The 110,573-nt window shown below is 63.1% G+C and carries 113 protein-coding genes, 2 tRNA genes, 1 other RNA gene and 1 pseudogene (1 of these 117 running past the window's edge); 57 read left to right on the top strand and 60 right to left on the bottom strand.

Translation table 11 applies throughout. From position 1 onward, the window contains the following. The 3 genes from glgA to D0Z70_RS04485 all read left to right on the top strand — a co-directional run. A protein-coding gene (gene glgA, locus D0Z70_RS04495; protein WP_119744229.1) for a glycogen synthase GlgA crosses the window boundary here: on the top strand, window positions 1-627 show its end. Its footprint begins 822 nt before the window's first position; only the last 627 of its 1,449 coding nucleotides appear in the window; its start codon lies off the left edge, out of view; the stop codon is at window positions 625-627. Then, a complete protein-coding gene (glgX, locus tag D0Z70_RS04490) occupies window positions 624-2,510 on the top strand; it encodes a glycogen debranching protein GlgX (RefSeq protein WP_119744228.1) in 1,887 nt (628 codons plus the stop codon). Before glgA ends, glgX begins: the two co-directional genes overlap by 4 nt. Window positions 2,511-2,649: 139 nt before the next feature. After that, on the top strand, window positions 2,650-3,186 hold the full coding sequence (locus tag D0Z70_RS04485; RefSeq protein ID WP_239018810.1) for a hotdog domain-containing protein: 537 nt from the start codon (window positions 2,650-2,652) through the stop codon (window positions 3,184-3,186). 13 nt (window positions 3,187-3,199) lie between these two features. On the opposite strand, the gene D0Z70_RS04480 is transcribed toward D0Z70_RS04485, so the two are convergent. The 4 genes from D0Z70_RS04480 to rpsD form a co-directional block, all read right to left on the bottom strand. After that, window positions 3,200-3,275 (bottom strand) — tRNA-Lys (locus D0Z70_RS04480). A gap of 23 nt (window positions 3,276-3,298) precedes the next feature. Then, the gene (gene folK / locus D0Z70_RS04475; RefSeq protein ID WP_119744226.1) at window positions 3,299-3,829 is read right to left on the bottom strand and encodes a 2-amino-4-hydroxy-6-hydroxymethyldihydropteridine diphosphokinase; all 531 of its coding nucleotides are present in this window, start codon (window positions 3,827-3,829) and stop codon (window positions 3,299-3,301) included. Between the two features lie 44 nt (window positions 3,830-3,873). Then, the gene (locus D0Z70_RS04470; RefSeq protein ID WP_119744224.1) at window positions 3,874-4,101 is read right to left on the bottom strand and encodes a hypothetical protein; all 228 of its coding nucleotides are present in this window, start codon (window positions 4,099-4,101) and stop codon (window positions 3,874-3,876) included. 82 nt (window positions 4,102-4,183) lie between these two features. Then, the gene (gene rpsD, locus D0Z70_RS04465) at window positions 4,184-4,798 is read right to left on the bottom strand and encodes a 30S ribosomal protein S4 (RefSeq protein WP_119744223.1); all 615 of its coding nucleotides are present in this window, start codon (window positions 4,796-4,798) and stop codon (window positions 4,184-4,186) included. Window positions 4,799-5,012: 214 nt separating this feature from the next. Here rpsD and D0Z70_RS04460 point away from each other — a divergent pair, with 214 nt between their 5' ends. After that, window positions 5,013-5,309, top strand: coding sequence for a chorismate mutase (locus D0Z70_RS04460; protein WP_119744222.1), 297 nt, complete (start codon window positions 5,013-5,015; stop codon window positions 5,307-5,309). Window positions 5,310-5,513: 204 nt separating this feature from the next. Here D0Z70_RS04460 and D0Z70_RS04455 read toward each other — a convergent pair whose 3' ends face one another. The 4 genes from D0Z70_RS04455 to rpiB all read right to left on the bottom strand — a co-directional run bounded on the left by D0Z70_RS04455 (window position 5,514) and on the right by rpiB (window position 9,009). Next, the gene (locus D0Z70_RS04455) at window positions 5,514-6,593 is read right to left on the bottom strand and encodes a TrmJ/YjtD family RNA methyltransferase (RefSeq protein ID WP_119744220.1); all 1,080 of its coding nucleotides are present in this window, start codon (window positions 6,591-6,593) and stop codon (window positions 5,514-5,516) included. A gap of 76 nt (window positions 6,594-6,669) precedes the next feature. After that, entirely contained in the window at window positions 6,670-7,128 is a 459-nt protein-coding gene (nrdR, locus tag D0Z70_RS04450) for a transcriptional regulator NrdR (RefSeq protein WP_119744218.1), read from the bottom strand. A gap of 130 nt (window positions 7,129-7,258) precedes the next feature. Beyond that, on the bottom strand, window positions 7,259-8,560 hold the full coding sequence (gene glyA, locus D0Z70_RS04445) for a serine hydroxymethyltransferase (RefSeq protein ID WP_119744216.1): 1,302 nt from the start codon (window positions 8,558-8,560) through the stop codon (window positions 7,259-7,261). Between the two features lie 11 nt (window positions 8,561-8,571). Then, window positions 8,572-9,009 (bottom strand): ribose 5-phosphate isomerase B, encoded by a 438-nt coding sequence (gene rpiB / locus D0Z70_RS04440; protein ID WP_119744215.1) that lies wholly within the window; start codon window positions 9,007-9,009, stop codon window positions 8,572-8,574. Between the two features lie 102 nt (window positions 9,010-9,111). Here rpiB and D0Z70_RS24825 point away from each other — a divergent pair, with 102 nt between their 5' ends. Continuing rightward, window positions 9,112-9,279 carry a hypothetical protein gene (locus tag D0Z70_RS24825; protein ID WP_182913837.1) on the top strand — a complete coding sequence of 56 codons (168 nt, stop codon included), beginning with the start codon at window positions 9,112-9,114 and terminating at the stop codon, window positions 9,277-9,279. A gap of 18 nt (window positions 9,280-9,297) precedes the next feature. On the opposite strand, the gene D0Z70_RS04435 is transcribed toward D0Z70_RS24825, so the two are convergent. After that, on the bottom strand, window positions 9,298-10,284 hold the full coding sequence (locus D0Z70_RS04435) for a fatty acid desaturase family protein (RefSeq protein WP_119744214.1): 987 nt from the start codon (window positions 10,282-10,284) through the stop codon (window positions 9,298-9,300). Window positions 10,285-10,428: 144 nt separating this feature from the next. Next, window positions 10,429-11,085: an alpha/beta hydrolase gene (locus D0Z70_RS04430; protein WP_017184627.1), complete on the bottom strand. Its 657-nt coding sequence runs from the start codon at window positions 11,083-11,085 to the stop codon at window positions 10,429-10,431. Between the two features lie 152 nt (window positions 11,086-11,237). Here D0Z70_RS04430 and D0Z70_RS04425 point away from each other — a divergent pair, with 152 nt between their 5' ends. The 13 genes from D0Z70_RS04425 to D0Z70_RS04365 all read left to right on the top strand — a co-directional run bounded on the left by D0Z70_RS04425 (window position 11,238) and on the right by D0Z70_RS04365 (window position 22,163). Continuing rightward, entirely contained in the window at window positions 11,238-12,359 is a 1,122-nt protein-coding gene (locus tag D0Z70_RS04425; RefSeq protein ID WP_119744213.1) for a cysteine desulfurase family protein, read from the top strand. After that, entirely contained in the window at window positions 12,356-13,444 is a 1,089-nt protein-coding gene (locus D0Z70_RS04420; protein ID WP_119744431.1) for a cysteine desulfurase family protein, read from the top strand. Before D0Z70_RS04425 ends, D0Z70_RS04420 begins: the two co-directional genes overlap by 4 nt. Before the next feature lie 17 nt (window positions 13,445-13,461). Next, a complete protein-coding gene (locus D0Z70_RS04415; protein WP_119744430.1) occupies window positions 13,462-13,797 on the top strand; it encodes a 2Fe-2S iron-sulfur cluster-binding protein in 336 nt (111 codons plus the stop codon). Then, a complete protein-coding gene (blaSGM, locus tag D0Z70_RS04410; RefSeq protein WP_119744211.1) occupies window positions 13,794-14,765 on the top strand; it encodes an SGM family class A beta-lactamase in 972 nt (323 codons plus the stop codon). Before D0Z70_RS04415 ends, blaSGM begins: the two co-directional genes overlap by 4 nt. Before the next feature lie 119 nt (window positions 14,766-14,884). Further along, window positions 14,885-14,982, top strand: an RNA gene (gene ffs / locus D0Z70_RS04405) — signal recognition particle sRNA small type. Between the two features lie 51 nt (window positions 14,983-15,033). Then, window positions 15,034-16,656, top strand: a complete 1,623-nt coding sequence (locus D0Z70_RS04400) for a DNA polymerase III subunit gamma/tau (RefSeq protein ID WP_119744210.1) — start codon at window positions 15,034-15,036, stop codon at window positions 16,654-16,656. Between the two features lie 3 nt (window positions 16,657-16,659). Then, window positions 16,660-16,983 (top strand): YbaB/EbfC family nucleoid-associated protein, encoded by a 324-nt coding sequence (locus D0Z70_RS04395; RefSeq protein WP_119744209.1) that lies wholly within the window; start codon window positions 16,660-16,662, stop codon window positions 16,981-16,983. Between the two features lie 154 nt (window positions 16,984-17,137). Then, a complete protein-coding gene (gene lon, locus D0Z70_RS04390; protein ID WP_119744207.1) occupies window positions 17,138-19,534 on the top strand; it encodes an endopeptidase La in 2,397 nt (798 codons plus the stop codon). Window positions 19,535-19,716: 182 nt separating this feature from the next. Next, window positions 19,717-19,989, top strand: coding sequence for an HU family DNA-binding protein (locus D0Z70_RS04385; protein ID WP_006959670.1), 273 nt, complete (start codon window positions 19,717-19,719; stop codon window positions 19,987-19,989). Between the two features lie 460 nt (window positions 19,990-20,449). After that, window positions 20,450-21,001 carry a septal ring lytic transglycosylase RlpA family protein gene (locus D0Z70_RS04380; protein ID WP_119744429.1) on the top strand — a complete coding sequence of 184 codons (552 nt, stop codon included), beginning with the start codon at window positions 20,450-20,452 and terminating at the stop codon, window positions 20,999-21,001. Window positions 21,002-21,107: 106 nt separating this feature from the next. Further along, window positions 21,108-21,184, top strand: a tRNA-His gene (locus tag D0Z70_RS04375). A gap of 90 nt (window positions 21,185-21,274) precedes the next feature. Next, a complete protein-coding gene (hisI, locus tag D0Z70_RS04370; RefSeq protein ID WP_119744206.1) occupies window positions 21,275-21,646 on the top strand; it encodes a phosphoribosyl-AMP cyclohydrolase in 372 nt (123 codons plus the stop codon). Continuing rightward, window positions 21,633-22,163 carry a hypothetical protein gene (locus D0Z70_RS04365; RefSeq protein WP_119744204.1) on the top strand — a complete coding sequence of 177 codons (531 nt, stop codon included), beginning with the start codon at window positions 21,633-21,635 and terminating at the stop codon, window positions 22,161-22,163. The genes hisI and D0Z70_RS04365 overlap by 14 nt, the downstream gene beginning before the upstream one ends. On the opposite strand, the gene D0Z70_RS04360 is transcribed toward D0Z70_RS04365, so the two are convergent. The 6 genes from D0Z70_RS04360 to D0Z70_RS04335 form a co-directional block, all read right to left on the bottom strand. Next, a complete protein-coding gene (locus D0Z70_RS04360) occupies window positions 22,157-22,777 on the bottom strand; it encodes a YitT family protein (protein ID WP_119744202.1) in 621 nt (206 codons plus the stop codon). The two genes, D0Z70_RS04365 and D0Z70_RS04360, sit on opposite strands and share 7 nt — an antisense overlap. A gap of 121 nt (window positions 22,778-22,898) precedes the next feature. Then, window positions 22,899-23,588 (bottom strand): 6-phosphogluconolactonase, encoded by a 690-nt coding sequence (gene pgl / locus D0Z70_RS04355; protein WP_119744201.1) that lies wholly within the window; start codon window positions 23,586-23,588, stop codon window positions 22,899-22,901. A 4-nt stretch (window positions 23,589-23,592) separates the two neighbouring features. Continuing rightward, entirely contained in the window at window positions 23,593-24,069 is a 477-nt protein-coding gene (locus D0Z70_RS04350; RefSeq protein WP_119744199.1) for a YbaK/EbsC family protein, read from the bottom strand. Beyond that, the gene (gene galE, locus D0Z70_RS04345) at window positions 24,066-25,064 is read right to left on the bottom strand and encodes a UDP-glucose 4-epimerase GalE (protein ID WP_119744197.1); all 999 of its coding nucleotides are present in this window, start codon (window positions 25,062-25,064) and stop codon (window positions 24,066-24,068) included. Before galE ends, D0Z70_RS04350 begins: the two co-directional genes overlap by 4 nt. Before the next feature lie 132 nt (window positions 25,065-25,196). Further along, window positions 25,197-27,374, bottom strand: a complete 2,178-nt coding sequence (locus D0Z70_RS04340) for a 3-hydroxyacyl-CoA dehydrogenase NAD-binding domain-containing protein (RefSeq protein ID WP_119744195.1) — start codon at window positions 27,372-27,374, stop codon at window positions 25,197-25,199. Between the two features lie 119 nt (window positions 27,375-27,493). Further along, window positions 27,494-28,702 (bottom strand): acetyl-CoA C-acetyltransferase, encoded by a 1,209-nt coding sequence (locus D0Z70_RS04335; RefSeq protein WP_119744194.1) that lies wholly within the window; start codon window positions 28,700-28,702, stop codon window positions 27,494-27,496. Between the two features lie 180 nt (window positions 28,703-28,882). Between D0Z70_RS04335 and D0Z70_RS04330 the strand changes: the two genes are divergently transcribed. Further along, complete coding sequence (locus D0Z70_RS04330) at window positions 28,883-30,544, top strand: MFS transporter (protein WP_119744428.1); 1,662 nt, start codon at window positions 28,883-28,885, stop codon at window positions 30,542-30,544. On the opposite strand, the gene D0Z70_RS04325 is transcribed toward D0Z70_RS04330, so the two are convergent. Further along, a complete protein-coding gene (locus tag D0Z70_RS04325; protein WP_119744193.1) occupies window positions 30,545-31,144 on the bottom strand; it encodes a nucleotidyltransferase family protein in 600 nt (199 codons plus the stop codon). Between the two features lie 158 nt (window positions 31,145-31,302). Here D0Z70_RS04325 and folE point away from each other — a divergent pair, with 158 nt between their 5' ends. The 5 genes from folE (at window position 31,303) to D0Z70_RS04300 (ending at window position 37,595) form a co-directional block, all read left to right on the top strand. Further along, on the top strand, window positions 31,303-31,908 hold the full coding sequence (gene folE / locus D0Z70_RS04320) for a GTP cyclohydrolase I FolE (RefSeq protein ID WP_119744427.1): 606 nt from the start codon (window positions 31,303-31,305) through the stop codon (window positions 31,906-31,908). Further along, the gene (locus D0Z70_RS04315) at window positions 31,905-32,741 is read left to right on the top strand and encodes an SDR family oxidoreductase (protein WP_119744191.1); all 837 of its coding nucleotides are present in this window, start codon (window positions 31,905-31,907) and stop codon (window positions 32,739-32,741) included. Before folE ends, D0Z70_RS04315 begins: the two co-directional genes overlap by 4 nt. A 219-nt stretch (window positions 32,742-32,960) precedes the next feature. Beyond that, window positions 32,961-33,737, top strand: coding sequence for an enoyl-CoA hydratase-related protein (locus tag D0Z70_RS04310; protein WP_119744426.1), 777 nt, complete (start codon window positions 32,961-32,963; stop codon window positions 33,735-33,737). Between the two features lie 244 nt (window positions 33,738-33,981). Next, window positions 33,982-36,372: a TonB-dependent receptor gene (locus tag D0Z70_RS04305; RefSeq protein WP_119744190.1), complete on the top strand. Its 2,391-nt coding sequence runs from the start codon at window positions 33,982-33,984 to the stop codon at window positions 36,370-36,372. Next, on the top strand, window positions 36,372-37,595 hold the full coding sequence (locus tag D0Z70_RS04300) for a dipeptidase (RefSeq protein WP_119744188.1): 1,224 nt from the start codon (window positions 36,372-36,374) through the stop codon (window positions 37,593-37,595). The genes D0Z70_RS04305 and D0Z70_RS04300 overlap by 1 nt, the downstream gene beginning before the upstream one ends. Before the next feature lie 108 nt (window positions 37,596-37,703). Here the strand turns inward: D0Z70_RS04300 and mmsB are convergent, their stop codons facing one another. The 3 genes from mmsB to D0Z70_RS04285 form a co-directional block, all read right to left on the bottom strand. Next, window positions 37,704-38,657 (bottom strand): 3-hydroxyisobutyrate dehydrogenase, encoded by a 954-nt coding sequence (gene mmsB / locus D0Z70_RS04295; protein WP_119744186.1) that lies wholly within the window; start codon window positions 38,655-38,657, stop codon window positions 37,704-37,706. Between the two features lie 75 nt (window positions 38,658-38,732). Then, window positions 38,733-39,791, bottom strand: coding sequence for an enoyl-CoA hydratase/isomerase family protein (locus D0Z70_RS04290; protein WP_119744184.1), 1,059 nt, complete (start codon window positions 39,789-39,791; stop codon window positions 38,733-38,735). Window positions 39,792-39,926: 135 nt separating this feature from the next. After that, the gene (locus D0Z70_RS04285) at window positions 39,927-41,066 is read right to left on the bottom strand and encodes an acyl-CoA dehydrogenase family protein (protein ID WP_182913836.1); all 1,140 of its coding nucleotides are present in this window, start codon (window positions 41,064-41,066) and stop codon (window positions 39,927-39,929) included. 71 nt (window positions 41,067-41,137) lie between these two features. On the opposite strand from D0Z70_RS04285, the gene D0Z70_RS04280 reads away from it, so the two are divergent. Next, window positions 41,138-41,443 carry a GIY-YIG nuclease family protein gene (locus tag D0Z70_RS04280; RefSeq protein ID WP_119744182.1) on the top strand — a complete coding sequence of 102 codons (306 nt, stop codon included), beginning with the start codon at window positions 41,138-41,140 and terminating at the stop codon, window positions 41,441-41,443. A gap of 79 nt (window positions 41,444-41,522) precedes the next feature. Here the strand turns inward: D0Z70_RS04280 and D0Z70_RS04275 are convergent, their stop codons facing one another. Continuing rightward, entirely contained in the window at window positions 41,523-43,019 is a 1,497-nt protein-coding gene (locus tag D0Z70_RS04275) for a CoA-acylating methylmalonate-semialdehyde dehydrogenase (protein ID WP_119744180.1), read from the bottom strand. A 108-nt stretch (window positions 43,020-43,127) separates the two neighbouring features. Between D0Z70_RS04275 and D0Z70_RS04270 the strand changes: the two genes are divergently transcribed. The 4 genes from D0Z70_RS04270 to D0Z70_RS04255 all read left to right on the top strand — a co-directional run bounded on the left by D0Z70_RS04270 (window position 43,128) and on the right by D0Z70_RS04255 (window position 46,529). Beyond that, window positions 43,128-44,030, top strand: a complete 903-nt coding sequence (locus D0Z70_RS04270; RefSeq protein ID WP_119744425.1) for a LysR family transcriptional regulator — start codon at window positions 43,128-43,130, stop codon at window positions 44,028-44,030. Window positions 44,031-44,126: 96 nt separating this feature from the next. Next, entirely contained in the window at window positions 44,127-44,756 is a 630-nt protein-coding gene (locus D0Z70_RS04265) for a class I SAM-dependent methyltransferase (RefSeq protein WP_006963566.1), read from the top strand. Between the two features lie 73 nt (window positions 44,757-44,829). Next, a complete protein-coding gene (locus D0Z70_RS04260; protein ID WP_119744178.1) occupies window positions 44,830-45,762 on the top strand; it encodes an ABC transporter ATP-binding protein in 933 nt (310 codons plus the stop codon). After that, window positions 45,759-46,529 carry an ABC transporter permease gene (locus D0Z70_RS04255; protein WP_119744176.1) on the top strand — a complete coding sequence of 257 codons (771 nt, stop codon included), beginning with the start codon at window positions 45,759-45,761 and terminating at the stop codon, window positions 46,527-46,529. Before D0Z70_RS04260 ends, D0Z70_RS04255 begins: the two co-directional genes overlap by 4 nt. Before the next feature lie 140 nt (window positions 46,530-46,669). Here the strand turns inward: D0Z70_RS04255 and D0Z70_RS04250 are convergent, their stop codons facing one another. From D0Z70_RS04250 to D0Z70_RS04225, 6 genes are all read right to left on the bottom strand, one after another. Beyond that, on the bottom strand, window positions 46,670-46,990 hold the full coding sequence (locus D0Z70_RS04250; RefSeq protein WP_119744175.1) for a hypothetical protein: 321 nt from the start codon (window positions 46,988-46,990) through the stop codon (window positions 46,670-46,672). A gap of 79 nt (window positions 46,991-47,069) precedes the next feature. Further along, entirely contained in the window at window positions 47,070-48,434 is a 1,365-nt protein-coding gene (locus tag D0Z70_RS04245; RefSeq protein ID WP_119744174.1) for an MATE family efflux transporter, read from the bottom strand. Window positions 48,435-48,444: 10 nt separating this feature from the next. After that, on the bottom strand, window positions 48,445-49,377 hold the full coding sequence (locus tag D0Z70_RS04240; RefSeq protein ID WP_119744173.1) for a DUF808 domain-containing protein: 933 nt from the start codon (window positions 49,375-49,377) through the stop codon (window positions 48,445-48,447). Between the two features lie 321 nt (window positions 49,378-49,698). Then, window positions 49,699-49,932: a hypothetical protein gene (locus D0Z70_RS04235; RefSeq protein ID WP_119744172.1), complete on the bottom strand. Its 234-nt coding sequence runs from the start codon at window positions 49,930-49,932 to the stop codon at window positions 49,699-49,701. Further along, window positions 49,929-50,258: a hypothetical protein gene (locus D0Z70_RS04230; protein ID WP_119744170.1), complete on the bottom strand. Its 330-nt coding sequence runs from the start codon at window positions 50,256-50,258 to the stop codon at window positions 49,929-49,931. The genes D0Z70_RS04235 and D0Z70_RS04230 overlap by 4 nt, the downstream gene beginning before the upstream one ends. Window positions 50,259-50,313: 55 nt before the next feature. Continuing rightward, window positions 50,314-50,643 carry an ArsR/SmtB family transcription factor gene (locus tag D0Z70_RS04225; RefSeq protein ID WP_119744169.1) on the bottom strand — a complete coding sequence of 110 codons (330 nt, stop codon included), beginning with the start codon at window positions 50,641-50,643 and terminating at the stop codon, window positions 50,314-50,316. 287 nt (window positions 50,644-50,930) lie between these two features. On the opposite strand from D0Z70_RS04225, the gene D0Z70_RS04220 reads away from it, so the two are divergent. Both D0Z70_RS04220 and folP read left to right on the top strand, forming a co-directional pair. Further along, window positions 50,931-52,061, top strand: a complete 1,131-nt coding sequence (locus D0Z70_RS04220) for a site-specific DNA-methyltransferase (protein WP_119744168.1) — start codon at window positions 50,931-50,933, stop codon at window positions 52,059-52,061. Window positions 52,062-52,186: 125 nt separating this feature from the next. Further along, window positions 52,187-53,311 (top strand): dihydropteroate synthase, encoded by a 1,125-nt coding sequence (folP, locus tag D0Z70_RS04215; protein WP_119744167.1) that lies wholly within the window; start codon window positions 52,187-52,189, stop codon window positions 53,309-53,311. 83 nt (window positions 53,312-53,394) lie between these two features. Here the strand turns inward: folP and D0Z70_RS04210 are convergent, their stop codons facing one another. After that, complete coding sequence (locus D0Z70_RS04210; RefSeq protein WP_119744166.1) at window positions 53,395-54,027, bottom strand: hypothetical protein; 633 nt, start codon at window positions 54,025-54,027, stop codon at window positions 53,395-53,397. A 59-nt stretch (window positions 54,028-54,086) separates the two neighbouring features. Continuing rightward, complete coding sequence (locus tag D0Z70_RS04205; RefSeq protein WP_119744164.1) at window positions 54,087-55,535, bottom strand: sigma-54-dependent transcriptional regulator; 1,449 nt, start codon at window positions 55,533-55,535, stop codon at window positions 54,087-54,089. A gap of 153 nt (window positions 55,536-55,688) precedes the next feature. On the opposite strand from D0Z70_RS04205, the gene D0Z70_RS04200 reads away from it, so the two are divergent. The 5 genes from D0Z70_RS04200 to D0Z70_RS04180 all read left to right on the top strand — a co-directional run bounded on the left by D0Z70_RS04200 (window position 55,689) and on the right by D0Z70_RS04180 (window position 59,572). Further along, window positions 55,689-55,814: an aa3-type cytochrome c oxidase subunit IV gene (locus D0Z70_RS04200; protein ID WP_119744163.1), complete on the top strand. Its 126-nt coding sequence runs from the start codon at window positions 55,689-55,691 to the stop codon at window positions 55,812-55,814. 36 nt (window positions 55,815-55,850) lie between these two features. Beyond that, complete coding sequence (locus tag D0Z70_RS04195; RefSeq protein ID WP_119744161.1) at window positions 55,851-56,972, top strand: NAD(P) transhydrogenase subunit alpha; 1,122 nt, start codon at window positions 55,851-55,853, stop codon at window positions 56,970-56,972. A 77-nt stretch (window positions 56,973-57,049) separates the two neighbouring features. After that, a complete protein-coding gene (locus tag D0Z70_RS04190; RefSeq protein WP_006950157.1) occupies window positions 57,050-57,334 on the top strand; it encodes a proton-translocating transhydrogenase family protein in 285 nt (94 codons plus the stop codon). Beyond that, a complete protein-coding gene (locus tag D0Z70_RS04185) occupies window positions 57,334-58,755 on the top strand; it encodes an NAD(P)(+) transhydrogenase (Re/Si-specific) subunit beta (protein WP_119744159.1) in 1,422 nt (473 codons plus the stop codon). Before D0Z70_RS04190 ends, D0Z70_RS04185 begins: the two co-directional genes overlap by 1 nt. Before the next feature lie 127 nt (window positions 58,756-58,882). Continuing rightward, the gene (locus tag D0Z70_RS04180; protein ID WP_119744158.1) at window positions 58,883-59,572 is read left to right on the top strand and encodes an aspartate/glutamate racemase family protein; all 690 of its coding nucleotides are present in this window, start codon (window positions 58,883-58,885) and stop codon (window positions 59,570-59,572) included. Window positions 59,573-59,583: 11 nt separating this feature from the next. On the opposite strand, the gene D0Z70_RS04175 is transcribed toward D0Z70_RS04180, so the two are convergent. From D0Z70_RS04175 to D0Z70_RS04135, 9 genes and pseudogenes are all read right to left on the bottom strand, one after another. Further along, on the bottom strand, window positions 59,584-59,961 hold the full coding sequence (locus D0Z70_RS04175) for an STAS/SEC14 domain-containing protein (protein ID WP_147418736.1): 378 nt from the start codon (window positions 59,959-59,961) through the stop codon (window positions 59,584-59,586). A 137-nt stretch (window positions 59,962-60,098) separates the two neighbouring features. After that, the gene (locus tag D0Z70_RS04170) at window positions 60,099-60,515 is read right to left on the bottom strand and encodes a DUF2147 domain-containing protein (protein ID WP_119744156.1); all 417 of its coding nucleotides are present in this window, start codon (window positions 60,513-60,515) and stop codon (window positions 60,099-60,101) included. A 131-nt stretch (window positions 60,516-60,646) separates the two neighbouring features. Continuing rightward, complete coding sequence (locus D0Z70_RS04165) at window positions 60,647-61,636, bottom strand: type II secretion system F family protein (protein WP_119744154.1); 990 nt, start codon at window positions 61,634-61,636, stop codon at window positions 60,647-60,649. Window positions 61,637-61,651: 15 nt separating this feature from the next. Continuing rightward, complete coding sequence (locus D0Z70_RS04160; RefSeq protein ID WP_119744153.1) at window positions 61,652-62,650, bottom strand: type II secretion system F family protein; 999 nt, start codon at window positions 62,648-62,650, stop codon at window positions 61,652-61,654. A gap of 53 nt (window positions 62,651-62,703) precedes the next feature. Beyond that, window positions 62,704-63,996, bottom strand: a complete 1,293-nt coding sequence (locus D0Z70_RS04155; protein WP_119744152.1) for a pilus assembly protein CpaE — start codon at window positions 63,994-63,996, stop codon at window positions 62,704-62,706. A gap of 1 nt (window position 63,997) precedes the next feature. Next, window positions 63,998-64,642, bottom strand: a complete 645-nt coding sequence (locus D0Z70_RS04150) for a CpaD family pilus assembly protein (protein WP_119744151.1) — start codon at window positions 64,640-64,642, stop codon at window positions 63,998-64,000. Between the two features lie 16 nt (window positions 64,643-64,658). Then, on the bottom strand, window positions 64,659-66,140 hold the full coding sequence (locus D0Z70_RS04145) for a type II and III secretion system protein family protein (RefSeq protein ID WP_420820368.1): 1,482 nt from the start codon (window positions 66,138-66,140) through the stop codon (window positions 64,659-64,661). A 10-nt stretch (window positions 66,141-66,150) separates the two neighbouring features. Next, window positions 66,151-67,167 (bottom strand): Flp pilus assembly protein CpaB, encoded by a 1,017-nt coding sequence (gene cpaB / locus D0Z70_RS04140; RefSeq protein ID WP_119744147.1) that lies wholly within the window; start codon window positions 67,165-67,167, stop codon window positions 66,151-66,153. Window positions 67,168-67,218: 51 nt separating this feature from the next. Continuing rightward, window positions 67,219-67,696: pseudogene (locus D0Z70_RS04135) on the bottom strand (A24 family peptidase). Window positions 67,697-67,737: 41 nt separating this feature from the next. On the opposite strand from D0Z70_RS04135, the gene D0Z70_RS04130 reads away from it, so the two are divergent. Genes D0Z70_RS04130 through D0Z70_RS04120 form a run of 3 tightly spaced genes read left to right on the top strand, consistent with a single transcriptional unit; the run spans window position 67,738 to window position 70,000 of the window. Beyond that, window positions 67,738-68,700: an alpha/beta hydrolase gene (locus D0Z70_RS04130; RefSeq protein WP_420820363.1), complete on the top strand. Its 963-nt coding sequence runs from the start codon at window positions 67,738-67,740 to the stop codon at window positions 68,698-68,700. Then, window positions 68,697-69,800 carry an NAD(P)/FAD-dependent oxidoreductase gene (locus tag D0Z70_RS04125; protein WP_119744144.1) on the top strand — a complete coding sequence of 368 codons (1,104 nt, stop codon included), beginning with the start codon at window positions 68,697-68,699 and terminating at the stop codon, window positions 69,798-69,800. The genes D0Z70_RS04130 and D0Z70_RS04125 overlap by 4 nt, the downstream gene beginning before the upstream one ends. Before the next feature lie 23 nt (window positions 69,801-69,823). Further along, window positions 69,824-70,000, top strand: coding sequence for a YegP family protein (locus D0Z70_RS04120; protein WP_119744143.1), 177 nt, complete (start codon window positions 69,824-69,826; stop codon window positions 69,998-70,000). A gap of 271 nt (window positions 70,001-70,271) precedes the next feature. Here the strand turns inward: D0Z70_RS04120 and rplI are convergent, their stop codons facing one another. From rplI to rpsF, 3 genes are read right to left on the bottom strand one after another with little or no spacing between them, the layout of a single operon-like run. After that, a complete protein-coding gene (gene rplI, locus D0Z70_RS04115) occupies window positions 70,272-70,868 on the bottom strand; it encodes a 50S ribosomal protein L9 (protein ID WP_119744142.1) in 597 nt (198 codons plus the stop codon). Window positions 70,869-70,881: 13 nt separating this feature from the next. Beyond that, complete coding sequence (rpsR, locus tag D0Z70_RS04110) at window positions 70,882-71,106, bottom strand: 30S ribosomal protein S18 (protein WP_006950194.1); 225 nt, start codon at window positions 71,104-71,106, stop codon at window positions 70,882-70,884. A gap of 14 nt (window positions 71,107-71,120) precedes the next feature. After that, window positions 71,121-71,561 carry a 30S ribosomal protein S6 gene (gene rpsF / locus D0Z70_RS04105; protein ID WP_119744141.1) on the bottom strand — a complete coding sequence of 147 codons (441 nt, stop codon included), beginning with the start codon at window positions 71,559-71,561 and terminating at the stop codon, window positions 71,121-71,123. Between the two features lie 335 nt (window positions 71,562-71,896). Here rpsF and D0Z70_RS04100 point away from each other — a divergent pair, with 335 nt between their 5' ends. Next, window positions 71,897-73,297: a GntP family permease gene (locus D0Z70_RS04100; RefSeq protein ID WP_119744140.1), complete on the top strand. Its 1,401-nt coding sequence runs from the start codon at window positions 71,897-71,899 to the stop codon at window positions 73,295-73,297. A 49-nt stretch (window positions 73,298-73,346) separates the two neighbouring features. Here D0Z70_RS04100 and D0Z70_RS04095 read toward each other — a convergent pair whose 3' ends face one another. The 5 genes from D0Z70_RS04095 to D0Z70_RS04075 all read right to left on the bottom strand — a co-directional run bounded on the left by D0Z70_RS04095 (window position 73,347) and on the right by D0Z70_RS04075 (window position 79,018). After that, a complete protein-coding gene (locus tag D0Z70_RS04095) occupies window positions 73,347-73,751 on the bottom strand; it encodes an RcnB family protein (RefSeq protein ID WP_119744139.1) in 405 nt (134 codons plus the stop codon). A 198-nt stretch (window positions 73,752-73,949) separates the two neighbouring features. After that, window positions 73,950-75,155 (bottom strand): ABC transporter permease, encoded by a 1,206-nt coding sequence (locus D0Z70_RS04090; RefSeq protein WP_119744138.1) that lies wholly within the window; start codon window positions 75,153-75,155, stop codon window positions 73,950-73,952. Window positions 75,156-75,348: 193 nt separating this feature from the next. Beyond that, complete coding sequence (locus tag D0Z70_RS04085) at window positions 75,349-76,050, bottom strand: ABC transporter ATP-binding protein (protein WP_119744137.1); 702 nt, start codon at window positions 76,048-76,050, stop codon at window positions 75,349-75,351. A 5-nt stretch (window positions 76,051-76,055) separates the two neighbouring features. Beyond that, complete coding sequence (locus D0Z70_RS04080) at window positions 76,056-77,555, bottom strand: efflux RND transporter periplasmic adaptor subunit (RefSeq protein WP_119744136.1); 1,500 nt, start codon at window positions 77,553-77,555, stop codon at window positions 76,056-76,058. Next, window positions 77,552-79,018 (bottom strand): efflux transporter outer membrane subunit, encoded by a 1,467-nt coding sequence (locus tag D0Z70_RS04075; protein WP_182913846.1) that lies wholly within the window; start codon window positions 79,016-79,018, stop codon window positions 77,552-77,554. Before D0Z70_RS04075 ends, D0Z70_RS04080 begins: the two co-directional genes overlap by 4 nt. Window positions 79,019-79,176: 158 nt before the next feature. On the opposite strand from D0Z70_RS04075, the gene fabD reads away from it, so the two are divergent. Genes fabD through fabG form a run of 3 tightly spaced genes read left to right on the top strand, consistent with a single transcriptional unit; the run spans window position 79,177 to window position 81,648 of the window. After that, window positions 79,177-80,112, top strand: coding sequence for an ACP S-malonyltransferase (fabD, locus tag D0Z70_RS04070; protein WP_119744135.1), 936 nt, complete (start codon window positions 79,177-79,179; stop codon window positions 80,110-80,112). Further along, window positions 80,109-80,909: a crotonase/enoyl-CoA hydratase family protein gene (locus tag D0Z70_RS04065; RefSeq protein ID WP_119744134.1), complete on the top strand. Its 801-nt coding sequence runs from the start codon at window positions 80,109-80,111 to the stop codon at window positions 80,907-80,909. Before fabD ends, D0Z70_RS04065 begins: the two co-directional genes overlap by 4 nt. A gap of 1 nt (window position 80,910) precedes the next feature. After that, entirely contained in the window at window positions 80,911-81,648 is a 738-nt protein-coding gene (gene fabG / locus D0Z70_RS04060; RefSeq protein WP_119744133.1) for a 3-oxoacyl-[acyl-carrier-protein] reductase, read from the top strand. Here the strand turns inward: fabG and D0Z70_RS04055 are convergent. Next, entirely contained in the window at window positions 81,602-82,843 is a 1,242-nt protein-coding gene (locus D0Z70_RS04055; RefSeq protein ID WP_119744132.1) for a glycosyltransferase family 87 protein, read from the bottom strand. The two genes, fabG and D0Z70_RS04055, sit on opposite strands and share 47 nt — an antisense overlap. A 207-nt stretch (window positions 82,844-83,050) precedes the next feature. On the opposite strand from D0Z70_RS04055, the gene D0Z70_RS04050 reads away from it, so the two are divergent. Both D0Z70_RS04050 and fabF read left to right on the top strand, forming a co-directional pair. Beyond that, window positions 83,051-83,284 carry an acyl carrier protein gene (locus tag D0Z70_RS04050; protein WP_006950224.1) on the top strand — a complete coding sequence of 78 codons (234 nt, stop codon included), beginning with the start codon at window positions 83,051-83,053 and terminating at the stop codon, window positions 83,282-83,284. 179 nt (window positions 83,285-83,463) lie between these two features. Then, window positions 83,464-84,723 (top strand): beta-ketoacyl-ACP synthase II, encoded by a 1,260-nt coding sequence (gene fabF / locus D0Z70_RS04045; protein ID WP_119744131.1) that lies wholly within the window; start codon window positions 83,464-83,466, stop codon window positions 84,721-84,723. On the opposite strand, the gene D0Z70_RS04040 is transcribed toward fabF, so the two are convergent. Next, on the bottom strand, window positions 84,707-84,922 hold the full coding sequence (locus D0Z70_RS04040) for a hypothetical protein (protein WP_119744130.1): 216 nt from the start codon (window positions 84,920-84,922) through the stop codon (window positions 84,707-84,709). The genes fabF and D0Z70_RS04040 overlap by 17 nt on opposite strands. 105 nt (window positions 84,923-85,027) lie before the next feature. On the opposite strand from D0Z70_RS04040, the gene mltG reads away from it, so the two are divergent. Beyond that, window positions 85,028-85,999 carry an endolytic transglycosylase MltG gene (gene mltG, locus D0Z70_RS04035; RefSeq protein WP_119744129.1) on the top strand — a complete coding sequence of 324 codons (972 nt, stop codon included), beginning with the start codon at window positions 85,028-85,030 and terminating at the stop codon, window positions 85,997-85,999. Window positions 86,000-86,108: 109 nt separating this feature from the next. Here the strand turns inward: mltG and D0Z70_RS04030 are convergent, their stop codons facing one another. Both D0Z70_RS04030 and D0Z70_RS04025 read right to left on the bottom strand, forming a co-directional pair. Beyond that, window positions 86,109-86,528 (bottom strand): sugar transporter, encoded by a 420-nt coding sequence (locus tag D0Z70_RS04030; RefSeq protein ID WP_119744128.1) that lies wholly within the window; start codon window positions 86,526-86,528, stop codon window positions 86,109-86,111. A 42-nt stretch (window positions 86,529-86,570) separates the two neighbouring features. Beyond that, window positions 86,571-86,990, bottom strand: a complete 420-nt coding sequence (locus D0Z70_RS04025; protein WP_119744127.1) for a sugar transporter — start codon at window positions 86,988-86,990, stop codon at window positions 86,571-86,573. 109 nt (window positions 86,991-87,099) lie between these two features. Here D0Z70_RS04025 and D0Z70_RS04020 point away from each other — a divergent pair, with 109 nt between their 5' ends. Both D0Z70_RS04020 and D0Z70_RS04015 read left to right on the top strand, forming a co-directional pair. After that, window positions 87,100-87,639: a peroxiredoxin gene (locus tag D0Z70_RS04020; protein WP_119744126.1), complete on the top strand. Its 540-nt coding sequence runs from the start codon at window positions 87,100-87,102 to the stop codon at window positions 87,637-87,639. Beyond that, on the top strand, window positions 87,636-88,139 hold the full coding sequence (locus D0Z70_RS04015) for a 2'-5' RNA ligase family protein (protein ID WP_119744422.1): 504 nt from the start codon (window positions 87,636-87,638) through the stop codon (window positions 88,137-88,139). The genes D0Z70_RS04020 and D0Z70_RS04015 overlap by 4 nt, the downstream gene beginning before the upstream one ends. A 144-nt stretch (window positions 88,140-88,283) precedes the next feature. On the opposite strand, the gene D0Z70_RS04010 is transcribed toward D0Z70_RS04015, so the two are convergent. The 4 genes from D0Z70_RS04010 to D0Z70_RS03995 form a co-directional block, all read right to left on the bottom strand. Further along, the gene (locus tag D0Z70_RS04010; protein ID WP_119744125.1) at window positions 88,284-89,510 is read right to left on the bottom strand and encodes an NAD(P)/FAD-dependent oxidoreductase; all 1,227 of its coding nucleotides are present in this window, start codon (window positions 89,508-89,510) and stop codon (window positions 88,284-88,286) included. Between the two features lie 135 nt (window positions 89,511-89,645). Continuing rightward, window positions 89,646-90,452 carry an ABC transporter ATP-binding protein gene (locus D0Z70_RS04005; protein WP_119744124.1) on the bottom strand — a complete coding sequence of 269 codons (807 nt, stop codon included), beginning with the start codon at window positions 90,450-90,452 and terminating at the stop codon, window positions 89,646-89,648. A 13-nt stretch (window positions 90,453-90,465) separates the two neighbouring features. Then, window positions 90,466-91,425 carry a nitrate ABC transporter permease gene (gene ntrB / locus D0Z70_RS04000; protein WP_119744123.1) on the bottom strand — a complete coding sequence of 320 codons (960 nt, stop codon included), beginning with the start codon at window positions 91,423-91,425 and terminating at the stop codon, window positions 90,466-90,468. Between the two features lie 14 nt (window positions 91,426-91,439). Further along, window positions 91,440-92,723 carry a CmpA/NrtA family ABC transporter substrate-binding protein gene (locus D0Z70_RS03995; protein WP_119744421.1) on the bottom strand — a complete coding sequence of 428 codons (1,284 nt, stop codon included), beginning with the start codon at window positions 92,721-92,723 and terminating at the stop codon, window positions 91,440-91,442. A gap of 505 nt (window positions 92,724-93,228) precedes the next feature. On the opposite strand from D0Z70_RS03995, the gene D0Z70_RS03990 reads away from it, so the two are divergent. The 5 genes from D0Z70_RS03990 (at window position 93,229) to D0Z70_RS03970 (ending at window position 101,448) form a co-directional block, all read left to right on the top strand. After that, window positions 93,229-94,404, top strand: coding sequence for an ROK family transcriptional regulator (locus tag D0Z70_RS03990; RefSeq protein ID WP_119744122.1), 1,176 nt, complete (start codon window positions 93,229-93,231; stop codon window positions 94,402-94,404). A gap of 275 nt (window positions 94,405-94,679) precedes the next feature. Further along, window positions 94,680-97,508: a TonB-dependent receptor gene (locus tag D0Z70_RS03985; RefSeq protein WP_119744121.1), complete on the top strand. Its 2,829-nt coding sequence runs from the start codon at window positions 94,680-94,682 to the stop codon at window positions 97,506-97,508. Window positions 97,509-97,542: 34 nt separating this feature from the next. Beyond that, a complete protein-coding gene (locus tag D0Z70_RS03980; protein ID WP_119744120.1) occupies window positions 97,543-98,538 on the top strand; it encodes an ROK family protein in 996 nt (331 codons plus the stop codon). Continuing rightward, window positions 98,531-99,916 (top strand): sugar porter family MFS transporter, encoded by a 1,386-nt coding sequence (locus tag D0Z70_RS03975; RefSeq protein WP_239018809.1) that lies wholly within the window; start codon window positions 98,531-98,533, stop codon window positions 99,914-99,916. The genes D0Z70_RS03980 and D0Z70_RS03975 overlap by 8 nt, the downstream gene beginning before the upstream one ends. A 44-nt stretch (window positions 99,917-99,960) precedes the next feature. Next, on the top strand, window positions 99,961-101,448 hold the full coding sequence (locus tag D0Z70_RS03970) for a glycoside hydrolase family 32 protein (RefSeq protein WP_220475623.1): 1,488 nt from the start codon (window positions 99,961-99,963) through the stop codon (window positions 101,446-101,448). Window positions 101,449-101,687: 239 nt separating this feature from the next. Here the strand turns inward: D0Z70_RS03970 and D0Z70_RS03965 are convergent, their stop codons facing one another. The 5 genes from D0Z70_RS03965 to D0Z70_RS03945 all read right to left on the bottom strand — a co-directional run bounded on the left by D0Z70_RS03965 (window position 101,688) and on the right by D0Z70_RS03945 (window position 107,773). After that, window positions 101,688-102,902, bottom strand: a complete 1,215-nt coding sequence (locus D0Z70_RS03965; protein WP_119744118.1) for a serine hydrolase domain-containing protein — start codon at window positions 102,900-102,902, stop codon at window positions 101,688-101,690. A gap of 74 nt (window positions 102,903-102,976) precedes the next feature. Continuing rightward, window positions 102,977-105,520, bottom strand: coding sequence for a TonB-dependent receptor (locus tag D0Z70_RS03960; protein ID WP_119744117.1), 2,544 nt, complete (start codon window positions 105,518-105,520; stop codon window positions 102,977-102,979). A 334-nt stretch (window positions 105,521-105,854) separates the two neighbouring features. Beyond that, window positions 105,855-106,076 (bottom strand): Arm DNA-binding domain-containing protein, encoded by a 222-nt coding sequence (locus D0Z70_RS03955; RefSeq protein WP_239018808.1) that lies wholly within the window; start codon window positions 106,074-106,076, stop codon window positions 105,855-105,857. 738 nt (window positions 106,077-106,814) lie between these two features. Next, the gene (locus D0Z70_RS03950; RefSeq protein ID WP_119744116.1) at window positions 106,815-107,189 is read right to left on the bottom strand and encodes a DUF5615 family PIN-like protein; all 375 of its coding nucleotides are present in this window, start codon (window positions 107,187-107,189) and stop codon (window positions 106,815-106,817) included. Next, window positions 107,186-107,773 carry a DUF433 domain-containing protein gene (locus D0Z70_RS03945; protein WP_119744115.1) on the bottom strand — a complete coding sequence of 196 codons (588 nt, stop codon included), beginning with the start codon at window positions 107,771-107,773 and terminating at the stop codon, window positions 107,186-107,188. Before D0Z70_RS03945 ends, D0Z70_RS03950 begins: the two co-directional genes overlap by 4 nt. Before the next feature lie 215 nt (window positions 107,774-107,988). Between D0Z70_RS03945 and D0Z70_RS03940 the strand changes: the two genes are divergently transcribed. Together D0Z70_RS03940 and D0Z70_RS03935 are read left to right on the top strand one after the other, a co-directional pair. Next, window positions 107,989-108,786: a recombinase family protein gene (locus D0Z70_RS03940; RefSeq protein WP_220475622.1), complete on the top strand. Its 798-nt coding sequence runs from the start codon at window positions 107,989-107,991 to the stop codon at window positions 108,784-108,786. After that, window positions 108,783-109,619, top strand: a complete 837-nt coding sequence (locus D0Z70_RS03935) for an FUSC family protein (protein ID WP_119744114.1) — start codon at window positions 108,783-108,785, stop codon at window positions 109,617-109,619. The genes D0Z70_RS03940 and D0Z70_RS03935 overlap by 4 nt, the downstream gene beginning before the upstream one ends. Here the strand turns inward: D0Z70_RS03935 and D0Z70_RS24820 are convergent. Then, a complete protein-coding gene (locus tag D0Z70_RS24820) occupies window positions 109,543-109,956 on the bottom strand; it encodes a cation-translocating P-type ATPase (protein WP_182913855.1) in 414 nt (137 codons plus the stop codon). The two genes, D0Z70_RS03935 and D0Z70_RS24820, sit on opposite strands and share 77 nt — an antisense overlap. On the opposite strand from D0Z70_RS24820, the gene D0Z70_RS03930 reads away from it, so the two are divergent. Next, on the top strand, window positions 109,881-110,285 hold the full coding sequence (locus tag D0Z70_RS03930; RefSeq protein ID WP_239018806.1) for a winged helix-turn-helix domain-containing protein: 405 nt from the start codon (window positions 109,881-109,883) through the stop codon (window positions 110,283-110,285). The genes D0Z70_RS24820 and D0Z70_RS03930 overlap by 76 nt on opposite strands. After that, window positions 110,200-110,573, top strand: a 374-nt coding sequence (locus D0Z70_RS03925; RefSeq protein ID WP_476712803.1) for an FUSC family protein, incomplete at its 3' end; no start/stop codon positions are given. The genes D0Z70_RS03930 and D0Z70_RS03925, both read left to right, overlap by 86 nt.

The following is a 110,573-nucleotide window of genomic DNA, read 5'->3' as shown; positions in this document are numbered from 1 at the left end:
CGGACGGCCAATCGTCACGCGCTGGAGAGCCGCTTTGGCCTGGATCATGATGGTGCGCCGATCTTCACCATCGTCAGCCGCCTGACCTGGCAGAAGGGCATGGACCTGATGGTAGGCGCGATCGATCATCTGGTCGGGCTGGGCGCGAAGCTGGCGGTGCTGGGATCGGGCGATCATCCGCTGGAGGGCGCGTTTCTGGGCGCGGCGGACCGGCATCGTGGACGGATCGGCGTGCAGATCGGCTATGACGAGCCATTGTCGCATTTGATGCAGGCGGGGGGGGATGCGATATTGATTCCGTCGCGCTTCGAGCCGTGCGGGCTGACGCAGCTCTATGCGTTGCGCTATGGCTGCGTGCCGGTGGTAGCGCGGGTCGGTGGACTGGCGGACACGGTGATCGACGCCAATGAGGCGGCGGTGGCGGCGGGGGCGGCGACGGGCATCGTCTTTGCCCCGTCCGATCCGCTGGCGCTGCATGGCGCGATTGGCCGGACGGTGCGGCTGCATGGGCAACGGCCGGTGTGGCAGGCGATGCAGCGGGCGGGGATGCGCAGCGAAGTGTCGTGGGATCATAGCGCGGCGCGCTATGCGGCGCTCTACCGGGCGTTGCTGGCGGAGGTGGCGTGAGCGGGGGCGGATGCGCGCCGGTCATCGGTGCCACCGCCACCCACTTTTCGATCTGGGCACCGGAGGCCGGGCAGCTCTGGTTGTGCCTGTTCGACCACGCTGATCGGGAGACGCGGCTGCCGATGCTGCGCGATGGCGATGGCGTGTGGCATGTGGAGGCGGCGGGTGTCGGGGCAGGGGCGCGTTATGGCGTGCGGGCCGGTGGTCCCTATGATCCGGCTGCGGGGCTGTGGTTCGATCCCGACAAGTTGCTGCTTGATCCTTATGCGCCTGCGATCGACCGGGCGTTCGTCTATGATCCGGCACTGACGGCGCGGCGTGGCGAGGGGGGCGATACCGCGCCGCTGATGCCGAAAGGCGTGGTTGCCGCGCCGGACGCGCCGGTCCCTGCCAAGCCGCCGCATTTCGCGCCGGGTGGCCTGATCTACGAATTGCATGTGCGTGGTTTCACGATGCTGCATCCCGATGTGCCGGAAGCGCAGCGCGGCACGATCGCCGCGCTCGCCCATCCCGCTGTGATCGCGCATTTGAAGCGATTGCATGTGTCTGCCGTCGAACTGATGCCGATCAACGCCTGGATCGACGAGCGGCATCTGGGTCCGCTCGGCCTCACCAACTATTGGGGTTATAATCCGGTCAGCTGGTTTGCGCTGGACCCGCGCCTTGCGCCCGGCGGGTTGGCCGAACTGCGCGCAACCGTCGCGGCGCTGCATGAAGCGGGGATCGGCGTGATCCTGGACATGGTCTATAATCATAATGGCGAGAGCGACATATATGGGCCGACGCTATCGCTGCGTGGCCTGAATGCCCGCGACTATTTCCGCCATGCCGATGACGGGCGGCTGATCAACGATACCGGGACGGGCAACAGCGTTGCGTGCAACCAGCCGGTGGTGCGCCGTTTGATTATGGATTCGCTGCGCCATTTCGTGACGCAGGCCGGGGTGGATGGATTTCGCTTCGATCTGGGGCCGGCGCTAGGGCGGATGGCGGACGGCTTTGATCCTAATGCGCCATTGCTGGAAGAGATGCGGGCCGACCCCGTGCTGGCCGACCGGGTGATGATCGCTGAGCCGTGGGACATCGGACCGGGGGGCTATCAGCTGGGGCGGTTTGGCGAGGGGTGGCTGGAATGGAATGACCGCTATCGCGATGATATGCGGCGCTTCTGGCGCGGGGACGCGGGAACGCTGGGCGGTTTTGCGACGCGGCTGGCCGGATCGTCGGACATATTCGGGGGCGGTGAGACCCGAAGCGTCAATTTCCTGGCGGCCCATGATGGCTTCACCCTGGCGGACCTGACCGCTTATGAGCAGCGGCACAATCACGCCAATGGTGAACAGAATCGCGATGGCCATGGCGAAAATCTGAGCTGGAATAATGGCGTGGAGGGGCTGAGCGAAGACCCCGCCATTGTCGCGGCGCGGCGGCGCGATGTGATGGCGCTGCTGTCGACGCTTTTTTGTTCGCGGGGGGCGATCATGCTGAGCGCGGGCGATGAATTTGGCCGCAGCCAGCGGGGCAATAATAATGCCTATGCACAGGATAATGCGATCGGCTGGGTCGATTGGGCGGGGCGGGACCGGGAGATAGAAGCCCACGCCTTTGCGCTGGCGGCGCTGCGGGCGCGATGCCCTGACCTCATGGATATTGCCCTGCTGCGGGACGAGGATGTGGTCTGGCTGAATGAGGGCGGCGAACCGATGACGGTCGCGCAATGGGAGCAGCCGGAGCGGCGCTGCGTCGCGCTGCATTTCGTGCGGTCGGGATGGACGCTGTGCGTCAATGGCAGCCGGGAGGCGCAGGATTTTCGCCTGGGCGATGATCGCTACTTCATAGTTGCCAGTCGTAGCCTGTTGTTGCTCGATCCATTCCCCGGCTAAGGGGCTTGAGCCTCCCGATGACCGGGGCTGGAACGAGCAAGAGAAAGTTGGCGCGATGTCGGAAAAACGGCCACCCATGTTTCAAGGCCTTAGGCGGGGCAGGGCCAGAGGGCCGCTGCCGGATTCGGCCTATCCCGCGATGATTGATATATTGCGCGATTTTCTGGACGATCTGGCCAGCGCCAGTCTGGATGAAACGACGATCGGGGCGCTGACGGCGGACCTGAGTGACTGGCGTGGCCGATTGGAACCATTGAAGGCGGGTGAGGACGAGCGGATGTTCGGTCGCGTCGATGATGTGCCGGGCCATGGTCAGGTCATGTGTCCGGCCTTCGCGATCGAAGAGCAGGATGCGACGTCAGTTCGGGCGACGGTTAGCTTTGGCGACTATTTTCTGGGCGGCAATGCCGCGGCCCATGGCGGCGCGGTGTCGCTGCTGTTCGACGAAGTGCTGGGCATACCGGCCAATTCGGGTCCAGCCATGATGGCGCGCACCGCCTATCTCCACGTCAATTACCGTGCGATCACGCCAATGAACCGGCCGCTGACCGTGACGGCGACCCTCTATGCGGTCGAGGGCAGAAAGCGGTTTGTGCGCGGGGAATTGAAGGATGGCGAACGGCTGTGCGCGGACGCCGACGGGCTGTTTCTGGAACTGCTGCCCGGCCAGCAATGATGGCCGGTCATGATGGTGAGTCCAGCTGGGTTCGAACCAGCGACCTACTGATTAAAAGTCAGTTGCTCTACCGACTGAGCTATGGACCCCCGATTGCTGAGGTGCGCTCGCCCTAAAGGGGGCGGCGGGGATGGTCAACCTCTTGTGGCATGGTTTGTTGGGCTTTTTGCAGGCGGGCGTCGAGGTGGCGGATCGTGAGGGCGGATCGGGGATCGCGCCATCCGGGGGCGATGGCGCGGAGCGGGGTCAGGACGAAATCGCGCGCGGCAAAGGCGGGGTGGGGGATGGTGAGCATCGGACTGTTCCAGATGCCGCCGGACCAGAGGATGATGTCGATATCGACGCTGCGCGCGCCCCAGCGGCGGTAGCGGCGGCGGCCCAGCGCCTGTTCGATCGACTGGAGCCAGGCGAGCATGGCGGGCGGTTCGAGCGGGGATTGGACCAGTATCGCGGCGTTGGCGTAGCGGCGGCGGGAGGGGCCGATCGGCGGGGTTTCGATGGTGGGCGACGTTGCCACGATCCGGGCGTGCTGCGCGATTCGCGTTGCGGCTTCAGCCAGCAGTTGCCGGGGTGTCAGGCGGGCGGACAGGGGACGGTTCGATCCCAGGGCCAGCGCGTAGAGGTGAAGGGCTGTTTTCGCCATAAGGCTGCGCTTATAGAGGTGGACGACGCGTGCAAGCCCGGACGTCAGGACTCCACTGTCCCGCCTTTGCCATTTTTCGCTGACGCCTTCATTTCCTCATACACGGCTTCGCGCGTATCGGCGTCCAGCGCCTCAAGATATTTGACCGCGTCCTTGTAGGTCAGGAAGTCCTTGCCGTCGGCGATGATCGGCACGGCGCGGCCATTGTATATCCGCCTGAGCAGTCGCCTTTGCGTTCGTCCGATCGGCGATGTGCTTTCGGTGTCGGTCATACTCTTTTCTGAAGCCTTCTGCATGAAAAAGGGCGGCTCCTTGCGGGGCCGCCCTTTTTATATGGCATTGGGTAGAAGCCGATCAGCGCGAATAGAATTCGACGACCAGATTGGGCTCCATCTTCACCGGATAGGGCACTTCGTCCAGCGTGGGGACGCGGACATAGGTGACCTTGGCGGCGCCATCGGGCGAGACATAGTCGGGGATGTCGCGTTCGGCCAGAGCCTGTGCTTCCATCACCAGCGCCATTTCCTGCGCCTTCTTGCCCAGGGTGATTTCGTCGCCCGGCTTCACCAGACGCGAGGCAATGTTGCACTTCACGCCGTTCACATAGATGTGGCCGTGTGACACGATCTGGCGCGACGAGAAGATGGTCGGCGCGAACTTGGCGCGATAGACGACGGCGTCCAGGCGGCGTTCGAGCAGGCCGATCAGGTTCTGGCCAGTGTCGCCCTTCATGCGGCTCGCCTCAAAATAGTTCTTCTTGAACTGCTTTTCGGTGATGTCGCCATAATAGCCTTTGAGCTTCTGCTTGGCGCGCAGCTGGATGCCGTAATCGGACACCTTGCCCTTGCGGCGCTGGCCGTGCTGACCGGGGCCATATTCGCGCTTGTTCACAGGCGACTTGGGACGGCCCCAGATATTCTCGCCCATGCGACGGTCGAGTTTATACTTGGCGGCAGTGCGCTTCGTCATCAATAATTCCTTACAAATGCTAACAACTAAGCCCGCCCTGAAAGGGTGAGCATCATTCCCGGTATCGCCTACGTCCGTGTTGCGTTTGTGCGCTCAGGGGCAGGGCCACCGCTTCACCGGGATGCGGGACCAATTGCGAAGGCGCGCCTATGGCCACAAGGGGGCGGCATGTCAACCCTCGACAGGGGCAGGAGCGACGCCTAATTGGCGGGGCATGAACCCTGATGATTATAGCAGCATGGTCGAGGTGCGGGCGGGTGTCGATGCGATCGACCGCGAACTGGTCGCGTTGCTGGCCGCGCGATTTGCCCATATGCGCGCCGCCGCCCGGATCAAGCCTGATCGCGGCGCGGTGCGGGACGAGGCGCGCAAGCGTCAGGTGATCGATCAGGCCTGTGCGGAGGCAGCGCGGGTGGGCGCGCCGGTGGAGATTGTCGCGGAGCTGTGGGAGCAGCTGGTCGAGGCGTCGATTGCCTATGAGATGGCGGAGTTTGAGCGGACGCGGGGTTAGAATTGGGTGACTTGTAGCTAACCCGTTCGTCCCCCGCCTTCGCGGGGGCAGGCTCTGAGTAGCCAATGAGCGAAGTCGGAGTCGCAGACGACCGTAGGTCAAATAATGTATCGAAGGATTGCGTAACATGCTTCGATACGGGCCATCGACAAGCTCAGTCCCTACTCAGGACGAACGGTGTTTGGGAATGGTAACATTATCACTTCAGCGTTCGCGCGGGCGGTTGAGGTGGGAGAGGACGCCGCGGAGCGTGCGCACCTCCAGATGGTTCCAGCCCGGCTTGGTCAAAAGGTTGCGCAGCGTCAGCCGGGTCGCGTTGGCGCGGTCGGGCGGGAAGAAATAGCCGACCTTTTCCAGCAGCGTGTTGAGCTGCTCGATCATCCCCTCCAGCTCCACCTGTGGCGCCGGTTCGCCAAGGTCGGTGATGGTGGGTTGCGACAGGTTGGCCCGTTTCGACCATTCATAGGCGCACAGGATGACAGCCTGAGCAAGGTTCAGGGAGCCAAATTCCGGGTTGATCGGGACCGTGAGAATCTTGCGGGCGAGCGCGACATCCTCGGTCTCCAGCCCTGAGCGTTCCGGCCCGAAAATATAGGCGCAGCGGCCCTGCGCGGCGTGGATTTCGCGGGCGGCTTCCTCCGGGGTCACGACCGGCTTTGTGACGCCGCGCTTGCGCACGGTGGTGGCATAGACATGGGCGCAGTCGGAGACGGCATCAGCGAGGGTTTCGAACACTTGCGCCTGATCGAGGATGAAGTCTGCTCCGGCTGCCGACGGGCCGGCATCCGGGTTGGGCCAGCCGTCGCGGGGCGAGACCAGCCGCATTTCAGTGAGGCCGAAATTGAGCATGGCGCGCGCGGCCTTGCCGATATTCTCGCCAAGCTGGGGGCGGACGAGGACGATGACGGGGGGAGGGGGCATGACGGGTTCCGATTGGTCAGCAGGATCAGTCTCATCCTCCGTTCGCCCTGAGCGAAGTCGAAGGGCGTCACTGAGCGAAGGCGAAGTGTGGGAAATGGAAGCCTTCTTCAGCTTGTCCCAATTCTCCGCAATCAACGCTTCCTTCTTTTTGCGTGACCAGCCCTTGATTTGCAGTTCGCTGGCAAGTGCTTCCGCGCGCGTTTCAAACTCAGCAGACCAAACAAGTTCAACGGGACGACGGTCGAATGTGTAGCCTTTGATGACGCCGGACTGATGCTGGGCGATCCGTGTTTCAAAATTATCTGTGTGGCCGGTATAATAGGAGCCGTCGGAACAGCGCAGCATATAGGCGTGAAAGGTCATTGCTGATCAGGACCTCGCTGCGCTCGGTCGAGCCCTTCGACTTCGCTCAGGGCGAACGGAGTGAGAGAGAAGCCCATCACCCGCCCACTTCCTTCACCGTACTCGCAAATTCCTCGAAATCCCTGGCGTCGGTGAAGTCCTTATAGACGCTTGCGAAGCGGATATAGGCGACGCTGTCGAGGCGCTTGAGGCCTTCCATGACCAGTTCGCCGATGGCGCGGGCCGGGACTTCGCTGTCGCCGCTGGTTTCGAGCTGGCGCTGGATGCCGGAGATGAGTTTTTCGATGCGGCTGGGGTCGATCGGGCGCTTGCGGCAGGCGATGCCGATCGAGCGGGCGAGCTTGTCGCGCTCGAACGCTTCCTTGCGGCCCTCGCTCTTGACCACCCAGATGTCGCGCAGCTGGATACGCTCGAAGGTGGTGAAGCGCGCGGCGCAGGCTTCGCACTGGCGGCGGCGGCGGATGGCGTTGCCATCTTCCGTCGGCCGACTGTCCTTCACCTGGCTGTCCTCATGGGCGCAGAAGGGGCAGCGCATTCACATTCTCCCACAAGTTCCCCCTCTCGCTTGCGGGAGGGGGCTAGGGGGTGGGCCTGTCCTAACGCTGCCTAAGCCGGACAGGCCCCACCCCAACCCCTCCCCTGAAGGAGAGGGGCTTTCATGTTGCTCAATAAATCGGGAAGCGGCTTGTCAGCGCCAGCACCTTTTCGCGCACATGGGCTTCGACCTGGCCGTCGCCTTCGTCGCCATTGCGCTTGAGGCCTTCCACGACTTGCGCGATCAGTGCGCCGATCTCGCGGAATTCCGCTTCGCCAAAGCCGCGCGTGGTACCGGCGGGGGTGCCGAGGCGCACGCCCGACGTCACGAACGGGCTGGCAGTGTCGAAGGGCACATTATTCTTGTTGCAGGTGATGAAGGCGCGATCGAGCGCCTTTTCAGCGGCCTTGCCGGTGGTGTTCTTAGGCCGCAGGTCGACCAGCATCAGGTGATTGTCGGTGCCGCCCGACACGATCGACAGGCCAGCGTCCGCCAGCGTGGCGGCCAGCGTCTTGGCATTGGCGACGATCTGGTGGGCATAGGCCTTGAACTCAGGCGAAAGCGCTTCCTTGAAGGCCACGGCCTTGGCCGCGATGATGTGCATCAGCGGGCCGCCCTGGAGGCCGGGGAAGATGGCGCTGTTCAGCTTCTTGGCGATGGCTTCGTCATTGCTCAGGATGATGCCCGACCGCGGGCCACGCAGCGACTTGTGGGTCGTGGTGGTGGTGACGTGAGCGTAGGGGACGGGCGATGGATGCGCGCCGCCCGCGACCAGGCCGGAGAAGTGCGACATGTCGGCGAGCAGATAAGCGCCCACTTCGTCGGCAATTTCGCGGAAGCGCGGGAAATCCCAGACGCGCGAATAAGCGGTGCCGCCGCAGATGATCAGCTTTGGCTTGCACTCGCGCGCGATGCGGGCGACGTCGTCCATGTCGATCAGATGATCGTCGGCGCGCACGCCGTAAGGGACGGGGTTGAACCATTTGCCGCTCATATTGACCGGCGACCCGTGGGTCAGGTGCCCGCCCGAAGACAGGTCGAGGCCCATGAAGGTGTCGCCCGGCTGGAGCAGTGCCAGGAATACGGCCTGATTCATCTGGCTGCCGCTATTGGGCTGGACGTTGGCGAAGTTGGCGCCGAACAGCTGCTTGGCGCGTTCGATCGCCAGCGTTTCGACGACGTCGGCATATTCGCAGCCGCCATAGTAACGCTTGCCCGGATAGCCTTCGGCATATTTGTTGGTGAAGATGGAGCCGGCCGCTTCCAGCACCGCTTTCGACACGATATTTTCGGACGCGATCAGTTCGATCTTGTCCTGCTGGCGCTTCAGCTCGTTACCGATCGCGCCGAAAATTTCCGGGTCCGCGCTGGCGAGGCTTTCGCTGAAAAAGCCGTCCTGGCGGATGGCGGGGGCGAGGGTGTCGATGCTCATCTGGATTCCTTTCAGAGCGCGGGATGGGAGAGTTTTTCGACGCGACCGGCATGGCGGCCTCCGCCAAATTCGGTGGTGAGGAAAGCGGTGACGCAGGCCTTGGCCATGTCCACGCCGGTGAGGCGCGCGCCCATCGCGAGGACATTGGCGTCATTATGTTCGCGGCTGAGCGCGGCGGACAGCGGTTCGCCGACCAGCGCGGCGCGGCAGGCCGGGTTGCGATTGACCGCGATCGAGATGCCGATGCCCGAACCGCACAGCGCAATGCCGCGTTCGGCGTCGCCGGATGCTATGGCTGTCGCCAGCTTGTAACCATAATCGGGATAATCGACCCGGTCGGCTGTGGCGGGGCCAAGGTCGGCGACGTCATGTCCTTCGTCGCGCAGCCACTGGGCGAGTTCCGCCTTCAGGTCGATGGCGGCATGGTCGGATGCGATGGCGATTTTCATATGGAATGCGTCCCTTCACCACGGGGGTGATTCGTTCCCGCGCCTCATAGGGGGTGAGGGCGGCAATTGCCACCTTGGACCGCCGCCCTTATGGGAAGGGGCATGACAGGCACGATTTTATCTATCTTGATGCTGGCCGGGCTGCTGCTGACCGGCGGCGGGCTGTATGTGATGCTCAAATTGCGGGATCGGAAACGGGGTGCGCTGATGATCATCGCGGGGCTGGTGATGTTCGGCAATGTTGCGATCACGGTGGTGCCGTTCGGCTAAGTGGTCGTCGTTGCCCTTCTATACCGATGTGGCATCGGCTTTTGGCGGCATCAGTTCCCGGATGACACCGCTATAGCCCTGCGTGATGTGTGCGCCCGTCGCATAGGCAGGATCGGTCATCAGATGCTGGTGAAGCCGGCGCAAATTGGTCCACGGCACAGAGGGGAACAGATGATGTTCCAGATGATAGCTGACATTGAACGGCGCGATCAATATCCGGTCGAGCAGGGTGGGGATGACCGTGCGCGTGCCGGTGATCTCCCGATCGTCGGGGACGCCGACATGTTCGGCCATGGCACGGATCCGGTTAAATAAATTGGCCCAGATGAACTGCGGGATGATGAACAGCCCCAATATCTGCCAGCGCCAGGGTGACCACAGGATGAGGCCATAGATCGTGATGGCCCAGGCGACATAGCGCAGCCGAAGGCCCAAGCGATAATCGAAGTCGAAGCGACCCGGATTATGGAAATTGGCCAGCGGCGACCACACCCGGCCTGCGCGCGCGACACGATAATAGTTGAGGCCAAGCAGGCTGCGGAAAAACAGGCCGATCATGGCTTGGCCGCTTTTGGGGAAATGCTGGTCAGGGTCCTTGCGCTGGACGCGATAGTCATAGTCGCGGAGCGTGTTGGTGTGGCGATGATGCACCATATGAGCCACGCGATACAGATCGATGCTCATGACGAGTGGATAGGCGACGAAGATGTCGCTGATCAGATCGTTGACGCGCCTGTTGCTGAACAACAGTCTGTGACAGGCGTCGTGCATCATGACGGCCAGGCACTGTACCCGCGTTCCGATGACCAGCCCGGCTAGCACGTACATGGCGATATGGTCGATATGGATGGCGATTGCCATGGACGCCGCGATGATCGCCCATTGCAGGAACAGAAGCCAGGCGTTGCGCCAATTATCGACGACAGACAGTTGCCGGATCAGCGGCAGCGTGGTCCGGCGGGAATAGCGATATCCAGCTGCTCGCTCGACGGCGATGTCTGCCATAGGGGCTTTATCTCCACGTCCGGGCGTTGGCCGCATGCTATGACCCGGACGGATAAGCGTCAAGTTACGTGACGTCAGCCATGCTGCGCGCGAAAAAAAGGCCGCCTCGCGGACGGCCTTTTCGGATGGTCGGTGTTCCGGCCCTCAGCGGATCGGCGAGTCCGGGGACAGGCGCATGTCGAGATAATTGTCGACCGACTTCATCAGCTGGTCGAGTTCATGTTCGAAGAAATGGTTGGCGCCACGGATTTCGTCGTGGTGGATGGTGATGCCCTTTTGCGTGCGCAGCTTGTCGACAAGCTTCTGCACGGCGCTGGCGGTTACGACTTCGTCCGAAGTTCCCTGCACGATGATGCCCGATGAAGGGCAGGGGGCGAGGAAGGAGAAGTCGTACATGTTGGCGGGCGGCGCGACCGAGATGAAGCCGCGGATTTCGGGGCGGCGCATCAGCAGCTGCATCCCGATCCAGGCACCAAAGGAGAAGCCCGCGATCCAGGTGGTCTGCGCTTCGGGATGGAAGCTCTGCACCCAGTCGAGCGCCGCTGCGGCATCGGACAATTCACCGATGCCATTGTCGAACGTGCCCTGGCTGCGGCCGACGCCGCGGAAGTTGAAGCGCAGCACGGCAAAGCCGCGCTTCACGAAAGTCTTGTAGAGCGCCTGGGTGATGCGGTCATTCATCGTGCCGCCGCCCTGGGGGTGCGGGTGCAGGATCATGGCGACCGGCGCACGCGGGCGGGGCGGGGGGCTGAAGCGGCCTTCGAGGCGACCTTCGGGTCCGGTAAAGATTACGTCGGGCATGGCACCTGTTATCGTTATGGCCACCGAACACCTATGTCAGGTCGGCGGGCGGTGGCAAAAGGACGCGCGCCACGCCAGAAGCTGGCGCTGCGCGGCAGACCGCCTATATAGAAGCCGCCGCCATTTCCGCAATCAATGAGTAGCATCGCATCGTGGCTGCCCAACGCCTCTATCTTGACCATGCCGCGACCACGCCGATGCTGCCCGCCGCCAAGGCGGCGATGGTCGATGCGCTGGACCGCTGGGCCAACCCGTCGAGTCCCCATGCAGACGGGCGCGCGGCGCGCGCGATGCTGGAGACGGCGCGGGCGCGGATGGCCGAGGCGCTGGGGTGGCGGGGGCATGTGATCTTCACGTCCGGGGCGAGCGAGGCGATTGCGATTGGGCTGACACGGGGCCAGGCAAAGCGGGTGGTGACATCGCCAGTCGAGCATGATTCGGTGTTGCGGGTGACGGAGGGTGCGGAGCGGCTGGCGGTGGATGGAGATGGCTTAGTTTCCTTCCGTCATTCCCGCGCAGGCGGGAATCCATCTCCCACCTTATCGGCAGTCCCAACGCCGGAGATGGATCCCCGCCTTCGCGGGGATGACGGGGTTGGGGAGGGGTGCGCAGTTCTCGCCATCCAGCACGTCAATAATGAGACCGGGGTGATCCAGCCGCTCGATGGGCTGGGTCGCGGGGATGCGTTGCTTTTCGCTGATTGCGCCCAGAGTGCGGGGAAGTTGCCGTTGCCGGACGCGGACATGATCGCGATCAGTGCGCATAAATTTGGCGGGCCGCCGGGGATTGGCGCGCTGCTGGTGCGCGACTTGGGGCTGCTGCACGCCGGGGGCGGGCAGGAGCAGGGCTATCGGGCGGGGACGGAGAATTTGCCTGCCATATTGGCGATGGCGGCGGCGCTGGAGGCGCGGACGGATTGGTTGCCCGATGCGGCGCGGCTGAGGGCGCGGCTGGATGCGGGGATTGAGGCGGCAGGGGGTCAAGTCGTTGCGCGCGATGCGGCGCGGATTCCGGCCATTGCCAGCTACCGGATGCCGGGCCTGTCGGCGCGGGCGCAGCTGATCCAGTTCGATCTGGCGGGGATTTCGGTGTCGGCGGGCAGCGCTTGCTCGTCGGGGTCGCTCAAGACCAGCCATGTGCTGCACGCGATGGGATGGGACGAGGCGGCGGCGAGCGAGGTGGTGCGGGTCAGTTTCGGGCCGCAGACGAGCGAGGCCGATGTCGAGCGGTTCCTGGGCCAGTGGGTAACCATGGCGGCGCGGGCGGGGCGATGATTTATCTGGATTATCAGGCGACAACGCCGCTTGCCCCGGAAGCCTTTGACGCGATGGTGCCGTTGCTGCGCGATCAGTTTGCCAATCCGCACAGCGCGCATCGACTGGGCCGGGCCGCCGCCGCGCAGGTGGAGGTAGCGCGCGAGGAGATTGGTCGGTTGTTGCCGAGTGGGGGGCGTTTGCTCTTTACGTCCGGGGCGACCGAGGCGCTGAATATCGCGATACAGGGCGCGCCGTCGGGGGACATTGTTACGATCGCGACGGAACATGCCGCCGTGCTGGATACGGTGGACGCTTTGCGTCGCGCTGGGCGGACGGTCACGATCTTGCCGATCGGGCCTGACGGGCTGGTGGATATGGATGCGGCTGCGCGGGCCATTCGTCCCGGCGTTGCGCTGGTGGTGGCGATGCTGGTCAATAATGAGATTGGCGTGATCCAGCCGGTCGCGGCGCTGGCCGATCTGGCGCGGAACGCGGGTGCCTTGTTCCTGTGCGACGTGGTGCAGGGCTATGGCCGGGTGCCGATCCCTGACAATTGCGACATGGTAGCGATCAGCGCGCACAAGATTCACGGTCCCAAGGGTGTCGGCGCATTGTGGCTGCGCGACGGGGTGAAGCCTGCGCCGCTGATCCATGGCGGGGGGCAGGAGGGCGGCTTGCGGTCGGGCACGCTGTCGCCTGCCCTGTGCGCCGGGTTCGGCGTGGCGGCGCGGTTGATGCGGGAGCGGGCTGAGGATGATCGCGCGCATGTCGAAAGGCTGGCGGCGATGGCGCGTAGCCTGTTTGCCGACTGGACGATCAATGGCAGCGCGGAGGCGCGCTATCCCGGCAATCTGAACCTGCGCTGCGAGGGAATCGACGGGGCGCGGCTGTTGTCATATTGCCGCAATATTGCTTTTTCGTTGGGAAGCGCTTGCGCAAGCGGGTCCGGGCGGCCTAGCCATGTGCTGCGCGCACTGGGCCTGACAGACGCACAGGCGCGTGGATCGGTGCGGATCGGCTTTGGCCGCTACACGACAGCGACCGAACTGGAGAGCGCTGCGGAGGCATTGAACAGGGCGGCAGCCGAACAAACGGCGCCGTGACAGGGAGCGTCGCGTCAATGACCAGGATCATATTCATCAGCGCCGATGGCGAGCGACGGCAGGAAGTCGACGCCCCGGCGGGATCGGTCCTGCTGGATGTGGCGCAGGCGGCGGGCCAGCCACTGGAGGGGACGTGCGAGGGGCAGATGGCCTGTTCCACCTGCCATGTCATCGTCGATGCAGCGGACTTTCCGCATCTGGGACGCGCGAGCGAGGATGAGGAGGATATGCTGGACCTGGCAGCCGCTGCCACGCGCACCAGCCGCCTGTCCTGCCAGATCGTGCTGGCGGAAGGGCTGGACAGCCTGACCGTTCGTATTCCCGCCGAATCCTATAATATGCAGGGCATGTGAGCATCAGCCCGCTCCGTTTCGCTGCGTTGGCCGCGATCCTGTGCCTGACCGCGCCGACGCTGGCCGCGCCGAAGAAGAAGGTGCCGGAGCCAGTGCCGACCGGGCGGCTCGATTCGCTGCTGCCGCCGCCGCCGCGCTATCTGGTGCCGCAATCGGCGCTGGCGTCGGTGCGCAATCCCAGGACGATCGAGGAGGAGACTGGCGGGCGTCTGGGCATCGCACTGGTGGACAGCAAGGGGGCGTTGATCCTGGGCTTCAACCGGGACGAGCGGTTTGCGCTCTGTTCGACCTTCAAAGCGCCGCTGGCCGCTGCCGTGCTGATCGGCGCGGAGGGGGGCAAGTTCGGGCTGGACGGGCAGATCCCGTTCGGCAAGGACGACATCCTCGACTACGCACCGGTGGTGAAGAAGAACAAGAAGCGCGGCCGGATGAGCATGGCCGAGCTGGCGCAGGCGGCGGTCGAGGTGAGCGACAATAGCGCGGCGAACCTGCTGCTGCCGATGCTGGGCGGGCCGCAGGGGCTGACGGCTTTCATGCGCGCGCATGGCGACAGCGTGACCCGGCTGGATCGCAACGAACCGACATTGAATGAGAATGCGCCGGGCGATCCGCGCGATACCACCACGCCTGCGGCCATCGCGGGGCTGATGGGGCGGCTGCTGTTTCGCGATATGAAGGGCGAGAGCGCCGATCGCCTGCGGGCTTGGCTCAACGCCAGCAGCACCGGCGACAAAAGGATCAAGGCGGGCCTGCCCGAAGGCTGGACGTCGGGCAGCAAGACCGGGACATGCGGCACCGCCTATAATGACGTGGCGCTGGTGAAGGCGCCGTCGGGCGAGGAGTATATACTCGCCGTCTATCTCGACCGGCCGAGCGTGAACGCCAAGGCGGCGGAGGCGGCGATTGCGCAGGCGGCGCAGGCGGCGCTCGATTTTCTGGCGAAGGCACAGAAGAGCGGGCTGGATTAAACGCTCGTGCTCCCGCGCAGGCGGGAGCCCAGTTCTGCCGCCTCGACTGGGCTCCCGCCTGCGCGGGAGCACGGTTGCCATACCCCTTGCCATCCCCATCCTTCTTCGCCATATGCCGCGCCGGGAGTCGGGCGGACGAGGTCGTCGCCAACCTGGTCAGGTCCTGACGGAAGCAGCCACAGTGATTTTGCCGCGGGTCGTTCCGGCTCCCACCTTTCAGCCATCATCCTGCTTCGACAAGGGCCGCCCAAGCGGCTAGGACACAGATATGTCCGATTCCCCCCAGCCCTATCGCGTCCTTGCGCGCAAATATCGGCCGCGTAATTTCCGCGAGCTGATCGGCCAGGACGCGATGGTCCAGACGCTGGGCAATGCGATCAAGCGGGGGCGGCTGGCGCACGCCTTCCTGATGACCGGGGTGCGCGGGGTCGGCAAGACGTCGACCGCGCGGTTGATCGCCAAGGCGCTGAACTGCATTGGCGAGGATGGGCAGGGCGGGCCGACGATCGACCCGTGCGGTGTGTGCGAACCATGCCGCGCGATTGCGGAGGGGCGGCATATCGACGTGGTCGAGATGGACGCCGCCAGCCATACCGGCGTCGATGATGTGCGCGAGATTATCGAGGCGGTGCGCTATGCCGCCGTGTCGGCGCGCTACAAAATATACATCATCGACGAAGTGCATATGCTTTCCAAAAATGCGTTCAACGCGCTGTTGAAAACGCTGGAGGAGCCACCTGCCCATGTGAAATTCCTGTTCGCCACGACAGAGGTGAACAAGGTGCCGGTGACGGTCCTGTCGCGCTGCCAGCGATTCGATTTGCGGCGGATTCCGGCTGAATTGCTGGCGGGGCATTTCGCCCATGTCGTGGAGGCCGAGGGCGTCGCGGCGGAGGCGGATGCGCTATCGCTGATCGCGCAGGCGGCAGAAGGGTCTGCGCGTGACGGGCTGTCGATTCTGGATCAGGCCATTGCCCATGCCGAGATGGGTGAGGGCGAGCCGATGGTCACCGCCACCCAGGTCCGCGACATGCTGGGCCTGTCCGATCGCGGATCGGTGCGCCGGTTGCTGGGGCTGTTGCTGGAGGGGGATACCGCCGCGCTGCTGGCCGGGGTGCGCGATCAATATGCGTTGGGGGTCGAGCCGCTGGCGCTGATGCGCGGGCTACTGGAACTGGTCCATGCGGTGACGCTGGTGAAGGCCGGGCGCGACATTGCCAGCCCCGGCCAGTCCGCCGAGGAGCGCGAGGCGCTGGCCGACTGGGCGTCGCAGCTGGGCTTCGCGCCGTTGCATCGGCTGTGGCAATTGCTGCTGAAGGGGCATGACGAGGTGGCGGGCGCGGTCCTGCCGATCGAAAGCTGCGAAATGGCGCTGCTACGGGTGATGCACGCGGCGACCATGCCCGATCCGGGCGAACTGGCGCGGCTGCTGCGCGAGGGCGGGCCTGTCGTGGCTGCGCCATCGGGGGCGGTTGCTGCGGCATCGGCTCCGGCTTCGGCGGCTGGCCCGGCGGCGAAGCTGCCTGCGACGTTCGAGGATCTGATCGAAGCGCTGTGGCAGAAGGGCAAGGGGCAGCTGGCGCAGGAGCTGCATGATTGTGTCGGGCTGGTCCGCTATGCGCCGCCGGAAATCGACTATCGCGCGACGCCGCAATTGCCGTCCGACTTCGCCGGTCGCCTGACCCAGGCGTTGCGCGAGATGACGGGGATCGGATGGCGCGTGACGCTCAGCGACGCGGCAGCCCAACCGACCTTGCTGGAGCGCGAAGAAGCGGCCAAGGCGGAGGCTCGCGCCGACATATTGGAAATTCCGGTGGTCAAGGCGGCGATGGCCGCTTTCCCCGATGCTGCGCTGGTCGAAACCGACCAGCCGGAACAATGGAGTGCATGACGCATGAAAGATCTGAACGAAATATTGGGCATGGCCACCCGTGTGCAGGAGGAACTGCAACGCGCGCAGGACAATCTGGACAAGCTGGAAGTCGAAGGCGCGGCCGGTGGCGGGCTGGTGAAGGTGCGCGCGTCGGCCAAGGGGCGGATCATCGGCGTGTCGATCGACGAGACGCTGCTCGCGCCGTCCGAAAAGCAGATATTGGAGGATCTGGTCACCGCCGCCTTCAACGATGCGCGCAAGAAGGCCGATGAGGTCAGCAACGCGGAAATGGGCAAGATGACATCCGGCCTGCAACTGCCGCCGGGCTTCAAGCTGCCATTCTGATGGGCGTAGGGCCGTTCCTGGCCCGCCAAAACCCGATAACCCCCGGTTCATCGTTGCGGCATTATGACAAGTGACGATTGATTGGTGCGACGGGCATCCCCATAAAGGCGATGAACCGTAGGACAGGGCCGCGTCTTTTGGCCCCGGAGAGTGAATGACCGTGCAATATCCCCTTCTGCCGCTGCGTGACATTGTCGTCTTTCCGCAGATGATCGTCCCGCTCTTCGTTGGTCGTGACAAGAGCGTTGCCGCGCTGGAGGCGGCGATGGAAGGTTCCAAGGAAATCTTCCTCGTGTCGCAGCTCGATCCGGCCGAGGATGATCCGGGTCGCGACTCGCTCTATGACACGGGCGTCGTCGCCATCGTGTTGCAGCTGCTCAAGCTGCCCGACGGCACCGTCCGGGTGCTGGTGGAGGGCAAGCATCGCGCCCGTTTGCAGACGATGGACAGCAAGGATGGCTATCTGGTTTCGGATGTCGAGACGGTAGAGGATATCGTTGCCGAGGGACCGGAAGCCGCCGCGCTGATGCGGTCGGTGGCCGAACAGTTTGAAAATTACGCCAAGCTCAACAAGAAGCTGCCCGCCGAAACGCCGGTGCAGCTGCGCGAGATTGAGGATGCCGGGCGGCTGGCCGACGCGATCTCCGCCAACATCAACGTCAAGGTGTCCGACAAGCAGTCGCTGCTGGTGGAGGCCGATCCGGTCAAGCGGCTGGAGATGGTCTTCGCTTTCATGGAGGGCGAACTGGGCGTCCTGCAGGTCGAAAAGAAGATCCGTGGCCGCGTGAAGCGCCAGATGGAAAAGACCCAGCGCGAATATTATCTGAACGAGCAGCTCAAAGCGATCCAGCGCGAGCTGGGGAATGGCGAGGGTGAGGAAGGCGACGAGCTTGCCGAACTGACCGAGAAGATCGCCAAGACCAAGCTGTCCAAGGAAGCGCGGGCCAAGGCAACCGCCGAGCTGAAGAAGCTCAAGGGTATGCAGCCCATGTCGGCTGAAGCGACGGTCGTGCGCAATTATCTCGACGTGCTGCTGGGCCTGCCCTGGGGCAAGAAGGGCAAGGTCAAGAATGACCTGAAGCGCGCGCAGGACGTGCTGGACGAAGATCATTTCGCGCTCGACAAGGTCAAGGACCGGATCATCGAATATCTGGCGGTCCAGGCGCGCACCAATAAGCTCAAAGGCCCGATCCTGTGCCTGGTTGGTCCTCCGGGCGTGGGCAAGACGTCGCTTGGCCGTTCGATCGCCAAGGCGACGGGACGCGAGTTCGTGCGCCAGTCGCTGGGCGGGGTGCGAGACGAGGCGGAGATTCGCGGCCACAGGCGCACCTATATCGGGTCGCTGCCGGGCAAGATCGTGACCAACCTGAAAAAGGCGGGGACGATGAACCCGCTGTTCCTGCTGGACGAGATCGACAAGCTGGGCCAGGATTTCCGCGGTGATCCCGCGTCGGCGCTGCTGGAGGTGCTGGACCCGGAACAGAATAACAAGTTTCAGGACCATTATCTGGAGATCGACGTCGATCTTTCAGACATCATGTTCGTGACGACCGCCAACTCGCTGAATTTGCCGCAGGCTTTGCTGGACCGGATGGAGATCATCCGTCTGGAGGGCTATACCGAGGATGAGAAGGTCGAGATCGCGCAGCGGCACCTGATCGCCAAGCAGATCGATGCGCACGGATTGAAGGACGGCGAGTTTGAAGTGACGGAGGACGCGGTGCGCGACCTGATCCGTTATTATACGCGGGAAGCCGGTGTCCGCACGCTGGAACGCGAAGTCGCCCGGCTGGCGCGCAAGGCGCTGCGCAAGATATTGGAGGGCGAGTATGACAAGGTGGTCATCACGCCGGACAATCTGGCCGACTATGCCGGGGTGCGCAAATTTCGCCATGGCGTGGGTGAGGATGAGCATCAGATCGGCGCGGTGACGGGTCTGGCATGGACCGAAGTCGGCGGCGAATTGCTGACGATCGAGGCGGTGACCGTGCCGGGCAAGGGCATGATCAAGACGACCGGCAAGCTGGGCGAAGTCATGAACGAATCGATCCAGGCGGCGTTTTCCTATGTCCGCGCGCGGTCGCCCGGCTATGGCATCAAGCCCAGCCTGTTCAATCGCAAGGACATCCATATCCATCTGCCCGAAGGGGCAGTGCCAAAGGATGGTCCGTCGGCGGGTATCGGTATGGTGACCTGCATCGTTTCCACCCTGACGGGCATCCCGGTCCACAAGGATGTGGCGATGACCGGCGAGGTGACATTGCGTGGTCGGGTGTTGCCGATCGGTGGCCTGAAAGAGAAGCTGCTGGCGGCATTGCGCGGGGGCATCAAGACGGTGCTGATCCCGCAGGAAAACGAGAAAGACCTAGCGGAAATTCCAGCCAACATCCGCGACGGGCTGGAAATCGTGCCGGTGTCCCATGTCGATGAGGTGCTGGCCCGCGCGCTGGTGTCGCTGCCTGAAGCGATCGCCTGGACCGAGGAGGATGACCTCGCCGCGCAGCCGAGCAATGGTCCGACGCGGGACGGGGATGCTGCACTGCGGCATTGATCGAAGGAAAAAGCGGCGCATATCAGCCGGTTTCGAGGGATTGTATGCCTGATGGCGTAAATTTGCATCGAAGCTGGTGACTTCGTCGCTTTCCCTTTGACAGGCGCTGGAAGCTGCGCCTTATTGCGCCGCCTACGCCACGATTCCTACACAACCAAATAGCACAAGGGGGTTCCCAAGGCATGAACAAGCAGGATCTTATCAGCGCTGTCGCCGACAGCAGCGGTCTCAGCAAAAGCGACGCCAGCAAGGCCGTCGAAGGTGTATTCGACGCCATCACCGGCGCGTTGAAGAAGGGCGACGAAGTGCGCCTGGTTGGTTTTGGTACTTTTTCCGTTTCGCAGCGCAAGGCTTCGACCGGTCGCAACCCGCGCACCGGCGAGACGATGACGATCAAGGCTTCGGCCCAGCCCAAGTTCAAGGCCGGCAAGGGTCTCAAGGATTCGGTCAACTGACGGTCCGGGCGCTTGCCATCTGGCGAGCGCTCACGTCTGACCACAACCGGTATCGCGGCCGGAAAGCATTTAGGAGAGTAGCGTTGCCACAGGGGACAGCCCCAGGCGCGCATGTATGTCTGGGCAAGGGGGTGAAGGCTGATGCAGCTTTCGCCCCTTTTCTTTTTGGCGACGATGGAGTTTGCAAATCTGGCACTAATCCTCCCCTGCCTTTGAGGGGTATCTTTGTGAAACTCGGATAGCCTCATAGCGCTTTGTCATTCCCGCGCAGGCGGGAATCCATCTCCCACCTTATCGTCTCGATTTTAGGTCCGGAGATGGATCCCCGCCTGCGCGGGGATGACGTAAAATTCTGTAGATGGTGAATTTCGCAATGATCTCCTTAAAGGGGAGGATGGGTTTGCAGCAAAGATGGACGCCCTTCCTTTGATGTGGCGGTGGGCGTTATGGGGATGGCATGATGGGTAGGTTTGGTGCGCTGGGGCTGGCACTGGCCCTGTCGGCGTGTGCGGGGGGTGATTACCGCCCGGTGCGCGATGTGCCGGTCAGGATCGGCCCGCCCTATTCGGTGCGTGGCGTCACTTATGTGCCGGCTGCTGATCCTGCTTATGACATGCTGGGCTATGCCAGCTGGTACGGATCGGAATCGGGCAACCGCACCGCCAATGGCGAGCGCTTCCGCCCCGATTGGGTGACGGCGGCGCATACCAGCCTGCCGCTGCCCAGCTATGTCGAGGTGACGGCGCTGGACAGTGGGCGGACGATCGTGGTGCGGGTCAATGATCGCGGGCCGTTTGCGGGCAAGGGGCGGGTGATCGACCTGTCGCGCGGGGCAGCCGAGCAATTGGGGATGCGCGCGCAGGGTCAGGTCGCGGTGCGGGTGCGGGTGGTCGATCCGCCCGAAAAGACGCGCGAGCGGCTGCGCAAGGGCAAGGCGGCGGAGGAACGTCCGCGCGTGCCGGAGCGGACGCTGGTCAAGCTCCGCGCGCAGATGAAAGCGGCGGGGCTGTAACCCCGGCGAAAGATGGCGCGGGTGCAATTGCCTGCTTGACGCCCGGTTATCCGCCGCATATGTGCCCACTTCTCGCGGGGCCAAGTGCCCCAAGGCAAGTGCTGTGGCGATCGTAGCTCAGTTGGTTAGAGCGCCGGTTTGTGGTACCGGAGGTCGGGGGTTCAAGACCCCTCGATCGCCCCATTTGCGCTAGTCCTGGCCTGATCCCGACATATTCGTCGGACAGGTGGGAAGGGGCTTCGCAGCATCGCGATTGCGCTCTATAGCCCCGGCATGACCGATGCGCGCGACACGGGGCTGACCCTTAATCCCAAATATGACGATCATGGCCTGATCACCGCCGTCGTCACCGATGTGGACAGCGGCGACGTGCTGATGGTGGCGCATATGAATGCGCAGGCGCTGGCGCTGACGGTCGAGACGGGGCTGGCTCATTTCTGGTCGCGCAGCCGCCAATCATTATGGAAGAAGGGCGAGACGTCCGGGCATATGCTGGAGGTTCGCGATATTCGGATCGATTGCGATCAGGATGCCGTGTGGGTGAAGGCCGTGCCGGCGGGGCCGACATGCCATACCGGTGCGCGATCCTGCTTCTTCCGCCGGGTCGGCGCGGACGGGCTTATGGCGGTCGATGCGGCGGACTAGCGCTGTCCTGCTATTGTTGCTGGCGGCGTGTCAGCGTGAACCGGCCAGCGATGCGGGACCGGTGAGGGGCGGCGTTGCGGCGTCGGGCCTGGAACAGGCGGCGATCGCTAGCGGGGCGATTGCGGATGCGGCGGCGATTTCGCCTTTCGGCCTGTTTCAGCGCGATCATGAGGCCGGGCGCGATGCGCTATGTGTCATCCCCGGCAAGGGCGGCGCGCTGCGGTTCGGGCTGGAGGCCAATTTCGGCGAGGAGCAAAGCTGCCGGGGGCAGGGCCAGGCGCGCCGCACGGGCGACAAGCTGATCCTGAGCTTTTCCGGTGGCGACCGCTGCATCGTCGTGGCGCAATATGATGGCGATCAGGTCGCGCTGCCCGGCGTGGTCGACATGGCCTGCGCAGACCTGTGCGAAGGGCGCGGGACGCTGGAGGGGGTCAGCTTTCCGCGCATCGCCAATGATGCGGCGAGTGCGTTGCGTGCGCGTGGTCGGGGCGGTGATCCGCTGTGTGAGCCTCAATAACCGATATAGCGTCCGGGCCGGTGGTTGACGATCAGCACCGCGTTGATGGCGGCGGCTGAGAGTATCGACAGGGCGAAGCGATCAAGGCTGAGCAAGGGGAGCGAGGCGAAGAGGAGCAGCGCGTCGCCCAGCATCTGGGTCCGTCCCGCATTCCACCCCCGCCGTTTCTGGAGCAGCAGGGCGATGACGCCGAGGCCGCCGACGCCTGCACCGTGGCGGGCGATGGCGAGGATGCCAAAGCCGATGATCGACCCGCCGAACAGTGCGGCGAAGAGCGGGCTGACCTGCGCCAGACGCAGCGCCGCGGGCATCATCAGCCCCATCGCCATGATCGCCAGATTGGCGAACAAGGTCTTGAGGCCGAAGGCCAAACCCATCGCGCGCCCGGCAAAGAGGAAGAAGGGGATGTTGATCAGCAGGAACAGGGGCGCGGGCGGATAGGGCACGATGTAGGAGAGCAATAGCGCGATCCCCGCCATGCCGCCAGTTACCAGATTGGCGGCCTTGAGCAGCATCAGCCCCATGGCGATGAAGGCGCAGCCAATGGCGATGGCATAGCCATCTTCAGCGAGATTGTGCGGGCGGGGCGCGAGGGTCGCGGAGGCAGGGGGCATGGCATGTCCGTCAAAGGGTTATGCCCCCGGTCATCCTCTCCGTCCTCGGCCGGTGATAGCTGCGTTGCAGCGTGCTGCAAAGGCTGGTTCGAAGCATGATCTCCTTACCGGAGAGGACTTGTCATTCGCTGATCCAGACTTCCGCCGGAGTCGCATCCTGAAGCAGCGCCAGGCGGATGGGCAGCTGTTCGACCGGGCCGCCCTCCAGCGCTTGGGCATAGACCGTTTTTTTTGCGTTTCCGCTGATTTGCAGAAAGATGTGGCGGGCGGCGAGGATCGCGCTGGCGGTCAGCGACAGGCGCTGATGTGGCGCGGCGGGGGGCGTGACGGCGATGGTGCGGGCGGTGCTGGTGAGACCATCGGCCAGTTCGGCGGCGGCGGGGAAGAGCGAGGCGGTGTGGCCATCCTCTCCCATGCCCAGCAGGACGATATCGAGCGGCCAGGGGATGGCGGCGAAGGCGGCTTCGACGGCGGGCTGGCCTGCATAAGCGTCGGGCGCGTCATTCTTCATCGGCACGAAATGCGCGGCGGCGGCGGGGCCGGTCAGCAGGGTTTCGCGCAGCAGCCGTTCGTTGCTGTCGGGCGCGTCCGGGGTGACCCAGCGTTCGTCGACCAGAGTGACGACGATCTTGCTCCAGTCGAGCGGGGTGCGGGCCAGCGCCTCCAGCACGGGCTTGGGCGAACGACCGCCGGACAGGGCCAGGCTGGCAGTGCTGCGCGTGGCGATCGCTTCGCCCAGCAGCGTTGCGATGCGGGTGGCGAGGTGGTCAGCGGCGTCACTGCCCTCGGTAAAATGATGCTCTATAGGCATGAGATTATTCCACGGTTTCGGGCAGGGTGCAGATGTCGATCCATGTGGCGTCAGTCAGCTGCGCCAAGCGCGCGGGGCTGAGTTCGACCGAACTGGTGCGTGATCCGGCGGCAGGAAAGACGGTGGCGAAGGCCTGGAGCGAGATGTCGCAATAGACGGGCAGGGGCGTGGCGAGGCCGAATGGGCAGACGCCGCCGACGGGATGTCCGGTGATCGCCTCAACCTCGTCCGCGCCGAGCATCCGGGGCTTGGCGCCTAGCGCAGCTTTCGCCTTGGCATTGTGCAGGCGGGCGTCGCCGCGGGTGCAGACCAGCGCTACCGTTTCGCCGACGCGCAGCGAAAGCGTCTTGGCGATGCGGGCGGGTTCGACGCCCAGCGCCTGCGCCGCCTCCAGCACGGTGGCGGTGCTGACGCCCTGGTCGATGATGGCGATGTCGGGCGCGTTTGCGGCGAAGAAGGTGCGGACCGAGGCTTCGCTCATGCGCGATCGCCAAGCTTGCGTTCCCATGCCAGCGCATGGGCGACGATCTGGTCGAGATCGGCATGGGCGGGTTGCCAGGGGAAGGTGGCGAGGATGGCGCTGTTGTCGGAAATCAGCGCGGCGGGGTCCCCGGCGCGGCGCGGGGCCATGGTGCGTTGCACAGGATTGTTGGTCGCCCGGTCCACAGCGTCGAGGACTTCAAGGACCGAGAATCCCCGGCCATAGCCGCAGTTGAGCAGATGGCTGCGCGCGGGATCGGCGATCAGCGCTTCGAGCGCCAGCAGATGGGCGGCAGCAAGGTCGGTGACATGGATATAGTCGCGCACGCCGGTGCCGTCGGGCGTGGCGAAATCGGTGCCGAAAATGGAGACGCCTGCACGCTTGCCCAGGGCTGCTTCGACCGCGACCTTGATGAGGTGCGTGGCGCCTGCGGTCGACTGGCCGGTGCGGCCCTGCGGATCGGCGCCCGCGACGTTGAAATAGCGCAGCGCACAGAAGTTCATCGGGTGGGCCGCCGCGACATCGCGCAGCATATATTCGGTCATCAGCTTCGACATGCCATAGGGATTGATCGGCCGCTGCGGCGTGTCCTCCCGCACCTTTTCCACGTCGGGCGTGCCATAGGTGGCGGCGGTCGACGAGAAGATGAAATGTTTGACGCCGGTGCGGACCGCGCTTTCGATCAGGTCGCGGGTCTTGGCGCTGTTATTGTGATAATATTTGAGGGGATTTTCGACGGACTCTGGCACGACGACCGATCCGGCAAAGTGCATGATGGCGGTGATGTCATGGTCGCGCAGGGTCGCTTCGACCAGTGGCTGGTCGGCTATGTCGCCGCGTACCAGCGGCACGTCGGCGGGGACGGCCCAGTCGAAGCCGGTGACCAGATTGTCGATGACGACCACGCCATAGCCTGCATCCCTGAGCGCCAGCACGGCATGGCTGCCGATATAGCCTGCGCCACCAGTGACGAGGATTGTTGGCTTTGTGGTCATGCTCTTACCCCATAATGCGGCGTGTTCCCGCGAAGGCGGGAACCCAGTTCCGACCTATGGACTGGGTTCCCGCCTGCGCGGGAACACATTTGGGAGAGACCTAAACGAGGGACGTTACGAATTACAGTCTTTTCATGCTGCGGCGCGGGAGGGGGCGGGGCGGTAGAAGGTGCCGCCGGTGGCCGCCATCGCGCGCAGTTGCTCGGTCGCGGCGAAGCGGTTGCCATGGGTGGCTCTCAGCCGGTCCAGCACGGCGACGACATGGGCGATGCCGACCGTGTCCATATGGCTGAAAGGGCCGCCGGTATAGGGCGCAAAGCCCCAGCCGAAGATCGCGCCAATGTCGCCATCTTCGGGCGTTTCCAGCACGCCTTCCTCATAGCAGCGGGCGCATTCGACCAGCTGGCGATAGAGGAGGCGTTCCTTGACCGCTTCGACATCGGGCTGATCGTCGGCGCGCGGGAAGTGGTCGGCGATGCCGGGCCAGAGCGCCTTTTTCCCGTTTTCGGGATAGTCATACCAGCCCTTGGCGTTCTTGCGGCCAAGGCGGTCGAGCTCGACCATTTGGGTCATGACGTCGTCGGAGCGTTGCGCGACATAGGCGTCGCCCAGTTCCTTCTTCGCCGCCGTCATGACCTTATAGCCCAGTTCGATCGACACTTCGTCGCTGACAGCCAGGGGGCCAACAGGCATTCCGAGTTGCTTGCCGGCATTTTCGATGAGCGCGGGGTTGATCCCTTCGGCGACCAGTTCTGCGCCCTCCTGCACATAGGTGCCGAAACAGCGCGAAGTGTAGAAGCCGCGCGAGTCATTGACGACGATCGGGGTTTTCTTGATCTGGGCGACGAAATCGAGTGCCTTGGCAATGGCGGCGGGACCGGTCTGACGCCCAAGGATGATTTCGACCAGCGGCATTTTCTCGACCGGCGAGAAGAAATGGACGCCGATGAAATTTTCGGGCTTGGACCAAGCGCCTGCCAGTTTCGTGATCGGCAGGGTGGATGTGTTGGAGCCGAAGATGACGTCCGGGCCGAGGATAGCCTCGACCTGGCGTGTCACTTCGGCCTTGATCGCGACATCCTCGAACACGGCTTCGATCACGAAGTCTGCGCCTGCAAGGTCGGCATAGCTGGCAGTGGGGGTGACGCGGGCGAGAGTGGCGGCCAGCTTTTCAGGCGTCATGCCCTTGCCCAGGCGCTTGGACAGGACGGATTCGACATGAGCCTTGCCCTTTTGCGCATAAGCGATGTCGCGGTCGAACAGGATGACGTCCATCCCCGCCTGCGCCGCGACGGTGGCGATGCCCGCGCCCATCATGCCTGCGCCGAGCATGGCGAGCTTCATCGTGGGCGCTTTGGGCTGATCCTTGGGACGGCGCGCGCCGCGTTCGGCGGCCTGCTTGTTGACGAACAGGCTGCGGATCATGTTTCCGGCTTGCGGATCGGCGGCGACTTTCGCGAAATATTTGCTTTCGATGCGGATCGCCCGGTCGAAGGGGAGTTGCGCGCCTTCATAGACGGCGGACAGGAGCGCGACGGGGGCGTTCATGTTGCGCTGGGTCTGCTTGAGCGTCATCGGCAGCGCGCCGACCATCGTTTGCACGAAGCCGGGATTGAACTGACCGACGCCGCCGGGGAATTTGAAGCCCTTGACGTCCCAGCGCTGGGTAGCGGCGGTAGGATTGGCCTTGACCCATTCGCGCGCAGTTTCCAGCGCTGTGCCCTGCGGCACGACCTGGTCGACGGCTTTGAGCATCGCGGCTTCGGCGGGGCGGAACAGCTTGCCCTGGAGCATATACATGAGCGCGGCCTGCACGCCGATGAGGCGCGGCAGGCGCTGCGATCCACCGCCGCCGGGGAAGAGACCGATGAGGATTTCGGGCAGGCCCAGCTGGGTTTTGGGGCTGTCGCCGACGATGCGGCGGTGGCAGGCGAGGGCGAGTTCAAAGCCGCCGCCGACGCAGGTGCCTTCGATCGCGCAGGCAATGGGCTTGCCGCAGGTTTCGAGGCGACGGAACAGCTGGTTGAGGACGAACACAGGCTCGAAGATCGTAGCGGGTTGCGGGCGGCTGCCATCGCTGGTGGCCAGCATCGAGCCGAAATATTTAAGGTCCATGCCAGCCATGAAGCCGCTGTCCTTGCCCGACGCGATGACCGCGCCCTTGATGGCTTCCTCGGACGCGATGCGGGTGATGGCGGCGTCGAGATCAGCGATGAAATCGGGACCGATGACGTTCATCGACTGGTCGGGGACGTCGATCGTCAGGGTGGCGATGCCGTCGGCGTCGGTGGTGATTGTGATGGTGTTCATTTTGATCTCCTCTCCCCCGTTCGCCCTGAGCCTGTCGAAGGGCTCGCCTGAGCGGAGCGAAGGCATCTCACTGCGTTCGATGGGGGGCTTCGACTTCGCTCAGCCCGAACGGAAATTCTCTAAATACGTTCGATGATGATCCCGGTGCCCATGCCTGCGCCCACGCACAGGTTGATAAGCGCGGTGCCCTTGCCGGATCGTTCCAGTTCGTCGAGCGCGGTGCCCAGCACCATTGCGCCGGTCGCGCCCAGAGGATGGCCCATCGCGATCGCGCCGCCATTGACGTTGATCTGGTCATGGTCGAGCTGCATCGCCTGCATGTAGCGCAGGACGACGCTGGCGAAGGCTTCGTTCAGTTCCCACAGGTCGATGTCGGCAGTGGTCATGCCTGCGCGGGCGAGCAGCTTGCCCGCGACAAATTCCGGGCCAGTCAGCATGATTAGCGGTTCGGAGCCGATCGAAGCCATGGCGCGGATGCGGGCGCGGGGTTTGAGGCCATATTTGTCGCCAATATCCTTGCCACCGACCAGCACGGCGGCGGCCCCATCGACGATGCCGCTGCTGTTGCCCGCATGGTGGATATGGTTGACCCGCTCCAGTTCGGGGTAACGCAGCAAGGCGACGGTGTCGAAGCCGGGCATTTCCTCCCCCAGCGCGGTGAAGGCGGGCTTCAATGCGCCCAGCGACTGCATCGTCGCGTCGGGGCGCATATGTTCGTCATGATCGAGGACGACCTGGCCGATCACGTCGCGGACCGGGACGATGGAGCGGGCAAAGCGCCCTTCGTCCCATGCCATCTTGGCGCGCCTCTGGCTTTCGACGGCATAGGCGTCGGCATCGTCGCGGCTGATGCCGAATTTGGTGGCGATGACGTCCGCGCCAATACCCTGCGGCGCGAAATAGGTCTTGTAGGCGACTGCGGGGTCCATCGCGATCGCGCCGCCGTCCGAGGCCATCGGCACGCGGCTCATCGATTCGACGCCGCCGCCAATGGCGAACAAAGCCTCGCCCGACATGACCTTGGCCGCCGCGATGTTCACGGCTTCAAGGCCGGATGCGCAGAAGCGGTTGACCTGCACGCCCGGCGTAGTCTGCGCATAGTCGGCGTTGAGGACAGCGGTGCGGGCAATGTCCGCGCCCTGTTCGCCGACCGGGGTGACGCAGCCCAGGATCACGTCATCGACGTCTGCGGTGTCGATCGCGCTGCGATCGCGGATCGCCTCCAGCACCTGCGTGGCGAGCTGGACCGGGGTGATTTCGTGCAGCGAGCCATCGGCCTTGCCCCGGCCACGGGGCGTCCTGACGGCGTCGTAAATATAGGCTTCCATAAGATTTTCCCTCTCCGTGGGTCACCCTTGCCGGGAGCATCGGATACGGGCGTGAATGTATTTACGTTTACGTAAAGTGCAAGCGGGAAATGCGGTTTTTGCGTACTGCCGCCATGACGTAGGGGCAGGGCGGACGAGTCGCGGGTTTGACGCTTGGGCGATATTCCGCTTCATGGGGACGTGCCCGATGTCGATTCCCCCAAAGCCCCGTCGCCGCTCTCCATTCCCATCTTTCGCGCGGTCTGGACGGCCAGTCTGGCGTCCAATTTCGGCGGGCTGATCCAGTCGGTCGGCGCGGCGTGGATGATGACGTCGCTGTCGGCTTCCCCGCTGCTGATCGCACTGGTCCCGGCGGCGACGACGCTGCCGATCATGCTGCTGTCTTTATGGGCAGGCGCGGTCGCGGACAATCTGGACCGGCGCAAGGTGATGATCGGCTGTCAGTTGGCGATGCTGATCGTGTCGGCGGCGCTGGCGGTGACGGCCTGGGCCGGGCTGATCACGCCCTGGTTGCTGCTGGCCTTCACCTTTGCGCTGGGCTGCGCGACGGCGATCAACGGTCCGGCCTGGCAGGCGTCGGTGGGTGACATGGTGCCGCGCGCGATTTTGCCGAGCGCGGTGGCAATGAACAGCATGGGGTTCAATCTGGCGCGCAGCGTCGGACCGGCGCTGGGCGGGGTCATCGTTGCGACGGCAGGGGCGGCGGCGGCGTTCCTGACCAATGCAATGAGTTATGTCGCGCTGCTGACCGTGCTGTTCCGCTGGCGGCCTGATCTGCCGCCCAAGCTATTGCCGCGCGAACGGCTGGGCGTCGCGATGCGGGCAGGCGTGCGCTATGTCGCGATGTCGCCCAAGATCCAGCTGGTGCTGCTGCGCGCAAGCGTGTTCGGCATTGGCGCGAGCGCGGTGTCGGCGCTGATGCCGCTGGTGGCGCGCGACATATTGGGCGGCGGTGCGCTGACATTCGGCGTGACCAGTGGCGCGTTCGGCATCGGGGCGGTGATCGGCGCGCTGTCGACCCGGCATCTGCGCGCGCGCTTTTCGATCGAGACGATCGTGCGCAATGCGGCGCTGGTGCTGGCTTTGGGCACGGCGATTGCCGGGGCGAGCAATATGCTGGCGCTGGCCTTGCTGGGCTATTTGCTGGCGGGATTTGGTTGGGTCACGGCGCTGGCGACGTTCAATGTGTCGGTGCAGATGTCCGCGCCGCGCTGGGTCGTGGCACGGGCGGTGTCGCTCTATCAGATGACGGCGTTCGGCGGCATGGCGATCGGTGCCTGGCTGTTTGGCTGGCTGGCGGAACATCATGGCGTGGTCGAGGCGCTCTATGCGTCGGCGGCGGCGCAGTTTGTCGCGGCGATGCTGGGTCTGATCTGGCGATTGCCGCAGATTGGCGACGATAATCTGGACCTGCAGAATAGCTGGCGTGAACCGGACACGGCAGTGACAGTAGAGCCGCGCAGCGGGCCGGTGGTGGTGACCATCGAATATCGGATTCCAGCCGGGTCGATCGTGCCGTTTCTTGCGGCGATGAGCGAGCGGCGACGGATCAGGCGGCGTGACGGCGCGCATGGCTGGTCGCTGATGCGTGACCTGGGCGATCCTGAACTCTGGCTGGAGCGCTATCATGTATCGACCTGGCTGGATTATGTGCGCCACAACCAGCGGCGGACGGTGGCCGATATTGCCAATAGTAAGTCGATCTGGGCGCTGCATACCGGGCCAGTCCCGCCGGTGGTCCACCGGATGCTGGAACGGCAGACCGGATCGCTGCCGATCAGCCGCGCGCCCGATCCGCGCGAAATGGGCGATGCGATGACGGACCCGACGCGATCGAGCTGATCAGTCCGGCGTGGCTGGTCGCCAGCCGGGCAGATCCTCCGGCGTGTCGATGTCGTGCAGGACTTTGCCGGTAGTTTCGATCTGAATGCCGTGGCTGAGCAGCGCGCGTGCGCCCTGATCGCCCTTCAGGGCCAGCAGTTCGGGGAAATGCTTGCGGCCGATGAAGGCGGGGGGCGATGAGGAGAAGCCGTCGGTGCTGGCGACGACCGAGCGTATATCTTCGGCGGCCAGGCAGATGCGGTTATAATGGGTTTGCGGCACGTCAGGCATGTCAGCCAGACAGATGAGAATGCCGCGTATCCGGTTCACCGGCATGACATGTTCGACCGCGCGCACGATGCTGCCTGAAATCCCCTCGTCAGGGCGGTCGTTGACGATGATGGTGTAGCCGCGCCGGTCGAGCTTGCGGTGGAGGACCGGGGCGACCTCTATCGGGCGGACAACGGCGATCAGTTCGGCAAAGGCCATCGACGCCACGGTTTCGAGCGTGTGGGCAGCCAGCGGCTTGCCGCGTAGCTCCGCCATCAGCTTGTCCTCATCGCCAAAGCGCGACGATGTGCCGGCCGCCAGCAGGACGGCGGCGATCCGTTCAGTACGCATGGGGACGGGGGATGGATGTCATATATTCTTAATGCGACCCTGATTTTGTTCGATTTGCCACCAGTGCGATGATGTGTCCAGTCGCCCTTAAAGGGTCTGGTCATTGGCGGGGCTTATCGCCATATGCGAGACCGATACGATAAGGAGTGGCCCTGTTCATGGCATATGACCCCGATGCGGAGATGGTTGGCGACAGCAAGGAGCCGGTTCCGGCGGATGTTTCGGAAGCGATCCGTACGCTGATCCGCTGGTCGGGTGATGTGCCCGAACGCGAAGGACTGGTCGAGACGCCCGAACGGGTGGCGCGGGCCTGGCGCGAATATTGCCGGGGCTATGGCGATGATCCGGCCTATCATCTCTCGCGCATCTTCCATGAAGTGGGCGGCTATGACGATGTCGTGCTGCTGAAGGACATACCGTTCCAGTCGCATTGCGAACATCATATGGCACCGATCGTGGGGAAGGCGCATATCGCCTATCTGCCCGGTGCCTATGTCGTGGGCATTTCCAAGCTGGCGCGGGTGCTGCACGCCTTTGCCAACCGGTTGCAGGTGCAGGAACGGCTGACGTCCGAAGTCGCCAACTGCATCTGGGAGCATCTGAAACCCCAGGGCGTAGCCGTGGTGATCGAGGCGACGCATGGCTGCATGACCGGGCGCGGGGTGCGGACCCCCAATGTCATCATGAAAACCAGCCGGATGCTGGGCGTGTTCCGCGACGATGAAAAGTCGCGCGAGGAAGTGCTGAAACTCATCGCTTCATGAGCGAAGAGGACGTCCCCTATCGCCCGTTGGGCAGCGCGCGCGGCGCGGCAGAGGCAGGTGCCTTGCCGATCGCGGGCAAGCGGCTGGCGCTGGTGACGGGCGGCCACCGGCGGCTGGGCGGGATCATTGCCGGGGCGCTGGCCAAGGCAGGCCATTCGCTGGCGATCCATGGCAGTCACGACACGCGGCTTGATTCGCATCTGGCGCTGACGCTGGAGGAGCAGGGGACGCAGTGGGAAGGGTTCGTCGTCGATTTTGCTGACCCGGAAAATGCCGAGGAACTGATCGCGCAGGTCGCGGCGCGCTTTGGCCGTCCGCCCGACATTCTCGTCAACAGTGCCGCGATGTTCGGGCAGGACCGGCTGGACGATGTGACAGCCGATGATCTGATGCGCCATTATGCGGTCAATTGCGCTGCGCCGACAATGCTGACCAAGGCTTTTGCGACCGTGCCGGCGGGCGTGGGCGACCGGTGCATCATCAACATATTGGACCAGCGGATCGACCATCCCCATGGCGACCAGCTGGCCTATACATTGTCCAAGCTGGCGCTGGCGGGGCTGACGCGGACGAGCGCGAGCAGCCTGGCACCGCAAGTGCGGGTCAATGCGGTTGCGCCGGGGCTGACGATCGCAACGCCTGATTATGACCCGGAGCAGATGGCGCGGCTGGAGCAGATGATGCCGCTCGCGCGCTTGCCGCAGGCGGAGCAGATTGCGCAGGCGGTGCTGTATCTGGTCAATGCCAGCGCAGTGACCGGGCAGACACTCTATGTCGATGGCGGCGCGCATATGCGCAGCTACGACCGGGACTTCATGCATCTGTGCCGATAGGTGCGGCGCAAATGCGGGGCAGCGGGGACTGGCGGATGGCGCGCGTCGTCCATAGAGCAGACTTCATCATTGGTCCTCCCCTTGCAGGGGAGGTGGCTGGCCGCAGGCCAGACGGAGGGGTGTCGAGCTATCGTGAGGGCGACACCCCTCCGTCAGCACTTCGTGCTGCCACCTCCCCTTAAAGGGGAGGATGACTCAGAAGGCATAAGGGAGATGGCGATGACCTATGAAACGATTTTGGTTGAACAGCGCGACGCGGTGACGCTGATCACACTTAACCGGCCGCAGGCATTGAACGCGCTCAATGGTCAGGTGCTGAGCGACCTGAGCGCGGCCTTTGCCGCCTATGATGCCGACCCGACCCAGCATTGCGCGGTCCTGACCGGCAGTGAAAAGGCGTTTGCGGCTGGCGCGGACATCAAGGAGATGGTCGACAAGGACGGCGCCGATTTCTTCCTGCAGGATTTCTTTTCCGGCTGGCAGACCCATGTGGTCGCGACACGGAAGCCTTGGATCGCGGCGGTGGCTGGTTTCGCGCTGGGCGGCGGGTGCGAGCTGGCGATGATGGCGGACTTCATCATCGCGGCGGATACGGCGAAGTTCGGGCAGCCGGAGATCAAGCTGGGCGTCGCGCCGGGCATGGGCGGATCGCAGCGTCTTACGCGTGCGGTTGGCAAGGCCAAGGCGATGGACATGTGCCTGACCGGACGGATGATGGGCGCGGAGGAAGCCGAGCGTTCCGGGCTGGTGAGCCGGATCGTGCCGGCCGCCGATCTGCTGGACGATGCGCTCAAGACGGCTGCCGCGATCGCCGCGATGCCGCCCATGGCTGCGATGGTGAACAAGGAAATGGTCAATATCGCGTTCGAGACGGGCCTGGCCCAGGGGCTGCTCACCGAACGGCGCATGTTCCAGATATTGACGGCCACCGAAGATAAGAAGGAAGGCATGACCGCCTTTGTCGAGAAGCGGCCCGGCGTCTGGAAAGGGCGCTGAGCGTTTAGTGCGCTACGTGCTCCCGCTAAGGCGGGAATCCAGTTGAAACCTCGGACTGGGTTCCCGCCTGCACGGGAACACGCGGTTTTCTATCTATTTTCGCGCGATAGGCTGAGAAATTCTCGTTGGTCCATGGCGGGGTTCCCCGGCATCTTCGTTTCATTAGGAAACTGAACAACAGATATGGAGAGGCGCAGCGCCGCGCGCTGCCCTGAACGGCTCATAATATACAGGGAGCCTCTTCATGTCCGTCCTATTTTCCGCCCGCCTGTCCACCCGTGCATTGCTGCTTGCCTGCGCTGCTGGCGCGCTGGTGCCAGCGGCCCATGCGCAACAGCCGGTCGCCGATGACGAAACGAACATCACCGTCACCGGCCGCCGCATTTCGCAATCGTCCGAGGCGATTGGCGAGGATAAGGTCAGCAATGTCGTAGCGGTCACGCGCGAGGCTTTGCTGTCTGCCCCTTCGGGCATTTCGGGCCTGAAAATGCTGGAGCAACTGCCCGGCTTCAACGTGCAGACCGACGGCGCCCTTGGCCTCTATGAATTCGGCAACTCGGTGCAGACGCGCGCCTTCAACCTCGACCAGATCGGTTTCGTGGTCGATGGTATCCCGACCGGGCGCAGCGACGCCTTTGGCGGCAGCCCGGTGTTCCGCTATGTCGACAATGAAAATCTGGGCGTGGTGGAAGCCGCGATCGGCGCAGGCGATGTGAGCCTGCCCAGTTACTCGACGCTGGGTCCCATCATCCAGTATAACAGCATCGCGCCGCAGGATGAGATGGGCCTGTTCGTGTCGCAAAGCTTTGGCGACCAGGATCTGCGCCGCACCTTCATTCGCCTGTCCACCGGGCAGGTCGGGCCGTTCAAGGCCTATGTCAGCCGCACCAAGCTGGACACGGAATTGTGGCGCGGCCCAGGCACGGTCGATCGCGAACATTGGGAAGGGCAAATCCACGCCGACCTGGGCGGCGACAGCTGGGCGCGGTTCAAATTCGTGTCGAACGACTTTTTCGACTATGACTCGCCAACGATCAGCCGCGCGCAATATAATTGCACGGTGAAGAATGCGCTGGGCCAGTGCGGCCGGGACTTTGCCCTGATCGAAAATGTGCCGAATACGACGCTGGTGAACGGTTTGCCTGCCTTTGCCCCATTGCCAAATGCGCCGGGCGTTTATTATTCCAGCCCAGCCTATACCGCTGTCTATAATCTGGCGATCAACGTGCGGAAGGACAAGCTGTATGGCGCGACCTTCCATGCCGGGATTGCCGAAGGCGTATGGGCTGAATCCACCCTCTATTGGGAGGATAAGGATGGCTATGGTGTGTCGCCCGACGGCTATGGCAATTCGCTGGGCATCTACACGCCTCAGGCACAGGCGGGGCTGGCCGTTGTGGCACCAAAGGGCGTCCAATATGGATTTTCCGGCGTCGGTGGCGATCGTTATGGCATTATCAGCAAACTGCACTGGGAAATGGGCAACAACATAGTCGAAGCGGGGGTTTGGGCCGAGGTCGACAAATATCACCGGACCCAGAAGCGCTTCAACACCGTCGATGGTGCGCCTGACAGCGCGCCCAATCTGGCCGAGACGGTTTATCTGCGTCGCGACTATCGGTCCAAGCGCGACACGTTGCAGGTTTTCCTGAAAGACACGCTGAAGCTGGCCGACGACCGCCTGGTTCTGGACCTTGGCTTCAAAGGCCTGCTGCTTGATTATTCCCATCGCGGCTATCGCGATTTCGCCGACTATTATCGGTCGGTTGGCGGCCAGGGCGTGCCGGGTTATGGCCCGCAATATAACACGGCGAATTACAAGGATATGTTCCTGCCGATGGCGGGTCTGCTCTATAAATTTGACGAGCGGACGCAGGTCTTTGCATCCTATGCCGAAAATATGGCGCTGCCCAAGGGGTTGGACGACATTTATTCGGTCATCCGGGCCGGCGGCGCGCTGGTGCCGCAGCCAGCGCCTGAGCGGTCGAAAAATATGGAATTGGGCATTCGCACCAATCAGGGGCAGCTTTATGCGTCGCTGGCGGCCTTCTATACCAAGTTCGACAATCGCATACAGTCGATCACCAGCCTGGTACCCGGTGGCGGCTTGTCGACCGAAACCTTCTTCCAGAATGTCGGTCGGGTGCGGTCCTATGGCGTGGAATTTGCCGGCACCTACAAGCCGTCCTTCCTGAACGGGCTGGCCTATAGCAGCCTGAACGTCACCTATAATAATGCCAAGTTCAAGGATGACGTTCCGGCGGTGACGCCCATCCTGATTGCGGACAAATATATTCCAGACAGCGCCAAATGGATCGTTAGCGGTGGCGTGACGGTGGAACCGGCCAGCTGGCTGGTCGCCAATATTTCGGGCAAATATACGTCCAAGCGTTGGTCGACCTTCACCAATACGCCCGGTTCCAGCGTCCCGGCCTTCACCGTGTTCAGCGCCTATGTTGATATTGGCGATGGCATCAGCTTTGGGCCGGTCAAGGGGATCAAGCTGCGCGCCAATGTCGATAATCTGTTCGACAAGGATACGCTATCCTATATTTCGCCGGTCGTGACGGGTGACGGTTTCTTCCGTCCGCTCAGCCCACGTACCTTCCAGCTGACGATTTCGGGCGAAATCTGATGCGGATGGGGTTGATGTTGGGGGCAGCGCTGGTCGCGCTGCTCTCAGGCCCGGCGTCGGCGCAGGGGGTGCCCAAGAAGGTGGTGCAGTTGCACCAGAAATTGCTGACGCTCGACAGCCATCTGGACACGCCTGCCTCGCTCGATCTGCCGGGCTGGTCGATCGATGAGGAGCATGGGGTCCATCTGGATTATACCCAGGTGGACCTGCCCCGGATGAAGAAGGGCGGGCTGGATGGCGGCTTCTGGGCGATTTACACGAGCCAGGGGCCGCTGACGGTCGAGGGGTTCCGCAAGGCGCGCGATTTTGCGATCCTACGCGGGGTGTCTATCCGCGAGATGGTGGCGGCGGACCCGGCCAATTTCGCGCTGGCACTGGAAGCCAAGGACGCCGCGCCGATCGCGGCGGCGGGCAAGCGGGTCGTCTATATGTCGATCGAAAATGCCTATCCGCTGGGCGAGGATGTGTCGCTGCTCCAGACATTTTACGATATGGGCGTGCGGGTGGTGGGCTTTGCCCATTTCGCGCATAACCAGTTTGCCGACAGTTCGACCGACCCGTCCAAAAAGCCGCGTTTTGGCGGGCTTAGTCCGCTGGGCAAGCAATTGCTGAGCGAGATGAACCGGCTGGGCGTGGTGCCCGATGCGTCGCATAGTAGTGACCAGGTGCTGGACGATCTGCTGGCGCTGTCCACCACCCCGGTGCTGTTGACCCATTCGGGGTGCAAGGCGGTCTATGACCATCCGCGCAATATAGACGACGCCCATCTGAAGGCGCTGGCGGCCAAGGGCGGCGTCATTCAGATGAATGCCTTTGGGACGTATCTCAAGGCCAGCAAGCCCAACCCGGAACGGCAGAAGGCAATGGGCGCTTTGTTCGCGTCGATGCGTGAAGGCGCGAAGGTTTCGGCGGAGACGCGGGCGCAATTGCTGGCGAAGCGGCAGGAGATTGACCGGCTCTATCCCGATACCGACCGGGCAACCTTTGACGATTTCATGGCGCATATGCTGCACGCGCTGAAGGTCGTGGGGCCGGACCATGTCGGGATCGGCGCGGACTGGGATGGCGGTGGCGGCGTGGTCGGTATGGAGGATGTGCTGGACCTGCCCAAGATCACCGATGCGCTGCTGAAGGCGGGGTATAGCGAGGCGGATGTGCAGAAAATCTGGTCGGGCAATGTGCTGCGCGTGCTGGCGGCGGCGGAGGCTGGGAAGGGGAAGTGATGTAACTCCTCCAAGTCCGTCATCCCGGCGAAAGCCGGGATCTCACTTTCTTCCTATCACGCCAAAAGAAGTGAGATGCCAGCCTGCGCTGGCATGACGGGTATGGGCTTACTTCCCCTCCAGCATCTCGATCATCAGCGAGAAGTCGCGGCCGGCTTCGCCCTGGTTGGCGAGCAGCTGGTAGAGGGATTCCGCCGCATTGCCCATTGGCACCGACGCGCCGACCAGGGCGGCGGCTTCGGTGGCGAGTTTCAGATCCTTGAGCATCAGGCCGACGGCAAAGCCGCCCTGATAGCCATTGTCGGATGGCGATTGCGGGCCGACGCCGGGGACGGGGCAATAGCTGGTCATCGACCAGCTCTGGCCTGACGAGACGCTGGAGATGTCGTAGAAAGTCTGTGGATCGAGGCCCAGCTTCTTGGCCATGGCGAAACTTTCGCAGGTGGCGACCATGGTGGCGCCCAGCAGCATATTGTTGCAGATTTTGGCAGCCTGACCATTGCCCGCGCCGCCCGCATGGATCACGGCCTTGCCCATGGCGGACAGGATGGGCTTTGCCTTCTCGAACGCTGTATCCGTGCCGCCGACCATGAAGGTCAGCGTGCCGCCATTGGCCGCGGCGATGCCGCCGGAGACGGGGGCATCTACCATGTCGAAGCCTCTGTCGGTGGCCGCTTCGATCACGCGGCGGGCAGTGGCGACGTCGATGGTGGAGCAGTCGAGGAACAAGGCGCCGGGATTGGCCGCGCCATAGACTTCGCCGGCATAGACGCTTTCGACATGCTTGCCTGCGGGCAGCATGGTGACGACGGCGTCGGCTCCAGTGGCCGCGTCAGCGGCGCTGGCGGCGCGGGTCGCGCCATGGGCTTCCGCCTTGGCCAGAGCGTCCTCCGACAGGTCGAAGGCGCGGACGGCATAGCCGTTCTTGAGCAGATTGGCGGCCATGCCGCCGCCCATATTGCCAAGGCCGATAAAGGCGATCGTCTGGGTCATGATGGCATTCCTCCTGCTTAACTTCGCATATTTCCCGGTAAATCGGACATATTCTTGCGCGGCCCTGATCCTATCGGAAAGCGGGCGGCATCTGGCAGGCAGCGTGCGTTGGAAGCATAGCAGGCACCTGCCATGTAGGACAGATCAGGTGACAACGGCGGGCAGCGGGGTCCATTGCTGGTCGGCGGGGAGCGGCACGAAAATCGCGTCGATCATCGCGTCGCTCACTTCTTCCAGCGTCGCCGGGTTCCATTGCGGCTGGTTGTCCTTGTCGAAGATCAGGGCGCGGACGCCCTCGACGAAATCGGGGCGGCGGATGATGGCGCAGGCCAGGCCATATTCCATCGCCATGTTCGACGCGAAATCGGGCTGGGCCGCGCCCTCGATCAGCTGGCGGAGCGCGACCTTGATCGTCTGGGGTGATTTGGTGGCGAGGGTAGCGCGTTGCTTCGCGGCCCATTCGCCACCGTCGGCGTCGAGCGCGGCGACGATCTCCTCCGCCTTGTTCGAGGCGAAAAGGCGGTCGATGTCGGTGCGGGCGGCCTCCAGCTTTGAGGGCGGCGGAGTTTGCGTGGCGGCATCGAGGATCGCAGCCAGGCTGGCGGGATCGGCCAGGATGCGCGCCTTGACGTCCTCCAGCGTGTCGGACGGCATATAGTGGGTGGCGATGCCGATGGCGGCGCAATCCGCCCCGTCGATCCGCGCGCCGGTGGCGGCGAGCCATGCACCGACCCGGCCGGGCAGGCGGGGGAGATACCAGCTGCCGCCGACATCGGGGAACAGGCCGATGCCGGTTTCGGGCATGGCAAAGGTGGTCCGCTCGGTCGCGACGCGGTAGCGGGCGGGGAGGGAGATGCCGACGCCCCCGCCCATGACGATGCCGTCGATGAAGGCGACGATCGGCTTGTCATAGACGAACAGCAGATGGTTCATCTGATATTCGAGATGGAAGAAGCGCTCTGCCTCGACACAGTCCGTTTTGGCGCTGTTGGCGATGAGGGCAATGTCCCCGCCTGCGCAGAAGCCGCGGCCTTCGGTGTGGTCGATCATGACGGCGGTGACGCTGTCGTCCGTGCGCCAGGCCAGCAGCGCGCTGTTGATCGCGTCGCACATATCGGGCGTCAGCGCGTGGATCGCCTTGGGCCGGTTCAGGCGGATGCGGCCGATATTGCTTTCGATGAAGGTCAGGACTTGGTCGGTCATGTCTTTTCCTCAAAATCCGTTCGTCATCCCCGCGAAGGCGGGGACCCATCTCCCGCCATATCGGCAGGTGTGAGGTGGGGAGATGGGTTCCCGCCTTCGCGGGAATGACGGTGTTTCATTTTGCATGGTTCGCGATCACCGCAACATATCCCGCGCGATGATCATGCGCATGACCTGGTTGGTGCCTTCCAGGATGGAATGAACGCGCAGGTCGCGCCAGAAGCGTTCGATGGGATAGTCCATCAGATAGCCATAGCCGCCATGGAGTTGCAGGGCGCGGTCCACCACGGACGATCCGGTGTCGGTGGCGAAGCGTTTGGCCATGGCGGCGAAGCGGGTCTTGTCCGGGGCATTGTCGCTCACCTTGACGGCGGCGGCGTAAAGCAGGGTGCGGGCGGCCTCCAACTCGGTCTGCATGTCGGCCAGGGTGAATTGGGTGTTCTGGAAGTCGGCAATGGATTGGCCGAACTGCTTGCGATCCTTGGTATATTGGACCGCTTCGTCGATGCAGCGTTGTGCGCCGCCCAGCGAACAGGCGCCGATATTGAGGCGGCCGCCGTCGAGACCGGCCATGGCGATGGCGAAGCCCTGGCCTTCGCTGCCCACGAGGTTGGCGACGGGGACGCGAACGCCATCGAAATTGACCTGCGCGGTGGGCTGGCTGTGCCAACCAAGCTTGCGTTCCTGCGCGCCGAAGCTGACGCCTGGCATATCCTTGTCGATGACGAGGCAAGAGATGCCTTTGGGGCCGTCCTGGCCGGTGCGGACCATGACGACATAGACTTCATTTTCGCCGCCGCCGGAGATGAATTGTTTGGAGCCGGTGACGACATAATGGTCGCCGTCGCGCACCGCCTTGGTCTTGAGGCTGGCGGCGTCGGACCCTGCGCCGGCCTCGGTCAGGCAATAGCTGGCGATGCGGGTCATGGGGATGAGGTCGGGGAGATAGGCGTCCTTGACCGCCTGCCCGCCGAATATGTCGATCATCCATGCGGCCATATTGTGGATCGAGATGAAGGCGCTGGTCGAGGGGCAACCATAGGCCATGGCTTCCATGATCAGCGCGGATTCGAGGCGGCCGAGGCCGATGCCGCCCGACTCTTCGGAGACGTAGATGCCGCCAAAGCCCAGCTCCGCCGCCGCGCGGATCGTGTCGCGGGGGAAAATGTGCTTTTCGTCCCACTCCGCCGCATGGGGCGTGATCGCGTCGGCGGTGAAGCGGCGGGCGAGATCCTGGATTTCGCGCTGGTCATCGGTCAGGTCGAACTGGGTCATAATGGCTTGTCCGTTGATAAAAAACCGTCATGCTGACGAAAGTCAGCATCCATTATTAGCGCGGCGTCGGAATGGTACGTCAACCTTGCGTCTACATCATGGCCAGCGCTCGTCATGGCACGATCTATATCGGCGTGACATCCGATTTGATGGCGCGGTTGCATCAACATCGCTCCGGCGCGATGCCTGGCTTCACATCGCGCTACAATGTGAAGCGGCTGGTTCATTTCGAGATGGCTGACACGATGGAGGCGGCGATCCTGCGCGAGAAACAGCTCAAGGCCTGGCGACGGGACTGGAAGGTGGCGCTCATCGAGAGGGATAATCCGTTCTGGGAGGGCCGGGCTGTGATGCTGGGCTTTACGCCTTTGGTGTAGCGCTGAATGGATCCTGACTTTCGTCAGGATGACGTGGCAGGTGGGGGAGCGGATTGTGCGATCCTCTCCCCCAAACCCCTCACCCCATCGTCGGGATGACGAAGGCGCTGTCGGCCGATGCGCCGCCGTCGGGCCAGCGTTGGGTGACCGTTTTCACCTTGGTCCAGAATTTCACGCCTTCCATGCCGTGCTGGTTGGTGTCGCCAAAGGCCGAGCGCTTCCAGCCGCCGAAGGTGTGATAGGCGACGGGGACCGGGATCGGCACGTTGATGCCGACCATGCCGACGTCGACGCGGGCGGCGAATTCGCGGGCTGCGTGGCCGTTGCGGGTGAAGAGGGCGACGCCGTTGCCGTACTGGTGCTTGCTGGGCAGCGAGACGGCTTCTTCAAAACTGTCGGCGCGGACCATTTGCAGCACGGGGCCGAAAATCTCTTCCTTGTACGCGCTCATGTCGGTGGTGACATGATCGAACAAAGTGGGGCCGACGAAGAAGCCTTCCTCATGACCCTGTAGCGTGAAACCGCGACCATCGACCACCAGTTCCGCGCCTTCATCGACGCCGGTCTGGATCCAGTTTTCGATCTTCTGCTTGTGCGCGGCGGTGACGACCGGGCCATAATGGGCTTCGGCATCGGTAGAGACGCCGACGCGCAGTGCCTCGATCGCGGGGATCAGCTTTTCGCGCAGCGCAATGGCGGTCTTTTCGCCGACGGGGACGACGACGGGGAGCGCCATGCAGCGTTCGCCAGCCGAGCCGAAGGCCGCGCCGGAGAGGTCGTTCACCACCTGATCAAGATCGGCGTCTGGCATGACGATGCCATGGTTCTTCGCGCCGCCCATCGCCTGGACGCGCTTGCCCGCAGCAACGCCGCGATTATAGACATAATGGGCGATGTCGGACGAGCCGACGAAGCTGACGCCCTTGATGTCCGGGTGGTCGAGAATGGCATCGACCATTTCCTTGTCGCCCTGAACGACCTGCAAAATGCCTTCGGGCAGGCCCGCTTCCAGGAACAGTTCAGCCAGACGGACGGGGACCGAGGGATCGCGTTCGGAGGGCTTCAGGATGAAGGCGTTGCCGGTCGCGATGGCGACGCCCGACATCCACAGCGGGATCATGCCGGGGAAGTTGAAGGGCGTGATGCCCGCGCCGATGCCGATCGGCTGGCGGAAGCTATAGACGTCGATGCCCGGCCCCGCGCCCTGGGTGAACTCACCCTTCAGCACATGGGGGATGCCGCAGCAAAATTCGATGACTTCCAGACCGCGCTGAATGTCGCCCTTGGAATCCGCGATCACCTTGCCATGTTCGGAGCTGAGCAAATGCGCCAGTTCGTTCATGTTGGCTTCGACCAGCGATTTGAAATTGAACATGACGCGGGCGCGGCGTTGCGGGTTGGTGGCGGCCCAGCCGGGCTGCGCTTTCTTGGCGGCGGCGACGGCGAGGTCGAGCAGGGCAGCATCGCCCAATGCGACGCGGGCCTGCACCCCGCCATTATTGGGATCGAACACGTCGCTGTAGCGTGTGGGGGGCGTATCGTGGACGAAGGCGAGCTTGTGCGAAATCTCACGCATGGGGAGGTATCCTCTCGGTTGGTGGCCGCCTTCTAGGCTGCTTGCGTTATTGCAAGCAATGGCGAAGTTTTGCATAGGCAGGCTGCAAATTTGCAGGCGGTGGCGGCGATGTTCGACTGGGATGATCTGAGGGTATTTCTGGCGGTGGCGCGGGCGCGCAAGGTCGCACCGGCGGCGCGGGCGCTGGGGATCGATGCGACGACCATTGCCCGGCGGCTGGCGCGACTGGAAAAGGCGCTGGATGCTGAACTGTTCGAGCTGAGCGCGGGGGAGCGGACGCTGACGGCGCGGGGGCAGGAATTGCTGGGCCATGCCGAGGCGGCGGAAAGCGCGGCGCTGGCGGCAATCGAGGATGCGCAGGGGCAGGAACATCGGCTGGCCGGGCAGGTGCGGCTGTCGGTGGCGGAGGGGTTTGGCACCTGGGTGCTGGCGCCGGGCATGGGCGATTTCAACCGGCGGCATCCGGGCATAAGGCTGGACCTGATCACCGCGTCGGGCTTCCTTAATCCGTCCAAGCGGGAAGCCGACATGGCGGTGATGCTGGCGCGGCCGCAGCGCGGGCGGCTGATGGTGCGGCGGCTGGGGGATTATCGGCTGCATCTTTATGCGTCGCTTGATTATCTGGCGCGGGCGGGGCAGCCGGAACGGGCAGCGCAGCTCAAGGATCATACGTTGATCGGCTATGTGCCCGAATTCATCTTCTCGCCCGAACTGGATTATCTGGACGAGGTGGAGGCGGGGTTGGAGGCGACGCTGCGATCGACCAGCATCATCATGCAGCAGCGGATGATCGCGGAAGGGGCGGGAATTGGCGTGTTGCCGGACTTTATCGGGCGGCGTGATCCTGGGCTGGTGCCGTTGATGCCCGATCAGGTGGAGATTACCCGCAGCTTCTGGCTGGTCATGCATGGCGACCTGCGCAAGCTGGCGCGCATCGCGGCGGTGGCGCAATGGCTGCAAGAACGCATTGAAACTTTGTCTGTTTACCGCGATTTCCGAGCCGCCGGGTAATACCACCCGGCTTGAAATCGCTCATAAAGCCAATCGACGGCACGGCTCCGGCCCGCTAAGGAGTCGGGATGGATAGAGAGCGGTCGCATTTCGCCTATGCAGCATAAGCCCAAGCGGAGCCGGGCAATCGCTTTGCCACGCGGGGAATTTCGCGCCCGCGCCACCGAATATCTCGATTTTCTGGCGGCCTGGGTACAAAAGCCCCGCCAGACCGCATCGGTCGTGCCGAGCAGCCGCTATCTGGCGCGGCTGATGGTGGCGCAGATCGACCCGGCCGATGGCCGGGTGCTGGAGCTGGGCGGGGGCACCGGCGTGTTCACCCGCGCGATATTGGGCACCGGCCTGCCGCCCGAAAAGCTGGAAGTGGTGGAGATAAACCCCGCCTTTGCGCGCGGGCTGCGGCGCCATTTTCCGCATGTGTCGGTGCTGGAAACGCCTGCACAAATCGTGTCGACGGCGGCGGCTGGCGAACCGGGCAGTTATCAGACGGTGGTGAGCGGACTGCCGCTGCTGGCGATGGATCGGCATGTGCATCTCGACATTTTGTCCGAATCCTTCCGCATGTTGCAGCCGGGCGGCAGTTTCGTGCAGTTCACTTATTCGATGCGCCCGCCGGTGAGCCGCGAGGTGATCGACGCGCTGGAGCTGGACGTGGTGCGGGTGGGGCAGACGGTGCGCAATTTTCCGCCCGCGACGGTTTTCCGGTTCACGCGGCGCGGCGAATAGTGGGCGGGCAATAGGTTGCGTTTGGCAATCTGCCTCCTATCTTTGCCGCAACGCAAAAGGGGCAGAGCCATCCATGGCATCCATCATAGACATTCAAGGTCTCACCAAACGCTATGCGTCGGGGTTCGAGGCGCTCAAGGGCGTTGACCTGAGCATCGAGGAAGGCGAGATTTTTGCGCTGCTGGGGCCGAACGGCGCGGGCAAGACGACGATGATCTCCATCATCTGCGGCATAGCGCGGGCGACCGGCGGCAGCGTGAAGGTGGCCGGACATGACATCGTGCGCGACTATCGCGGCGCGCGCGACGCGATCGGGCTGGTGCCGCAGGAATTGTCGACCGACCAGTTCGAGCGAGTGATCGATACGGTGACGTTCAGCCGGGGGCTGTTCGGCAAGCCGCGTAATCCCGCGCATATCGAAAAGGTGCTGCGCGACCTGTCGCTATGGGACAAGCGCAACGCCAAGATATTGGAACTGTCAGGCGGCATGAAGCGCCGGGTGATGATCGCCAAGGCGCTGAGCCATGAACCGCGCATATTGTTTCTGGATGAACCGACAGCGGGCGTGGACGTGGAGTTGCGCCGCGACATGTGGAAGCTGATAGGCGAGTTGCGGCAAACCGGCGTGACCATCATCCTGACCACCCATTATATCGAGGAGGCCGAGGAAATGGCCGACCGGGTGGGGGTGATCAACCGGGGCGAGTTGATGCTGGTCGAGGACAAGACCGCGCTGATGAAGAAGCTGGGCAAGAAAACGCTGACCGTGGTGCTGGCCGAGCGGCTGGCGGCGGTGCCGGTGGAACTGGCGGAATGGGACGTGACGCTGAAGGGCGATGGTCAGGAGATTGAATATATTTTCGATACCCAGGCGGAGCGGACCGGCGTGTCGTCGCTGCTGCGGCGGCTGGGTGACCTTGGCATCGGCTACAAGGATCTGAATACGGCGCAGAGCAGCCTGGAGGATATTTTCGTGAGCCTGGTCCATCAGGAGAAGGCGGCATGAGTTTGGTCAACCTGCGCGCGATCGCGTCTATCTACAAATTCGAGCTGCATCGCTTCCGGCGGACGCTGCTGACCGGGCTGCTGGTGCCGGTGATCACGACGACGCTGTATTTCGTGGTGTTTGGCGGGGCGATCGGGTCGCGGATGACGGAGGTGGACGGCATCCCCTATGCCGCCTTCATCGTGCCGGGGCTGATCATGATGGCGATGTTCACCGAAAGCATCTTCAACGCCAGTTTCGGCATCTACATGCCCAAATTCACCGGCACCATCTATGAATTGCTGTCTGCACCGGTTTCCGCGACCGAGACGATCATCGCCTATGTGGGCGCGGCGGCGACCAAGTCGCTGATCATCGGGACGATCATTTTCCTGACCGCGCATCTGTTCGTCGACGTGCCGGTGGCGCATCCGTTTGCGATGGCGGGGTTCATGATCCTGATCGCGATCAGTTTCTGCCTGTTCGGCTTCATCCTGGGCATCTGGGCGCAGAGTTTCGAGCAGTTGCAGGTGATCCCGATGCTGCTGATCATGCCGATGACGTTTCTGGGCGGGGCTTTTTATTCGGTGCAGATGCTGGCCGAACCGTGGCGCACGATCACTTTGTTCAACCCGATCGTTTACCTGATTTCGGGCTTCCGCTGGACCTTCTTTGGCAAGGGCGATGTGGCCATCGAGTTCAGCCTGATCTTCGTCGCGGGGATGCTGGCGGTGTGTTTGGGGATTATCGGCTGGATGTTCAGGACGGGCTATCGGTTGAAGAAGTGAGGGGTTGCAACGACCCCGTCCGTTCGGGCTGAGCGAAGTCGAAGCCTTGTGCTGAGCGGAGCGAAGCAGCTTCGCCTGCGGCTCAGCAGAGCCCTTCGACTTCGCTCAGGGCGAACGGTGTGTAATGGCAGGCCCGCCAATCAGGCGGCGGCGCTCTCCGGCGCGACGGCGAACAGGGTGACGTTCCGATATTTGTCGTCATTCTGGTCGTAGAGGCCGTGCATCGCCTCGAACGGATCGTCCAGCACCTTGAGGTCGGACAGACCCACCAGCTTGAAGGTGCCGAGTTTCAGCTCGCGCGGCGGCTTGCCGTCGCGGTCCACGGTCACGGCGTCGATGAACAATTCATCATGGCGCGTGTAGAGGATGTGCGGGGCCAGGGTGACGACCATCTTGTTATAGGTCACCATCAGGCACTTCTGGAGCGCGATCGCTTCAAAAATCTCGGTCGGGGCTTGCATAGTGATCGACGTCTGACCGATTTGGGCGATTCGATCAATTGCTTTGTGCGCTGCACCATTTCCGGGCCGCGCAATCGTATCAGCCACGCACCAGCCCCAGTCGTTCGCGCAAGGACCAGCGGGTGACCAGCAGCACGGCGACCGATCCAAGGCCTGCAGCCAGGCCCAGCCAGATGCCCAGCCCCGCCATCCGCAGCGGAAAGGCCAGGATCGTGCCGACGCCAATGCCAACGAGCCAATAGCCGATCATCGCGAAGATCATCGGCACCCTGGTATCCTGCACCCCGCGTAGCACGCCTGCGCCGACGGCCTGCGCGGCGTCGACCAGCTGGAATAAGGCGGCGACGGCGAGGAAGCTGACAGCGAGCTGGACAGTGCGCGCATTGGCGGGATTGTTGAGATCGAGAAAGGCCGAGACGAGCGTGAGCGGCATCAGGATGAGGGCGAGGGCGGCGCAACAGGCAAAGCCGGTGCCGATGATCAACGCCAGCCAGCCAGCGCGGCCCACGCCCGCCCGATCATGGCGGCCATAGGCCAGGCCGACGCGGATCGTGGCGGCCTGGCCGATGCCCATGGGGACCATGAACACCAGGGCGGCGATCTGGATCGCGACGGCATGGGCGGCGAGTGAATCGCGGTCGATGAGGCCCATGAGCAGCGCCGAGGCATTGAACACGGTGGTTTCAAAGCCCAGCGTGATGGCGATGGGCAGGCCCAGCGCCCAGACCTGCCGATGGCGTTCGCGATCGCGCGTCCAGAAGCGACCGACCAGCGCGTAACGGCGGAAACGGCGGTCGATCAGGATGACGCCAAGCAGCCCGAAGAAGAGGAAGCAGGAGGAGGCGGTGCTGGCCAGCCCCGCGCCGAACAGGCCGAGCGGGGGGAAGCCGAGATTACCAAAGATGAGCGCCCAGCCCGCCAGGACATTGAACGGGATGGCGGCGAGCATGATGAGCAAGCCCCAGACCGGGCGCTCCAATGCGGCGATGAAGGTGCGCAGCGTCGTGAAGCCAAGGAAGGGGAGCAAAGCCCATTGCAGGCCGCGCATCAGCCGGCCCGCGCCATGGGCGAGATCGGCGTCCTGGCCCATGGCGAGCAGGATGGCCTCGCTCTGCCACAAAATGGCCCAGGCGGGGATGACGAACAGGGCGGCGGCGCGCAGCGTCTGGTGGACGGTGCGGCGGACGTCGCGCACCGAATGGCGGCGGCGGCCCCGCTCACTGGCGATCAGCGGCGAGGCGGCGGTGACCAGCCCCATGCCGAACAAGAGCAGCGCATGGAACAGGTTGATGCCGAGCGCGCCCGCTGCGACCGATTCTGCACCCAGACGGCCAAGCAGCAGCAGGTCGGTCGCGGCGATCGCCGACCAGGCGATATTGCCCGCGATCATCGGCAGCGCCAGGGCGACAAGGGCGGTGGCTTCGATACGCCAGGGGGAGGACATGGGTTTGGCTTTATTGCTTTCGGGGAATGACATGCAGCGCGGCGACGATGATGCCGCCGACGACCAGCCCGACGATCGCGCCGCCGATGGCGTTGACGGTCCAGTCGACCAGCGGGCCGATGGCGGGCAGGGCGCTGGCGGCACCCTGCGCGGCGTGGTGGATCGTGTCGGGGATCATATCCCAGTGAAATTCGTGCAGGCCATGGACGATCAGCCCGCCGCCGACCCACAGCATCGCCGCGGTACCGATGACTCCCAAAACGCTCATGATGACGGGCATCGCCTTCACCATCCCGCGCCCGATGATGCGGGTGAGCGCAGATGCGCGCTTGGCCAGATGCAGGCCGATATCGTCCATCTTCACGATGAAGCCGACGACGCCATAGACGCCCGCGGTGATCAGGAAGGCGACGACCACCAGGATGATCGCCTGTTCCCAGATCGGTTCGGCCGCGACCGTGCCGAGCGAAATCGCCATGATCTCCCCCGACAGGATGAAGTCGGTGCGGATCGCGCTGGATACTTTCTGGTTTTCCAGATCGGCCGAGCTGTGCGTTTCGAGCGCCTCCTGCGCGACATCATGGCCGCCCTGCATCGCTTCGAGCAGCTTTTCCGCCGCCTCGTAGCACAGGAACGCGCCGCCCAGCATAAGGAGCGGGGGCAGCAGCCAGGGGGCGAGCGCACTGATCAGCAGCGCGGCGGGCAGCAGGAACAGCAGCTTGTTGCGCAGCGATCCCTTGGCGATTTTCCAGATGATCGGCAGTTCGCGGTCGGGCGTCAGGCCCATGACATAGCGCGGGGTGACGGCGGCATCGTCGATCACCACGCCCGCCGCCTTCGTCCCCGCCTTGCCAGCGGCGGCGGCGACATCGTCCAGCGAGGTCGCGGTCAGTTTAACAATGCCCGCCACATCATCGAGCAGCGCGATCAAACCCGAAGGCATAGAATAAGATTCCCCAGTTTAAGGTGGGCCATCGGCCGCCCGTCTTGCCGCCTCAATAGGGGGCGGGCAGGGCGGGGGCAAGGAAGGGTGTGCAGGCATGGATATTCCAGGTTCGTCCGGCACGAGGATTGTTGCGACGTGCGCATAATCCAACACTATATCGTCATTCCCGCGAAGGCGGGAATCCATCTCCCATCTTATCGTCTTGATTTTATGTCCGGAGATAGATTCCCGCCTGCGCGGGAATGACTAGCTTTGTGGGGCATGGGAATTTCGCAACGATTGCCTTGGAAGGGGAGCGCTTTGGCTATGTTCAACCGCTCAGTAATTGCCCGGCGGGTCGCTGGCGGGGAAGGATTCGTCGGATTGTTCGTCGATCTTGTCCCAATCCTTTGCCGCCACGCCCTCCTGCGGGCCAGCGTCACGGATGATGCCGGACGAGCCGACCGGGCCGCGATCGTCGAGGGGTTGGGCGGTGCCCATCCAGTCGCGCCAGCCGCGGATCGCGACGGCGCCCAGGCCGGTGACGATGGCGAGTTTGAGCAGCCCTTTCATGGCGATGTCTCCTGTGGCGTTTGCAGATGGACCCAGTCGGCGCGGTTGGTACCCACGGCGTCGGGGGACAGGCGGATTTCGCCTTCCTCATCCGCCCCTGCAGGAGGATCGGCGTCTGCGGTGGGCGGGGTGACTGTCCAGCGTTCGCGCAGCGCGGCGTCGATCATCTTTTCCCATGCGGCTGCGTCCCCTGCGGCGATCATGGCGCTGTCTGGCTGCTTGAGGATCGCCAATATGCTGGCGGCATCCTCGAGCCGGGCGGGCCAGTCGTCCGGCGTGGCGGCAAGATGTCGGGCGAGGCGTTCGATGAGGGAGCGGTGTTCCATCACGGGCAAACGCGCCTTGCCGGCCTGCGTTCCGCGCCATCATGACGCTATCGCATCATTTGCCTATCCCCTCCAGCGCAGTGAAGCGTTGCGACCAGAGCGCGCCATAGACGGCCATCCACTGCACCACCGGGGCCAGTCCCTTGGCCCGCGCGCTATACCAGGTTTCGCGGCCGGTGCGGCGGGCGGTCACGAGTGCGGCACGTTTGAGCTTGGCCATGTGGCGCGACACCATGGGTTGGGATACGCCGGAAATGGCGGTCAGGGCGTGGACGCTCTGTTCGCCCTCGCGCACCAGATATTCGAGCAGGGCGCGGCGGGTGCCGTCCGACAGCGCCTTGAACTGGGCGTCGATCGTGGCGGGGGCATTGGGGCTGTTCGTCATCGCGGCGGCATAACCATATGGTTATGAAATGGTCAAGCCAGCCACCGGTTTTGCCCGCTTGTTTGGCGTTAACCAAAAAAAGTCTGGCGGGCGATGGGCTGAGTCTTTTGCGTCACACTGGCCGATATTGAGTCCCGCGAGTCGGTGACGACTCAACATATAGTGGCTACCCCCTTCGTTCCGCCCCATGTTAACCATTGTAAGAAAGGTTAACGCTAAGTTGCTGATCTTGACGGGAGTCTGCGAAGGACTCATCGCTGGGCCTCAGAACGAACGGGGGTTGCATTATGGGTGTCATGGAACGGGTCGCGCCGCGGCGGAAGAAGGCGGTTGCTCTCGCGCCAGTCACGATCGAGGCGGATCGCCTGCTGCGCGGCGACTGCATCGCCGAAATGGCCAAGCTGCCCGATGGCTGCATCGACATGATCTTTGCCGATCCGCCCTATAATCTCCAACTGGGCGGCGACCTGTTTCGGCCCGAAGGCGGGCGGGTGGATGCGGTCGATAATGACTGGGACAAGTTCGACACGCTGGGCGCCTATGACCGCTTCACCAAAGCGTGGCTGGCGCAGGCACGGCGCATATTGAAGCCCAACGGCACGATCTGGGTGATCGGCAGCTATCACAATATCTTCCGCGTCGGCACCGCGTTGCAGGATGAGGGCTTCTGGATCCTCAACGACATCATCTGGCGCAAGGCCAACCCGATGCCCAATTTCAAGGGCACGCGCTTTACCAATGCGCATGAGACTTTGATCTGGGCCAGCCAGGGTGAGGACGCCAAATATACGTTCAATTACAAGGCGATGAAAACGCTGAACGACGAATTGCAGATGCGGTCCGACTGGGTGCTGCCAATCTGCGGCGGGCAGGAGCGGTTGAAGCGCAACGGGACCAAGGCGCATCCGACGCAGAAGCCGGAATCGCTGCTCTACCGCGTGATGCTGTCCTGCACCAAGCCGGGCGATGTGGTGCTCGATCCCTTCTTTGGCACGGGCACCACGGGCGCCGTGGCCAAGCGGCTGGGGCGCAAATGGATCGGCATCGAGCGCGAGGAGAGCTATATCGAGGTGGCGCTGGAGCGGATCGAGGCGGCGTTGCCGCTCGATGAATCTTCGCTCACCATCATGCAGACCGCGCGGCAACAGCCCAAGGTGGCGTTCGGTACGCTGGTCGAAACGGGCTATATCGCGCCCGGCACGAAGCTGAGCGACGTCAAGCGCCGCTGGAGCGCGGAGGTGCGGGCCGACGGATCGTTGGCAGTGGGGAGTGACACCGGGTCGATCCACAAGATGGGCGCGACCTTGCAGGGCGCGCCAAGCTGCAATGGCTGGACCTTCTGGCATGTCGAGATTGACGGCAAGTTGCAGCCGATCGACACGCTGCGCCAGACCTATTTGCTGGCGAACGAGCCTTAATTCTCGCACCGTCATCCTGACGAAAGTCAGGCTCCATTCGCTCTAGGGTTGCGCGTCAGGATGGGCGTAGAGCCAATGGATGCTGAAACAAGTTCAGCATGACGAGATAAGGTAAAGACTGCTTCATGACCCTACCGCTTATCCCCGCCGACGCCCGGCTGTATCTCCGCCCGGTCTGGTTCGTGCCGTCGCCCTTTGGCCTTCCCGACGGCGCGGCGGCGCGGATGGGGAATGGGTTGTTGTGGTTTCAGGGCTATGAACTGACCGCGCTGCGCGGGCGCGACCGGGTGGCGCGGGTGACGATCCCGGTGGCGGAATTTGACGCGGTTGTGGCGGGCTTGGCCGACCCGCTGGCGCAGCGGGCGCGGATGCTGGCCGCCAATATCTCGGCGCAGCGCGCGCCATTGGCGCTGGGGGAGCGGACGATCCGCTTCGACGGGCCGCAGGTCATGGCGATCCTGAACATCACGCCCGACAGCTTCTCCGATGGCGGCAAGCATGTCGGCGATCCGCAGGCGGCGGCGGACGCGGGCTTTGCGATGGCGGCGGCGGGGGCAGCGCTGGTCGATGTAGGCGGCGAGTCCACCCGGCCGCGCGCGGAGAAATTATGGGAGGGCGACGAGATTGCCCGTGTCGTGCCCGTCATCGAGCGGCTGGCGGCGGCGGGCGTGCCGGTGTCGATCGACACGCGCAAGGCGGCGGTGATGGAAGCGGCGCTGGGCGCTGGCGCGAAAATCGTCAATGATGTGAGCGCTTTGCAGCATGACCCGCGCGCCTTGGAAGTGGTCGCGGCGGCGGGCTGTCCCGTCATCCTGATGCACGCGCCGTCGTCGGGGGACGATCCGCACGACAATCCTGCTGGTTATGGCGATGTCGTGGCGGACGTGTTCGACCATCTGGAGGCGCGGGTCGCCGCCTGCCTTGCCGCCGGTGTCGCGCGCGATAAGATCATGGTCGATCCGGGGCTGGGTTTCGGCAAGGGGCTGGCGGACAATCTGGCGCTGGTGAACCGGCTTGCGACCTTTCAGGGGCTGGGCGTGCCTTTGCTGTTTGCGGGCAGTCGCAAGCGGCTGATCGGCGCGCTGTCGAATGAAGCGCCAGCGTCGGACCGGCTGGGTGGCTCCATCGCGCTCGCCTTTCGCGCGGCGGAGCAGGGCGCGCAGATGGTGCGGGTGCATGATGTGCGCGAAAGCGTGCAGGCGCTGCATCTGTGGCGCGGGCTGGCCGATGCGGGACTGAGCGCGGTTTAAGTTAACTGGTTCCGTTCGTTTCGAGCGCAGTCGAGAAACCTGCGCACCACGTTGACTTCGCTCGAAACGGACGGATGTAGTGTTTAAGGCGCGACCGGCTTGGCCGCCACGCTATTACCAGCTTCCGCCGGAGCCGCCGCCTCGCCCTTGGGCGCAAAAACGCGCAGGCTGGCGAGGGTCTTGTCGACGATGGGCTGATATTGTTCGCTCAGCATTTCGGGATAGACGAAGGTGGCGGTCACGATCGATCCGTCGGGTTGTTTGAGCAGGCGCACCGCGACATTATTACCCTCGCCATCATTGGCGGTGCCGCGATATTCATTGTCGCCGATATAATCGCCATCGACCCCTTCGGCCCCGCTGCTGACCGCTTCGACGATCTGCTGGAGCGTTTCGTCATTGTCATTCTTTTGCCAGAATACGCGCACGTCCGCGCCTGCGCCCTTATCTTCGTAGATCGCGCCGTCAGCGGTGCTGGCTTCCGCATTCTTCATCCAGCCTTCGGGGAAGCTGACGGAAAAACCCCGTTCCAGATTGACATAATTGCGCGGTTCGGCGTCCTCGGCGGCCTGCTGCGTGGCCAGCGCGCTGGCAGCAGCAGCGTTGGCGGCGGCGGCCAGTTCCTCCTGGCTTGGCATGTCGGCCACCGGTTCGGTACGACCGCAGGCGGCAAGGAGCAGGACGGGCAGGCAGGCGATGAGGGCGACGTTTTTCATGCGCCGATCCAAAGCATAGCCGGGGGGAGAATACAACGGTCGAGCGACGGAGGGCCGTTTCAGGCCGCGCTGTCGATGCCCAGTTCGGCGAGTTTGCGGTAGAGGGTGGAGCGACCGATGCCCAGGCGGCGGGCCACTTCGGTCATGCGGCCGCGATAATGGCCGATGGCCAGGCGGATGACGTCGGCTTCGATCTCGGCAAGCTGGCGGACATGGCCGTCGCCTTCGAACAGGGTGATGCCTGCGCCGTCGCGGTGCGGCTGGCTGGCGGCGCGCGGGCGGATGGTCAGGCGGTCGATCGGGTCGCCCGCGCGGATCTGCGCCGCGATCTGCGGGAAATCCTGCGGCGTCAGCGCGTCGCCATCGCACAGAACGGCGGCGCGGAAGAGGGCGTTTTGCAGCTGGCGGACATTGCCCGGCCAGCCATGCTGCATCAGCAGCGCGAGCGCATCGTCGGTCAGGCCCAGGCCGCGCAGGCCGGGCTGGGTGGCGATCCGCGCGAGCAAATGGCGGCAGAGCGCGGGGATATCGCCCATCCGTTCGCGCAGGGGCGGGATGGTCAGCTGGACGACGTTGAGGCGGTAATAGAGATCCTCGCGGAAGCGACCGGCCTCTATTTCCTCGATCAGGCGCTTGTTGGTGGCGGCGATGACGCGGACGTCGACATGGATCGGGCGGCGCGCGCCGATCGGCTGCATTTCGCCATCCTGCAACACGCGCAGCAGCTTGACCTGCGCATCGAGCGGCATTTCGCTGACTTCGTCGAGGAAGATGGTGCCGGTGTCGGCGCTGGCGAATTTGCCGACATGGCGGTCGAACGCGCCGGTAAAGGCGCCGCGTTCATGGCCGAACAGTTCGGATTCGACCAGATTGGCGGGGATCGCGCCGCAATTGACCGTGACCATCGCCTGTTTGTGGCGGGGGGAGGCGGCGTGGATGGCGCGGGCGATCACATCCTTGCCGACGCCGCTTTCGCCCTCAATCAGCACTGGCACGCGGGCGCGGGCGGCCTTGGCGGCTATGGCCAGCGCTGCGCGGAATTGCGGGGCGGAGCCGACGACATCCTCGAAGGACAAGGGGGCTGTGATCTTTTCGGTGAGCGGGCGCAGTTCGCCATGGGCGGCGCCTTCGCTGATCGTCGCGTTGAGCGCGGCAAGCAGCCGTTCGGGCGCAATCGGTTTGGACAGATAATCGGTCGCGCCAGCGCGCATCGCCTCTACGGCAACCGCGACATTATTATGAGCGGTGAGAATCAGGATGGGCAAAGCGGGGCGGCGTTCGCGAATCTCGCGGATCAGCCCGGCGGGTTCATAATCGGGACTCCACTGGTCAAGGATGATCGCGTCAAGCTGCATCCCGTCCTGTGTGCCGAGCGTCGCAATGGCGGTTTCGCCGTCGCCGGCAAAGATCGTCCGCCACCCGGCGCGCGCCGCCAGCGCCGAAACCAGCCGCCTTTGCGCCGGTTCGTCGTCGATCAGCATCAGTATCGGTATGCCGTCGCGCGCCATTCGCACCCCTCAATAGCAACAGGCGACCGATGGTAAGGACGGGGGGTAAAGGCGGCCTTAACCCCGATAGATTTTCTTGTGGCGCTACGGGTTGAGGGGGGGGACGCGACAGGATAAGAGGTTCGCCGCAACCGCCACAGAAGGGGACCGGACATGGCGTCAGACGGAAATATCAAAAGTGCGACCGAAACCTATGCGGGTTTCATTGGCGTGATGAAGTGGGGCACGATCGCGTCGATCGCGGTGGCCGCCCTCGTGGTGCTGCTGATCTCCGGCTAAATCCGGGACGCACAAACAGGAGGGGATGCCATAATAATGAAGATTGCAGTTTTGAAGGAGCAGGCTGCGGGTGAAGCCCGTGTTGCCGCTACGCCGGAGACGGTGAAGAAATTTATCGGTCTGGGCGCGCAGGTCGCGGTTGAGGCGGGGGCAGGATTGACCGCGTCGGTCGCTGATGCCGATTATGCCGCTGCGGGGGCCAGCTTGGCCGATCGGGCCGCGACGGTGGCTGGCGCGGACATCGTCCTGGGCGTGCAGGGGCCGGACGTTGCCAGCATAGCGGGCGTCAATCCCGGTGCGTGGATCGTGGCGGGCCTCAATCCGTTTGGGGAACGCGCGCGGGTCGATGCCTATGCGGCGGCGGGCTATGAAGCGCTGGCGATGGAGTTCATGCCGCGCATCACCCGCGCGCAGTCGATGGATATCCTCTCATCCCAGTCGAACCTGTCGGGCTATAAGGCGGTGCTGGATGCCGCCAGTGAATATGGCAAGGCCTTCCCGATGATGATGACGGCGGCGGGCACGGTTTCGGCCGCGCGCGCCTTCATCATGGGCGTGGGCGTGGCGGGTCTCCAGGCGATCGCCACCGCGCGCCGTCTGGGCGCGCAGGTCAGCGCGACCGACGTGCGGGCGGCGACCAAGGAGCAGATCGAATCGCTGGGTGCCAAGGCAATCTTCGTCGAGAAGGTCGCGGGTATCGAGGGCGAGGGTTCGGGCGGTTATGCGACCGAAATGTCCGACGAATATAAGGCAGCGCAGGCTGAGCTGGTATCGTCGCACATCGCCAAGCAGGACATCGTCATCACGACTGCACTGATTCCGGGTCGCCCCGCGCCGCGCCTGATCACCGACGCGCAGATCGCGTCGATGAAGCCGGGCAGCGTGATCGTCGATCTGGCGGTCGAGCAGGGCGGGAATGTCGAGGGCGCAGTGGCGGGCGAAGTGGTCGTGCGCCACGGCGTCAAGATTGTCGGCCACCGCAACGTGCCATCGCGGCTCGCCACCGACACATCGGCCCTGTTCTCGCGCAACCTGTTCAATTTCCTGTCCGCCTTCTGGGACAAGGAAAAGGGTGCGCCGGTGCTGGACGAGGAAATCGGCAACGCCATCCGCCTGACACAGGGCGGCAAGGTCGTGAACGAGCGGCTGCTCGGTTAGGGGAATCGCCTGTTCGCGCGGCGCGCGTCCAGGCCAACGTCCCGCAGCCAAATCGGGACGAACGGGGAGTCAAGACGATGGACTTTATTTCCATCCTGTCGGTTTTCGTGCTGGCATGTTTTGTCGGCTATTATGTGGTGTGGTCGGTGACGCCGGCGCTCCACACGCCGTTGATGGCGGTTACCAACGCCATTTCGTCGGTCATCATCGTGGGCGCGCTGGTCGCGTCGGCGGAAGCGGGGAGCGCTGCGGCCAAATATCTGGGCCTGCTGGCGGTCGTCTTTGCATCGGTCAACATTTTCGGCGGCTTTGCGGTCACTGAGCGGATGCTGGCGATGTACAAGAAGAAGGAGCGCAAGTGATGCATGAGATCGCACAGATCCCATGGGGCGTGAGCCTGGCTTATCTGGCCGCGGGCGTCCTGTTCATCCTGGCGCTGCGCGGGCTGTCCAGCCCGGCGACCAGCCGCAGAGGCAACCGCATGGGCATGATCGGCATGGCGATCGCCGTGGGGACTACGCTCTACACACATGATGTGGTGAGCCTGCCCGAAATCATCGGTGCCATCGTCATCGGTGGCGGCATCGGCTTCATCATCGCGCGGCGGATCGCAATGACGGACATGCCGCAGCTGGTGGCGGCGTTCCACAGCCTCGTCGGCATGGCCGCCGTGTTGGTGGGCGCGGCGGCGTTCCTCAATCCCGGCGCGTTCGGGATTCTCGACGCGGTGACCGGTGAAATCCACAATGCCAGCCGCATCGAAATGGGGCTGGGCGTGGCGATCGGCGCGATCACCTTCTCCGGCTCGATCATCGCCTTCCTGAAACTCAACGGCAATATGTCGGGCAAGCCGATCATGCTGCCGGGGCGTCACCTGATCAATCTGGGCACGCTGGCCGCGATCCTGGGGCTGATCGGCTATTTCGTGACCGATCAAAGCCCGTGGGTATTCTGGACCGTGACGGCGCTCAGCTTCATCATCGGTTTCCTGCTGATCATCCCGATTGGCGGGGCGGACATGCCGGTCGTCGTGTCGATGCTCAACAGCTATTCGGGCTGGGCTGCTGCCGCGATGGGCTTTACGCTGGGCAACAGCGCGATGATCATCACCGGCGCGCTGGTGGGGTCGTCGGGTGCGATCCTGTCCTACATCATGTGCAAGGCGATGAACCGCAGTTTCATCAGCGTGATCGCGGGCGGCTTTGGTGCCGATGCGGGACCGGCGGGTGCTGGCGGGCCGGTGATCGACCGCGCCTACAAGCGCGGATCGGCGGAGGACGCGGCGTTCCTGATGAAGCAGGCCGACAGCGTCATCATCGTGCCGGGTTATGGCATGGCGGTGAGCCAGGCGCAGCACGCGCTGCGCGAGATGGGCGACCTGCTCAAGAAGGAAGGGGTGAAGGTCAAATATGCGATCCACCCCGTCGCGGGTCGTATGCCGGGCCATATGAACGTGCTGCTGGCCGAAGCGAATGTCTCCTATGACGAGGTGTTCGAGCTGGAGGACATCAACAGCGAGTTCAGCCAGGCCGACGTCGCCTTCGTCATCGGCGCGAACGACGTGACCAACCCGGCGGCCAAGACCGACAAATCGTCGCCCATTTACGGGATGCCGATTTTGGACGTGGCCAATGCCAAGTCGGTGCTGTTCGTGAAGCGCTCCATGGGCGGGGCTGGCTATGCCGGCGTCGACAATGAGGTGTTCTATATGGACAATACCATGATGCTGCTGGCCGACGCCAAGAAGATGGTCGAGGAAATCGTCAAGGGACTGGCGCACTAAGCGCTTGCCCCCGCGGCTACCGATACCCTAACCCGTTCGTGTCGAGCGAAGTCGAGACACGCCGTGCTGGATCAGCCGGTTCTCGACTTCGCTCGAACCGAACGGTTTTCTGTTTCTTGGGGATATCATGCACAAACTTGGTCTGATCGGCGGTCTCAGCTGGACGTCCACTGCCCGCTATTATGAGATCATCAACCAGGCGGTGCATCGCGCGCGGGGCGGGCAGCATGGCGCGCCGCTCCTGATCGAAAGCCTGGACTTTGCAACCGTCGCGGCCTGCACCACCGATGAGGAGTGGGACAGTGCGGCGGGCGTGCTGATCGAGGCCGCGCGGCGGCTGGAGACGGCGGGCGCGGGGGCGCTGCTGATCTGCGCCAATTCTATGCACCGTGTCTATGACCGGGTACAGGGCGCGGTGAACGTGCCCATCCTCCATATCGCCGAGCGGGTCGGCAAGAAGATGCAGGCCGATGGCGTCGAAAAAGCTGCGCTGATCGGCACGCGCAATGTGATGACCGAGAAATTCTATCGCCAGCGACTGGTGGCGCATGGCGTGTCGCTGCTGCCAGCGGACATGGAACTGGCCGACCGGATCGACCGTATCGTCTATGACGAGCTGACCGTGGGCAAGATCAGCCGCGAATCCGAACGCTTTATGAAGTCGGAAATGACCGACATCGCCAAGCAGGATGTGCAGGCGGTGGTGCTGGCCTGCACCGAACTGGAACTGATCGTCGATGTGAAGGCCAATGTGCTGCCGATTTACGACTGCACGTCGATCCATGCGAAGGCCGGGGTCGACTTCATCCTTGGGTAATCAAGCGGGACTCAGGCGGGTAGGCTGCCATCCTCGAACAGCCAGGCCATGGCTTCGTCGGGCTCGCTAAAGACCTGGACATTGCCTTGCGGCAAGGCGCGCCTGGCTTGCAGTTTGTTCAACATGGAGCTTGCGACAATCGCATAGCGTCCCTTGTTTTCGTTCAGGATTCTGTCAAAAAATGCACCGAAGGCTTGACTGATTTCAGCAGATTGCACTGGAAAGTCACGGCAGTCGGCCAGGACGCGGTAGTTCTGACTGGTCCTGCGGATGGTCATGTGCCGTTTCGTAAATTCAGCTTCGAAGGCACGAAAATCCGCAAGAGACCAATAATCCGCTTGAACCAGGCGCATCAAATTCCGGTCAGGATCATAGGAAAACTCAAACATCGTCCCCTCGCATTTCACGTCATTTTGCTTATGGCCTTCATATAGCATCTGTGTGTGAAGAGGTGTATCGGACCGGGCAAGAATATGGCCGATCCGTCGATTTGTTCCCGTTGCGGCAGATGCGTCACAGCAAGACCCTACCGCACAGCTGTCCATGTCTGCGTCTTGCAGAAGAAGGCGATGCAGCCCTGGACTTTCAGGGTGCCGTTGGGATTGCGGCTGATTTTCGACGTGTAGCTCTTGCCGCTTTCCGGGTCGTAGATCGTGCCCTTCCAGATACTCCCCGCGTCGGAAAAGCCAGTCAGCAGCGGCAGGCCCAGCAGCGGGCGGGAGCGCAGCGCCGGGTCGGCATTTTCCACGTCAGTATTCGGGCGGCCCGGCGTGGGTTTGAGGATCTTTTCGATTCTACCGCACAGGCTTTTGCCGCAGGGGGCGATCTGAACGATGGCCTTGGCATCGACCGTGGCCCAGCGACCCGTGACCGGTTGTGCGGCATCAGCAGGCAGGGCGATGGCTGCGGTCAGGATGGCGAGGGTAAGGCTTGCAGCTTTCATGCGATCCGTTTCTCCATGTCTTTTGCCCAGAGATACGCTGCAAATGACAACGCCCGCCACCGCCTTTTTGGGCGGAAGCGGGCGTTTTGGATCGGAACGCTACGGCGGCGGGCCGTGGCGCGCTCAAATTTTCAGAAGGCCGTGCTGATCGAGCAGGCCGCGGGACCCAGGATGACGACGAACAGCGTCGGCAGGATGAAGAGAATCAACGGCACGGTCATGATCGCGGGCAGGCGGGCGGCCTTTTCTTCGGCGCGCATCATGCGTTCGTGGCGGAATTCAGCCGACAGCACGCGCAGCGCCGAGGCGAGCGGGGTGCCGTATTTTTCGGTCTGGATCATGGTCGTGACCACGCCCTTGACCGCATCCAGCTTGACGCGGGTGGCGAGATTTTCAAACGCCATGCGCCGTTCGGTCAGGAAGCTGAGCTCGATCGCCGTCAGCTGAAATTCGTCGCCCAGTTCGGGATAGGCCTTGCCCAGTTCGCGCGAAACCCGGTTGAAGGCAGCGTCGACGGTCAGGCCCGCTTCGGCGCAGATGACCAGCAGATCGAGCGCGTCGGGCAGCCCCTTGCGGATCGCGGCGGAGCGTTTCTGCACCTTGTTGTCGATGAAGATGTCGGGCGCCTTGTAGGAGAGCAGCAGCGCGACCGCGAAGGCGAAGAAACGCTTGACCGGACCCCATTCGGGCTGAATGCCAACGCCATAGAGCAGCAAGGCGGCAGCACCGCCGATGACGATCGGCAGGATCATGCGGCCAAAGATGACGGCGACGGCCATATCCTTGGACCGGATACCGGCCTGCGCCAGTCGAATCTGCGCGTCCTTGAGCTGGTCGTCCTGCAAGACTTTCAGGCTCGACAGGAAGGACCGCATATGATCGGTCGTCTGGTTGCGCTGGACCAGCTTGGCGCGGCGCTTGGCGGTCGAGGCGGTGATGCCGGCCTTCAACTGTTCGCGCCGGTCGTTCAGTGCCTTGACCCGCTTGGCCATCGGATCGCGCACGGTCATGACCGCATAGAGGGCGAACAGCATGGCGAGCGTCGCGAGGGCCGCGAGCAGGGTGCCGAAATCGGTGGCGGTCATGCCGAAGAGCGTGCCGGCAGGGGTAGGGGCGTCCATGTCTCTTATCCCCGATCAGATTTCAAAATTGACCATCTGGGCCATGATGAAGGCGCCGATCGCCATCCAGCCCATGCCCCCGATGCCGATCACCTGCATCAGCGAAAGCCCGAAAATGCCCGCCGGATCGGGCGTGAAGAAGGGGCTCATATAGTTGAAGTTGATGTAGCAGATCATGAAGAATACGAGGAAGGGCAGGCAGCCGATGATATAGGCGGACGCCTTTGATTCCGACGACATGGCGCGGATTTTGAGCTTCATCTGCGCACGCTGGCGCAGCACAGTGGCCAGGTTCGACAGGGTTTCGGCGAGGTTGCCGCCGGTTTCCCGCTGGATCGCGAGCGTGATGACGAAGAACTGGAATTCGGGCGTACCCAGCCGATCGGCGGTTTCCTGAAGCGCCTGCTCCATCGTCTTGCCGATCTTGATCCGCTCGGTGATCAGCTTAAATTCCTCGCCCACTGGCCCCGGAATTTCGCTCGACACGATACCCAGCGTTTCGGCGATGGGCAGGCCGGAGCGCAGGCCGCGCGTCAGCAGTTCGAGCGCATCGGGGAATTTGGCGTTGAAGCGGTTGATCCGCTGCTTGATCAGGCGGCTGACCCACCAGTGCGGCAGAAACAGACCGGCGGCCAGACCGACCATGACGGCCATCAGGAAGGGAAAGCCGCGGACCATCAGCAACGCCGACAGTATCAGGAATATGCCCGCGCTGGCGGTCATATACTGGCTGAGCGTCCATTTCTTGCCGGTCATCCTGATCCGCTTGGTCAGATTTTCCGGGTTGGGGATGAGCGACACCAGCATTTTGGCTTCGACGCCGGTCGCGCGGTTGGAAATCACCTTGCGCATCCGCGCTTCAAGCAGGGCTTCGGCGGATTCGCTGTGGCGGCCGCGGATCATCGCGACCCGGCGTTTGCGCGCCTTTTCCGGCGAAGGACCGGCAAAGGCTATGATGGCCAGACCCAATATGGTCGCCACCAGCACCGTGATCAGGATGAAATTGCCGTCCATCTGTTCGCCCGTTCCCCAGTCAACGCCGCCGCCCGGTCAGGCGGCGTGCGCGGTCAATCTTCCAGTGCGGCGGTTTTGGCTTTGCGGCGCGACGGCATCATGTTGCGGAAATCGCCGATCTTGCCGAGCAGGGAGTCGCCCTTCTTGCGCGCCGCAACACCATCGGACGCTTCTTCAGCGTCCGCCGCGCCCATCACCTGATCGAGCAGGGCGGTGCAGGCTGCACCGACTTTGCTGCCCTTGGCGGTTTCCGCCAGCGTCTTGCCGAGCTTTGCCGCCTGCGCGCCAATACGCAGGTCGAACGGGATGAGGACGTCGACCTTGCGTTCGATCGAGGTCTCGAAATCCTTGCGGCTGATTTCGGGCGAGCCGGGATGGACGCGGTTGGCGACCACCAGCACGCGCGATTGCGGCGCATTGCTCTTGAGCCAGGACAGGATGCGAATGGTGTCGCGCGCCGCCGCCAGCGTCAATTCGGTCACGACCAGCGTGACATGCGCGTCGGTCATCAGATGCGGATGCTGGATCAGCATGTTGCGCGGCAGATCGACGACGCTGCATTCAAACACCTGCCGGAATTCTTCCAGCAACTGGTAGAAGGCACCGCCATCGGTCAGCATCGGCTGGCTGATCGGCGCTTCGGCCGACAGGATCGCCAGCGTATCGCTCGCCCGCACCATGGCGCGTTCGATGAACAGGCCGTCGATGCGGCTGGGATTGTCGATCGCGTCGGTCAGGCCACGGCCCGGTTCCAGATCCATCGCCAGCGCATTGGTGCCGAAATGGACGTCGAGGTCGAGCAAGGCGGTCGGACGCTTCTTCTTTTCCGAAAGCATCCATGCCAGCGACGTGGCGATGCTGGACGCGCCCACGCCGCCGCGTGTGCCGATGACCGCGACGGTCATGTGCGGGCGTTCGGGCGCAGCATCGCGCGGGGCCATGAATACGGCCTGCGCACTCGCCAGCGCATCGCGCAACTGGTCCGCGCCGAAGGGCTTGAGCAGATAATCCTGAATGCCGCTGGCAACCAGATCGCGATAGAGGCGCACGTCATTGACCTGCCCTGCCGCGATGACGACGGTGCCCGGCTCGCACACTTCGGCCAGGCTGTTAATGTCGTTGAGCGGATCGCCGCTTTCAGACATGTCGACGAACAGGATCTGGGGCGACGCGGTGATCGACAGGCTCTGGACCGCGTTGCGCATCCCGCCCTTGTTCACCTTTTCCGGTGCCCAGCCCAGTTCGGAACAGACCGACCGGACCAGATCATAGCTATGATCGTCGCAGACGAAGGCGTGAAAGGGATCACGCGGGCCGGTGAAGCCAGGTTTCCAAGGTGCGTTCATATCACTGGCCTCCCGCTGTCATTTGCTTGAGATCGCCAGCGCCGGTTGGCGGCTTGTCGCGATAGGTGGAAATGGCGCGGTTCGACGTTGCCGTGCGCAAATTGCTGTCGGTGCCCTGACCCCGGACGAGATCTTCGGGATTGGCGACCATCGCGGCCAGATTGCTGTTGGTGCCGCAGCCGAAATTGGATGTTGTGCCCAGATTCATGTCAGTTTCCTGCTTGCTGCTCCAATCGGGGCAGCCCGGCACGCTGGCGGTGGCGCGGCGCACGATCAGGCGGACGCTGCCCTGCGGCGCGTCGCCGGCGGCGGCCGAGCTGTCCTCCGCGACCAGCAGGCCGTGGCGGGCGACGATATCGGCAATACCATCGCGCAGGCCGGGGCTGTAATAGCCCGCGTCCGTGACGATCGCGACCTGATCACCATAGCCAAGGCCGATGGAAGCGAACCAGTCGTTGAGGCGGCGCGCTTCATAGGCGGACAGCGAGTCGCCGCCGGCCTGCACGTCGAACGTGTAGGCGGCGTAGCTGACGACCGGCTGATGCACCGATTCGACGCTGCGGTTGGGGCTGTCGGTGACGCAGCCAGCGAGCGGCAGCGCCAATATGGCGAGTGCTGTGAGGGTCTTGGCGGACAGATAGGTCATGTCTTTGGTCCTTCCGTCAGAAGCTGAAGCCGGGGGCGGCTTTGCCGGGCTTGCCCGACTTGCCGCTTGCGGCGACGACCGGCAGGGCGCTTGATGCCTGCGGGCCGGGGGTGACCGGCGTGGGTGATCCGGGGGCGCGGCGCGGCATTTCGCCGCGCTTGCCGCTGATCCCATCATTGCCCTGCTGGAGCAGCAGCCCCTGGCCGACATTGGCGTTGCGGAAACCATCGGTCGGCAAGCGCACGTCCGATGCGTTCATCGGCTTCACCAGATAGGGGGTGACGACGATGACCAACTCGGTCTCGCTGCGCTGGAACTGGCGCGATTTGAACAGGCTGCCCAGGATCGGCAGGTTGCCGATGCCCGGCACCTTGTTGATGCCGTTGCTGGTTTCATTGTTGAGCAGGCCCGCAATCATGAAGGCCTGACCCGATCCCAGCTCCACCGTGGTTTCAGCGGTGCGGCTCTTGAGCGCCGGCACGTTGGCGTTCAGAGTGAAATCCAGGCTGGACACGGTCGGACGGACCCGCAGCGAAATGCGGCCATCGGCCAGCACTGTCGGCGTGAAGGCCAACTGCACGCCATATTGCTTGAATTCGATGCTGTTGCCCTGCGTGCCATTGCTGACCGTGTAGGGATATTCGCCGCCTGCCAGGAAGCTGGCAGTTTCACCCGACAGCGCGGTCAGGTTGGGCTGCGCCAGCGTAGTGGCAAGACCGCTTGATTCGGCCAGATCCAGCGCACCGGCAATGTCCATGCCGAACAGACGGGCTACGCCGCCAAGGCTATAGCTGCCATCGGAAGGATTGTTGAACGTCCAGGTCTGGCCTGCATCTGTCGTGGACTGGGTAACGAAATTTCGCGTGCCGCCACCGATGCTGCCCAGCACCTTGCCGCCGGAAGTATCCATACTGGAGAAATTGGTTCCGATCTTGTGACCGACATCCTTGGCGACTTCGGAAATCTTGACCTGGAGCATCACCTGCAACGGCGTTGCCATGCGCAGGCGGCTGACCACGGTCGTTTCCTTGCCGACGAAGGCCTGCGTCAGCCGTTCGGCTTCGGCGGCATCTTCGGGGGCCTGGATGGTGCCGGTCAAAAGGACCATGCCGTTCATCTTGTTGACCGCGATGTTCGCGCCGGGCATCGCCAGGCGCAGCATGTCGTCGATGCTGGTCAGGTTGTTGCCAACCCGGACCGTGCCGGAAAACAGCACCTTGCCATTGGGGGCAGTAGCGAACACGGTGGTTTCGCCTGCCTTCTTGGCGATCAGGTAAAGCTGGTTCTGCGAACGGACATGGACGTCGACCACTTCGGGGTTGCCGATCACCACGTCGGACATCTTGCCCGACAGGTTGACCACGCGGCTGCCGCCGACCGACATCAATATCGCATTATCCTGCGCGCTGGACGGGGCGGCGTTGAGTGCCGTTCCGGGGACCACTGCCGTGGCAAGGGCCAGGCCGACTGCAATCGCAGGTGCGGCGATCTTGTGCATCGACTTCATCTTACTTCCCCCCGACCGGAACTTCGGTCACGCTGGTGCCGCGGGCCACGCGGATGACCGGGCCTCTGATGGCGACCGGCGCAGTGATCTGGGCACCAGTGCCAGCCATCATCGGGCCGCCCTGGTTTTCGGCCTTGGCCGGGACCGAGCTGCGCTGGTAGCGCGACACGTCCGCACCGGTCGAATAGGTGGAGCCGCGATCGACCGGGCGCGACGCGATCTTGGCGATGATCGCCTTTTCCGCGTTCGGGCTGGCACCATCGGGCAGGTCAACGTCAGCGCCGGCAATGGCGGCGTCGAGGTCCGACGCGGTATCGGCGATCGAGCGCAGCGACATCGACAGCGAGCCGATGGTCTGGGCAACCGCGATCTTTTCCGCGATTTTGGGCGTCACTTCGATGGTGACGTTGGAATAGGTGCGCACTTCAGGCTTGCCGTCCGCGCCCATCGCATCCATGCGCTGGTCGGTGGCAAGGACGCGCAGGTTGCGCAGGATGGTTTCGGAGACTTTGAGCGCCTCGCCATCGCCGCCGCCCGCCACGCTCTGCGTCAGGACCAGGTCAATGCGGTCGCCGGGAAAGACGAAGCCTGCGACCGAGCTTTGCGCCGAAACAGGGACGGTGACCGCCCGCATACCAGCGCCTAGCGCCGCAGCCAGGAAGCCGCGATCGCCGGGCTTGACCAGACCACCCTGGGTCAGCGGCTGTCCGGCCGAGATGGCGGTGCGTACGACGCTGCCTGCCAGCTTAATCGGGTCAGCCTGACCTTTAAGATAATAGGCCTGTTCGATCAGATCCTTGGGCCAGGGCTGGAAGCGGAAGCTTTCCGCGTCCAGGATGGTGCCGACCGGCAGTGCCTTGGTCGCGACCAGCACATGGGGCTGGTCGGCTTCCGTCGGCATCGACGCGGCATTGACCTGCGGTGCGCTGGATGAGCTTAACATGCTGCGCGCAAGCAAGGCTGTAGTGACCGCTATGATAAGCGCTCCAACCAGCAGCACGATTTTCTTGGCATCCATGACGAAATTCGCCTCCCTTTAGTGGGTGCACTGCCCCCAGTGCTTCACTCATCACGTAAATTGGTTAAGATATCGTTGGCCACGGCAGCAGCCACAGCGCCGCGAGCGAAATCGCTACGCCATAGGGGATTTCCGGCTGCCCCAGCCGACGGGTCATGCGGTGGTGGATGACCGTGACCAGCGTGACCACGCCACCCAGCAGCGCCATCAGCACGACCAGCGACAATACGGCCTGCCACGGAAACCATAGCGCCAGTGCAGTGAGCAGCTTGACGTCGCCGCCGCCCATCATGCCCAGCGCGAACAGCGCGGCAAACAGGGTGAAGATCGCCGCCCCGACCAGCAGTTGCACCGCCATGTCGGGCCACAGCGCATAGCCATTGGCCAGCCACCAGAGCGGGGCGAGCAGCGCGACCGCCAGATTGAGCCGGTTGGAGATGATGCGCGCACGCAAATCGGTGATCGCCGCCGCGATCAGCAGTGCGCCAAGGGCGCAGAGCAGCACGATTTTGAAATATTCCCCCGTCATGGGATTTGACCCTAGACCCGATGGCTTACCAAACCGTAACCATGGCCCGCATGGATTCGCCCCTTTTCACCACGCCGTCCTTTGACCGCCGTGCCTGGCCGATGGGTGGGCGGCTGGACTATTGGACGGCGCCCGACGGCTGGCCGGTTCGCCGCTATCAGCTGGGCGAGGGCACGCGCGGGCGGATGCTGGTGCTGGGCGGGCGCGGCGACATGATCGAAAAATATCTGGAGGTGATCCACCATTGGGCCGAGCGCGGATGGGCAGTCACCACATTCGACTGGCGCGGGCAGGGCGGGTCGGGGCGGCTGACCGATGATCCGATGACCGGGCATATCGGTGATTTTGCCGACTGGATCGCGGACCTGAAGGCGCTGGCGGCGGACTGGCGCGCGGAGGGGAGCGGACCCTATGTGATGGTGGCGCACAGCATGGGCGGGCATTTGCTGCTGCGCGCGCTGGCCGAGGGGATGCCGTCGCCGGACGCTGCCGTGACGGTCGCGCCGATGCTGGACGTGCATAGCGCGCCCTTGCCGCGCTGGTTTGCAGTCGCGCTGGCCCGCGCGATGCTGTGTCTGGGCCGGGGTGAGCGGCAGGCCTGGACGCAGAAGGAAGGGTCGGAACGGCAGCGGCGGATGCGGCAGAGGCGCCTGACTCACGACCCGGACCGCTATGCCGACGAACTTTGGTGGCGCGACCATAGCCGCGACATCGCGCTGGGACCGCCAAGCTGGACCTGGGTCAGTCAGGCGCTGGAATCCACACGGGCCTTGGCGGAGCGGGATGCGCTAGCGCGCATCGCCGTGCCGCTGCTGATATTGGCGACCCGTGGGGACCAGCTGGTGTCCACCCCGGCGATCCGCCGCGTTGCCGCGCGGATTCCGGGCGCACGGCTGCATATTTACGGGCGTGAGGCGGCGCACGAGATATTGCGCGAACTGGATCCCGTCCGGTTGGATGCGCTCGCCCGGATCGACGCTTTTCTGGATGAGGTGGCGGCATGAGTCATCCCGATATTGTCATTGTCGGCGGCGGCATTGCCGGGGCCAGCCTGGGCGCGGAACTGGCGGCCCATGCACGGGTCGTGTTGCTGGAGATGGAGGATCGCGCTGGCTATCACGCCACGGGGCGTTCTGTCGCTTTCTGGGAGGAAAGCTATGGCGGCGCGGTGGTGCAGCCTTTGACCACCGCTTCAGGGCCGTTGCTGAGCGCGCCAGACCCCGATTTTCATGACGGCAGTTTTCTGTCGCCGCGCGGCACGCTGCATATCGGCCGGGCGGGGGATGAGAGGCATCGCGATGCGCTGATGGCGGAATTTGCGGGCAAGGTGGTGCTGGAGCCGGTTGATCCCGCCGCGCTGGTGCCGGGGTTGCGGCCGGACTGGACCATCGGCGTCATGGAGGCGAGCTGTCAGGATATCGACGTGGCGGCGCTGCATCAGGCCTATTTGCGCCAGTTCCGGCGGCGCGGGGGCGAGGTGCGGTTGGCTACGCAGTTGCTGAGCGCGCGGATAGAGGGCGGCGGCTGGCGGGTCGAGACGCCGGACGGGGTGATCGACTGCGCTGTGCTGGTCAATGCGGCTGGCGCATGGGCGGATGATGTCGCGCGCGCCTGTGGCGTTGCGCCGATCGGCATGGCCCCGCTGCGGCGCACGGTGGTGCAGTTGCGCGTGCCATCCATGCCGTCGGCCGACTTGCCGCTGATCATGGACCTAGCCGGGCAATTCTATTTCAAGCCGGAGGGGCAGGGCCGCATCTGGCTGACCCCGCATGACGAGGCGCCATCGCCCCCGTGCGATGCTGCACCTGAAGAATTGGCGGTGGCGCAGGCGATTGCGCGGTTCGAGGAAGCGGTCGACTGGCCGATCGCGCGGGTCGAGCATAAGTGGGCCGGTTTGCGCAGCTTCGCGCCCGACCGCGCGCCCGTTTATGGGTTCGATCCTGACGCGCCCGGCTTTTTCTGGTTTGCCGGGCAGGGCGGTTTCGGCATCCAGACGGCCCCTGCCGCCGCGCTGCTGGCGGCTGCTCTGGTGCGGGGTGACGCTGTGCCGGAAAGCGTTGCGGGGATCGACTCTGCTGCTTATTCTCCGACCCGGTTTCGCTGACGAAACGACTCTGGAGGCATGACATGGCGCACAAGTTCGTGATCGAGAAGAACAAGGCTGGCGAGTTTGTCGCCAAGTTCAAATATAATAGCGAAACGATCTTCTGGACCGAAGGCTATAGCAGCAAGGCGGGCGCGAAAAACGCGATCGAATCCGTGCTGAAGAACGGACCGGGCGCGGAGATTGAAGAGGCGGAGTAAGGCGGCTGTAAATCCGGCATCTCTCCGTCATGCTGAATTTATTTCAGCATCCATTTCTCATCTCCAGCCGCGGTTTTTGGGGCACGATGGATCCTGAAATAAATTCAGGATGACGTTGGGGGGTAACGAAAAGTCAGATGCAATTTCCCGCCCTTACAAGGGGAGGATGGGCTTCGGTCATCGCACTAATATCCGGTCTGCGACGGACATGCCCCAACAAAAAAGCCGCCCGTTGCGGGGCGGCTTTTCTGTTTGGTCCTGACGGAAAAGCTCAGGCCTCTTCGGCCGGGGCTTCTTCGGTGAACGCGGCGAGATCGCCGGGTTCTGCGTTGGGATCATAGTCTTCGGTGAAGCCGGCTTCGTCCTTTTCGAACAGGTCGGCCATGACGTCGACGCCCTGGCTTTGCAGTTCAGCCTCTTCAGGCGAGCGAGCCACGTTCACCTTGATGGTGACGGCGACTTCGGGGTGCAGCGCGACCTTGACGTCGAACACGCCGAGCGTCTTGATCGGGCGTTCCAGAACGACCATCGCCTTGGTGACGATAGTGACGCCCTGCGCCTGCAGCGCTTCGATGATGTCGCGAACCGCGACCGAACCATAGAGCGCGCCAGCGTTGGACGACTGGCGGATCAGGACGATCTGCGTGCCGTTGACGCTGTCGGCGGCCGCTTCGGCATCCGAACGGCGAGCGGCGTTGTCGGCCTCGATCTTGGCGCGGTTGGCCTCGAACACCTTTTTATTGGCGTTGTTGGAGCGCAGCGCCTTCTTGTTCGGCAGCAGGAAGTTACGGGCGTAGCCGTCCTTGACGGTCACGATGTCGCCAATGGCGCCGAGCTTCTCGATACGTTCGAGCAGAATGATTTCCATGGGGCTTACTCCCTTACTTCACGATGTAGGGCAGCAGGCCCAGATGACGGGCGCGCTTGATCGCCTGCGACAGTTCGCGCTGCTTCTTGGCAGAAACGGCGGTGATGCGGCTGGGGACGATCTTGCCGCGTTCGGACACGAAGCCCTGAAGCAGACGGACATCCTTATAATCGATCTTCGGCGCATCCTTGGCGGCGAAGGGGCAGCTCTTGCGGCGGCGGAAAAATGGGCGTGCCATGATCTTGTGTCTCCTTATTCGCCAGCGATTTCGTCGCGGCGCGGGCCACGATCACCACGGTCGCCGCGATCTTCGCGCGGACCACGATCGCCGCGGTCACCACGGGGGCCGCGATCGCCACGGTCGGGGCGGTCCTGCTTGCGCATCATGACCGACTGGCCAGCTTCCAGCTCATCGACCTTGACGGTCATGTAGCGGATGATGTCCTCGTTGATCTGGGTCTGGCGCTCCAGTTCCGCGATCACGCCGCCGGGGGCGTCGATGTTCAGCATCACATAGTGCGCCTTGCGGTTCTTGGCGATCTTGTAGGCGAGCGAACGCAGGCCCCAGGTCTCGACCTTGGTCACCTTGCCGTTATTGTCTTCCACGATCTTGGTGGCGTTTTCCGCCAGGGCGTCCACCTGCGCCTGTGCCAGATCCTGGCGCGCAAGGAACACATGCTCGTAAAGAGCCATGATGATACCTTCTCTGTTGGCCGATTGCTGACGCCCACCCCATGTGGAACGCCCCTCCGGCTGTCGTCTTAACATGCTCCGCAAGCGTGCCGAGTCACCTCTGGCCCGATGCGAAGGCGCGCCTATGGGGGAAAGGCGGGGGAAAGGCAAGAGCGTGCGAAGTAAATCCATCCGTTCGGGCTGAGCGAAGTCGAAGCCCTTGCCTGAGCGGAGCGAAGGCGCTTCACTGCGTTCAGCGGAGCGCTTCGACTTCACCTCTGGTGAAGTTCATCCTGAGCGCCTGCCTTGGCAGGCAGTCGAAGGGCTCAGCGCGAACGGATTTGGGGAGCGGATATATGGCAGTCGGTATTGCAGCATTATCCCTGATCCTGCTGATGATCGCGGCCTATCGCGGCATGAGCGTCATCATCATGGCGCCGTTGCTGGCGATGCTGGCGGTGTTGCTGACTGATCCTGCCGCGGTCCCGGCGGCCTTTTCGGGCCTGTTCATGGAGAAGGTGGGGAGTTTCCTCAAACTCTATTTCCCGGTGTTCCTGCTGGGCGCGCTGTTTGGCAAGCTGGTGGAGATTTCCGGCTTTTCCCGTGCGATCGTGACGGCGGTGATCGGCATTGTGGGCGCAGGGCGGGCAATCCCGGCGATCATGGCGGTGACGGCACTGCTGACCTACGGCGGCGTGTCGGTGTTCGTCGCGGTGTTCGCCGTATATCCCTTCGCTGCCGAGATGTTTCGCCGCGCCGACATTCCCAAACGACTGGTCCCCGCGACGATCGGGCTGGGCGCGATCACCTTCACCATGGATGCGCTGCCCGGCACGCCGCAGATCCAGAATATCATCCCGACCAGCTTTTTTGGCACCACGGCCTGGGCCGCGCCGGTTCTGGGGCTGATCGGTTCTGCCTGTATCGCGGCGATGGGGCTGGCTTATCTGGGCTGGCGGCGGCGCGTGATGATGGCGGCGGGCGAGGGCTATGGCGCGCCGGAAACGCTGGTGAACGAGCCGGAGCCTGTGGATGCCGCGGCAAAGGTGCATCCGCTGGTGGCGCTGTTGCCCTTGCTGGTGGTGGGCGTTGGCAATCTGCTGCTGACGATGGCGATCCCGCGCTGGGTAAGCGGCGATGTCGTCAACTTGTCGCTGGTGGGCATGGCGGAACCGGTCGACGTCAAGGTGGCGCAGGTGTCGGCGCTCTGGGCGGTCGAGGGCGCGCTGTTGCTGGGCATCGCGACGATATTGCTATTTGCCTATCGGACCGTCGCGAAACGCTTTGCCGAAGGATCGAAGGCGGCGGTCGGCGGCGCATTGCTGGCGGGGATGAATACGGCGGTGGAATATGGCTTTGGCGCGGTGATCGCGGCACTGCCCGGCTTTCTGATCGTCAAGGAAGCGCTGCGCGCGATCCCCGATCCGCTGGTCAATGAAGCGATTACCGTCACATCGCTGGCAGGGATTACCGGGTCCGCTTCTGGCGGGCTGTCGATCGCGCTGGCGGCGATGGCGGACCAGTTCATCGCGGCGGGCGATGCAGCGGGCATATCGCGCGAGGTGCTGCACCGGGTCGCGTCGATGGCGTCGGGCGGCATGGACAGCCTGCCGCATAATGGCGCGGTTATCACCCTGCTGGCGGTGACGGGCCTGACCCATCGGCAGGCCTATAAGGATATTTTCGCACTGACTTTGATCAAGACGGTGACGGTGTTCATCGTGATCGCGGTCTATTATCTGACCGGTCTGGTGTGAACGCGACGAAGCGCCGGAGGGTGGAGAACCCCCGGCGCTTCAGTCTGCCTCAGCGGAGCGCGCCGCCGATGACCGCGCCGATGATGCCGCTGGTGATGGCGATCAGCACCGCGTCATTACCCGACTGGACCCACTGATAGCCGCGCGGCGGGGCGTTCAGGCGATAGCCGCGATAATTGTTGATGACGCGATAATTGCTTGCCTGGCGACGGTCGAAGCGCTGTCCCTTGGCCCAGCGGTGGTTCGACGCGGCATAGCGATTGTTGCGCACATCCTTGCGAACGACCGTCCGCTGCTTGACCACGGTGCGGCCGTTTGGCTTCTGCTTGACGACTGTGCGGGTCTGTTCCTGACGGTGCTGCTGGCCATAGCCTTGTGCCTGCGCCTGGCTGCTGATGATCGGGCTGGCGACCAGAGTGGTGGTGGCCAGCGCCATGAGGATTTTCTTGAACATGTCTTGCTCCTTTGCCGTGTTTCGGGCGCCCTCTGCGGCGTCGAGAACAGAGATAGGGGGTGCTTGTCGCAGCCATGTGTCGGGGAAGGGCACAGAGTGTCGGAAATTGTAACAGATTGGGATTTAAGATGAATGTCTGTTCATCTTCGCCGATTTCGGCGCCCGCCGTCAGGATGATACCGATCGGACCAGCCTGCTTTATTCGTGGCGCAGCGCGTCGATGGGGTTGAGCGCGGCGGCGCGGCGGGCCGGGAAATAGCCGAACACGACGCCGATGACGGCGGAAAAGAAAAAGGCGATCAGATTGACCTTCAGGTCGAAGATAAAGGGCACCTGCATCAGTGGGGCTATGGCCCAGGAGGCGACGAGGGCGATCAGCAGGCCGATGACCCCGCCCAGGCAGGACAGCACGATCGCCTCGACCAGAAACTGCATCAGCACTTCGCCCGCGACCGCGCCGATGGCGAGGCGGATGCCGATCTCCCGCGTGCGCTCGGTCACCGACACCAGCATGATGTTCATGATGCCGATGCCGCCGACCAGCAGGGAGATTGCCGCAACCGCCCCGACGATTTGCGTCAGGATGGTGGTGGTGCCGGTCAGCGTGTCGCTGATCTGCTTGGTGTCGAATATGTTGAAATTATCTTCGCCCCCGGCTTTGATCTGGCGGCGTTCGCGCATCAGATCTTCCAGGCTTTGCTGCACGGTCGACGTGTCATAGGCGTCGTCCACCGCAATCATGATCTGGCTGATATCGCGATTGCCGGTGAAGCGGCGCTGGACGAATTTGATCGGCATGACGACGACGTCATCCTGATCGCCAAAGCCGCCCTGGCCCCGCGTCGCCAGCGCGCCGATCACCTGACAGGACACGCCTTTGATCCGCATCCGCTGGCCGATCGGGTCGCCGCCCTGGAACAGGTTGGTGCGGACGGTATTGCCGATGATGCAGACCGGGCGACCGGACTCTTCCTCTTCGGGCATGAACAGCCGACCGCTGGTGACCTTCCAGCTTTGCACCTCGAAATAGGAAGCCGTGGTGCCATAGACGGTGGTGGACCAGTTATTGCCTTCATAAATGGCGGTGCCGCTGGACTGGGCCATGGGCGCGACAGCGCGCACGCCGGTCAGCTGGTTCTGGATCGCAGTCAGATCCGCCGGTTTGAAATCGGGCGGACGCGGCCCGCCGCCGCCACGGCCAAAGCCCTGACCGGGGCGCAATTGCAGCACGTTGGCGCCGAGCGAACTAATCTGTTCCCGCACCGCTGCGGTGGCACCATTGCCCAGCGTCACCATGGTGACGACCGCGGCCACGCCGATGATGATGCCCAGCGTGGTCAGGAAACTGCGCAGCTTGTGCCGGTTGATCGCGCGGAAGGCGAGGATGATGGTGGTGCCTAGCATCTTAAGTCTCCTCGCCCCTTGGGGGAGAGGATAGCGGCGCTTGCCAGCTTGCTGGCTAGCATAGCTTGGAGAGGGGGACGCGCGCCGTCGATGGGGCGCTTCCCCCTCTTCCAACTGCGCCTAAGTTCGCTTCGCTCACCAAGGCTCCGTATCCTTCTCCCCCAAGGGGAGAAGGTTTGCGCGCGCATATCCCTCACCCCGCCAACCCCTTCTCGACCCGCTCGACCAGCCCGTCGCGAAAATGCACGATCGTCCGCGCGAACGCTGCCATGTCGGGTTCGTGGGTCACCATCAGCACGGTGATGCCGCTATTCCTGTTGAGGTCGGTCAGCAATTCCATGATCTCGATCGAGCGTTCCGAATCGAGGTTGCCGGTTGGTTCGTCGGCCAGCAGCACGTCGGGGCTGGTGACGATGGCGCGGGCGATGGCGACGCGCTGTTGCTGGCCGCCGGACAGTTCGGCGGGGGTATGGTCCCACCATTGCTTAAGGCCCACCTTGTCCAGCGCGGCCATGCCCATGTCGTATCGGGTCTGCTTGTCCTCGCCGCGATAGAGCAGGGGCAGTTCGACATTCTCCAGCGCGCTGGTGCGGGAGAGCAGGTTGAACCCCTGAAACACAAAGCCCAGATAGCGGCGGCGCAGCAGCGCGCGCTGGTCGCGGTCCAGCGTTTCGACATGATGCCCCTTGAACAGGAGCTCGCCTGCCGACGGCACGTCGAGGCAGCCAAGGATGTTCATCGTCGTCGATTTGCCGGAGCCGGACGGCCCCATCACCGCGACGAAATCGCCCTGCGCAATGTCGAGGTCAATGCCCTTCAAGGCCTGAAACTCGGTTGCGCCGCTGCCATAGACTTTGGTGACGCCGCGCAGGGTGATGATGGGATCGACGCTCATGGCGATCAGGGCTTGGCCGTCACGGGGGCGGCCGTCACGGGGGCAGTTTGCGGAGGCGCGTCACCCGAATTGCCGAGCTTCCCCACGGTCGCAGGCGTGCCGTCGGTCGCCGGGTTGCGCGGTGCGCTGTCCTTGCGTGGGGCGCGCTGGTCTGCGCCGTTGCGCGCCTGATCTTCGGCTGGCGGCTGCTGGCCTGCCGCCAATTGCCCGGTGATGACGCGCATCCCCGGCTTCAGATCGCCGCCGGTAATGACGGTGCGCGATCCGTCGCTGGCACCGACGACGACCTGGATCGCCTGGGGCTTGCCGTCTTCCCCCACGACATAGACGGTCTGACTGCTGCCCGCGCCGAAGCTGACTTCGCGGGCGGCGCGATTGCCGCGGCGGCGGGGCATCAGCGTGCTGGTGATGCCGCCACCCTGGGCTGCGCCCGCGCTGGGCTTGAAACGCAGCGCGGCGTTGGGGACGAGCAGCACGTCGCGCAATTCCTGCGTCACGATGTCCGCCGTCGCGGTCATGCCGGGGCGCAGGGTTTCGTCGCCATTATTGACGGTCAGCACGGCGGTATAGGCGACCACGGTGCCAGACGAGCTGCTGGCGGTGCTGGTCGTGGAAGAGGAGGACGTGCTGGCGCTGTTCGACCCGACATTGACCCGCGTGACCCTGGCCGGGAAGCTGCGGCCGGGGAAGGCGTCGACGGCGAAGGTGGCGCTCTGGCCTTCCTTCACCTGTCCGACATCGGCTTCGTCCACCGATACCTCGACCTCCATCTGGGTCAGATCTTCGGCCAGCGTGAAAAGGACGGGGGCGTTGAGCGAGGCCGCGACGGTCTGGCCCGGCTCGATATCGCGCGACAGGACGACGCCATTCACGGGCGACACGATCTGCGCGATGGTCAGGTTGGTCTGGGCGGAGGAGAGTTGCGCGCGGGACACATCGACCTGCGCCTGCGCCGACCGCAGCGTGGCAAGCGCGCCTTCATAATTGGCGCGGGCCGAATCGATCTCGGTCTTGGCTGGCACCTTGCCGCCCGACAGCTGGAACACGTTAAGCTGCCGGTCGAGCGTCGCCTTGGCCAGAGCGACCTGAGCCTGTGCCTGTGCGACCTGCGCTTGTGATGCTGACACCTGCGCCCGGTTCTGGTTTACCGTATCGACCAGACGGCGCGTGTCGAGTTCGGCCAGTCGCTGGCCCTTCACCACGCGGTCGTTCACATCGACATAGACGGCGGTGATCTTGCCCGATTGTTCGGACCCGACATCGACCTGATTGACGGGCTTCAGATTGCCAGTGGCCGATACGCTGACCGTCAGGTCGCCTTTGCGGACCTCGCGGGTCGCATAATTGGGCTGATCCTCATCCGCGAAACAACGGCTGACGAGCAGGATCAGCAGCAGCAGCCCGACGCCGATCGCGCCGCGCACCGCCCATTTGCGCCATGGCTTGGCCGGTTTCGCGCCCAGAAATGCGTCCAGCGCCGGATCGGTGGTGGTGTCATTGCTCATTCGGGGCGGCTTTCCATGCTCTGCCAGCCGCCGCCCAGCGCATTGTAGAGCTGGGCGAGAGCCAGGATTTCGTCCGACCGCGCGCCAGCCAGGCTGTTGCGCGCGTTCAAAAGGGTGGATTCGCTGTTGGACAGCGTCTGGAAGTCGGTCAGGCCCGCCTGATACTGGCTGCGCGCCAATATCGCGGCATTGTTCGACGCATCATAGGCCGTCGCGAACTCCGCCTTGCGCAGGCGTGCGCTGGTGAGCGACGCCATGGCGTTCTCGACATCCTCCAGCGCGCCCAGCACGCTTTGTTTATAGGCCGCAAATGCGCCGTCGGTCGCCGCCTTCTGCGCCCGGACTTGCGAGGCGAGGCGGCCACCGTCGAAGATCGTCTGCGCGACATTGGCAAACACGCCGCCGGTGATCAGGCTGAACAGGTCTTTGAAGGCGTTGGAGGTGGTGCCGATATTGCCGCTGATGCCGAGCGAGGGATAAAGCTGCGCCTGCGCCACGCCGATCCGCGCGGTGGCAGCGGCGAGGTTGCGTTCGGCGCTGCGCACATCGGGTCGCTGGCGCAGCGTGTCGGCGGGGATGCCGGTGGCGATGTCGATCGCAGCGGTGGGAATGGGGGCAGGGGTTTCGAGCGCACGGGTGGCGGCTCCCGGCGCCTGCCCGGTCAGCACGGCGATGCGGTTGAGGCTGCCGCGCAGGCTGGCCTCGATCTGCGGGATCGATGCGCTGGTCTGGGCCAGTTGCGCACGCGCCTGCTGCTCGTCGAGCGAGGAGACGAGGCCCGCCTGCAAGCGCCAGCGGGCAATGTCATAATTATCCTGCTGCACCTGCCGGCTCTCACGGGCGACGCGCAACTGCTCCTGCGCCAGCCGCGCCTGGACATAGTTGGTGACCAGTTCGGATATGATCGTCATCCGCACCGTCGCCAGATCATAGCCCGATGCGGCAAGGTCCGCGCGTGCCGCTTCGGCGCTGCGCGACAATTCGCCGAACAGATCGATCTGCCAGCTGGCATTGGCGTTTGCCGAATAGCTGCTCGACCAGTTGCTCGCGCCCGTGCTGATGACATTGCCATTATTGTCGACGCGGGTGCCGCCCGCCTGGCTGCGGTAATTTTTGCCGCCGCTGCCCGATCCGCTGATTTGTGGCAGGAAGGACGCATTGGCCTGTGCCAGCGATTCCCGCGCCTGCCGCAACCGCGCCTGCCCCTGCAATATGTCGAGATTGGCGATGATCGCCGTATCGATCAGTGCGGACAGCGCCGGATCGTTAAGGCGCGTCCACCATTGGGCAAGCTCCGCGTCGCTGACGGGTGCGCCGCTGCCCTGATCATAGGCGGCGGGGATGCCAAGCGCGGCAGGCTGCGGCGCGCGATAGTCCGGCCCCGCTGCGCAGGCGGAGAGGGCAAGCGCCGTTCCTATGATCCAGACAATGCGATATCGCACCTTTTCCTTGCACTCCGTCATCGTTAAAGGGGCCGTCATTCAGTCCCCCGGCAAAGGGGGCAGGGTGTCGGATGCCTGCCTGCCGCAGACATGTGTATGCCTCAATGCCATTTATGTCTCAAAGTGTAACACCATTGAAATTACGCGCTTTTTGTAGCGCTTGGGTCAGGGGATGACGAATGCGGGCTTTTCTATTTCCGGGGCAGGGCAGCCAGTCGGTAGGCATGGGCAAGGCGCTGGCCGATGCCAGTCCCGCCGCGCGTGAGCTGTTTCAGGAAGTCGATGACGCGCTGAAACAAAATTTGTTCCGCATCATGATCGAAGGGCCAGAGAGCGACCTGACCCTGACCGAAAATGCCCAGCCCGCAATCATGGCCAATGCCATCGCGACGCTGCGGGTGATGCAGCGCGAAGGCGGTTTTTCGCTGAGCGACAAGGGCGATTATGTCGCAGGCCATAGCCTGGGCGAATATAGCGCATTGTGCGCCGCCGAAGCGTTCGACCTTGGCACGACGGCGCGGTTGCTCAAGCTGCGCGGCCAGGCGATGCAGGCGGCCGTGCCGGTGGGCGAGGGCGCGATGGCGGCGCTGCTGGGTGCGGATATAGAGAAGGCGCAGGCGCTGGCAGACGCGGCGGCTGAGGGAGAGGTCTGCACCGTCGCCAATGACAATGACCCAAGCCAGGTCGTCATTTCCGGGCATCGCGGCGCGATCGAGCGGGCGGTGGCGATGGTCAAGGATCATGGCATCAAGCGCGGCGTGTTGCTGCCGGTATCCGCGCCCTTCCACTGTCCGCTGATGCAGCCCGCTGCTGACGCGATGGCGCTGGCGCTGGCCGATGCGGTGATCAATGCCCCGCTGCTGCCGGTCTATGCCAATGTGCTGGCCACGCCGATCGCCGACCCGAACGAGATTCGCGCGCGGCTGGTCGAGCAGGTGACGGGCCGGGTGCGCTGGCGCGAATCCGTCGCTGCCATGTGGGAGGCGGGCGTGACAGATTTCGTCGAGTTGGGCGGCAAGGTGCTGGGTCCGATGGTCAAGCGCATCGCGCCCGACGCGACCGTGCGCAGCGTCGTCACGATGGACGACATTGAGGCTGCGCTGGGATCGCTATGAGCGCGGTTCTCACCCAGCGCGATGGGCCGGTGCTGACGGTCACGCTGAACCAGCCAGACCGGCGCAACCCGATTTCCGACCCGGCGATGGTCGATGCGTTGTGCGCAGTGTTCGAGGAAGCCGAGCGCGATATCTCGATCCATGTCGCCATCCTGACCGGGGCGGGCAGCGCCTTTTCGTCGGGCGGTGATTTGAACGCGATGCGGCCCGATGCGGGTGGCCTGCGCGCCGGACTGCCCGCGGAGACGCGGCGCAACTATCGCGCGGGTATCCAGCGCCTGCCGCTCCTGTTCCAGGCGATCGAACTGCCGGTGATCGCGGCGGTCAATGGCCCGGCGATCGGCGCGGGGATGGACCTGACCTGCATGTGCGACGTGCGGATTGCGGGCCAGTCGGCGCGCTTTGCCGAAAGTTTCGTGAAACTGGGCCTTGTGTCGGGCGATGGCGGCGCATGGCTGCTGCCGCGCATCGTGGGTTTTTCCAAGGCTGCGCAATTGTCGCTGACCGGCGAGACGATCGATGCCGCCGAGGCGCTGCGTATCGGGCTGGTGAGCGAAGTTGTGCCGGACGAGGATTTGATGGCCGCGGCGCGCCAACAGGCCGATGCCATCGCCGCCAACCCGCCCCATGCGACCCGCATGACCAAGCGTCTGCTGCGCGCGGCGCAGACGGCAGAGCTTTCACAGATATTGGAAATGGCAGGCGCAATGCAGGCGCTGGCCCATGCGACGGCGGACCATGACGAGGCGATAAACGCCTTCTTCGACCGCCGCCCGCCGACATTCAAGGGAGACTGACATGTTCGATCTGACAGGCATGACCGCGCTGGTGACTGGCGCTTCGGGGGGGATTGGCTCTTCCATTGCCAAGGCGTTGGCCGCCCAGGGGGCGACGCTCGCGCTTTCGGGCAGCAATGAGGATAAGCTCAAGGCGTTTGCGGCGGAGCTGGGCGGGGATCACAAAACGATCGTCTGCAACCTGTCCGACCCCGCATCTGTCGATGCGCTGGTGCCGCAGGCGGTGGAGGCGCTGGGGAAGATCGACATCCTGGTCAACAATGCCGGCGTCACCCGCGACAACCTCATCCTGCGAATGAAGGATGAAGAATGGTCGAGCGTGATCGCGATCAATCTGGAGGCCGCTTTCCGCCTGTGCCGCGCGGCGGCCAAGCCGATGATGAAGGCGCGCTTTGGCCGCATCATCTCGATCACGTCCGTGGTGGGCGTCACCGGCAATCCGGGCCAGTCCAACTATTGTGCGTCCAAGGCAGGCATTATCGGCATGTCCAAGAGCCTGGGCCAGGAACTCGCCAGCCGCGGCATCACCGTCAATTGCGTCGCGCCCGGCTTCATTCGGTCGGCCATGACCGACGCGCTCAATGACGCGCAAAAGGGCGCGATCCTCCAGAAGATTCCGGCAGGCGATCTGGGCGATGGCGATGATATCGGTGCGGCGGTCGTCTATCTGGCGAGCCGTGAGGCGGGCTATGTTAATGGACAAACTCTTCACGTGAACGGCGGAATGGCCATGATCTGAAGCCGGTGAGCGCGCCGTCCATCAGGATGGCGCGCCGCGTCGCCAGTGTTAGCACGGCGATGGCGGCGATCAGGTTGACCGGGATCAGCGTCCATTCCGACACGGCCCGGCCGAACAATGGCGCGATCCACGCATAGGCCAGCCATGTCGGCTCCCAGCGCAGCGTCCCGCGCGCCGCCATGTCCGCGGCGATGAAGGCGATGGCAACGCCCAGCAGCACGAAATCATAGTCCAGCACATAGGGCGTGCAGAGCAAAGCCGCGCTTAGCGCCGCAGCACCGCGCGCCGCCATAGACCCGCGCCGTGCCACCAGCGCTGCCGCTGCGATGGCGAGGGCGGAGACGATCGCCTGCACCGCATAAGCGGCGGGGATCGATCCACCCCATTGGCGGATGGCGGCGAAGGGGCTTTGGATTTTCTCCCAGCCCGTCGCGCCCGCTTCGATGATGATATGGCGGGTCAGCGGCAGGGACTCGATGAAGGCCTGCCACACCGGCCAGCCCCAGATCGCCAGCGTCAGCAGGCACAATGCCGTCACGGTCAGCCCGGCCGACAGGAAAGCGCGCATATTCCCCCGCGCCAGGATCAGCACGGGGATCAGCACGGCAAATTGCGGCTTATAGACCAGAGCACCCAGCAGCATCCCCGCGACCCATGGCCGCCGGTCGAGCAGCAGCATCCCCGCGCCCAGCAGGCTGGCGGTCAGAAAGGCGTTCTGGCCATGGCCCAGGCACACCAGCACCACCGGCGCGCCCAGCGCCACCAATATGGCGTCACGATCATCGGGCAGGATGCGCCGTACCAGCGTCAGGCATAAAGTCAGGCTCAGCCCCTGCCAGATCAGCAGTGCCGCGACATAGGGAAATTGCGCCAGCAGCGTGGCGATGATCAGGAAGGGCGGGGGATAGTGCCAGCCGTAGAAGGGGATGGCGTCATTATGGTGGACCTGTTTCTGCACTTCGTGCTGGGTCGGCCAGTCCCATGCTTCGGGCGCACGGCCCTGATCGGCCATGTGTCCCGCGGTCCAGACGTTGGAAAAATCGGTCCCCAGCGGTCGCCCCAGCGAATCCACCGTGCCATGGGCGGTGGCAAATAGCGTGCAAAGGCCGATGATCGTCGCCGCCAATATCAGCATCGCGGTCAGCCGGACGCGCGCACGGGTCATGAAGCGATCGGTGGCTGGCGGCATGATCATGCCCCAATCCCTCGCACAAGCCGCTGAAATTTTGGTAAATGAAGCGTTGCCATGCCCCGATTGGCGCTATTTTGTTGCGGAATCATTGCCTGGCGCGAATGAAAGGGGCTTGGCGGCCTTGCCTCTTGCCTGTATCGGCGCTTGGCACTAGGGCTGCCTTAACAGTTATTCAGACCCACCAACGATACCAGTCAAGAAGGACCACTCATGAGTGAGACCGCGGATCGCGTAAAGAAAATCGTCGTCGAGCATCTGGGCGTTGAAGCCGAAAAGGTGACCGAGGATGCCAGCTTCATCGACGATCTGGGCGCTGACAGCCTCGACATCGTTGAGCTGGTGATGGCGTTCGAGGAAGAATTCGGCGTCGAAATTCCCGACGATGCGGCTGAGAAGATCGGCACCGTCAAGGATGCGATCGACTATATCGACAGCAAGCAGTAAGGCGTATTGCGGCCTGCCCCATGGGCGGCGGGCCGGTAATGCGTTGAGAGAAACGGCTCCTCCTGTCCGGTGATTCCGGGGTGTGGGGAGCCTTTTCGTATCTGGCGCGCCGTTCACAACTGTCGCACAAGCGGTTAAGGGAACGGCGAAACGCCAACAAGGAATTTCGGAGCTAGCATATGCGTCGTGTCGTCGTAACCGGTCTTGGCATGGTGACCCCGCTTGGCGGAGATGTCGAAACCAGCTGGAAGAACATCATTGCGTCCAAATCCGGCGCGGCGACGATCACCCGGTTCGACCCCACCGACTATAAGTGCCGCATCGCGTGCGAAGTGAAGCCCAAGGACCATGAGTACGGCTTCGACGCCAATCTGGAGGTGGATCACAAGGTCCAGCGCCAGGTCGATCTGTTCATCGTGTTCGGAATTGCAGCGGCGAGCGAGGCGCTCAGGGATGCGGGCCTGCTCAATATGAGCGAGGAGGAACGGCTGCGCGCCGGGTGCTCTATCGGTTCGGGCATTGGCGGCCTGCCGGGCATTGAAAGCGAATCGCTGGTGCTGGCGACCAAGGGACCAGGCCGGGTCAGCCCGCACTTCGTCCATGGCCGCCTGATCAACCTGATTTCCGGTCAGGTCAGCATCAAATATGGCCTGATGGGTCCGAACCACGCCGTCGTCACCGCCTGCTCGACCGGCGCCCATTCGATCGGCGATGCCGCGCGGATGATCGCGATGGACGATGCCGACGTGATGCTGGCGGGCGGCGCGGAAAGCGCGATCTGCCCGATCGGCATCGCCGGCTTCTCGCAGGCGCGCGCGCTCTCGACCGGGTTCAATGATGATCCGACCCGCGCCAGCCGCCCCTATGACGTCAACCGCGACGGCTTCGTCATGGGCGAGGGCGCAGGCGTGGTCGTGCTGGAAGAATATGAGCGGGCCAAGGCGCGCGGCGCGAAAATCTACGCCGAAGTGCTGGGTTACGGCCTGTCGGGCGACGCCTATCACGTCACCGCCCCGCATCCCGAAGGCTCCGGCGCGTTCCGCTCGATGGCGATGGCGCTCAAGAAGTCGGGCCTCAGCCTCGAAGATATCGACTATGTGAACGCCCATGGCACATCGACCCCGCTGGGTGACGAGCTGGAGCTGGGCGCGGTCCGCCGCCTGTTCGGCGACCAGATCAGCGCCATGTCGATGAGTTCGACCAAGTCGGCGATCGGCCATTTGCTGGGCGGCGCGGGCGCGGTGGAAAGCATCTTCTGCATCCTGGCCATGCGCGACGGCATTGTGCCGCCGACGCTGAACCTGGATGAGCCGAGCGAAAGCTGCAAGGGCGTCGACCTGGTTCCCCATGTCGCCAAGCAGCGCAAGGTGCGCGCGGTGCTGAACAACTCGTTCGGCTTTGGCGGCACCAACGCCTCGCTGATCATGAAGGCGCTTTGAGGCGGTTTTTGAAACCCTCCCCTTGCAGGGAGGGGAATTGCATCTGACTTTGCGTTATCTCTTCAAGGTCATCCTGAACTTGTTTAGCTGCGCTGGCCTTCGGCTCAGGGTCCATCGCGCCCCAAAAGCCGCCACTCGTGACGAGAAATGGATGCTGAAACAAGTTCAGCATGACGAAAAAAAATGAGGTGCGACCCATATGCGATAGTCCTCTCCTTGCAGGGGAGGATTTGGTGGTCGTGGATATTCTCTTGCAGCGGATTGGGCGGTTGTGATGATGGCGAGACGATCCGGCGCAAATCCCATGCAAAAATTCGGCTGCATCATCTTGGCTGTCGGCCTGGCCGTCGCGGCCTTCATCGCTTTCCGCTTCGTGGCAGGCTGGACCGAGCAAGGCCCGGCAAAACAGGATATCAGTATCGTCGTGCCGGACGGGGCGACGCTGTCGGATGCCGCCGTGATGCTCAAGCGGTCGGGTGCGGTGCTGTCCGCGGACGCTTTCCTGACGCGGGCGAAGATATTTGGCGGCGGCACGTCGATCAAGGCAGGCGAGTTCGTCATCCCTGCAGGCGCCAGCAACAGCGATATCCTCTCGATCCTGCAAGGCGGCAAGACGCTTACCCGCCTGATCACAATCCCTGAAGGGATGCCGTCTATATTGGTGCATGAGCGGCTGATGGCCAATGAGCAGCTGACCGGCGACATCAAGGTGCCGGAGGAAGGCAGCGTGCTGCCTGACAGCTATGCCTTCGACAAGGGCGAACGCCGCGCGGCGGTGCTGGCGCGGATGCAGGCGGCGATGGACAAGGAACTGGCCAAGCTATGGGCCGAACGTGCGCCCAACACGGTCGCCAAAAGCCCGCGAGAGGCGATCATCCTGGCCAGCATCGTCGAAAAGGAAACAGCGCTTCCGTCCGAGCGGCAGATGGTCGCGGGCGTCTATAGCAACCGGCTGCGCACCAACATGATGCTTCAGGCCGATCCCACGATCATCTACCCGATCACGCGGGGCAAGCCGCTGGGCCGCCGCATCCGCAAATCGGAAATCGCGGCGGTCAACGACTACAACACTTATGCGATGGTCGGGCTGCCCAAGGGACCGATCGCCAATCCGGGCCGCCTGTCGATCGCCGCCGTGCTGCACCCGGCACAGACCAAGGCGCTCTATTTCGTCGCGGACGGCAAGGGCGGGCATATCTTCGCCGACACCTACCAGCAGCATAATGAAAATGTGCGCAAATGGTTCGAAATCAGGCGATCAAGGGGTGAATTATAAGATCGCAGTCATCCTGACGGAAGTCAGGATCCATTCGCTCTACGCTGGCGAGAATATGCGACCATTGCGTGAATGGATCCCGGATCAAGTCCGGGATGACGGTGGTGCTTTACGACAGCACCCCTCTGGCCTTCATCGCCCGTGCATAGATAAACTGCGCGACGCCAGCGACAAAGATCAGCGCAGGCACCAGCACGGCGTCCCATCCCTCCACCGCCAGCATGTCGGTCGCCAGGAAATTCTGTGCGAACAGCAGGATGATCGCCGCCAGCGACAGCGCATAGACCGGTACTGCCAGTGCCTTCTTCGTGAGCAGCAATATCGCCCCCAGCGTCCCGGCACCCACGGCGACCGCGAACACGGCCCAGACCCAGCCGGGCATCTGGCCATAGACCCGCGCCATATCGGGCGCGGTTCTGGCCAGTTCGTCCATGTCCATCGCATATTGGGCGGCAAAGGACATGTCGCCCAGCAGATTCCACGCCAGCGCGGCGAGACCAACGGCCAGAAAAGAACGCGGTGTCGGCATGATCCAATCCTTTTCCTGTGGCTCTCCGCGCTGGCTATGGCGTCAACGCAGCACTGCTTTCCCAACCAGATGACGGGCGTAGAGCAGTTGGACGATGGCCATCACTACGATGAAGGCCGGGAAAGCCAGCACTGCCGGTCCCTTCACCGCCAGCAGATCGGTGCCCAGGAAGGTATAGCCGAACTGCACGATCACCGCGATGACGGACATCAGGAACAGGCTGGCGGCGGCGGCCTTCTTCATCAGCAGGGCGATCGCCCCCAGCGTCCCCGCACCTACGGCGATAGCATAGGCGATCCACACCCATGTCGGCATGGCGGCAAAGGCCTGCGCCGTCGTCGGATCAGTCTTGGCCAATTCGGTCAGATCGGCCGTATATTGCATGACGAAGGCGGCCAGCCCCATCAGGTTCCACAGCAGCAGGATGATGGCGATGATGGTGAAATATCGTGGCGTATTCATGATCCAATCCCCTCCCTTTATGACGTGTCCCGTTGCAGGGCCGCCGTGGACCGATCATATACCTGTTGCAGGCCGCGCGGAAGCGGCGAGACATGGAAGGACATGAACCATGCTGGGACGATCCGTACCGAATGTGATCCTCAAGACGCGCGTGCGCGACGAAACGGTCGAGGGGCCGAACCCCTTTCGCTGGCAGGATGTGCAGACGGGCGATCTGTTCGCGGGCAGGCGGGTGGTGGTGTTTTCACTGCCCGGCGCTTTCACCCCGACTTGCTCGACCGAACAATGTCCGGCGTACGAGCGCACTTATGATGATTTCAAGGCGCTGGGCGTGGACGATGTCTATTGCGTGGCGGTCAATGACGCCTTCGTCATGTTCCAGTGGGGCAAGCAACTGGGGTTGCAGAAGGTCAAGCTGCTGCCGGACGGGTCGGGCGATTTTACCCGTCGCATGGGGATGCTGATCAAGAAAAATCACCTCGGCTTTGGCGACCGCAGCTGGCGCTATGCGATGGTCGTGGAGGATGGCAAGATTGTCGGCTGGTTCGAGGAACCGGGGATCAACGACATTGGCGAAGATGAAGATCCCTATGGCGAATCGATGCCAGAACCCGTGCTGGAATGGCTGAAGGCGCATCCCGCCGGGTGAGCGCCCCGATTATCGTCAGCGCCTTGATGGGCGCGGCGGATTTTGCCTGGGCGGATGGACTGCGCCGTGCGCATTTTCCGCCGGAGCGCAATATGCTGTCCGCGCACATCACCCTGTTCCACCACCTGCCGCCCTCCGCACTGGGCGAGGTGGGGGACAGGATCAAGGCGCTGTGCCGGGGCCGCGCGCCGCTCGCGCGCTTAAGCGACGTCATGCTGCTGGGGCAGGGGGTCGCCTACCGGATCGACAGCCCGGAGTTGGCGGTGATGCGGGATGAACTGGCCGACGCCTTTACTGGCCTGTTGACGCCGCAGGACCAGGGCCGGCCACGCCTGCATGTCACGGTGCAGAACAAGGTGAAGCCAGCGGAGGCCAAGGCGCTGGCGGAAGCCTTGCGGGCGGATTTTCAGCCCCGTCCGTTCGTCATCGCAGGGCTGGCCGCCTGGCATTATCGCGGTGGCCCGTGGGAGTTGGCGATGAAGGCGAGTTTTCGGGGGTAGGGTTCTATTCCTCCCCTGCAAGGAGAGGGGGGCCGCCGCGAAGCGGTGGTGGAGGGGGCCATGCCACCAGCGCTGCGCCTGTGGCATGGCCCCCTCCGTCTGGCCTGCGGCCAGCCACCTCCCCTTGCAGGGGAGGAATTTATGTTAAGCCAGCCCGACTTCCTTCAACGGCACACTCGCATCCGCCAGTTGCGCCTGATCCAGCGCAGCACCCGCCAGCACATGCGCGCGGCCCTGGACATAATCCTTGACCATATTGACACAATCGAGCGCGATCACCTTGCCGCCCTTCAGATAGACCACCGAAAAGCTGCGCGCTGCCGGATCGCCGCGCAGGATCGCCTGATCATAGCCGGTCGAAAGGCCCACGGTCTGGAGCTTCAGATCATATTGGTTCGACCAGAACCAGGGCACTGCGTCATAGGCCTCTTCCTTGCCCATGATGTGCGCCACGGCGGTCTTGGCCTGGTCATTGGCGTTCTGCACCGATTCCACCCGCATCTGCGCGCCACCGGCAAAGCGGTTGGCGTGCGCGGCGCAATCACCCACGGCATAGATGTCGGGCAGGCTGGTGCGGCAATATTCGTCCACGTCCACGCCATTGCCACCCGCAGCCCCGGCGGCGATCAGCGGGCCGGTTTCGGGGATGATGCCGATGCCGACAATCACCATGTCGGTGGCGATCCGCTCGCCATCCTGCATCAGCACGGCAGTCGCCTTGCCGTCGGTCACTTCGATGCAGTCCATCCGCGCGCCGGTGCGCAGGTCCACGCCATGGGCGCGATGTTCGGCTTCATAGAAGAGCGACAATTCCTCACCCGCAACCCGCGCCAGCACCCGGTCGAGCGCTTCGAGGAGCACGACCTTCTTGCCGAATTTGGACAGCACAGCCGCTGCCTCCAGCCCGATATAGCCGCCGCCGATGATGGTCACATGGTTGATGCTGTCGATCTTCGCCATCATCGCATCGACATCTTCGCGGCGGCGCACGGCGTGGACATTGGCGGCGTCGGCCCCGTTGCAGGTCAGCATCCGCGGATTGCCCCCGGTGCACCAGATCAGCTTGCCATAGCCAATTTCCTCGTCACCCGCGGTCACGAATTTGCCGACCGCATCGACGCTCTTGACCCGGCGACCAAGCAGCATGTCGACATTGCGCTCACCCCAGAAGGTGGCAGGGCGGATCAGGATGCGGTCGAAACTCTTGTCCCCCGCGAAATATTCCTTGGACAGCGGCGGACGCTCATAGGGCGGGTCTTTCTCGTCGCCGATCATCGCGACAGAGCCTTCAAAGCCCGACTGGCGCAGGGAAATCGCGGCCTGCGCCCCCGCATGGCCCGCGCCCACGATCAACACGTCATAATAGCTCATTCGCCCGCTATCCTCTTTATCCCCGTTGCGCCGCTGATTGGCGCGCTTTGCCGGTAGTTGCAAGGGGGGATGTGCGGCGATCCCGGCACGAAAGGGCGCAGGCCGTAGTGGCTGCGCCCTTTCGTGCCGGATGGATCAGGCCGCGCGGCCGACCGTCGGGTTGCGATAGCGCTCGTGCAGAAAATGCACCACCGCATGACGCGCGGCGGCATATTCGGCCATGTCGAGCGCTTTCAAGCGATCGCGCGGACGGGCCATGGCAACCGCATGATCCTCCCCAATGCGCGCGGCCGGGCCGTTGGTCATCATGACGACGCGATCGGCCAGCAGCACCGCTTCATCGACATCATGGGTGATCATCAGCACGGTGTTGTTGAGCGTCGCCTGCAACTCCATGACCACATCCTGCAACGCCGCCCGCGTCAGCGCGTCGAGCGCGCCAAAGGGTTCGTCCATCAGCAGGATGCGCGGCTTCATCGCGATGGCGCGGGCGATGCCGACGCGCTGCTTCATGCCGCCCGACAATTCGCCGGGCCGCTTGCGCGCGGCATGGGCCATCTGCACCAACTCAAGATTGTGCAGCACCCAGTCGCGCCGCTCCGCCTTGCTCTTGTCCCCGGCGGTCTTGTCGACAGCGAGCCGGACATTCTCCTCCACCGTCAGCCAGGGGAGGAGCGAATGGTCCTGAAACACCACGGCGCGGTCAGGGCCGGGGCCGCTGATGACGTCGCCGTCCAGGAACAAGACGCCCCGGCTGGGTTTCACCAGTCCCGCCACGACATTGAGCAGGGTGGACTTGCCGCAGCCCGAATGGCCGATCAGCGCCACAAACTCGCCGCGCTCGACCGACAGGTCGATCGACTGGAGCGCGCAGAACGGACCCTGTTTGGTCGGAAATTCGACCGTGACATCCTCGATCGCCAGATAGCTTCTCTGTTTCATGGAACCGGTCCTTTCAGTTCGATCGGGCGACGACGCGGCCAATGGCGGCGACGATACGGTCGAGGGTGAAGCCGACCATGCCGATCCACAGCAAGGCGACGATCGTGTCGGTCAAAAGCGAGCTGTTATAGCTGTCCCAGATGAAGAAGCCGACGCCGGTGCCGCCCTGCACCATTTCCGCCGCCACGATCGCCAGCCAGCTCATGCCGATGCCGATACGAAGCCCGGTGAACATCGGCGGCACGGTGGCGGGCAGCATGATGCGCAGGAAATATTCCACCGGGTTCAGCCCAAGCACTTTGGCGACGTTGCGATAGGCTAGCGGGATTTGCTGGATGCCCGACGCGGTGTTCAGGATGATCGGCCAGATCGCGGTGATGAAGATCAGGAACAGCGCCGATGGCCCGGCATTCTGGAAGATCGCCAGGCTGATCGGCAGCCAGGCGAGCGGCGGCACGGTGCGAAGCACCTGGAACAGCGGATCGAGCGCGCGATAGGCGAACGGACTTTGCCCGATCAGCACGCCCAGCGCGATGCCCGCAACCGCCGCCATGCCATAACCGATCATGACCCGCGACAGGCTGGTCAGGATATGTGCGGCAATGCCGACATCGCCCTGATCGTCGATATGCAGGCCGGTGAAGTCCAGCGACACGCCCTTGAACGGGTGGACGATCACCTCATGGCTCTCTTCCCACACTTTCATCGGGCTGGGGAAGCTGGCGTCGGGCGCGCTGCAACTCAGCTGCCACACGAACAGCAGCGTGATGATCATCAGCATCGTCGGCAGGACAGACGCAGCGACACTGCGCCCACGGTCCAGCCAGAGCTGCGCCAGTCCTGCGATCGGGGCGGCTTGTGGCACGACCGGCGCGACAACCGCCTCGACCGGTGCAGGCGTCGCCACCACGGCGGCGGCCTGTGGGTCGTCCCGCCTCAACGGAACGACCTTGAGAGTGGAAAGAGAGGACATGATGACACTCCGGTTCAGATCTTCTTGATCTTCAGGCTGGCCAGATAGGCTTTGGGATTGGCGGGATCGAACGTCTTGCCGTCGAAGAATTTTTCCACGCCCCGGCTGTCGCTGGCCGGACCCTTGCCACCCAGCACGCCCGCCGCCTTGCGCCAGATGTCGGCGCGGTTGACCTTGGCGATGATCGCGCTGGTGTTGAGGTTGGCGGGCAGCTTGCCCCAGCGCTGGTTTTCCGTGAGGAACCACAGGTCGTGGCTCTTGTAGGGGAAGGACGCATAGCCGGTAAAGAATTTCATCTTGAACGGCGCATTGGGATATTTGCGCCCGTCGCCCATGGTGAAATTGCCCTGCAACCGGTCGGCAATGTCGCTGACCGGGCATTTGAGATAATCGCGGCCCGACACCATCATCGCCAGCCGCGAAATATTGGCCGGATTGTCGGCCCAGCGCTGCGCCTCCAGCACGGCAGCGGTGATCGCCACCGCCGCGCGCGGATTTTGCGCGATCCAGTCGGACCGCATCGCAAAGCATTTTTCGGGATGGTTCATCCACATTTGCCCGGTCGATACCGCAGTATAGCCCAGCTGCTGCGCGACCAGCTGGTCGTTCCATGGTTCGCCGACGCAGAATGCGTCCATCGTGTCGGCCTTCATATTCGCGACCATCTGCGGCGGCGGCACGGTGATCAGGTCGACGTCGACATCGGGGTTGATCCCGCCCGCCGCCAGCCAGTAGCGCAGCCACAGGTCATGGGTGCCACCCGGAAAGGTCATGGCCATGGTGATCTTCTTGCCCGCGCTCTTGCGCTGCTCGATCACACCCTTCATCGACGCGGCGTTCAGCCCTGCCTTGGCCGCCAGATACTCCTTCGACACCGAAATGCCCTGACCATTGACGTTCAGCCGCGCCAGGATGCTCATGGCGGTCTGCTTGGAATTGATCCCCAGCGACATGAAATAGGGCATGGGGCTCAGGATATGCGCGCCATCGATGCCGCCGCTGCCCGATCCCAGCACCAGATTGTCGCGGGTCGCGCCCCAGCTGGCCTGTTTGGCGACGACCACATCGGGCATCCCATGCTTGGCGAACAGGCCCAGTTCCTTGGCGACGATCAGCGGCGCGCAGTCGGTCAGTGCGATGAAACCCAGCTTGGCACCCTTCACCTCCGGCCCGGCACCAGCGGCAAAGGCGCCGCTTGGAAAGGCCTGATGCACGGCGGTGAACAGCGCGGCGGTGCCTGCGCTGCGAATCACCTGCCGCCGGTTCGGCGTGCTGTTCTTGTCGGTCTTGTTATCCATGGCGAAGCCCCCTTCGAGAAATTTGATGATGGTGAAATCGGTTCGGCGGGGCAGGCGGGTTGATCGCAACGCCCGACGCCAAAACGAAAAAAAGCCGCAGGCCAGACCTTCGCATGTGCGAAAAGCTGGACAGCGGCTTTGCTGTTTCATGAGGGGCGTCCCGTTCCCCCGTCGGAAGGAACACCCATAAGGCACGTCATCGCGCCGACACAGACTATCCGTCGATTCGCGTTTCGACGCAAGCGGATATTTGGTGCGCTGCAAAATGGGAATGCGCGCGCAAATTGCCGTGATGGAACAACAGTCTGTGGAATTTGCCCCATGAGCCATGAGTCATTCATTGTTCTGGTGCCCGCTGCGGCACCCGATAGTCATGGTAAGGTCATGCGTGTGTCTCGAAATCCATTCGGTACGACAGCATCACAGCGGACTTCGATCGGTGATATTTGGCGTCGTGGCAGATCGATGGTTGCCTGGCGCAGATTTGGCGGCATAGGTTCATGTCATGCAGAGAGGCAGTAATCTTGATGGTGTCCGACGCTATAATGAGCGATTGGCGCTAGCCACGATCCGAAGACGAAACGGTGCGTCAAAAACCGACATTGCGAATGCTACCGGTCTTTCCGCGCAGGCTGCTGTAAGAATTGTTGATGCATTGGAGGCGGCGCAGCTGGTCGTTCGGACAGGCAAGCGTACAGGCGGGCTTGGTCAACCGTCGATATTATATGAAGTGAATGGCGATGGCGGCTTTACCGTCGGCGTCGAAATTGGGCGCGAAAGGCTCACGCTTGTCCTGCTCAACTATCGTGGGGAAGTGCTGGATCGTCATATCCAGCCTGTGGATTTTCCAGTTCCCGGATTTGTGCTGGAGCAAACCGCGGTGTTTGTCGATCGTCAGTTAGCCCGCCTCTCAGCGGAAAAGCGATCGTCCTTCCTTGGGATCGGCATAGCCATGCCCTGGTTCATCGGCGAATGGCGGCAGGAAATCGGCATTTCGGAAGCGCAGGCAGGGGAATGGGAAAGAGCCGATGTCGAGCAGATGTTCCGGTCGAGATTCAGCCATCCGCTATTTTTCGAGAATGATGGCAATGCGGGGGCGCTGGCGGAACTTCTGACCGGTGCGGGCCTGCAGCTTGAAAGCTATCTCTATCTGCATATCGGGACATTCATCGGTGGTGGACTGGTCTTGCGCGGGCAGTTGGAAGAGGGACGCCATGGCAATGCGGGGGCCATCGCATCGATGCCAGTGCCGTCGGCTGATCGGTCAGGAACGGATTATCTGCTCCACAAGGCCTCCCGTTACATGCTTGAAAAGGCGCTTGGCGCCGCGACGGGAATCGATGCGTCCTTTGACGACATGGTCACGTCCCGGTCGCAGCGCGTCAATGAATGGCTCGCGGATTGCGCCAAGGCGTTGGCATTTGTCATCATCGGGGCAAACAGCCTGCTGGACTTGCAAGCGATCATTATGGACGGGGATTTGCCTCCGCAACTGATTGCGCAAGTCATGTCAGCAGTCGAACAGCATATTGCGCAGTCCAGGCCGCTGGACTTCTTTGCGCCCGATCTGGTGCTTGGCACGATGCGCGATATGGCACCGGCGATCGGGGCCGGACTGCTGCCCATGTATGCGACCTTCTCCCCCAATCTGGCTACGCTCCTTAAGAACCCCAAAGTCTGATTCGCCGCACAATCGGACAAGACCCAATGCCGATCCCGCCGCCGGGATGTTTCGGCGCGTGCCTGCGCGATCGTTCGCCAGGAGGCATCTCAATTCCCATAAGCTTATGAAATGAAACCTCATAATTCCCCGATGGAGCACGTCCCTCCAGCAGCCTGAACGCCCCTTGACGAGATTAAATCACTTAAGTAGATTTAGTCCCGTCAAGCAGGTTGATAGGCCTGGCAAGAGCTTAAGAGCGAGCACGCAATGCGCGCCATCAGGAGGGGAAGATCATGAAATTATCCATCGTCAAACCAGTCGTGTCCGCCATAGCTGTCGCTGTATCGACGGGGCCTGTCTTGATGTCGCTAGCGCTGTCGCCAGCTGCTAACGCTCAGGAGAGCGCGGCGCAGGCCCGGCAAGGCGACAACCCAAATGGCAATGCCGAAATAATTGTGACGGGCGTCACGCGGGCCACCCGCAAGATCGATTCGACCAACACGATCAACACCATCACGCAGGAAGATATCAAGCGGCTGGCGCCAATGAGCACCGCCGACCTTCTTCAAAATGTGCCGGGTATCTACGCCGAGGGCAGCACGGCAGGCGAAGCGAGCAACAATATTACCGTGCGTGGCCTGCCGGTCACCGGCGGCTATCGCTATGCGCCGCAACTGATCGACGGCCTGCCCTGGTATGAAGAGCCTGAAGTCCAGTTCATGAACAATGACGTTGCCGTGCGTGACGACCTGATGACCGACCGGGTCGAAGTCATCAAGGGCGGCACTGGCGGCATTCTCTATTCCAACGGCCTGGGCGCGACGGTCAATCACATCACGAGGACCGGCAAGCAGGAATTTGAAGGCGGTTATCGGCTGGAACTGACGGAATATGGTCTTGTGCGCAACGAAGCCTTCATTTCCGGGCCGATCAACCAGAATCTGACCTTTGCGGTGGGCGGCTTCTATCGATTTTCAAACGGTATTCGCGATGTCGGCTACACCGCCGACAATGGCGGCCAGATCCGGGCGAACCTGCTGTATAAAAGTGACGATGACTCGCTCAAAATCTTCACGCAGGCGCATTTCATCAACGATCGAACCCAGTTCAACCAGAACGTCCCGTTCCAGGTTCCGCGCCTGAGTGCGCCAGGCACTGCCGAAGACCCGACGAAAATCAAATCAGACACGATTGCGCCGATCGGTATTGATTTTGGCAATGGCACCGTCAATTCGCCGTTCAATCGCTATTCGACGATGCTGGGCGAATATGGCCGCCGCCAGATCGACATGGCCGACGGCATTCATCCCAACTTCAGGATCTTCACCTTCAAGATCGACAAGGCGTTCGACAATGGCTGGGCCGTCGGCGGCGGTATTCGCCACACCAGCGGCACCAGCGACTTCAATGCGATGTTCACCGGCAATGATACCGCCTATGCGTCGGCATTCAACAGCGCCCGCTACCAGAATGATCTCGTCTCCCCCGCCTTCAACGCCGCAGTTTCCTGCGAAAATGGCACGGCGGCCTATGCAAAGCTGGTCGGATTTTTCAATTATCGCACGCCGGGGAGCTGCACGCCCTATACCGGCACGCGCGAGAATTTCATCAACAGCTATGCGCTCGCCAGGTCGGTCGGTGCCACTTATCTGAAAAACGGCCAGAAGGTTCCCGACGGCACCTATCTCAATTTTCTGCTGCCTTTCGTGACCCGGACCAAGGCGCGCAGCACGTCGATCGACCTCAAGGTGAGCAAATCCTTCGAGGCACTGGGGACGCATGACCTGACCGTGGGCGGTTATGCGTCGGCCTATTCCACCGAGCAGAATTTCCAGTCGTCGCTGCTGGTGTCGACGATGGAGAAGGATTCTTCGCTGGTCGATCTGCGCGGCCTTGACGCCGCCGGCAATCCCGTCGGCCCGTCACTGACGCTGGACGGCGCGATATTGCCGGGCTTTTTCGGCTATGTCAGCGATGTCGATGTCAACGGCCGTGCCATCTATGCGCTGGATCATTGGGAAACGCTGGGCGGCAAGCTGAAAATCGATGCGGGCATCCGCTATCAGACGCAAAGCGCGACCGTCACCCGCTACGATCGGGTTGTGAACACGAACCTGACTCCCGCCAACATCGTGGTCGGCTCAGCCAATGACACGACGGCGGACAATGAAGTGTCGCTGCCGGGCAATCGCCGCGACCTGTCGGACGATTTCAAGGGCTTTGGCTGGTCTGTCGGCGCAAACTATTCCTTCTCCAACACATTGGCTGTTTACGGACTGGTCTCGCGCTCCTTCCGCCTGCCCTCGATGGAAGATCTCAACGAATTCCGCGTGAATTCGGCTGCGGTCGGCAAGCAGGTGGAACATATCATGCAATATGAAGGTGGCCTGCGCTATTATGACCGCCAGTTCGATGCGCAGTTGGCGCTGTTCTACAACAAGTTCGATCCTCGCCAGCAGATCAACGAATATCGCAACTTCACCGACCCGTCCTGCGCGGTCCCGGCACCCGGCGTGCCCAACATCAACGCCTGTCCGCTGGTCCGCCAGCTCTATCAGCGCGGCATCAAGAACAAGGGCATGGAATTGTCCATGGCGTTGCGCCCCAATGCGATCCCCGGCTTCGAGCTTCGCGGCAGTCTGGTCCTGCAAGACCCCAAGGTGACGGACGCCAACTACACGATCGTGAATGCGTCCACCAACCCCAGTGGCGTCGTGACCGCCTATAATTTCGTCGAGGTGGGCGAAAATGGCCGTCGTCCGAGACGTCTGGCCAATATGATGGTCAATATTCAGCCGAGCTGGGACCTCAAGCCGCTGACAGGCCTGCCTGTCCGGCCCTATGCCAAGTTCACCTATTTCGGCAATCGCTACTCGGAATCGGCTGACTTCAACGTCACGCTCTATCCCGCTTATTATCATATCGATGCCGGTGTCATGGTTGACGTCACCAGCCGTCTGTCGGCCCAGTTCCATGTGTCGAACATCACCAACCAACTGTCCTTTACCGAAGGCGATCCGATCTTCTTCGATCTGCTCGGTCCCAATGGCGATACCAATCGCGGGGTCGGGCGTCCCCTGTTTGGCCGCATCGTCCGCGGCAGCCTGACGTACAGCTTCTGAAGCGCCAGCATCCATTCCTGCCCGAAAGGCTCGTATGACCATCACGACACAAACCGGCCTTCTGGGGGGAATTGAGGCAGGCGGCACGAAGTTCATCTGCGGGATCGCGGATCGCGACGGGGTGATCCTCGACACGATCCGCATAGCGACCGAAGCGCCGACACAGACACTGGCGGCCGTCGCCAGCTTTTTCCAAGCGGCTGTCGAACGCCACGGCCCGCTTGCGGTCCTGTCGATCGGCAGCTTTGGTCCCCTGTCGCTGCGTCCCGCCGCGCCGGATTACGGCTCTATCACCAGCACGCCCAAGCCAGGTTGGAGCGGGGTTGATCTGGTGGGCTATTTCAGGAACGCCCTGGGCGTGCCGGTGGCGATCGACACGGATGTCAATTGTTCGGCCGTGGGAGAACGCCTGTTCGGTAGCGGCAGGGGTCTCGACAGTTTCTGTTATGTGACGATCGGCACCGGCATCGGTGTCGGCATGATCGTGAACGGCGCGCCCTATGGCGGCGCCAATCACCCCGAAGCCGGCCATATCCGCCTGCCACGGGCGCCCGGCGACGAAGCCTTTGCCGGGCACTGCCCTTTCCATGGCGACTGTCTGGAGGGGCTGGCCTGTGGTCCGGCGATGATGGCGCGCTGGGGCGTGCGCCCGCCGGAGCTTCCCGACGATCATCCCGCCTGGGCGATCGAGGCGGACTATATTGCCGGGCTGTGCACCAACCTCACCTATATCATGCGGCCCGACAGGATCATCCTGGGCGGGGGCGTGATGCAACGGCCCCATATCTACGGCCTGATACGGCGTGCCCTGAGCGAAAAGCTGGCCGGATATGATTCGAGCATCCGCGATCTGGACCTGAACGATTATATTGCCCAGCCGACGGCAGGTGCCTCTGCCGGGCTCTGCGGCGCACTGGCGATCGCTCACCATGAGGTGGTGCGCCAATGGCCTGCCCATTGGCGCCTGGGCATACTGCAAGAGGATGCGGACGACATGTCGGTCGCACAACAGGAGACGGTGCATGACTGATGACAAGGCGGAGCGCGCAGGCGCTGTAACCCGCCCGATGATATTGGCGGCGGCGGGTGCTGCCCTTGGCGGGCTGCTCTTCGGTGTCGATACCGCCGTTATTTCCGGGACGACTTCGGCGCTTCAGGCGCGTTTCGCGCTCAGCGATTCCGCGCTGGGCTTTACCGTCGCATCCGCCCTGATCGGCACGGTGATTGGCGCGTTGACCGCCGGTGCGCCGGCCGACCGCTTCGGTCGCCGGGCGATGCTGATCGTCATTGCGCTTTGCTATGTCGTGTCATCCCTGGGCTGCGCCTTTGCATCCGGCTGGTATAGTCTGGTGGCGTTTCGTTTCCTTGGGGGACTCGCCATCGGCGCGGCGTCGGTCGTGACCCCCATCTATATCGCCGAAGTGTCTCCGGCGGCCTATCGGGGCCGGCTGGTGGCGCTCAACCAGCTCAACATTGTTCTGGGCATATTGCTCGCTTTCCTGTCGAACTTCGTCATCGCCGGTCTCGCCCCGCCGGAAACCGCGTGGCGCTGGATGCTGGGCATCATTGCCGCGCCTTCGGCCATTTTCCTGGCTATCACCTTCCTCTTGCCCGAAAGTCCGCGCTGGCTGACCGTCCAGGGGCGTGGCGATGCCGCGCACCTGGTCATGGCCCGGCTCGGCTTTGCCGACCCCGATGCCGAAGTGGACCGAATGCTGGCTGCGGCGGCACGAGACACCCATGGCGAAAAGCCGCGACTTTTCCAATCTGCGCATAGCCTGCCGGTTACCTGCGCCATATTGATCGCCATGTTCAACCAGCTTTCGGGCATCAACGCCCTCCTATATTATGCGCCGCGCATCTTCGAATTGGGTGGGGCGGGCGCCGACACGGCGCTGCTGCAATCGGTGGCGGTCGGGGGCACGAACCTTGTCTTCACGATCCTGGCGCTGTTCCTGATCGACCGGTTCGGCCGCAAGCCGCTGCTCTATTTCGGATCAGTTGCGACCGCCGCAGCCCTGTTCCTTGTCGCGGCCCAACTGGAAAGCGCGCAGCCGGACGGAACGATGGTATTGCTGGGCCTGCTGGGCTTCATCGCGGCCTTCGCGGTTTCGCAAGGCGCGGTCATCTGGGTGTTCATCTCCGAAGTGTTCCCCAGCACCGTGCGCGGCAAGGGGCAGGCGCTGGGCAGTGCCACCCATTGGGTCATGGCCGCAGCCATCACCTGGGTCTTTCCGGTCTTCGCTACCAATCTGGGCGGGTGGGTCTTTGCCTTTTTCGGCGGGATGATGGTGCTCCAGTTGCTGTTCGTTTGGAAGCTGATGCCAGAAACCAACGGCATTGCCCTGGAGGATATCGACCTTGGTAACGCAGCATCCGGTCGCGTCGGACTGGCGGCAGCACAATGACCCGGAACTTCTTGTGTGTCATGAAAGCTGCTGTTGCGCTTTCGATGACGATATCCGCTGCGGTATGGGCGCAGGACGCATCAAATAGGCCTCAACCGGTCTATCATTTCGCCCCGGCGGCCAACTGGATGAACGATCCCAATGGATTGGTCTATTATGACGGCGAATATCACCTGTTTTACCAGTATAACCCCTATGGCGACCGCTGGGGCCATATGAGCTGGGGCCATGCCGTCAGCCGGGATTTGGTGCGCTGGACGGAATTGCCGGTCGCTGTCCCCGAAACCGACGTCATGGCCTTTTCCGGCAGTGCGGTCGTCGATTGGCACAATGACAGCGGCTTGGGCAAAAATGGCAAGCCGCCGATGGTCGCCTTCTTCACCGGCTTCAATCCCAGAACCAAAATCCAGGCGCAATATGCCGCCTACAGCAATGATCGCGGGCGGACATGGACGCGCTTTGGCGACAAGCCGATACTCGATATCGGTTCGACCGAGTTTCGCGATCCCAAAGTGTTCTGGCACGCGAAAACGAAAAGCTGGATCATGCTGGTTGTCCTGGCTGTGGAAAACAAGCTGGCCATCTATACGTCGAAAGACCTCAAGCAGTGGGACAAGGCCAGCGAGTTCGGGCCTGCCGGCGCGCGCGGCAAGAATTGGGAATGCCCCGATCTGTTCGAACTGCCGGTCGAGGGGCATCCGGGCCAGACCCGCTGGGTGCTTGGCATCAATCTGGGCGACAGCGCCATTGGCGGCGGATCGGGCGGCCAATATTTCGTCGGTGATTTTGATGGTCGCCGCTTCACGCCTGATCCAACGTCGGGCACGGCCCCGCTGTGGATGGACTATGGCGCGGATTTCTATGCGGCGGTGTCCTGGAACGACATTCCGGCAAAGGATGGCCGGCGGATCTGGATCGGCTGGGCCAATGACTGGCGCTATGCCAATGCCATTCCGACATTCCCCAGCCGCGGTCTGATGTCCTTGCCCCGCACAGTATCGCTCCGCCAGACGGCAGCTGGATACCGGATCGCCCAAGCGCCTGTGCGCGAGGTCGAAACCCTCCGGCGTGACCCGGTGCGCGTCGACGAACTGCTATTGGGCGAAGCGGAAGTCGCACTCCCCGTGGAGGGTGGTTCGGTCGAGCTGCAACTGGACATCGACGCGGGAAATGCGGATCAGATCGTGCTGGCCCTGTCCGACGATCAGGGATTCCGTACGCTGATCGGCGTCAATCCGACCATCAAGGAGTTGTTTGTCGACCGGACCCGATCGGGTCCGCATTTCCATGATGCCTTTCCAGAGCGGCATAACGCCCCGATCAAGATCGAGGCGGGGCGTTTCACGCTGCGCCTGCTGGTCGACCAATCGATCGTGGAGGTCTATGCCGACAATGGCGAAACGACGATCACCGATCGCTTCTTTCCCGCGAGCGGGAAACTGCGCTGGAGCGCCTACGCCCGCAATGGCACGGCGACGATCCGCTCGCTGAAAGCATGGCAATTGGGCGATGCCGTGCAGGTAGCCAAATGACATCCCAAATTGCAGTAGCCAGCCAGGCTTGCAGCTGAGTTCCGGCCTGAAGCCGGAGGATCCCTGTCCGCATGTAGACTGCACGCTATGTGCGGATAGGGATCATTGCATGAGATATCGCAAGTGGGGATTGGGTCTCTGAGATGGCCGGGCTGACCATTGGCAGATATGCCTGTCTTATGGCTGCTGCGTAATAAGAAAGTCATAAGTGCTGACCGCATTTCAGATTATGATGAAGCTCAAGGCTTTGTAAGTTGAAGGAAATAGGCGAGCGTTTCGGCCATGACATGGGGTGGTTCGGGCAGCGGATAATGGCTTAGCTTCACGATCACCGTGCGGCTTTGCGGATGGACATAGATGAACTGTCCCGCCAGGCCGAGCGCAGTGTAGGCGCCGGGCTGATCGTCCAGCTGCCAGAACTGGAACCCATAGCCGCGTCCGCCCAGAGGCGTGGGCTGGGCGAAGGAGATCATGCGGGTTGCCTGCTTGATCCAGTCGCGCGGCAGCACCGGCTTGCCGTCGCGCAGGCCATCGTCCAGCATCAACTGCCCCAGCCGCGCATAGTCGCGCAGGGTTGCGTTGAAGCCCATGCCGGACAGTTCGCGCCCCTTGCCCTCCGGTCCGTCAGCGATCCAGAAGGCATCATTCTCCATGCCGGCAGGTTGCCACAGATGAGCGGTAGTGAAGGCGGCGAGCGACTGGCCGGTTGCCCGTTCCAGCACCCATCCCAGGACGGCCGTGTCGAGCGTGGCATAGTTGAAACGGCTGCCAGGCGTGGCGGCCCGGCCGATGCCGACCGCGCGGTCAGCGAACCGCTCTTCGTTCAGGACGACGGCATGGCGATGGATCAGCGCGGCGACGCTGGGCTTCTCCCCGAAATCATAGCGTTCGTCATAATCGACGCCCGATCGCATCTGGAGCAACTGGCGGATCGTCACGTCGCCATAGGCGCCCTTGCGCAGTTCAGGGACATATTTGCCGGCCGGATCGTCGAGCGAAGCGATCTTCCCCTGGTCCAGAGCAATGCCGATCAGCAATGACGTGATCGATTTGGCCATGGAGAAGGAAATGAAGCGATCGGACGGCCGGGACCGGTTGCGATACTGTTCGAACACGATCTTGCCGTCGCGCAGGACGATGATCGCATTGGTATAGGTGCGGCGGGCCCAATCGTCATAGCTGTAGGTGACGCTGCCTTGCTGGAAGGGGGGCGGGGTGATCGTCCGGCCATCGGGCAGAGCGCGGACGGAATCGCCGTGCGGCACCGCGCGGGTTTCGAACATGTCGGCGGAATGGCGGAAGTTGAAGGCGTTGATGTCGGCATCCAGCCAATGTTCGCGCATCTGGATGACGGGATCGACGGGGATGTCGGTCGGGGCGGCAGCGGGCGCCGACATGGCCGTGGCGGCCAGCAAGAGGGGGGCCAGCAGGCGCAGGGCAGGGCGGTGGATCATGGGAACCTCGTCAGGAAAGGAAAGCGTCGTGATGAAGGGGCGGCGCGGCTCAAGCCGCGCTGCCGATCGGTCGATCAGAACGCCTTCTTGATCGTCACCGCCCAGGTGCGCGGCAGGCCCGGCGCGCCAGACAGGACACCCACCGAACTGAAATTGGTGTTCATTGAGGTGAAATAATATTTGTCGGTCAGGTTGCGCACCTCCAGCGATGCGCTCCACCCATCGTCTGCGCTCCGCCAGGTGACGCGGCCATTGGCCAGGAAATAGCCGTTGATCCGGCTGGTCGCGACCAATGTGGGCAGGGCGCCGCCGCCTGCGCCTACCGCCGTAGTCGACACGGTGGTCGCATCCGTGTTGATCGCGTCGACATAGATATGGGACTGATAGCTGCCGTCGAGACGGAAGCTGAGTTCCCCGCCCAGGACATCCGGCACGTCATATTGCGCGCCGACATTCCATTTCCACTTAGGCGTGAAGGGCGGCACCATGTCCAGCGTCACGCCGGTATTGGCGCTGCCGAGTGAGGTATATTTGAAGTCGAGATAGCTGAGTGATCCGTCGAAGGTCAGGTTGCGGGTCGGCCGGATCGTCGTTTCGAACTCGATACCCTTGACGTCCGCCGACCCCACATTGGTGGGCTGGAGGCAGGGCGTCCCTTCCGCACCCGTATCGGTCGGGCAATTGAACACGGTCAGGATGATATTCTTGTAATCGTTGAAGAAGGCCGAGACGTTGAAGCGCAACATGCGGTTGAACAGGTCTGTCTTGAACCCCGCTTCATAGGCGGTGATAGTTTCCGGCGAGAAGGCGCGCACCTGGCTGGGATAGAAGGGCCGGGGATTGACGCCGCCCGCGCGATAGCCGGTCGATACCTGCGCATAGACCATGAATTCGGACGAGAAGCGATAGTCCGCCGCGACGCGCCAGTCGGTCCGCTGCGACTTGAAATGTGCGCCCAGACCGTTGAGGCCGAAGAGCAGGCAGTTGGGCGAATTGCCTTCGCCCGTCGGCCCGGCGGTCGGCGCGCCCAGGAAGAATGCGCATGGTCCCTGGATCGCCGTGCCATCGGGATTGCGGCGGACATAGCCATAATCCTTCTCGTCCCAGGACGACCGGATGCCGCCCGTCAGCGTCAGCGCGTCGACCGGCTTGAAGCTGACATTAGCGAACAGCGCCTTGTTCTTGGCGGGCGTCGGATCAGGACCGTGGAGGAAGTCGATGCCGGCATAGTTGAGGTCGATGCGACCGGTGAACTTGCCCTTGGTGTCGAAATAGAATCCGCCCACGGTATAGTCGAGTCGGCGGTCGAGTGCTGTCCCGCTCAGGCGCAGTTCCTGGCTCCATTGGGTGTTGGTCTGTTGCTGTTCGAACATCGACGACTGAACCGGCGCACCTTCGGCAAAGGACCAGTCGGCCTCATAATGACGGTAGGACGTGATCGATTTCAGAGCGAGGGTGTCGCTGATCGTCCAGTCGATCGTGCCGGCAAAGCCGTAATTGTCGAGGTCCGAATGCGGGTCGAGCGACAGCGGCTTGTACGCCATCTGCCCGTCGCGGGTCGCATTGTCGGTGAAGGTGGCGTAGCTGATGAATTTCTTGTTGTAGCCCGACGGTGGCGTGTCGCAACTGTTGACGCCGAAGGCGACGAACGCGCAGTTGAGCGCTACCGGGGTGCCATTGACGCCAGCCAGCCAGGGGCGGGGGCCACCGGTTGCGCTGGGACCGGGGAATATACCGGCCTTGTTGGCGAAAATCAGCACGCTGGCACCGGCCTCGTCGCGCTGGCGGGTATAGTCGGCCGACACATTGATTTCGACATTGTCGGTCGGTAGCCAGCGCAGGGCCGCCTTGGTCGCGATGAAGCTCTGCCCGCCCAATGTGCCGAGTTCCGGGTCGGCGTCGGTCGCCTGGGTCGGCACGTTCGAACCCGGATGGGTCAGTGCATAGTCGAGGCGCTTTACATAGCCATCGCGATTCTTGGATGCGCCCGACACGCGCAGGAACAGATTGTCGGTCAGCTTGAGGTCGATATAGCCGCGCATGTCGATGCGATTGTAGCTGCCATAGGTGGCCTCCAACATGCCGCTGCCGTCCCCCTTCGGCTTGACCGAATAGAGTTTGATCGACCCCCCCAGCGAGTTGCGACCAGCGAGCGTACCCTGCGGCCCGCGCAATATCTCGACCCGGTCGAGGTCCATCAGGTCCAGCAGCGATCCGGTCAGCGTCGGCAGATAGACGTCGTCGATATACATGCCGACGCCCGGTTCGAGCGCGAAATTGGGGTCTGATTGGCCGACGCCGCGGATGAAGGCAATGATGCCGGGACCAAGATAGCCGTTTTGCGGTGCCAGCGTGACGTTGGGCGTTTGCGCGGCGACTTCCGAGATGTTGGTCTGGCCCCGCGCTTCGAGCGCTTCGCCGCTCAATGCAGTGATGGCGAGCGGCGTATCCTGCAGCTTCTGCGAACGGAACTGCGCGGTGACGATGATATCCGGCGGCGCCTGCATGTCGCCGGCGGGGGGCGTCGATGCGCTATCCTGCGCCAGAGCCAGCGGTGCGACCGGCAGAGCAGCCAACACGGATAGGCTGGCGCCAAACAATGTCTGTCGGATTGTCATGATCTTATCCTCCCCATTTGTATGCTTATGATACAATATAGTTATAATTATGCCGCTCTGTGATTAATGAACGGTTTTATCCATCAGAACAGGTGCGATGCTATTAGGAAATAGTAGATATTTTATCTTGGCCGGATTGCGAACGCGACAAGTCCAAGCCTCATCAATCGGGAAAATCCTACCCATATACTAAGCATGAATAGCCTGCGCCGGCTGTGGCGATTTCACCCTCCCTCCACTGATGCTGTCAGGACCCATATTTTCTTGCGGCGATCGGTCAGCAACGATCCATACACATATATGGAATTTTCTAGAATGTGAAATGAAATTTCTGTCAGATGCCTTGGACCCTGGATGCCAGCCATTTCTGCTGGCCAGGGTGGCGATAGTTCATCCGCCGATCGCGCCTGCCATCGGGCGTCATGTAGAGGAACAGGCCATCGCTATCGGTGAGTTTGCAGGGCTTTGCGTGGCGCTTGGCGTTTTTTGATCGCAGCGGCGGTAAGCGCCATGATCGTATCTCCTGTTCGAGGAGGGCCGTGCTACCATCAGACATGCCATCAACATGCTGGTATCCGGTGGTCCAAGACCGCTCCGTATGGGATAGCTATACCATGAAAAACCGCAGGAATCTGCCATTCCTGGCATCTTCTGATACCCTCTGGGAGAGTATTTTGGTGACCCAAATTGGACACGTATCGAACTTTTTCAGAATTCCTTCAATAGAATCTCGAAAAATGGTCGAGCGATACCGCGCCGCATTTGCCGATGCAGCGTGACTTCGTTAGGCATATACTCAAGGCATGGCTCCGGGTACTTTCGTAGCACCGAACTCAAAGGGTTCATCACTCGCCATGTCGAGCGTGTAGCACCTTCGAGTCCAGGTTCAATTGTACCGGCGTAACTTGCGATATGCATCCCCTGATCGATCTCTGGTGGGCCTCACCAATGTCTGATGATGCGCCAGAGCAGGAAATCGGTCTGTGGCGAGAATGACGACACGCTCTCGGTCGCGCAATGGGGAGGGCACTGACGTACCGCATCCGGCAGTCTGGTGCCGATAAGTGTGGATTGCTCCCCATGAAGCTGTCAGCGGACCATCATTTGCCTCGGTTATATTATCCGGCAAGAATGTCGCGTCTGGTGTGACGTTTTGCTCGGTGAATATAATCGAGTCTGGAATCGCTCTGAAAACGGGATGACAAATCGGTTCTCTGTCGTTTGGTTTAGGATGTCGTTGTGCCGCTAAGCGCGGAGCGGTGCACTGGTTTGCAGCGGGAAGCGACCAACCAAATCAGGGAAGCGGATAGAGACGGACCGACCCATCGACGTCGATCTCCAGGACATGGTTCACGATCACGTCCGAGGGAGATCCGAGCGTTTTGAGATAGGCGATGGCGGCAAGCAGCAGCGCCAGCGATGCGTCGCGGGTGACGTTGGGCAGAATGATCAAGCCTGGATGGATATCTTCGCGCGCCACGAGCTTACGGAAGTCGGCGGCATTCTCGGTGACGATCACCCGATCCTCGGTGAGGCAACGGGCGAGCACTTCATCGTCGCGCTCGCCCAGACGCCCATAGTCGCGCGGATGCAGGGCATCATGCGCACCGGATTGATTGAGATGTCGGGCGAGCGCGGGCGAGAGGCACTCGTCGATGAAGAGTCTCAAGCAGCCTTCTTCCAGGGCCGCCCACCCGGACGCCCGACGAGTGGGTGAGTACGGGCATAGAGCAGCGCTGTGGTAACCGCTTCGCGACTCAGGCTCGGATAGTCGTCGACGATTGCATCGATGCTCTCGCCACCGTCCAGCCGGCCGCGGATGGCGTAGACGCTGAGACGCGTTCCCTTGATGACCGGCGTGCCACCGAGGATGTCCGGGTTCTCCTCGATATGGACATCGCGCGCCCGCGCATAGTTTGCTGCCCGCTCCGCAAGATCACGGTCGACCAGGCGAGGAACATCCACCGATACGGCGGGTGCGATCTCGAGCGCTTCGCTCGTCATGAGGGCAGGGGAGCGGGAAGCGAGCGCTCGCGCCAAGTTCCTCTTCTCGATCCGCCCGAGGGTCATAGGCAGGCGCTTTACGATCGCGGCGTATGGCACCGCGTGAAGCGGCAGCATCCGTCGCAGCTTGCCGCGTGACATCACGCTGCGGATGCCGATCAGAACATTCTCTTCGATCGCCTTGTCGATGGCGCGCACGGACACGTCGGCCAGTTCGGCTACCTCGCGGGTCGTGAAAGCGTTTGGCATAAATATCTCCCTAGATCGGGGGATATATTCTATCTGGGATTGAATTTCAAGGCTGCGCGCGGCTGCACCGTCCACAAGCTACGCTGAGGGATGTGGCTTTGTCCGAAGCGAGTCCCACAGATTCAATATCATAGACGAAAAATGTTACGGACATGAATCGAAATCGGTGCCTATAGGCCTCGGCTCCCGAGGGTAATGAAGCAGGAGCGATAGCGTTGGCGAGACCGAGGAATCCCGGAAATCGATATAAGCGGACTAAGACGAAGACTGACCACAGCTCCGGCGCCAGAAAGGCAGTTCTGTATACACGGGTGTCGACACCGGACCAGGAGCGGGAGGGCTATTCGATTCCCGCGCAGATGAAACTCCTCGAGGATTATGCGGCGCTCAACGGGATAATCGTCGCCAGCACACATGTGGACGTCGAGACGGCGAAGAAGGCCGGGCGCACCGCCTTCGGCGAGATGCTGCGCCATCTCCACCGCGATCCCGATATCGGGATCCTGCTCGTCGAGAAGACCGACCGGCTGTATCGGAACCTGAAGGATTGGGCGATTATCGACGATCTCGGGATCGAGGTCCATTTCGTGAAGGAGATCCGGCGTGTATGGGTTCAGGCAGTCAGTCTCGCACTCGCCGACTTCGGACTTCCCGCATCGCTCATTTCGGCGCTCATTCTGGCGTCCCGTCATGGAGACAAGGGTGTCAGGCAGAACGCGCTGGCCGAGGAAGTCGGGGTCAATCCGGGCGGCATGGTGCGCATTCTCGACCAGGCCGAAGCCGCCAACCTGCTTGAGCGGCGCGATTCTCCCGACGACCGGCGCATCAAGACGATCCATGTCATGCCGAAAGGTCGTGACCTTGCGAAGAAGATGGAAAAGGCGGTCACGCGGCTCCGCGACGATCTCCTTGGTGATCTTCCTTCGCAGGACATCGAAACGACGACGCGCACGCTGCGTTTGTTCGAGGAACGGATCGGTCAGTTCCTGCAGCAGGCGCGGACGGGCCGATGAAAGTCAGCGCCGATCAGCTGATCTTCTCTGTTAAGCTGTTCGTCGCGGGCATGATCGCATTCGCGATAGCGGTGCGGATCGGCCTGCCCAATCCTTACTGGGCACTTGTCACCTGCTGCGTCTGCATGAACTCCATGAGCGGGGCGATCCGGTCGAAGGCCGTCTATCGCTTCACCGGAACTTTCTGCGCCGGCTTCGTCACGCTTGCCATGGTCGCGCTGTTTGCGAGCGCGCCGCTGCTGCTGATCGCGGCGTCGGGAATCGTGGCAACCCTGGCGTTCGGTATTTCTTTCCTCGACCGCACGCCGCGCAGCTACGGCTTCCAGCTTTTCGCGATCACGCTCATGCTGGTGGCGGTCGCCGGTGTGGATCATCCGGAGATCATGTTCGATACCGTTGTGGCGCGGGTCAGCGAAATCACCCTCGGCATCCTCGCGACGACCCTCGTTGACGGCGTGATCGCTCCGCATTCTCTTGAAGGTGCGCTACGCGCGCGCCTGCATCGCTGGCTGCCCAGCATCGAGACCTGGGCGAAGGATGTCCTTGATGGCCATGAGGCGGACGACCAAGGAGAGCATGACCGGCTAAAGACGCTGGCCGACATCACATCCCTGTCACAGCTGACCGGAGCGCTGCGCTACGATCCGACNTCTGGGAGAGCAAATCAAGCTCCTCAAGGCCCGATAGATTTTGCCATCCAGGGTGGGGCTCGCCCCACCCTGGATGAAATGCTACGCATCCCATGGATGTCGCGCTTCAAATCGAAACCGCCCATCGGGCAGCGTTTGCGAGAGCCAGTATCGAGCTTGCGGACATTGCAACGGCCGCCGTAACAGGAGACAAACCTCCAAGGAGCGCGGTTGGTACGGCAATCATATTGTAGCCGATTGCAGTCAAGATGTTTTGTCTTGAGATCCGCTGATAACGCCGGGCGATCGACAGGGTGATCGCAAGTTGTTCCACCCCTCCCGAAAGGAAGGAAACGGCTGCACTGGAAGCCGCCGCAGGATGGGCGCGCGCGACAACGATCCCGCAATCTGCCGCAGCAAGCGCCGGCGCATCGTTGACTCCGTCGCCGATGAACAGCACCGGCCATGGCAAAGTCCGCACCAAATCGGCCTTGGCGCCCGGAGTGCACTCCGACAGGACTTCGCCGGATTTCAGTCCCACCTCGAGCCAGTGGGCGGGCAAGCGGCGATCTGGAACTGGGTGCGCTGATAATCAGCGAAGCGCGTAGATCAGTGGCCTTGGATGGCAAGGAAATCGCCGTCTCTCGCCGGGAGTTTGCGATCCTGCATGCTTTGGCCGAGCGCCCAGGGCACGTCCTGTCGCGCAGTCAGCTGGAAGATCGCATCTACGGCTGGCAGGAGGAAATCGAAAGCAACGCGGTGGAGGTACACATCCACAAGCTCCGTGCGAAACTCGGCCGGACCCGCATCGAAACGGTGCGTGGTNGATCTGGCCGATGCCGTGCGCTCGCTTCCGCTCGATGCCAGTGATGCGCGCGCGTGGCAGCAGCTCGTTCATGATGCGCTGGCCGACATGCTGACCGAAATGCTGACGCTCTGGAGCGAAGTCTCGCGGATCGAGGCGGCGTTGAGCGGAAAGGCGAAGCTTGCGCCCGCGCTCGCGCGAACAGTCAGCGAGACGCGGGCGTTTCCGCTCAACCCCGACATTGATCACGCTGCCCGGATCGCGGCGGGAATCCTCGTAACCTACGCCCTCCTCTGCGGGCTCTGGTATGCGACGGGCTGGCATCAGGGCGCGAACGCCGTCCTGTTCAGCAC

This window comes from Sphingobium terrigena (genome assembly GCF_003591655.1).
GTDB classification, from domain to species: Bacteria; Pseudomonadota; Alphaproteobacteria; order Sphingomonadales; family Sphingomonadaceae; genus Sphingobium; species Sphingobium terrigena.
Note: the sequence above shows the minus strand (reverse complement) of the source record. Positions and strands in the feature narration are given on the sequence as shown.

Bases quoted from the DNA above. Each gene is read 5' to 3' on its own strand.
- D0Z70_RS04485 (WP_239018810.1), top strand. From the start codon at position 2,650: ATGATTGATATATTGCGCGATTTTCTGGACGATCTGGCCAGCGCCAGT.
- folK (WP_119744226.1), bottom strand. From the start codon at position 3,829: ATGGCGAAAACAGCCCTTCACCTCTACGCGCTGGCCCTGGGATCGAAC.
- D0Z70_RS04470 (WP_119744224.1), bottom strand. From the start codon at position 4,101: ATGACCGACACCGAAAGCACATCGCCGATCGGACGAACGCAAAGGCGA.
- rpsD (WP_119744223.1), bottom strand. From the start codon at position 4,798: ATGACGAAGCGCACTGCCGCCAAGTATAAACTCGACCGTCGCATGGGC.
- D0Z70_RS04460 (WP_119744222.1), top strand. From the start codon at position 5,013: ATGAACCCTGATGATTATAGCAGCATGGTCGAGGTGCGGGCGGGTGTC.
- D0Z70_RS04455 (WP_119744220.1), bottom strand. From the start codon at position 6,593: ATGACCTTTCACGCCTATATGCTGCGCTGTTCCGACGGCTCCTATTAT.
- nrdR (WP_119744218.1), bottom strand. From the start codon at position 7,128: ATGCGCTGCCCCTTCTGCGCCCATGAGGACAGCCAGGTGAAGGACAGT.
- glyA (WP_119744216.1), bottom strand. From the start codon at position 8,560: ATGAGCATCGACACCCTCGCCCCCGCCATCCGCCAGGACGGCTTTTTC.
- rpiB (WP_119744215.1), bottom strand. From the start codon at position 9,009: ATGAAAATCGCCATCGCATCCGACCATGCCGCCATCGACCTGAAGGCG.
- D0Z70_RS24825 (WP_182913837.1), top strand. From the start codon at position 9,112: ATGACAGGCACGATTTTATCTATCTTGATGCTGGCCGGGCTGCTGCTG.
- D0Z70_RS04435 (WP_119744214.1), bottom strand. From the start codon at position 10,284: ATGGCAGACATCGCCGTCGAGCGAGCAGCTGGATATCGCTATTCCCGC.
- D0Z70_RS04430 (WP_017184627.1), bottom strand. From the start codon at position 11,085: ATGCCCGACGTAATCTTTACCGGACCCGAAGGTCGCCTCGAAGGCCGC.
- D0Z70_RS04420 (WP_119744431.1), top strand. From the start codon at position 12,356: ATGATTTATCTGGATTATCAGGCGACAACGCCGCTTGCCCCGGAAGCC.
- D0Z70_RS04415 (WP_119744430.1), top strand. From the start codon at position 13,462: ATGACCAGGATCATATTCATCAGCGCCGATGGCGAGCGACGGCAGGAA.
- D0Z70_RS04400 (WP_119744210.1), top strand. From the start codon at position 15,034: ATGTCCGATTCCCCCCAGCCCTATCGCGTCCTTGCGCGCAAATATCGG.
- D0Z70_RS04395 (WP_119744209.1), top strand. From the start codon at position 16,660: ATGAAAGATCTGAACGAAATATTGGGCATGGCCACCCGTGTGCAGGAG.
- lon (WP_119744207.1), top strand. From the start codon at position 17,138: ATGACCGTGCAATATCCCCTTCTGCCGCTGCGTGACATTGTCGTCTTT.
- D0Z70_RS04385 (WP_006959670.1), top strand. From the start codon at position 19,717: ATGAACAAGCAGGATCTTATCAGCGCTGTCGCCGACAGCAGCGGTCTC.
- D0Z70_RS04380 (WP_119744429.1), top strand. From the start codon at position 20,450: ATGGGTAGGTTTGGTGCGCTGGGGCTGGCACTGGCCCTGTCGGCGTGT.
- hisI (WP_119744206.1), top strand. From the start codon at position 21,275: ATGACCGATGCGCGCGACACGGGGCTGACCCTTAATCCCAAATATGAC.
- D0Z70_RS04365 (WP_119744204.1), top strand. From the start codon at position 21,633: ATGCGGCGGACTAGCGCTGTCCTGCTATTGTTGCTGGCGGCGTGTCAG.
- D0Z70_RS04360 (WP_119744202.1), bottom strand. From the start codon at position 22,777: ATGCCCCCTGCCTCCGCGACCCTCGCGCCCCGCCCGCACAATCTCGCT.
- pgl (WP_119744201.1), bottom strand. From the start codon at position 23,588: ATGCCTATAGAGCATCATTTTACCGAGGGCAGTGACGCCGCTGACCAC.
- D0Z70_RS04350 (WP_119744199.1), bottom strand. From the start codon at position 24,069: ATGAGCGAAGCCTCGGTCCGCACCTTCTTCGCCGCAAACGCGCCCGAC.
- galE (WP_119744197.1), bottom strand. From the start codon at position 25,064: ATGACCACAAAGCCAACAATCCTCGTCACTGGTGGCGCAGGCTATATC.
- D0Z70_RS04340 (WP_119744195.1), bottom strand. From the start codon at position 27,374: ATGAACACCATCACAATCACCACCGACGCCGACGGCATCGCCACCCTG.
- D0Z70_RS04335 (WP_119744194.1), bottom strand. From the start codon at position 28,702: ATGGAAGCCTATATTTACGACGCCGTCAGGACGCCCCGTGGCCGGGGC.
- D0Z70_RS04325 (WP_119744193.1), bottom strand. From the start codon at position 31,144: ATGCGTACTGAACGGATCGCCGCCGTCCTGCTGGCGGCCGGCACATCG.
- folE (WP_119744427.1), top strand. From the start codon at position 31,303: ATGGCATATGACCCCGATGCGGAGATGGTTGGCGACAGCAAGGAGCCG.
- D0Z70_RS04315 (WP_119744191.1), top strand. From the start codon at position 31,905: ATGAGCGAAGAGGACGTCCCCTATCGCCCGTTGGGCAGCGCGCGCGGC.
- D0Z70_RS04310 (WP_119744426.1), top strand. From the start codon at position 32,961: ATGACCTATGAAACGATTTTGGTTGAACAGCGCGACGCGGTGACGCTG.
- D0Z70_RS04305 (WP_119744190.1), top strand. From the start codon at position 33,982: ATGTCCGTCCTATTTTCCGCCCGCCTGTCCACCCGTGCATTGCTGCTT.
- D0Z70_RS04300 (WP_119744188.1), top strand. From the start codon at position 36,372: ATGCGGATGGGGTTGATGTTGGGGGCAGCGCTGGTCGCGCTGCTCTCA.
- D0Z70_RS04290 (WP_119744184.1), bottom strand. From the start codon at position 39,791: ATGACCGACCAAGTCCTGACCTTCATCGAAAGCAATATCGGCCGCATC.
- D0Z70_RS04285 (WP_182913836.1), bottom strand. From the start codon at position 41,066: ATGACCCAGTTCGACCTGACCGATGACCAGCGCGAAATCCAGGATCTC.
- D0Z70_RS04280 (WP_119744182.1), top strand. From the start codon at position 41,138: ATGGTACGTCAACCTTGCGTCTACATCATGGCCAGCGCTCGTCATGGC.
- D0Z70_RS04275 (WP_119744180.1), bottom strand. From the start codon at position 43,019: ATGCGTGAGATTTCGCACAAGCTCGCCTTCGTCCACGATACGCCCCCC.
- D0Z70_RS04270 (WP_119744425.1), top strand. From the start codon at position 43,128: ATGTTCGACTGGGATGATCTGAGGGTATTTCTGGCGGTGGCGCGGGCG.
- D0Z70_RS04265 (WP_006963566.1), top strand. From the start codon at position 44,127: ATGCAGCATAAGCCCAAGCGGAGCCGGGCAATCGCTTTGCCACGCGGG.
- D0Z70_RS04260 (WP_119744178.1), top strand. From the start codon at position 44,830: ATGGCATCCATCATAGACATTCAAGGTCTCACCAAACGCTATGCGTCG.
- D0Z70_RS04255 (WP_119744176.1), top strand. From the start codon at position 45,759: ATGAGTTTGGTCAACCTGCGCGCGATCGCGTCTATCTACAAATTCGAG.
- D0Z70_RS04250 (WP_119744175.1), bottom strand. From the start codon at position 46,990: ATGCAAGCCCCGACCGAGATTTTTGAAGCGATCGCGCTCCAGAAGTGC.
- D0Z70_RS04245 (WP_119744174.1), bottom strand. From the start codon at position 48,434: ATGTCCTCCCCCTGGCGTATCGAAGCCACCGCCCTTGTCGCCCTGGCG.
- D0Z70_RS04240 (WP_119744173.1), bottom strand. From the start codon at position 49,377: ATGCCTTCGGGTTTGATCGCGCTGCTCGATGATGTGGCGGGCATTGTT.
- D0Z70_RS04235 (WP_119744172.1), bottom strand. From the start codon at position 49,932: ATGAAAGGGCTGCTCAAACTCGCCATCGTCACCGGCCTGGGCGCCGTC.
- D0Z70_RS04230 (WP_119744170.1), bottom strand. From the start codon at position 50,258: ATGGAACACCGCTCCCTCATCGAACGCCTCGCCCGACATCTTGCCGCC.
- D0Z70_RS04225 (WP_119744169.1), bottom strand. From the start codon at position 50,643: ATGACGAACAGCCCCAATGCCCCCGCCACGATCGACGCCCAGTTCAAG.
- D0Z70_RS04220 (WP_119744168.1), top strand. From the start codon at position 50,931: ATGGGTGTCATGGAACGGGTCGCGCCGCGGCGGAAGAAGGCGGTTGCT.
- folP (WP_119744167.1), top strand. From the start codon at position 52,187: ATGACCCTACCGCTTATCCCCGCCGACGCCCGGCTGTATCTCCGCCCG.
- D0Z70_RS04210 (WP_119744166.1), bottom strand. From the start codon at position 54,027: ATGAAAAACGTCGCCCTCATCGCCTGCCTGCCCGTCCTGCTCCTTGCC.
- D0Z70_RS04205 (WP_119744164.1), bottom strand. From the start codon at position 55,535: ATGGCGCGCGACGGCATACCGATACTGATGCTGATCGACGACGAACCG.
- D0Z70_RS04200 (WP_119744163.1), top strand. From the start codon at position 55,689: ATGGCGTCAGACGGAAATATCAAAAGTGCGACCGAAACCTATGCGGGT.
- D0Z70_RS04195 (WP_119744161.1), top strand. From the start codon at position 55,851: ATGAAGATTGCAGTTTTGAAGGAGCAGGCTGCGGGTGAAGCCCGTGTT.
- D0Z70_RS04190 (WP_006950157.1), top strand. From the start codon at position 57,050: ATGGACTTTATTTCCATCCTGTCGGTTTTCGTGCTGGCATGTTTTGTC.
- D0Z70_RS04185 (WP_119744159.1), top strand. From the start codon at position 57,334: ATGCATGAGATCGCACAGATCCCATGGGGCGTGAGCCTGGCTTATCTG.
- D0Z70_RS04180 (WP_119744158.1), top strand. From the start codon at position 58,883: ATGCACAAACTTGGTCTGATCGGCGGTCTCAGCTGGACGTCCACTGCC.
- D0Z70_RS04175 (WP_147418736.1), bottom strand. From the start codon at position 59,961: ATGTTTGAGTTTTCCTATGATCCTGACCGGAATTTGATGCGCCTGGTT.
- D0Z70_RS04170 (WP_119744156.1), bottom strand. From the start codon at position 60,515: ATGAAAGCTGCAAGCCTTACCCTCGCCATCCTGACCGCAGCCATCGCC.
- D0Z70_RS04165 (WP_119744154.1), bottom strand. From the start codon at position 61,636: ATGGACGCCCCTACCCCTGCCGGCACGCTCTTCGGCATGACCGCCACC.
- D0Z70_RS04160 (WP_119744153.1), bottom strand. From the start codon at position 62,650: ATGGACGGCAATTTCATCCTGATCACGGTGCTGGTGGCGACCATATTG.
- D0Z70_RS04155 (WP_119744152.1), bottom strand. From the start codon at position 63,996: ATGAACGCACCTTGGAAACCTGGCTTCACCGGCCCGCGTGATCCCTTT.
- D0Z70_RS04150 (WP_119744151.1), bottom strand. From the start codon at position 64,642: ATGACCTATCTGTCCGCCAAGACCCTCACAGCACTCGCCATATTGGCG.
- D0Z70_RS04145 (WP_420820368.1), bottom strand. From the start codon at position 66,140: ATGCACAAGATCGCCGCACCTGCGATTGCAGTCGGCCTGGCCCTTGCC.
- cpaB (WP_119744147.1), bottom strand. From the start codon at position 67,167: ATGGATGCCAAGAAAATCGTGCTGCTGGTTGGAGCGCTTATCATAGCG.
- D0Z70_RS04130 (WP_420820363.1), top strand. From the start codon at position 67,738: ATGGCCCGCATGGATTCGCCCCTTTTCACCACGCCGTCCTTTGACCGC.
- D0Z70_RS04125 (WP_119744144.1), top strand. From the start codon at position 68,697: ATGAGTCATCCCGATATTGTCATTGTCGGCGGCGGCATTGCCGGGGCC.
- D0Z70_RS04120 (WP_119744143.1), top strand. From the start codon at position 69,824: ATGGCGCACAAGTTCGTGATCGAGAAGAACAAGGCTGGCGAGTTTGTC.
- rplI (WP_119744142.1), bottom strand. From the start codon at position 70,868: ATGGAAATCATTCTGCTCGAACGTATCGAGAAGCTCGGCGCCATTGGC.
- rpsR (WP_006950194.1), bottom strand. From the start codon at position 71,106: ATGGCACGCCCATTTTTCCGCCGCCGCAAGAGCTGCCCCTTCGCCGCC.
- rpsF (WP_119744141.1), bottom strand. From the start codon at position 71,561: ATGGCTCTTTACGAGCATGTGTTCCTTGCGCGCCAGGATCTGGCACAG.
- D0Z70_RS04100 (WP_119744140.1), top strand. From the start codon at position 71,897: ATGGCAGTCGGTATTGCAGCATTATCCCTGATCCTGCTGATGATCGCG.
- D0Z70_RS04095 (WP_119744139.1), bottom strand. From the start codon at position 73,751: ATGTTCAAGAAAATCCTCATGGCGCTGGCCACCACCACTCTGGTCGCC.
- D0Z70_RS04090 (WP_119744138.1), bottom strand. From the start codon at position 75,155: ATGCTAGGCACCACCATCATCCTCGCCTTCCGCGCGATCAACCGGCAC.
- D0Z70_RS04085 (WP_119744137.1), bottom strand. From the start codon at position 76,050: ATGAGCGTCGATCCCATCATCACCCTGCGCGGCGTCACCAAAGTCTAT.
- D0Z70_RS04080 (WP_119744136.1), bottom strand. From the start codon at position 77,555: ATGAGCAATGACACCACCACCGATCCGGCGCTGGACGCATTTCTGGGC.
- D0Z70_RS04075 (WP_182913846.1), bottom strand. From the start codon at position 79,018: ATGACGGAGTGCAAGGAAAAGGTGCGATATCGCATTGTCTGGATCATA.
- fabD (WP_119744135.1), top strand. From the start codon at position 79,177: ATGCGGGCTTTTCTATTTCCGGGGCAGGGCAGCCAGTCGGTAGGCATG.
- D0Z70_RS04065 (WP_119744134.1), top strand. From the start codon at position 80,109: ATGAGCGCGGTTCTCACCCAGCGCGATGGGCCGGTGCTGACGGTCACG.
- fabG (WP_119744133.1), top strand. From the start codon at position 80,911: ATGTTCGATCTGACAGGCATGACCGCGCTGGTGACTGGCGCTTCGGGG.
- D0Z70_RS04055 (WP_119744132.1), bottom strand. From the start codon at position 82,843: ATGATCATGCCGCCAGCCACCGATCGCTTCATGACCCGTGCGCGCGTC.
- D0Z70_RS04050 (WP_006950224.1), top strand. From the start codon at position 83,051: ATGAGTGAGACCGCGGATCGCGTAAAGAAAATCGTCGTCGAGCATCTG.
- fabF (WP_119744131.1), top strand. From the start codon at position 83,464: ATGCGTCGTGTCGTCGTAACCGGTCTTGGCATGGTGACCCCGCTTGGC.
- D0Z70_RS04040 (WP_119744130.1), bottom strand. From the start codon at position 84,922: ATGGGTCGCACCTCATTTTTTTTCGTCATGCTGAACTTGTTTCAGCAT.
- mltG (WP_119744129.1), top strand. From the start codon at position 85,028: ATGCAAAAATTCGGCTGCATCATCTTGGCTGTCGGCCTGGCCGTCGCG.
- D0Z70_RS04030 (WP_119744128.1), bottom strand. From the start codon at position 86,528: ATGCCGACACCGCGTTCTTTTCTGGCCGTTGGTCTCGCCGCGCTGGCG.
- D0Z70_RS04025 (WP_119744127.1), bottom strand. From the start codon at position 86,990: ATGAATACGCCACGATATTTCACCATCATCGCCATCATCCTGCTGCTG.
- D0Z70_RS04020 (WP_119744126.1), top strand. From the start codon at position 87,100: ATGCTGGGACGATCCGTACCGAATGTGATCCTCAAGACGCGCGTGCGC.
- D0Z70_RS04010 (WP_119744125.1), bottom strand. From the start codon at position 89,510: ATGAGCTATTATGACGTGTTGATCGTGGGCGCGGGCCATGCGGGGGCG.
- D0Z70_RS04005 (WP_119744124.1), bottom strand. From the start codon at position 90,452: ATGAAACAGAGAAGCTATCTGGCGATCGAGGATGTCACGGTCGAATTT.
- ntrB (WP_119744123.1), bottom strand. From the start codon at position 91,425: ATGTCCTCTCTTTCCACTCTCAAGGTCGTTCCGTTGAGGCGGGACGAC.
- D0Z70_RS03995 (WP_119744421.1), bottom strand. From the start codon at position 92,723: ATGGATAACAAGACCGACAAGAACAGCACGCCGAACCGGCGGCAGGTG.
- D0Z70_RS03990 (WP_119744122.1), top strand. From the start codon at position 93,229: ATGCAGAGAGGCAGTAATCTTGATGGTGTCCGACGCTATAATGAGCGA.
- D0Z70_RS03985 (WP_119744121.1), top strand. From the start codon at position 94,680: ATGAAATTATCCATCGTCAAACCAGTCGTGTCCGCCATAGCTGTCGCT.
- D0Z70_RS03980 (WP_119744120.1), top strand. From the start codon at position 97,543: ATGACCATCACGACACAAACCGGCCTTCTGGGGGGAATTGAGGCAGGC.
- D0Z70_RS03975 (WP_239018809.1), top strand. From the start codon at position 98,531: ATGACTGATGACAAGGCGGAGCGCGCAGGCGCTGTAACCCGCCCGATG.
- D0Z70_RS03970 (WP_220475623.1), top strand. From the start codon at position 99,961: ATGACGATATCCGCTGCGGTATGGGCGCAGGACGCATCAAATAGGCCT.
- D0Z70_RS03965 (WP_119744118.1), bottom strand. From the start codon at position 102,902: ATGATCCACCGCCCTGCCCTGCGCCTGCTGGCCCCCCTCTTGCTGGCC.
- D0Z70_RS03960 (WP_119744117.1), bottom strand. From the start codon at position 105,520: ATGACAATCCGACAGACATTGTTTGGCGCCAGCCTATCCGTGTTGGCT.
- D0Z70_RS03955 (WP_239018808.1), bottom strand. From the start codon at position 106,076: ATGTCTGATGGTAGCACGGCCCTCCTCGAACAGGAGATACGATCATGG.
- D0Z70_RS03945 (WP_119744115.1), bottom strand. From the start codon at position 107,773: ATGCCAAACGCTTTCACGACCCGCGAGGTAGCCGAACTGGCCGACGTG.